At 61.3% G+C, this 113210-nt stretch carries 115 protein-coding genes and 1 tRNA gene; 70 read left to right on the plus strand and 46 right to left on the minus strand.

The features are described 5' to 3' along the window. Window positions 1-94 precede the first annotated feature (94 nt). The 5 genes from flhB (at window position 95) to ABEA02_RS03050 (ending at window position 6688) form a co-directional block, all read left to right on the plus strand. On the plus strand, window positions 95-1267 hold the full coding sequence (gene flhB / locus ABEA02_RS03030) for a flagellar biosynthesis protein FlhB (RefSeq protein WP_345531350.1): 1173 nt from the start codon (window positions 95-97) through the stop codon (window positions 1265-1267). 8 nt (window positions 1268-1275) lie between these two features. After that, complete coding sequence (gene flhA, locus ABEA02_RS03035; RefSeq protein WP_345531351.1) at window positions 1276-3363, plus strand: flagellar biosynthesis protein FlhA; 2088 nt, start codon at window positions 1276-1278, stop codon at window positions 3361-3363. A 2-nt stretch (window positions 3364-3365) separates the two neighbouring features. Continuing rightward, window positions 3366-4916 (plus strand): flagellar biosynthesis GTPase FlhF, encoded by a 1551-nt coding sequence (flhF, locus tag ABEA02_RS03040; protein WP_345531352.1) that lies wholly within the window; start codon window positions 3366-3368, stop codon window positions 4914-4916. Between the two features lie 243 nt (window positions 4917-5159). Continuing rightward, on the plus strand, window positions 5160-5924 hold the full coding sequence (locus ABEA02_RS03045) for an RNA polymerase sigma factor FliA (protein ID WP_345531353.1): 765 nt from the start codon (window positions 5160-5162) through the stop codon (window positions 5922-5924). Between the two features lie 23 nt (window positions 5925-5947). Next, a complete protein-coding gene (locus tag ABEA02_RS03050) occupies window positions 5948-6688 on the plus strand; it encodes a flagellar motor protein (protein WP_345531354.1) in 741 nt (246 codons plus the stop codon). A 73-nt stretch (window positions 6689-6761) separates the two neighbouring features. Here ABEA02_RS03050 and ABEA02_RS03055 read toward each other — a convergent pair whose 3' ends face one another. The 13 genes from ABEA02_RS03055 to ABEA02_RS03115 all read right to left on the minus strand — a co-directional run bounded on the left by ABEA02_RS03055 (window position 6762) and on the right by ABEA02_RS03115 (window position 19103). Then, window positions 6762-7118, minus strand: a complete 357-nt coding sequence (locus ABEA02_RS03055) for a hypothetical protein (RefSeq protein ID WP_345531355.1) — start codon at window positions 7116-7118, stop codon at window positions 6762-6764. A gap of 14 nt (window positions 7119-7132) precedes the next feature. Then, window positions 7133-7660 carry a hypothetical protein gene (locus tag ABEA02_RS03060; protein ID WP_345531356.1) on the minus strand — a complete coding sequence of 176 codons (528 nt, stop codon included), beginning with the start codon at window positions 7658-7660 and terminating at the stop codon, window positions 7133-7135. 107 nt (window positions 7661-7767) lie between these two features. Beyond that, window positions 7768-8538: a hypothetical protein gene (locus tag ABEA02_RS03065; protein WP_345531357.1), complete on the minus strand. Its 771-nt coding sequence runs from the start codon at window positions 8536-8538 to the stop codon at window positions 7768-7770. A 69-nt stretch (window positions 8539-8607) separates the two neighbouring features. Then, window positions 8608-9048 carry a hypothetical protein gene (locus ABEA02_RS03070; protein ID WP_345531358.1) on the minus strand — a complete coding sequence of 147 codons (441 nt, stop codon included), beginning with the start codon at window positions 9046-9048 and terminating at the stop codon, window positions 8608-8610. Between the two features lie 102 nt (window positions 9049-9150). Next, complete coding sequence (locus ABEA02_RS03075) at window positions 9151-9516, minus strand: hypothetical protein (RefSeq protein ID WP_345531359.1); 366 nt, start codon at window positions 9514-9516, stop codon at window positions 9151-9153. A 160-nt stretch (window positions 9517-9676) separates the two neighbouring features. Next, the gene (locus ABEA02_RS03080; RefSeq protein WP_345531360.1) at window positions 9677-10504 is read right to left on the minus strand and encodes a Yip1 family protein; all 828 of its coding nucleotides are present in this window, start codon (window positions 10502-10504) and stop codon (window positions 9677-9679) included. A gap of 100 nt (window positions 10505-10604) precedes the next feature. Continuing rightward, window positions 10605-11444 (minus strand): CsgG/HfaB family protein, encoded by an 840-nt coding sequence (locus tag ABEA02_RS03085; RefSeq protein WP_345531361.1) that lies wholly within the window; start codon window positions 11442-11444, stop codon window positions 10605-10607. Between the two features lie 167 nt (window positions 11445-11611). Further along, entirely contained in the window at window positions 11612-13264 is a 1653-nt protein-coding gene (locus ABEA02_RS03090; RefSeq protein ID WP_345531362.1) for a mechanosensitive ion channel family protein, read from the minus strand. Between the two features lie 9 nt (window positions 13265-13273). After that, a complete protein-coding gene (locus ABEA02_RS03095) occupies window positions 13274-14227 on the minus strand; it encodes a Tll0287-like domain-containing protein (protein ID WP_345531363.1) in 954 nt (317 codons plus the stop codon). Window positions 14228-14328: 101 nt separating this feature from the next. Further along, window positions 14329-15546, minus strand: coding sequence for an ABC transporter permease (locus tag ABEA02_RS03100; protein WP_345531364.1), 1218 nt, complete (start codon window positions 15544-15546; stop codon window positions 14329-14331). Between the two features lie 124 nt (window positions 15547-15670). Further along, window positions 15671-16372 (minus strand): ABC transporter ATP-binding protein, encoded by a 702-nt coding sequence (locus ABEA02_RS03105; protein ID WP_345531365.1) that lies wholly within the window; start codon window positions 16370-16372, stop codon window positions 15671-15673. Next, the gene (locus ABEA02_RS03110) at window positions 16369-17655 is read right to left on the minus strand and encodes an efflux RND transporter periplasmic adaptor subunit (RefSeq protein ID WP_345531366.1); all 1287 of its coding nucleotides are present in this window, start codon (window positions 17653-17655) and stop codon (window positions 16369-16371) included. Before ABEA02_RS03110 ends, ABEA02_RS03105 begins: the two co-directional genes overlap by 4 nt. Continuing rightward, a complete protein-coding gene (locus tag ABEA02_RS03115; protein ID WP_345531367.1) occupies window positions 17652-19103 on the minus strand; it encodes an efflux transporter outer membrane subunit in 1452 nt (483 codons plus the stop codon). The genes ABEA02_RS03110 and ABEA02_RS03115 overlap by 4 nt, the downstream gene beginning before the upstream one ends. A 253-nt stretch (window positions 19104-19356) precedes the next feature. On the opposite strand from ABEA02_RS03115, the gene pyrG reads away from it, so the two are divergent. The 10 genes from pyrG to pseI all read left to right on the plus strand — a co-directional run bounded on the left by pyrG (window position 19357) and on the right by pseI (window position 30897). Beyond that, window positions 19357-20994: a CTP synthase gene (gene pyrG, locus ABEA02_RS03120; RefSeq protein ID WP_345531368.1), complete on the plus strand. Its 1638-nt coding sequence runs from the start codon at window positions 19357-19359 to the stop codon at window positions 20992-20994. 15 nt (window positions 20995-21009) lie between these two features. Next, entirely contained in the window at window positions 21010-21855 is an 846-nt protein-coding gene (gene kdsA, locus ABEA02_RS03125) for a 3-deoxy-8-phosphooctulonate synthase (protein WP_345531369.1), read from the plus strand. A 3-nt stretch (window positions 21856-21858) separates the two neighbouring features. Further along, complete coding sequence (locus ABEA02_RS03130) at window positions 21859-22146, plus strand: Dabb family protein (RefSeq protein ID WP_345531370.1); 288 nt, start codon at window positions 21859-21861, stop codon at window positions 22144-22146. A 139-nt stretch (window positions 22147-22285) separates the two neighbouring features. After that, window positions 22286-23575 carry a phosphopyruvate hydratase gene (gene eno, locus ABEA02_RS03135; RefSeq protein ID WP_345531371.1) on the plus strand — a complete coding sequence of 430 codons (1290 nt, stop codon included), beginning with the start codon at window positions 22286-22288 and terminating at the stop codon, window positions 23573-23575. Window positions 23576-23699: 124 nt separating this feature from the next. Next, on the plus strand, window positions 23700-24992 hold the full coding sequence (locus tag ABEA02_RS03140) for a trypsin-like peptidase domain-containing protein (protein WP_345531372.1): 1293 nt from the start codon (window positions 23700-23702) through the stop codon (window positions 24990-24992). A gap of 88 nt (window positions 24993-25080) precedes the next feature. Beyond that, window positions 25081-26943, plus strand: a complete 1863-nt coding sequence (locus ABEA02_RS03145) for a hypothetical protein (RefSeq protein WP_345531373.1) — start codon at window positions 25081-25083, stop codon at window positions 26941-26943. Between the two features lie 89 nt (window positions 26944-27032). After that, window positions 27033-28850 carry a gluzincin family metallopeptidase gene (locus tag ABEA02_RS03150; protein ID WP_345531374.1) on the plus strand — a complete coding sequence of 606 codons (1818 nt, stop codon included), beginning with the start codon at window positions 27033-27035 and terminating at the stop codon, window positions 28848-28850. A 22-nt stretch (window positions 28851-28872) separates the two neighbouring features. Beyond that, a complete protein-coding gene (gene ftsB / locus ABEA02_RS03155; RefSeq protein ID WP_345531375.1) occupies window positions 28873-29196 on the plus strand; it encodes a cell division protein FtsB in 324 nt (107 codons plus the stop codon). Then, on the plus strand, window positions 29193-29627 hold the full coding sequence (locus tag ABEA02_RS03160; protein ID WP_345531376.1) for a GNAT family N-acetyltransferase: 435 nt from the start codon (window positions 29193-29195) through the stop codon (window positions 29625-29627). Before ftsB ends, ABEA02_RS03160 begins: the two co-directional genes overlap by 4 nt. Before the next feature lie 205 nt (window positions 29628-29832). Then, window positions 29833-30897, plus strand: a complete 1065-nt coding sequence (gene pseI, locus ABEA02_RS03165; RefSeq protein ID WP_345531377.1) for a pseudaminic acid synthase — start codon at window positions 29833-29835, stop codon at window positions 30895-30897. A gap of 10 nt (window positions 30898-30907) precedes the next feature. On the opposite strand, the gene ABEA02_RS03170 is transcribed toward pseI, so the two are convergent. Genes ABEA02_RS03170 through hrcA form a run of 4 tightly spaced genes read right to left on the minus strand, consistent with a single transcriptional unit; the run spans window position 30908 to window position 34203 of the window. Then, complete coding sequence (locus ABEA02_RS03170; RefSeq protein ID WP_345531378.1) at window positions 30908-31297, minus strand: phage holin family protein; 390 nt, start codon at window positions 31295-31297, stop codon at window positions 30908-30910. Continuing rightward, window positions 31294-32388, minus strand: a complete 1095-nt coding sequence (gene hemH, locus ABEA02_RS03175; RefSeq protein WP_345531379.1) for a ferrochelatase — start codon at window positions 32386-32388, stop codon at window positions 31294-31296. The genes ABEA02_RS03170 and hemH overlap by 4 nt, the downstream gene beginning before the upstream one ends. A 41-nt stretch (window positions 32389-32429) precedes the next feature. Continuing rightward, complete coding sequence (locus ABEA02_RS03180) at window positions 32430-33161, minus strand: hypothetical protein (protein WP_345531380.1); 732 nt, start codon at window positions 33159-33161, stop codon at window positions 32430-32432. A 13-nt stretch (window positions 33162-33174) separates the two neighbouring features. Then, complete coding sequence (gene hrcA / locus ABEA02_RS03185) at window positions 33175-34203, minus strand: heat-inducible transcriptional repressor HrcA (RefSeq protein ID WP_345531381.1); 1029 nt, start codon at window positions 34201-34203, stop codon at window positions 33175-33177. A 93-nt stretch (window positions 34204-34296) separates the two neighbouring features. On the opposite strand from hrcA, the gene ABEA02_RS03190 reads away from it, so the two are divergent. From ABEA02_RS03190 to chrA, 4 genes are all read left to right on the plus strand, one after another. Further along, window positions 34297-35193 (plus strand): NAD kinase, encoded by an 897-nt coding sequence (locus ABEA02_RS03190; RefSeq protein WP_345531382.1) that lies wholly within the window; start codon window positions 34297-34299, stop codon window positions 35191-35193. A gap of 34 nt (window positions 35194-35227) precedes the next feature. After that, on the plus strand, window positions 35228-36886 hold the full coding sequence (gene recN, locus ABEA02_RS03195; protein ID WP_345531383.1) for a DNA repair protein RecN: 1659 nt from the start codon (window positions 35228-35230) through the stop codon (window positions 36884-36886). 81 nt (window positions 36887-36967) lie between these two features. Continuing rightward, window positions 36968-38272: a hemolysin family protein gene (locus ABEA02_RS03200; protein ID WP_345531384.1), complete on the plus strand. Its 1305-nt coding sequence runs from the start codon at window positions 36968-36970 to the stop codon at window positions 38270-38272. A 3-nt stretch (window positions 38273-38275) separates the two neighbouring features. After that, window positions 38276-39634, plus strand: coding sequence for a chromate efflux transporter (chrA, locus tag ABEA02_RS03205; protein ID WP_345531385.1), 1359 nt, complete (start codon window positions 38276-38278; stop codon window positions 39632-39634). A 91-nt stretch (window positions 39635-39725) separates the two neighbouring features. Here the strand turns inward: chrA and ABEA02_RS03210 are convergent, their stop codons facing one another. From ABEA02_RS03210 to ABEA02_RS03230, 5 genes are all read right to left on the minus strand, one after another. Further along, complete coding sequence (locus ABEA02_RS03210) at window positions 39726-40319, minus strand: phosphoribosyltransferase family protein (protein WP_345531386.1); 594 nt, start codon at window positions 40317-40319, stop codon at window positions 39726-39728. A 263-nt stretch (window positions 40320-40582) separates the two neighbouring features. Further along, the gene (gene lysS / locus ABEA02_RS03215) at window positions 40583-42088 is read right to left on the minus strand and encodes a lysine--tRNA ligase (protein ID WP_345531387.1); all 1506 of its coding nucleotides are present in this window, start codon (window positions 42086-42088) and stop codon (window positions 40583-40585) included. A 158-nt stretch (window positions 42089-42246) separates the two neighbouring features. Further along, window positions 42247-44799, minus strand: a complete 2553-nt coding sequence (locus tag ABEA02_RS03220) for a sodium-translocating pyrophosphatase (RefSeq protein ID WP_345531388.1) — start codon at window positions 44797-44799, stop codon at window positions 42247-42249. 223 nt (window positions 44800-45022) lie between these two features. Next, window positions 45023-45652, minus strand: a complete 630-nt coding sequence (locus ABEA02_RS03225) for a VC0807 family protein (protein WP_345531389.1) — start codon at window positions 45650-45652, stop codon at window positions 45023-45025. 61 nt (window positions 45653-45713) lie between these two features. Next, window positions 45714-46046, minus strand: coding sequence for a cupin domain-containing protein (locus ABEA02_RS03230; RefSeq protein ID WP_345531390.1), 333 nt, complete (start codon window positions 46044-46046; stop codon window positions 45714-45716). Between the two features lie 276 nt (window positions 46047-46322). Between ABEA02_RS03230 and ABEA02_RS03235 the strand changes: the two genes are divergently transcribed. Further along, window positions 46323-47972, plus strand: coding sequence for a hypothetical protein (locus ABEA02_RS03235; protein WP_345531391.1), 1650 nt, complete (start codon window positions 46323-46325; stop codon window positions 47970-47972). Window positions 47973-48048: 76 nt separating this feature from the next. On the opposite strand, the gene ABEA02_RS03240 is transcribed toward ABEA02_RS03235, so the two are convergent. The 4 genes from ABEA02_RS03240 to ABEA02_RS03255 all read right to left on the minus strand — a co-directional run bounded on the left by ABEA02_RS03240 (window position 48049) and on the right by ABEA02_RS03255 (window position 53389). After that, a complete protein-coding gene (locus tag ABEA02_RS03240; RefSeq protein WP_345531392.1) occupies window positions 48049-49197 on the minus strand; it encodes a hypothetical protein in 1149 nt (382 codons plus the stop codon). Between the two features lie 216 nt (window positions 49198-49413). Beyond that, the gene (locus ABEA02_RS03245) at window positions 49414-50115 is read right to left on the minus strand and encodes a DUF599 domain-containing protein (RefSeq protein ID WP_345531393.1); all 702 of its coding nucleotides are present in this window, start codon (window positions 50113-50115) and stop codon (window positions 49414-49416) included. Next, the gene (locus tag ABEA02_RS03250) at window positions 50112-51038 is read right to left on the minus strand and encodes an alpha/beta fold hydrolase (RefSeq protein WP_425584653.1); all 927 of its coding nucleotides are present in this window, start codon (window positions 51036-51038) and stop codon (window positions 50112-50114) included. The genes ABEA02_RS03245 and ABEA02_RS03250 overlap by 4 nt, the downstream gene beginning before the upstream one ends. Before the next feature lie 35 nt (window positions 51039-51073). Then, on the minus strand, window positions 51074-53389 hold the full coding sequence (locus ABEA02_RS03255) for a DNA internalization-related competence protein ComEC/Rec2 (protein ID WP_345531394.1): 2316 nt from the start codon (window positions 53387-53389) through the stop codon (window positions 51074-51076). Window positions 53390-53487: 98 nt separating this feature from the next. Here ABEA02_RS03255 and ABEA02_RS03260 point away from each other — a divergent pair, with 98 nt between their 5' ends. After that, window positions 53488-54024: a DUF2062 domain-containing protein gene (locus ABEA02_RS03260; RefSeq protein ID WP_345531395.1), complete on the plus strand. Its 537-nt coding sequence runs from the start codon at window positions 53488-53490 to the stop codon at window positions 54022-54024. A gap of 66 nt (window positions 54025-54090) precedes the next feature. Continuing rightward, on the plus strand, window positions 54091-55149 hold the full coding sequence (locus ABEA02_RS03265) for a potassium channel family protein (RefSeq protein ID WP_345531396.1): 1059 nt from the start codon (window positions 54091-54093) through the stop codon (window positions 55147-55149). Here the strand turns inward: ABEA02_RS03265 and lolD are convergent. Together lolD and ABEA02_RS03275 are read right to left on the minus strand one after the other, a co-directional pair. Next, the gene (lolD, locus tag ABEA02_RS03270) at window positions 55141-55836 is read right to left on the minus strand and encodes a lipoprotein-releasing ABC transporter ATP-binding protein LolD (protein WP_345531397.1); all 696 of its coding nucleotides are present in this window, start codon (window positions 55834-55836) and stop codon (window positions 55141-55143) included. The two genes, ABEA02_RS03265 and lolD, sit on opposite strands and share 9 nt — an antisense overlap. Beyond that, the gene (locus tag ABEA02_RS03275; RefSeq protein ID WP_345531398.1) at window positions 55829-57091 is read right to left on the minus strand and encodes a lipoprotein-releasing ABC transporter permease subunit; all 1263 of its coding nucleotides are present in this window, start codon (window positions 57089-57091) and stop codon (window positions 55829-55831) included. The genes lolD and ABEA02_RS03275 overlap by 8 nt, the downstream gene beginning before the upstream one ends. Before the next feature lie 168 nt (window positions 57092-57259). On the opposite strand from ABEA02_RS03275, the gene ABEA02_RS03280 reads away from it, so the two are divergent. From ABEA02_RS03280 to hslO, 5 genes are read left to right on the plus strand one after another with little or no spacing between them, the layout of a single operon-like run. Next, window positions 57260-58285 carry a hypothetical protein gene (locus ABEA02_RS03280; RefSeq protein ID WP_345531399.1) on the plus strand — a complete coding sequence of 342 codons (1026 nt, stop codon included), beginning with the start codon at window positions 57260-57262 and terminating at the stop codon, window positions 58283-58285. Continuing rightward, window positions 58282-59991 (plus strand): single-stranded-DNA-specific exonuclease RecJ, encoded by a 1710-nt coding sequence (gene recJ / locus ABEA02_RS03285; protein WP_345531400.1) that lies wholly within the window; start codon window positions 58282-58284, stop codon window positions 59989-59991. Before ABEA02_RS03280 ends, recJ begins: the two co-directional genes overlap by 4 nt. 48 nt (window positions 59992-60039) lie before the next feature. Next, complete coding sequence (locus ABEA02_RS03290; protein ID WP_345531401.1) at window positions 60040-60798, plus strand: TerC family protein; 759 nt, start codon at window positions 60040-60042, stop codon at window positions 60796-60798. An 18-nt stretch (window positions 60799-60816) separates the two neighbouring features. Beyond that, window positions 60817-61164: an ArsC family reductase gene (locus ABEA02_RS03295; protein ID WP_345531402.1), complete on the plus strand. Its 348-nt coding sequence runs from the start codon at window positions 60817-60819 to the stop codon at window positions 61162-61164. Continuing rightward, the gene (gene hslO, locus ABEA02_RS03300; RefSeq protein WP_345531403.1) at window positions 61161-62027 is read left to right on the plus strand and encodes an Hsp33 family molecular chaperone HslO; all 867 of its coding nucleotides are present in this window, start codon (window positions 61161-61163) and stop codon (window positions 62025-62027) included. The genes ABEA02_RS03295 and hslO overlap by 4 nt, the downstream gene beginning before the upstream one ends. Window positions 62028-62072: 45 nt before the next feature. On the opposite strand, the gene ABEA02_RS03305 is transcribed toward hslO, so the two are convergent. The 4 genes from ABEA02_RS03305 to gpmA all read right to left on the minus strand — a co-directional run bounded on the left by ABEA02_RS03305 (window position 62073) and on the right by gpmA (window position 66080). Continuing rightward, a complete protein-coding gene (locus ABEA02_RS03305) occupies window positions 62073-62528 on the minus strand; it encodes a hypothetical protein (protein ID WP_345531404.1) in 456 nt (151 codons plus the stop codon). Between the two features lie 61 nt (window positions 62529-62589). Next, complete coding sequence (locus ABEA02_RS03310) at window positions 62590-63999, minus strand: S41 family peptidase (RefSeq protein WP_345531405.1); 1410 nt, start codon at window positions 63997-63999, stop codon at window positions 62590-62592. A 33-nt stretch (window positions 64000-64032) separates the two neighbouring features. Beyond that, on the minus strand, window positions 64033-65241 hold the full coding sequence (locus ABEA02_RS03315) for a murein hydrolase activator EnvC family protein (protein ID WP_345531406.1): 1209 nt from the start codon (window positions 65239-65241) through the stop codon (window positions 64033-64035). Window positions 65242-65330: 89 nt separating this feature from the next. Next, on the minus strand, window positions 65331-66080 hold the full coding sequence (gpmA, locus tag ABEA02_RS03320; RefSeq protein ID WP_345531407.1) for a 2,3-diphosphoglycerate-dependent phosphoglycerate mutase: 750 nt from the start codon (window positions 66078-66080) through the stop codon (window positions 65331-65333). A gap of 247 nt (window positions 66081-66327) precedes the next feature. On the opposite strand from gpmA, the gene ABEA02_RS03325 reads away from it, so the two are divergent. From ABEA02_RS03325 to ABEA02_RS03450, 26 genes are all read left to right on the plus strand, one after another. Further along, window positions 66328-66738: a rhodanese-like domain-containing protein gene (locus ABEA02_RS03325; RefSeq protein ID WP_345531408.1), complete on the plus strand. Its 411-nt coding sequence runs from the start codon at window positions 66328-66330 to the stop codon at window positions 66736-66738. 9 nt (window positions 66739-66747) lie between these two features. Continuing rightward, window positions 66748-67008, plus strand: coding sequence for a glutaredoxin 3 (grxC, locus tag ABEA02_RS03330; protein WP_345531409.1), 261 nt, complete (start codon window positions 66748-66750; stop codon window positions 67006-67008). 42 nt (window positions 67009-67050) lie between these two features. Beyond that, complete coding sequence (gene secB, locus ABEA02_RS03335) at window positions 67051-67509, plus strand: protein-export chaperone SecB (protein WP_345531410.1); 459 nt, start codon at window positions 67051-67053, stop codon at window positions 67507-67509. A gap of 15 nt (window positions 67510-67524) precedes the next feature. Then, a complete protein-coding gene (locus tag ABEA02_RS03340; protein ID WP_345531411.1) occupies window positions 67525-67959 on the plus strand; it encodes an SH3 domain-containing protein in 435 nt (144 codons plus the stop codon). A 1-nt stretch (window position 67960) separates the two neighbouring features. Then, on the plus strand, window positions 67961-68947 hold the full coding sequence (locus ABEA02_RS03345; protein WP_345531412.1) for an NAD(P)H-dependent glycerol-3-phosphate dehydrogenase: 987 nt from the start codon (window positions 67961-67963) through the stop codon (window positions 68945-68947). A gap of 341 nt (window positions 68948-69288) precedes the next feature. After that, complete coding sequence (locus tag ABEA02_RS03350) at window positions 69289-70116, plus strand: flagellin N-terminal helical domain-containing protein (protein WP_345531413.1); 828 nt, start codon at window positions 69289-69291, stop codon at window positions 70114-70116. A 57-nt stretch (window positions 70117-70173) separates the two neighbouring features. Further along, window positions 70174-70536 carry a flagellar protein FlaG gene (locus ABEA02_RS03355; protein WP_345531414.1) on the plus strand — a complete coding sequence of 121 codons (363 nt, stop codon included), beginning with the start codon at window positions 70174-70176 and terminating at the stop codon, window positions 70534-70536. A 44-nt stretch (window positions 70537-70580) separates the two neighbouring features. Beyond that, on the plus strand, window positions 70581-71972 hold the full coding sequence (gene fliD / locus ABEA02_RS03360; RefSeq protein WP_345531415.1) for a flagellar filament capping protein FliD: 1392 nt from the start codon (window positions 70581-70583) through the stop codon (window positions 71970-71972). Window positions 71973-72005: 33 nt separating this feature from the next. Continuing rightward, window positions 72006-72410 carry a flagellar export chaperone FliS gene (fliS, locus tag ABEA02_RS03365; RefSeq protein WP_345531416.1) on the plus strand — a complete coding sequence of 135 codons (405 nt, stop codon included), beginning with the start codon at window positions 72006-72008 and terminating at the stop codon, window positions 72408-72410. A gap of 4 nt (window positions 72411-72414) precedes the next feature. Further along, window positions 72415-72747: a flagellar protein FliT gene (locus tag ABEA02_RS03370; RefSeq protein WP_345531417.1), complete on the plus strand. Its 333-nt coding sequence runs from the start codon at window positions 72415-72417 to the stop codon at window positions 72745-72747. A gap of 134 nt (window positions 72748-72881) precedes the next feature. Further along, the gene (fliK, locus tag ABEA02_RS03375) at window positions 72882-74084 is read left to right on the plus strand and encodes a flagellar hook-length control protein FliK (protein WP_345531418.1); all 1203 of its coding nucleotides are present in this window, start codon (window positions 72882-72884) and stop codon (window positions 74082-74084) included. Beyond that, window positions 74077-74385 carry an EscU/YscU/HrcU family type III secretion system export apparatus switch protein gene (locus ABEA02_RS03380; RefSeq protein ID WP_345531419.1) on the plus strand — a complete coding sequence of 103 codons (309 nt, stop codon included), beginning with the start codon at window positions 74077-74079 and terminating at the stop codon, window positions 74383-74385. Before fliK ends, ABEA02_RS03380 begins: the two co-directional genes overlap by 8 nt. Window positions 74386-74416: 31 nt before the next feature. Further along, window positions 74417-75181, plus strand: a complete 765-nt coding sequence (locus ABEA02_RS03385; RefSeq protein ID WP_345531420.1) for a flagellar brake protein — start codon at window positions 74417-74419, stop codon at window positions 75179-75181. A gap of 168 nt (window positions 75182-75349) precedes the next feature. Beyond that, complete coding sequence (locus tag ABEA02_RS03390) at window positions 75350-75922, plus strand: type II secretion system protein N (protein ID WP_345531421.1); 573 nt, start codon at window positions 75350-75352, stop codon at window positions 75920-75922. Window positions 75923-75930: 8 nt separating this feature from the next. Beyond that, window positions 75931-78018 carry a type II secretion system secretin GspD gene (gene gspD / locus ABEA02_RS03395; protein ID WP_345531422.1) on the plus strand — a complete coding sequence of 696 codons (2088 nt, stop codon included), beginning with the start codon at window positions 75931-75933 and terminating at the stop codon, window positions 78016-78018. Further along, window positions 78018-79478, plus strand: a complete 1461-nt coding sequence (gspE, locus tag ABEA02_RS03400) for a type II secretion system ATPase GspE (RefSeq protein WP_345531423.1) — start codon at window positions 78018-78020, stop codon at window positions 79476-79478. The genes gspD and gspE overlap by 1 nt, the downstream gene beginning before the upstream one ends. Before the next feature lie 7 nt (window positions 79479-79485). Then, entirely contained in the window at window positions 79486-80685 is a 1200-nt protein-coding gene (gspF, locus tag ABEA02_RS03405; RefSeq protein WP_345531424.1) for a type II secretion system inner membrane protein GspF, read from the plus strand. A 25-nt stretch (window positions 80686-80710) separates the two neighbouring features. Then, the gene (gene gspG, locus ABEA02_RS03410) at window positions 80711-81148 is read left to right on the plus strand and encodes a type II secretion system major pseudopilin GspG (RefSeq protein WP_345531425.1); all 438 of its coding nucleotides are present in this window, start codon (window positions 80711-80713) and stop codon (window positions 81146-81148) included. After that, window positions 81069-81665, plus strand: coding sequence for a GspH/FimT family pseudopilin (locus tag ABEA02_RS03415; protein WP_345531426.1), 597 nt, complete (start codon window positions 81069-81071; stop codon window positions 81663-81665). Before gspG ends, ABEA02_RS03415 begins: the two co-directional genes overlap by 80 nt. Further along, on the plus strand, window positions 81665-82036 hold the full coding sequence (gene gspI / locus ABEA02_RS03420; RefSeq protein ID WP_345531588.1) for a type II secretion system minor pseudopilin GspI: 372 nt from the start codon (window positions 81665-81667) through the stop codon (window positions 82034-82036). Before ABEA02_RS03415 ends, gspI begins: the two co-directional genes overlap by 1 nt. Continuing rightward, window positions 82033-82617 carry a type II secretion system protein GspJ gene (locus ABEA02_RS03425; protein ID WP_345531427.1) on the plus strand — a complete coding sequence of 195 codons (585 nt, stop codon included), beginning with the start codon at window positions 82033-82035 and terminating at the stop codon, window positions 82615-82617. Before gspI ends, ABEA02_RS03425 begins: the two co-directional genes overlap by 4 nt. After that, on the plus strand, window positions 82604-83539 hold the full coding sequence (gspK, locus tag ABEA02_RS03430) for a type II secretion system minor pseudopilin GspK (RefSeq protein WP_345531428.1): 936 nt from the start codon (window positions 82604-82606) through the stop codon (window positions 83537-83539). Before ABEA02_RS03425 ends, gspK begins: the two co-directional genes overlap by 14 nt. A gap of 16 nt (window positions 83540-83555) precedes the next feature. Then, complete coding sequence (gene gspL, locus ABEA02_RS03435) at window positions 83556-84731, plus strand: type II secretion system protein GspL (protein WP_345531429.1); 1176 nt, start codon at window positions 83556-83558, stop codon at window positions 84729-84731. After that, window positions 84728-85198 carry a type II secretion system protein GspM gene (gene gspM, locus ABEA02_RS03440; protein ID WP_345531430.1) on the plus strand — a complete coding sequence of 157 codons (471 nt, stop codon included), beginning with the start codon at window positions 84728-84730 and terminating at the stop codon, window positions 85196-85198. The genes gspL and gspM overlap by 4 nt, the downstream gene beginning before the upstream one ends. 18 nt (window positions 85199-85216) lie before the next feature. Further along, entirely contained in the window at window positions 85217-85978 is a 762-nt protein-coding gene (gene gspN / locus ABEA02_RS03445) for a type II secretion system protein N (RefSeq protein ID WP_345531431.1), read from the plus strand. A gap of 40 nt (window positions 85979-86018) precedes the next feature. Continuing rightward, window positions 86019-86867: an OmpA family protein gene (locus ABEA02_RS03450; protein ID WP_345531432.1), complete on the plus strand. Its 849-nt coding sequence runs from the start codon at window positions 86019-86021 to the stop codon at window positions 86865-86867. Window positions 86868-86913: 46 nt separating this feature from the next. Here ABEA02_RS03450 and iscX read toward each other — a convergent pair whose 3' ends face one another. From iscX to ABEA02_RS03505, 11 genes are all read right to left on the minus strand, one after another. Further along, window positions 86914-87108, minus strand: coding sequence for a Fe-S cluster assembly protein IscX (gene iscX / locus ABEA02_RS03455; protein ID WP_345531433.1), 195 nt, complete (start codon window positions 87106-87108; stop codon window positions 86914-86916). Then, window positions 87108-87452: an ISC system 2Fe-2S type ferredoxin gene (gene fdx, locus ABEA02_RS03460; RefSeq protein ID WP_345531434.1), complete on the minus strand. Its 345-nt coding sequence runs from the start codon at window positions 87450-87452 to the stop codon at window positions 87108-87110. Before fdx ends, iscX begins: the two co-directional genes overlap by 1 nt. A gap of 7 nt (window positions 87453-87459) precedes the next feature. Next, window positions 87460-89328 (minus strand): Fe-S protein assembly chaperone HscA, encoded by a 1869-nt coding sequence (gene hscA / locus ABEA02_RS03465; protein ID WP_345531435.1) that lies wholly within the window; start codon window positions 89326-89328, stop codon window positions 87460-87462. Between the two features lie 48 nt (window positions 89329-89376). Next, complete coding sequence (gene hscB, locus ABEA02_RS03470; protein WP_345531436.1) at window positions 89377-89889, minus strand: Fe-S protein assembly co-chaperone HscB; 513 nt, start codon at window positions 89887-89889, stop codon at window positions 89377-89379. A 92-nt stretch (window positions 89890-89981) separates the two neighbouring features. Further along, the gene (gene iscA, locus ABEA02_RS03475) at window positions 89982-90305 is read right to left on the minus strand and encodes an iron-sulfur cluster assembly protein IscA (RefSeq protein ID WP_345531437.1); all 324 of its coding nucleotides are present in this window, start codon (window positions 90303-90305) and stop codon (window positions 89982-89984) included. A gap of 16 nt (window positions 90306-90321) precedes the next feature. Then, entirely contained in the window at window positions 90322-90705 is a 384-nt protein-coding gene (iscU, locus tag ABEA02_RS03480; RefSeq protein WP_345531438.1) for a Fe-S cluster assembly scaffold IscU, read from the minus strand. A gap of 121 nt (window positions 90706-90826) precedes the next feature. After that, on the minus strand, window positions 90827-92038 hold the full coding sequence (locus tag ABEA02_RS03485; protein ID WP_425584659.1) for an IscS subfamily cysteine desulfurase: 1212 nt from the start codon (window positions 92036-92038) through the stop codon (window positions 90827-90829). Window positions 92039-92061: 23 nt separating this feature from the next. Continuing rightward, window positions 92062-93213 carry a cysteine desulfurase family protein gene (locus ABEA02_RS03490; protein WP_425584654.1) on the minus strand — a complete coding sequence of 384 codons (1152 nt, stop codon included), beginning with the start codon at window positions 93211-93213 and terminating at the stop codon, window positions 92062-92064. 11 nt (window positions 93214-93224) lie between these two features. Beyond that, the gene (gene iscR / locus ABEA02_RS03495) at window positions 93225-93719 is read right to left on the minus strand and encodes a Fe-S cluster assembly transcriptional regulator IscR (RefSeq protein ID WP_345531440.1); all 495 of its coding nucleotides are present in this window, start codon (window positions 93717-93719) and stop codon (window positions 93225-93227) included. A 117-nt stretch (window positions 93720-93836) separates the two neighbouring features. Continuing rightward, window positions 93837-94592: a serine O-acetyltransferase gene (cysE, locus tag ABEA02_RS03500; protein WP_345531441.1), complete on the minus strand. Its 756-nt coding sequence runs from the start codon at window positions 94590-94592 to the stop codon at window positions 93837-93839. A gap of 12 nt (window positions 94593-94604) precedes the next feature. Then, entirely contained in the window at window positions 94605-95387 is a 783-nt protein-coding gene (locus ABEA02_RS03505) for an RNA methyltransferase (protein ID WP_345531442.1), read from the minus strand. A gap of 65 nt (window positions 95388-95452) precedes the next feature. On the opposite strand from ABEA02_RS03505, the gene ABEA02_RS03510 reads away from it, so the two are divergent. After that, window positions 95453-96268 (plus strand): inositol monophosphatase family protein, encoded by an 816-nt coding sequence (locus tag ABEA02_RS03510; RefSeq protein WP_345531443.1) that lies wholly within the window; start codon window positions 95453-95455, stop codon window positions 96266-96268. Window positions 96269-96297: 29 nt separating this feature from the next. Here ABEA02_RS03510 and ABEA02_RS03515 read toward each other — a convergent pair whose 3' ends face one another. After that, window positions 96298-97188, minus strand: a complete 891-nt coding sequence (locus ABEA02_RS03515; protein WP_345531444.1) for a DMT family transporter — start codon at window positions 97186-97188, stop codon at window positions 96298-96300. Window positions 97189-97327: 139 nt separating this feature from the next. Here ABEA02_RS03515 and ABEA02_RS03520 point away from each other — a divergent pair, with 139 nt between their 5' ends. Then, window positions 97328-98902: a peptide chain release factor 3 gene (locus ABEA02_RS03520; protein ID WP_345531445.1), complete on the plus strand. Its 1575-nt coding sequence runs from the start codon at window positions 97328-97330 to the stop codon at window positions 98900-98902. 209 nt (window positions 98903-99111) lie between these two features. On the opposite strand, the gene ABEA02_RS03525 is transcribed toward ABEA02_RS03520, so the two are convergent. Beyond that, window positions 99112-100272 carry a sterol desaturase family protein gene (locus tag ABEA02_RS03525; RefSeq protein ID WP_345531446.1) on the minus strand — a complete coding sequence of 387 codons (1161 nt, stop codon included), beginning with the start codon at window positions 100270-100272 and terminating at the stop codon, window positions 99112-99114. Between the two features lie 201 nt (window positions 100273-100473). On the opposite strand from ABEA02_RS03525, the gene ABEA02_RS03530 reads away from it, so the two are divergent. The 12 genes from ABEA02_RS03530 (at window position 100474) to ABEA02_RS03585 (ending at window position 109418) form a co-directional block, all read left to right on the plus strand. Further along, the gene (locus ABEA02_RS03530; RefSeq protein WP_345531447.1) at window positions 100474-101658 is read left to right on the plus strand and encodes a flagellar hook-length control protein FliK; all 1185 of its coding nucleotides are present in this window, start codon (window positions 100474-100476) and stop codon (window positions 101656-101658) included. A 121-nt stretch (window positions 101659-101779) separates the two neighbouring features. Continuing rightward, window positions 101780-102373 carry a flagellar basal body-associated FliL family protein gene (locus ABEA02_RS03535; RefSeq protein ID WP_345531448.1) on the plus strand — a complete coding sequence of 198 codons (594 nt, stop codon included), beginning with the start codon at window positions 101780-101782 and terminating at the stop codon, window positions 102371-102373. Window positions 102374-102394: 21 nt separating this feature from the next. After that, complete coding sequence (gene fliM / locus ABEA02_RS03540) at window positions 102395-103417, plus strand: flagellar motor switch protein FliM (protein ID WP_345531449.1); 1023 nt, start codon at window positions 102395-102397, stop codon at window positions 103415-103417. Then, entirely contained in the window at window positions 103410-103832 is a 423-nt protein-coding gene (fliN, locus tag ABEA02_RS03545; RefSeq protein ID WP_345531450.1) for a flagellar motor switch protein FliN, read from the plus strand. The genes fliM and fliN overlap by 8 nt, the downstream gene beginning before the upstream one ends. Window positions 103833-104033: 201 nt before the next feature. After that, the gene (fliO, locus tag ABEA02_RS03550; protein ID WP_345531451.1) at window positions 104034-104480 is read left to right on the plus strand and encodes a flagellar biosynthetic protein FliO; all 447 of its coding nucleotides are present in this window, start codon (window positions 104034-104036) and stop codon (window positions 104478-104480) included. A 46-nt stretch (window positions 104481-104526) separates the two neighbouring features. Then, window positions 104527-105225 carry a flagellar type III secretion system pore protein FliP gene (fliP, locus tag ABEA02_RS03555; protein WP_345531590.1) on the plus strand — a complete coding sequence of 233 codons (699 nt, stop codon included), beginning with the start codon at window positions 104527-104529 and terminating at the stop codon, window positions 105223-105225. Window positions 105226-105235: 10 nt separating this feature from the next. Then, window positions 105236-105505, plus strand: a complete 270-nt coding sequence (gene fliQ, locus ABEA02_RS03560) for a flagellar biosynthesis protein FliQ (protein ID WP_345531452.1) — start codon at window positions 105236-105238, stop codon at window positions 105503-105505. Window positions 105506-105521: 16 nt separating this feature from the next. Beyond that, window positions 105522-106310, plus strand: coding sequence for a flagellar biosynthetic protein FliR (gene fliR / locus ABEA02_RS03565; RefSeq protein WP_345531453.1), 789 nt, complete (start codon window positions 105522-105524; stop codon window positions 106308-106310). Window positions 106311-106428: 118 nt separating this feature from the next. After that, window positions 106429-107187 carry a septum site-determining protein MinC gene (gene minC, locus ABEA02_RS03570; protein WP_345531454.1) on the plus strand — a complete coding sequence of 253 codons (759 nt, stop codon included), beginning with the start codon at window positions 106429-106431 and terminating at the stop codon, window positions 107185-107187. Between the two features lie 39 nt (window positions 107188-107226). Next, window positions 107227-108039, plus strand: a complete 813-nt coding sequence (gene minD / locus ABEA02_RS03575) for a septum site-determining protein MinD (protein ID WP_345531455.1) — start codon at window positions 107227-107229, stop codon at window positions 108037-108039. 2 nt (window positions 108040-108041) lie between these two features. Further along, a complete protein-coding gene (gene minE / locus ABEA02_RS03580) occupies window positions 108042-108305 on the plus strand; it encodes a cell division topological specificity factor MinE (RefSeq protein ID WP_345531456.1) in 264 nt (87 codons plus the stop codon). A 219-nt stretch (window positions 108306-108524) separates the two neighbouring features. Further along, window positions 108525-109418, plus strand: coding sequence for a dienelactone hydrolase family protein (locus ABEA02_RS03585; RefSeq protein ID WP_345531457.1), 894 nt, complete (start codon window positions 108525-108527; stop codon window positions 109416-109418). An 80-nt stretch (window positions 109419-109498) separates the two neighbouring features. Here ABEA02_RS03585 and ABEA02_RS03590 read toward each other — a convergent pair whose 3' ends face one another. Further along, window positions 109499-110629: a response regulator transcription factor gene (locus tag ABEA02_RS03590; protein WP_345531458.1), complete on the minus strand. Its 1131-nt coding sequence runs from the start codon at window positions 110627-110629 to the stop codon at window positions 109499-109501. A gap of 194 nt (window positions 110630-110823) precedes the next feature. Here ABEA02_RS03590 and ABEA02_RS03595 point away from each other — a divergent pair. From ABEA02_RS03595 to dcd, 3 genes are all read left to right on the plus strand, one after another. After that, a tRNA-Leu gene (locus ABEA02_RS03595) sits at window positions 110824-110910 on the plus strand. Window positions 110911-111007: 97 nt separating this feature from the next. Beyond that, window positions 111008-112492 (plus strand): B12-binding domain-containing radical SAM protein, encoded by a 1485-nt coding sequence (locus ABEA02_RS03600; protein WP_345531459.1) that lies wholly within the window; start codon window positions 111008-111010, stop codon window positions 112490-112492. A gap of 103 nt (window positions 112493-112595) precedes the next feature. After that, complete coding sequence (gene dcd / locus ABEA02_RS03605) at window positions 112596-113165, plus strand: dCTP deaminase (RefSeq protein WP_345531460.1); 570 nt, start codon at window positions 112596-112598, stop codon at window positions 113163-113165. The last annotated feature ends 45 nt before the right edge of the window (window positions 113166-113210 follow it).

Below are 113210 nucleotides of genomic sequence, written 5' to 3' on the forward strand. Positions count from 1 at the left end.
TGTGCTCCCGGCTTGATCCTTCGGCGTCAGGCCGCCCCCCGAGGGGGCCAGGAAAATCTTGGGGCGGCACGGTGATTTTCTTGAGCTTCCGACCATGGCTGAAGACAGCGATCTCGAAAAAACAGAACCAGCGTCAGGCAGGAAGCTGGAGCAAGCGCGCGAAGAGGGCAAGGTGCCCCGTTCGCGCGAGCTGTCGTCTTTTCTCGTCCTCGTCGCCGGTGTGCTCTCCATCTGGACCAGCTCGGGCTGGATCTATGAGCGCTTGAGCAGCGTGATGCGACACGGGCTGAGCTTCGACCATCAGGCCGCGTTCTCCAGCGACATCATGACCAGCACGATGCTCAGCCTCAGCGCGGATGGCTTGCTGGCGCTGGCGCCCATCCTCGTTGTCGTTGTGGTGGTGGGGGTGGTCTCGCACATGTTGCTCGGTGGCGTGGTCATCAGCAGCAAGTCTTTCCAGTTCGACCTGACCCGCATGGACCCCATCAGTGGCATGCGTCGTTTCTTCTCGGTCAACGGCCTCATCGAACTCGTCAAGGGCACGGTCAAGGCGGCATGCATCCTGGGTATCGCCGGCGCCATCGTGTGGAAACAGCGCGTCGAAATCCTCATGCTGATGAGCATGCCGCTGCATTCCGGCCTCATCACGTTCATGCAGATGCTGGTGCTGGCATCGCTGGCCCTTAGCGCCTCGTTGGCCCTGATCGCAGCCATCGATGTGCCGTACCAGGTATGGCATTACTTCAAAGAGCTGCGCATGAGCAAGGCAGACGTGAAGCAGGAGAACAAGGAGAGCGAAGGCGATCCGCAGGTAAAGGGCAAGATCCGCCAGCGCCAGAACGAGATGGCCCGCCGCCGCATGATGGATGCCGTGCCCAAGGCCGACGTGGTGGTGACCAACCCGACGCACTTCGCCGTGGCGCTGAAGTACGACGCCGGCCGCATGGGCGCACCGACCGTGGTGGCCAAAGGTGCTGACCTCGTTGCCAAGGCGATCCGCGACCTCGCTGCCAGGCATGCCGTCCCCATGCTTGAAGCACCACCGCTGGCGCGTGCGCTGTTTCACCACGCAAAGGTTGACGAGCAGATCCCCACCGCGCTCTACACCGCGGTGGCCGAGGTGATGGCCTACGTCTACCAGCTCAATGAATTCCTGGTCGGCAAGGGTTTGCCTCCACAGGCGCCGAACGCGATTGCCGTACCCGCTGGCATGGACCCTTTTGAGGGGCGCATTGATGACGAGGGCGCCGGGCTTGTCGCTCGCTGAGAAACCAGATGGCTACCAATACCCTCGACCTGAAGCAGATCTTTACGCCATCGAACATCCGGCAGCTCGCAGCGCCGATCCTGCTGCTGCTTGTGCTGTCGATGATGGTTTTGCCGCTGCCGGCATTCCTGCTCGACCTTTTCTTCACCTTCAACATCGCGTTGTCGATGGTCGTGCTACTGGTGGCGATGTACACCCGCAAGCCGCTGGATTTCTCGATCTTCCCGACCGTGCTGTTGGTGACGACGCTGCTGCGCCTGTCGCTCAACGTCGCATCGACGCGCGTCGTGCTCATCGATGGCCACAAAGGCGGTGACGCGGCAGGCAAGGTGATCGAGGCCTTCGGCCACTTCCTCGTCGGTGGCAATACGGCGGTAGGCGTGGTGGTCTTTGTCATCCTCACCGTCATCAACTTCGTCGTCATCACCAAGGGCGCAGGCCGTATCGCTGAAGTCGGCGCACGCTTCACTCTCGATGCCATGCCCGGCAAGCAGATGGCCATCGATGCCGACCTCAATGCCGGGCTCATCGACGACGCCGAAGCCAAGCGCCGCCGCTCCGAGATCGCGAACGAAGCCGACTTCTACGGCGCCATGGACGGTGCCTCCAAGTTCGTACGCGGTGACGCAGTAGCCGGCATCATGATTCTGCTGATCAACATCGTCGGCGGCCTCATCATCGGCGTGGTTCAGCATGACATGGATATCGGCCGTGCCACGCACGTGTATACCTTGCTGTCCATCGGCGACGGTCTGGTCGCGCAGATTCCCGCACTGATCATTTCGGTCGCTGCAGGTCTGGTGGTGTCACGCGTGGGTGACGATGTGGACGTCGGCGCACAGTTCGTGAATCAGCTCTTCACCAATCCGCAGATCATGGTGATGACGGCCGGCATTCTGGGGCTGCTGGGTCTCATCCCCGGCATGCCCAATCTGGTCTTCCTCACCCTCGCTGGGGCAATGGGTTACCTTGCTTGGTGGCAGAGCCAACGTCGCGAGACCGAGGTCAAGGAACCCGTCAAACCTGCCGCCGAAGTGGTCGCCACGGCCGCCGAGATGGAGGCCAGCTGGACCGACGTGACGCCTGTCGACGTACTGGGCCTTGAAGTCGGCTACCGCCTGATCCCGATGGTCGACAAAGCGCAGAACGGTGAGCTGCTGTCGCGCATCCGGGGCCTGCGCAAGAAGTTCGCGCAGGAGATCGGCTTCCTCGCTGCGCCCGTGCACATTCGCGACAACCTGGAGCTGCGCCCCAATCTCTATCGCATCACACTCAAAGGCGTCGAGATAGGGCAGGGCGAAGCTTTCCCGGGTCAGTTCATGGCCATCAACCCCGGTCGCGTGGTGGGGCGTTTGCCCGGCAACGAGACCAAGGATCCCGCTTTCGGCCTGCCCGCCGTGTGGGTGGATAGTGCCTTGCGTGATCAGGCCCACGCGCTGGGGTATACGGTGGTCGATGCCAGCACCGTGGTGGCGACGCACATCAACCACGTCATCCTGTCGCACGCGTCCGACCTCCTTGGCCGGCAGGAGACGCAGGCGCTGCTCGACCACATCGCCAAGGATTCGCCCAAGCTCGTCGAAGATCTCGTGCCCAAGGCGCTGCCCCTGCACGTGGTGCAGAAGACCCTGCAGTACCTGCTCGAAGAAGGCGTCAACATCCGCGACATGCGCAGCATCGTCGAAACGCTCGCCGAGTTCGCGCCGCGCACGCAGGATGCTGTCGAACTCGCAGCCCACGTGCGTACGGCGCTTGGCCGCGCCATCGTGCAGGGGCTTTTCCCGGGAAGTGCCGACATGCAGGTCATCGCGCTGGACCCCGGACTCGAACGTTTGTTGTTGCAGGCCATGCAGGGCTCGAGTGCCGATTCGGCAACCATCGAACCCGGTCTGGCCGAAACGCTGTTGCGCGACACCGCAGCAGCTGCCCAGCGTCAGGAAGACGCCGGGCAGCCCGCCGTACTGCTCGTGCCCAATGCGTTGCGCTGGCTGCTGTCGCGTTTCCTGCGTCGCTCGGTGCCCTCTCTCAAGGTTATCGCCCACTCGGAAGTGCCTGAAACTCGCACGATCCGCGTCACGGGCGTCATAGGAGGCTGAAGATGGTGAACGTGCGCAAATTCGTGGGCAAAACGGCGCGTGAAGCGCTTGCGGCACTCAAGGCAGAGCTGGGCGCCGACGCGGTCGTGCTGTCAAACCGCTCCGTGCCTGGTGGTGTTGAAATCGTCGCGTTGCCGCCCGAGGCCATGGGCGAACTCAACGCCACGGTGCGACAGGCCCGCGAGCCGCAAACCCATCAGCCAGCGCCGCAAGCTGCGCCATTCGTCAACGGCCAGCCTGCCGGCAGCGGCAAGGGTGGTGCCAGTGCAGGCAATGGCAAGCGCATCGGTGAGCAGATTGCTGCCGAACTTGCGCGACGCAGCCAGCCCCAGCCGGCGGGTCCGCGCCCGGTATTCCGTTCCGGCATTGACGCGCCGGATCATGACGCTGACACGGGGGGGCGCCAGATGGTGCGTCCTTTCACGCCGCCCCGCGTCCGGTCCGACGGCAGTCCACTCAATTACCCAGGCAGTCAGTCAAATGCGGGGGCTGACCATGCGGATGTGAGCAGCACACCGCAGCGCCGTCCCGCCGAACACGCGTCACAGCCTGCCCAACCCGAACAGGAAGAGTCCCGCGTGCGCGGCCTGGAGGCCGCCAACGCGGCCCTGATGCACGAACTTGCATCCATCAAGGGCATGCTTGAGCGTCAGCTCGCCGGCTTTGCATGGAGCGAGATATCGCGAACCGCGCCGACCCGCACGCAGATGATGAGCGAGTTGCTTGAAGCGGGATTCTCGGCGCAGCTCACCCACCAACTCACGCAAGGTCTGGCAGGAGGCAGCGATCTCAACGAAGCCCGCAACCAGGTGCGCCAGCTCATCGCCCGCGACCTGCAGTTGCAGGACGCAGAAGCCGACATCATCGACCGCGGCGGCGTCTACGCGCTGGTCGGCCCAACCGGGGTAGGGAAGACAACCACCACCGCCAAGCTCGCTGCCCGCTGCGTGGTGCGCCACGGGGCCGACCGCCTGGCCCTGATCACCACCGACGGCTACCGGATCGGCGCCCACGAACAGCTGCGCATCTATGGCCGCATTCTCGGCGTGCCGGTGCATGTGGTGCGCGACGCCAGCGACCTGCGTTCCACCCTGCAAGAGCTGCGCAAGAAGCACATGGTCCTCATCGATACCGTAGGCATGAGCCAGCGCGACAAAATGGTTGGCGAGCAAGCGGCCATGCTCAACTCCGTCGGCAAGATCGCCCGCATCCTGTGCCTCAACGCCACCGTGCGCGGCGACACCATGGATGACGTCATCCGCGCCTACGTCTCGCCCGACACCGCCGGCTGCATCTTCACCAAGCTCGACGAAGCCAACAGCATCGCCCCCGCGCTGGATGTCTCCATCCGCCACGCCCTGCCCATGCTCTATATCGCCAACGGCCAGCGCGTGCCGGAAGACCTGCACCTGCCCAATCGCAATTATTTGTTGCACCGTGCCCTGCGGGAGATCCCTGCCGATTCCCCGTGGAAGCTCGACCGCAGCGAAGCTGGCCTGCTCATGGCCGCACCCCGCCTCTCGACGGGCGAAGGGGGCAATGCGGGGCTGTGACGGGGGACGACCATGCCTCAAGTTTTTCTCTTGCCGGGCCGTAAGCAACCAGATGGGCGGCTCCCGTGGTTGCCCCCGCGCAGACCGTCAGAGTCAGCCGGACAGAAACGCAAACTGGAAAGCGAATTGGGCAACAACACCGGTCTTTTTCCACAAGGCATGTGTGTCACCTGCAGCGCAGAATGGCTCCATGATGTTGCTGACCATTCACTCAGCGAGTGACCTTTACTGAGCGAGAGCACGATGTATAACGCAGCGGGAACACTCGACAAAGACCAGCTTGTGGCGCGCTATGCCCCCCTGGTCAAACGCATTGCCTACCACCTCATGGCTAAGTTGCCGGCCAGCGTGCAGGTAGAAGACATCATCCAGAACGGCATGCTCGGCCTGCTCGACGCCATCAGCCGTTACGAAGAAGGCCTCGGCGCCCAGTTCGAGACCTACGCCGTGCAACGCATCCGTGGCGCCATGCTCGACGGCCTGCGCGAGAACGACTGGCTGCCGCGAAGCCTGCGCCGCGAGATGCGCCGCATCGAAACCGCCATCCATAACCTCGAACAGGTTCACGGCCGTCAGCCCACCGAGCGCGAACTCGCCGAATCGCTTGGCATGAGCCTCGCTGATTACCAGAAGATGCTGCAGGAAGCCCGCGGCTACCAGCTCGTGTACTTCGAAGACTTCGGCAGCGAAGAAGAAGACGACTACCTCGATCGCCACATCGTCGGCGAGAGCAACGACCCCCTCGACATGCTGGAAGAAGCCGGCATGCGTCAGGTGCTCATCAAGGCCATCGGCGACCTCCCGGACCGCGAAAAGATGGTCATGGGCCTCTACTACGAAGAAGACCTCAACCTGCGTGAAATCGGCGAAGTGATGGGCGTCTCCGAATCCCGCGTCTGCCAGCTGCACAGCCAGGCCATCGCACGCCTGCGCTCGCGCATCGCCAGCGGTCGCGACTCCGCCATGCCCCAGGCAGAGCCCCGCAGCCGACGCGCCTCAGCGGCCTGAGCTGAACCGCCGGGGCCCGCCGCATGGATGTCATCAGCGTTGCCGGACTCCTGCTGGGACTCGTCGCCATCATCGGCGGCCAGCTGCTCGAAGGCGGACACATCGGCTCGCTGATCCAGCCCACTGCATTCATGATCGTTGTCGGCGGCACCTTCGGCGCCGTCATGCTGCAAAGCCCCTGGCGCACCTTCAAGCAGGGCCTCGCGATGACCGTCTGGGTCATCAAGCCGCCTGTACCGCCGCTCGATGATCTCATCGCCCAGGTCGTCAGCTGGAGCCAGATCGCCCGCAAGGAAGGCCTGCTCACACTCGAAAACAAGATGGCTTCGCAGCCTGATCCCTACCTGCGCAAAGCCATGCAGCTACTCGTCGACGGCGTCGAACCCGAGCGCATCCGCGAAGTCATGGAAATCGACATCCACACCTGGGAAGTCGAGATGAAGCAAGCCTCCAAGATCTGGGAAGCCGCCGGCGGCTATGCACCCACCATCGGCATCATCGGCGCCGTCATGGGCCTCATCCACGTCATGGAGAACCTCTCCGACCCCAGCAAGCTCGGCGCTGGCATCGCAGTCGCCTTCGTTGCCACCATCTACGGCGTCGGCTCAGCCAACCTCATCTTCCTCCCAATGGCCAAGAAGCTGCAGGCCAACATCACCCGCCTCGTCGCCGTCCGCGACATGCTGCTCGACGGCATCGTCGCCATCGCCCACGGCGACAACCCGCGCATCATTGAAAGCAGGCTGCAGGGTTACATCGTCTGACGCCTGCTTCGGCGAGTCAGCAATTCACATCGGGTATTCACAAGCTCGTCGGCCAAAGCCCAAGACGGTGGCTTCATCGCATCAACGAGAAATGCTCGATCTTGCAAGGGCCCGTGTATTTGCATTCGCCCAGCAGATAGCGGTAACGGATCGTCACGACTTCGCCAACGCCCGGCCATTGCTTGCGCGGCAATACCGTTTGATAGTCCATGGTTTCCGGCAGGAAGGAGATGACAGCGCCGGGGGCAGGGCACTCGGTGCCTGCTGGCGCGTTGCTTGAACGCACCAGACCCGAAACACGCGGCACTGTGTCTTGGGCACTCTTCACCATGACGGTCAGGTCGCAGATGACCCAATGCCTCTTCTGTGCGAACGCGCATGTGGAGACGCTGAGCATCAACAGCGCGATTAAGGCGCTCGTGCATTTCATGGTGGCGGCTACGTTCAGGAGAAATACCCCGGGTAGAACTTGGGGCATATGCAGTTCCGGTTGTCGATTGGGGGCTCAATGACAGTAAGTGACACATTTTCGAGCAACCGTTCAATGGCCTCCGCCACAGTGACATCAGAAGGTGTCACCTCATAGTTCATGCCGATAGAGAGTCTGATCTTGCCCACCTCGCACCACGCGAAAACCTTATGCCCGTCGATGACGCAGTACCTGGGTTGCTCAATCCAGCGAGTGCCGGGAATCAGCGATGGGAACGCGGCATAGACATCGCCAGGATATGAAACGTCGGGCTCCGGCTGGGGAGGCTGCGTCTCATGCATCACCAGCTTCACGCCAAGATGCGCAAAGAACTCCTGAAGTTCACCTGTGTCTTGATAGGCGTAGCAAACATCCAGCGAGTCACCATCGTTGGCGTGGCCGCCATAGGCACGAAAGAAGCGGAACTTCTGAAGGCGCCTCGCCCAGTTACGCAGTGTTGCCTCGGGATGTGCTTCGAAAAGGTACTGTTGCCAGCGATCCACGTATGTATCCAATTGGCGGGATAGGACGAGTCAGGAAAACAGGGAGCCACTTCTGAGCGGCCACAGCACTTGATCAGGCGATAGACTTGTTGGCACTCCCATGTTTTCTATGGTCCGAAAACATCAGTGATCAACTGAACTAATTGACTCTGGTGGCTTGGGCATACTCCGACCTCCGACGTCCGCCCAAGCGAATAAAGCGTGTCCTCAGCAACTAGTTCCCCGGTAGTACGATCCTGAATGCGCACAGAAACACTTGAAACCTCGCCCTTCCACGGAGTTGAGGTGACTATTGAGTCGCCAAAAACAAGTTCATACCTTGCTGTGGAGCTTTTTTGAATATATTTGTCGGGATTGTCGCACAAGTGTTTTTGTTCGAAGAGGCCTTCTTCTTTATAGTCAAAATTATTTTTTTTATATTCTTTAAATTCTAAAAAAGTCAGCGCTGTAAATTCGCATGAATTATTTCCATGCGTAAGCTTGGCAACAAGTCTATTAAAATTTATGTCTGGTTTTTTACTTGATTCATAGAAAATGGCGAGTCCAGACTGGGTTTTTTGTCCTATGCCGCGAACTGTTCTTTTTCGATTCTTGCAGAGTTTAGATAAATGCAGTGAGTTGTTTGCGTGTCTGTATTCTTCTTCACGATCCTTTTCAGTATTTTTTTCATAATTTAATGTTTTTTTGTCGTGACTTGGGCTGTGTATAACAAAAGGAAGTAATGAAAAAACGAAAGGAATTGAATAGATAATAACTTTTAAGCGCGTGGATTTTGCGTATTTTTTTGCAATTATAGATGACAAAAATAAAATAATTGCAAAAACAACCAAGTGCGTCGAAAAAATGACAATAATTTCAATTGCTATTTTATCTAACATGTGTGTGGATGGGGGTTGGTGTTTTTTTTGCCAGTCAATCGGTGCGCAAAAAAAGTCATTATTAGGTATTTACTTTTTAATGAAAGATAAAATTAAATCCAATGATGAAAATGTAAATATTGATACAAAAATATATAATTTTGTTTTTGTTTTTTCTTTTAGTTCTTCTGCCTTCTTCTCAGATTCTTTGTACTCTTTTATTTCAATTTTTCCGTCATTTCGCAATACGCCTTGTGCGCGAATAAACCCCTTGTTGTTGTTGATAGGAATGACCCAGGCTTTCGCGTTTTCAATCCCATTTTTTTTGGAAAATTCATTTTCTTCGCACAAGCTATAAGCGTCACCTTCGCATTCAATTTTAAACTCCTCTCCTATTTTGTATCCGTTAACAAAATATACATATTTTTTTGAGTCGCTTTCAGTTCTTACGCGGGATGAACTTGAATTGATCTCTACGAGTCCGGGCAGGATTTCAATGACGCCAAGGTCGTGATTGGCATCAATGGCCATGGCCCCTGCATAGGCAGAAACAACAGCGCTGGTTAATATTGTAAATATCCTTCGTTGCAAAATTTCTCCCGTTTTTCTATGGAGATCTCGTGGTGTTGTCCGTTAGGAGTTGGTTTTCTTGGCAATGCCATTGACCACCAGACTAATCAGAAGCCACACCCCACAACATGCCCACGCTGCATTAGTTGCATCTGTTTTTGAAAGCCCGTCGATAACAATCACAAAAGCAAAATTTACGGCGCTAAGCACAGGGGCCGCCGCAATAATCCAAGCGGCTAGACCAGTTGAGCCATTAAGTCTGAGGCGAGCTGAAAACGGTACGGCAAATAATACGATAGGAGAGAGAAGTACCAATAAATCAATTCCACCCGTTTTCCCAACGGGGTTGTCACCAATAAGAATTAAAAATAAAGGCCATGTGATACATCCGAGCGTGCCGGCCAGTATGGTGGATATCGTTGAACGCATAGACGCCGAACTAGATATAGGGCGCCCTAGGCAAACCGGGCGTTATGGGAGGAGAGTGGCCTGCTGCTTGGATTGTGGCGGTATTGCCAAGTGATACAAACAGTTTCAATGCAACGTAACAAGCGGCAAGCCTATTTGCTTTGGCGATTCGGAAGGGTTTCTACTTTGCCGCCGACTGCGCAGCCAGCGCTTCACCCATAGCCTGCAGCGCCTTGGCCGCGGCCTCCATGCTGGCCTTCTGGTCGCCGCTGGCAGCAGCAGCTTCTGCCTGTTTGCCGATCTCTTCCATCTTCTTGTTCATGTCGTCGAGCTTCTGTGTGTCGATCTGAACCTTGCCTTGCGGTGTGTCGATCGAGATGTTGATCGGGGCTTGCTGGGTGGTGTCGGGCGTGCTCATCGAGATGGCTGAGCCGCGCATGCCGACGGCGCCGACGATGCCGGAGATGGCGCCAACGACGACGCCGATGACGATGGCGCAGATGATGAGGACGGCGGTGTAGCCGATGGCTTTGTCTTGGGGTACTTTCATCAGCGGTGCGACGCCGACGTAGAGCACGTAGATGCCGTAGAGCGAGCAGAGGAGGCCGAGCATTGACAGGGCGGGGATGATGCTGAAGATGCCGCCGAGCATGCTGGCCGTCATGCTGAAGGCGACGAGTTTGAATGCGCTGATGGGGTTTTTCTGACCACCGAAGCTGGGGGCGAGTGCGTCGGCGATGAGGCTGACGACGAAGACCATGACCAGGGACAGGACGTAGCTGACGATGAGGTTGGCGATGCCGGCCAGCAGGGGCGTCTTGATCGACATGCCCAGGACCGAGTAGCCGACAAGCGACATGCCGATGAAGGTGGCGATGGCGGGAATGGCGGCCAGGATGACGAGGTATTCGAGGTAGATGGATTTGACGGTGGCAGTTTCACCTTCGATGACCGGCCATTCGGTCTTGGGGCTGAGGAGGATGTTCTTGGCACGTTCGACGAGATTCATGATGCTCTCCTGATCTGGATTGTGTGCAGGTGAAACCGTTGCAGAAAAAAGCCTGACGGGTCAGTGACGCGCCAGGCTTCTGTGACAGGGCTGGAAGGGCTCAGTCGCCGACCTTGAGGCGACCACCCTTGCCGAGGCCGCCTTTGACTTCCTGCGCCTTGTAGTTGCGCAGCGAGCGGACCATCTGGTTGTAAGAATCCATGAAGGCAGCGGCAATGATCTTGCCCTGCGGCGTGTTGGTGTAGCCGCCGGCGGCGCCACCGGCGCGGCTGCCGAGCAGGGCGCCGAAGCCGCCGAAATCGACCTTGCTGGCACTGCCTTCGGAGGCGGCGATCTGAACGCCAGAGCGGTTGTCGACGAGGGTGAGCATGGTGCCGGCTTCGCGGTTTTTGGCATTGGCGCCGACAACCGAGATCAGTCGGCCTGCCGTGCCGCCGATGACACCACCGACCACGCCACCGACACCGCCGGTGTCGCTTTCGGAGAAGAGGACTTCAGGGCTCAGCGCGTAGTCGGACGAGACCATCTGGCCGCGACCGAAGTTGCTGCCCTGGCGCAGCTCACCGCTGCGGTCGAGGTTGCGTTCGCGCTCCATGGCACGCAGGCCGGCCGCGCTGCGTTCGACGACGACGAAGCAGTTGCTTTGCTGGATCATGAGACGCAGCAGGTTGGCGGTGGGGGGGAGCTTGTATTGATTGGTGAGGATGCTGTACCAGCCGGCTTGCTGGTTTTCGACGAGGGAGATGGTACCGAGGGACTCGGTGCATTTTTCAAGCTGGCTGTTTTCGCCCGATGCGGTGGAGCCTGCTGCGCCGCCAGAGGCGACTGTTCCGGAGCCACCAAGCTTGGGTTGGCTGGAACACGCGGTAAACATCAGGGGCGCCAGGGCACAGGCGAGAATGCTGAGGCGGCGAATGCTGGATTGGGCAATGGTGTTCATTCTGGTGATCCCTCGTGTAAAGCGGGCTACTGGGGCTGCTGGAGACTGGGCTACGGAATACCGGAGGTGGCGAGTCATTGAAATTGACTTTAGCCAATAAAACAAGGCTGTGGCGCAGTGTAGCGCGGGGCGGTTGCGGCTGGTAGCTGCCCGGAAGAGCGGCGGAACTACAGCAAGCCGCCGGTGCGCGCCAGCCAGCGTTGCAGGCGGGGCAGGTCCAGGCGCCGGCAATGGCTTTGCTTGCGGACGAGCAGCTGGATGAAGGCGTTGAGTTCGGTCTCGTCGAGATTGCCGAGGGCCGAGCGCAGGGTGGCGGCGTTCCAGACGAGCAGTTCGCAGTCCTGCGTGGCGAGGCTCTTGCTGGCGGGATCGTTGTTGAGCTTGAGGAGTCGGTCCCAGCCGAGAAGGTCGCCGCGTGTGAGACCGCGGGAGGGATGCTCGGGGCCACGCGCCAGGAACTCGGCGCGTCGTTGGGGGTCGATGATGCCCACGGCAACGGCCTGGTAGGCGAGCCAGAGGTCATCGGTGACGGCTGCGTAGCCCGCGACAAGTGACTGGGCCAGCGGACCGATGGCTTGTGACGCATCGCGCAGCAAGCGATTGACACTGGCGGCAGGCATGGTGGCGGGCTTGCTGACGGAATTGGGGCCGGCCTGCAGCATCTGTTCGAGCACGATGGGCAGGCTGACCTCCTCGACACTGAGCGCTTCGCGCAGGCGGCCGCTGACGACAAGGGCGGCGACCTTGGGCGAGACGGTTTCGTGAGGGCCATAGCGGTAGCGCTTGGCACTGCTGGCGAGGCGCGTGACAAGGGTGGGTGGAAGCTCGGGCAACAGCTCGCCGATGAGGGCCTGCCACTCGGGTTTGGAGGGCGCCTTGGTGCCGGGGGACTCTGCAGGTTTGGCGTTGGCATCCACTGCGGGGCGCGTGCCAGCCACGCTGCTGCCGGCGTTGTTGTTGCCCTGGTTATTGCCGAAGCGCGGCGGCGGGATGAGTTGCAGGCCTTCGCGCGACAGGGCGTACCACAGGCGTTCGAGCACGTCGGAGGCGACCTGCTCACGCTTGAGGAAGTTGTGGGTGTAGAAGTGCAGGGCATAGCGCACGCTGCCGCTGCGGGGCTCGGTGCCGACCATGACGACCATGGGCTCGGGCGTGATGCAGACATCGCTGAGGCCACTGCGCAGCACGCGCATGCCGATGCGCATCACCTTGCCGGGTGTGACGCTGCTGGACATGTCGAAAACGGCGCTGTGGCGGAACGGGCGGCTGCCGTCGATGACTTCTACCGTGCGGCTGGTGAAGTCGCTATTGGGGATGACAATGCGGGTGCCCTCCTCGGTGGTGACGAAGACGGAGCGCCAGTTGAGAGAGGTGACCTGGCCCTCGACCTCGCCACGCCGGATGTAGTCGCCAACGCGCAGTGGTCGCTCAATCTCGATGGAGACGCCTGAGAAAAGGTGGCCAAGGGTGGGCTGCAGCGCCAGACCGACGATGACCGAGAGCATGGCCGACGTGGCCAGAATGCCGGTGATGGCCTGCTCCAGCGCGAAGTGCAGGAACATGCCTGCGGCAATGAGGTACAGCACGATGCGCACCACGGCGCGCAGCAGGTCTGACGCACCCTGGCCCTGGCGGCGACCTGTGATCTGGTGGGTGAATACGAACTGCAGTACCTGCACGCAGGTGATGGCCGTGATGGCCCAGGCCGCCAGGAACAGGAGGCGGCCTGACTGGGCGGCGAGGATGCTGGCGTCCTGCCCGATGGTGACGTGGAGCAGCCACAGCGTGGCCGAGACGGCGAGGAGAAACAGCGTCTGCATCGTCGCGCCTCAGTTCTTGGGCGGGAAGCGTGCGTCCGGCCGCACGATGCGGGTGGCATCGTCATTCGGGACATGCCGGCGGATGGCGTCGACGGCGCCGTCGACGCTGGCTTTGAGGCGGAAGATCGCGGCGTGCAGATCGCTGAACTGGCCGCCTTCTTCATTCAGCGATTGCGATGCAGGATCCGCTGCGTCGCTGCTGAGGCTGAGGTCGCGCGCTGAGCGGGTGAGGGCTTCGAGCGGGCGCGTGACATGGCGACGCAGCAGGAGCAGGAAAATGGCGGCCGTGAGGATGAACACGCAAGTCAGCGAGCCGATGGTGACGAGGAAGCTGTTGATTGCCTTGGCGCGTGCTGGTGCAACGGGCACCTCGACTACCTGAATACCGACCACGTCGTTGAGCCGCCAGCCAAAGCCGCCGGCACCGCCGTACTTGGCGACCATGGCCTTGGGCGCGGCGTCGATGGTGCTGTGGCATTCCAGACAGGCCGGGTTGGTGAGGCGGATAGGGCGCGTCACGTAGAAGCTTTCGCTGTCGCCGTTGCCGCGCTGGCCTGTGAGTTCCTTGAGTTCGCTGTCGGACTGGAAGGCGCGGATCAGGCCGACCTCCCAGTCGCTGGCCCGGTCGTTGATGTTGGTGGGGTTGAGCGAGGTCTCGCGGTAGTTGTAGTCGGGGAACTGTTTGCTCAGGCGGCGCATCGCGTTCTGCGCGGCGTAGGAGGGCACCTGCTGTGGCCGGAAGTTGGCGCCGTTGTGCGCGTCGGCCTCTTTCACGACCGGGGCGATCTCGTCGACCGTGTAGCCACGCACGGCCAGAGCGGTCTCGAGCAGGACCTGGGCTTTCTGCGTGACCTCTTCGCGGACCTGGCGGGACTCCAGCGCGTAGGAGATGTAGCCGGCGATGGAGACGCCGAGCAGGAAGCAGAACGCGATGATCAGGCCAAAGCGGGTTTCGATACGCACGGTTCAGGGCTCCGGGGGGGCTGTCGGGTGAGCAGGAGACATGTCGCTGCAGGGGCGCAAGCTTACCTTGTGCCGAACGCTGCAGAAAACCACGCGGGCACTTACTCGTGACGCAGCGCCTCGATTGGGTCGAGCCGCGCAGCGCGGCGGGCCGGCATGTAGCCGAACAGTACGCCGATGCCAGCCGAGAAGCAGAAGGCCAGCAGATTGATTTCGGGCTCAAAGCGGAAGGGCAGGTTCATGAGGTTGGAGAGCCCGATCGAGGCGCCCAGCGCCAGACCGATGCCTATGAGTCCGCCCAGCGAAGAGAGTGCGACCGCTTCGACGAGGAACTGCAGCAGCACCTCGCGTGACAGGGCTCCGATGGCGAGCCGTGTGCCGATCTCGCGGGTCCGCTCGGTGACCGACACGAGCATGATGTTCATGATGCCAATGCCGCCGACGAGCAGGCTCACCGCAGCGACGGCGCCGAGCAGGGCCGTGAGGATCTGCGTGGTGCCGGAGAGGGTCTGCGCGATCTGCTTGGTGTCGACGATCTGGAAGTTGTCCTGCTGGTTACCCTGGATGTTGCGGCGCTGGCGCATCAGCTGGGTAACGTCGGCAACGACTTCATCGGTGTTGTAGCCATCCTTGGCGGACATGAAGATGGTCGGTATCTCCTGCGCACTGGCCGAGGTCCAGATGCGGCGCAGCATGGTGCGCAGGGGTACGAAGAGCACGTCATCCTGGTCGTTGCCGAAGCCGCCCTGACCCTTGGGCTTGAGCGTGCCGATGATCTCGCAGGTCAGCGAGCGGAAGCGCATCTTGCGACCAATGGGGTCGTGCCCGGCGAACAGCTTGGCGCGGATGGTTTCGCCGAGGATGCACACCGCGCGCCCGCCTTCCTGCTCGGCGTCAGTAAACAGGCGGCCTTCGGCCAGCTCCCAGTTGCCGACCGAGAAATAGTCGTTGGTGACGCCCGTGCCCGTCGTGCTCCAGTTCTGCTGCAGGAAGATCGCACTGCCAAAACGTTGTGCGCTGGGTGCCACGGCGCGGATGCCGGGGATTTCGTGTGCTATGGCCTCTGCATCGGCCAATTTGAAGTCAGGTGTGGCGCCACTGCCGGTGCCCGCAGAGAAGCCGCGCCCCGGGCGCAGGATCAGCAGGTTGCTGCCAAGGCTCGCAACCTGGTCCTGGATCGAGCGCGTTGCCCCCTTGCCAAGCGTGACCATGGTCACCACGGCGGCCACACCGATCATGATGCCCAGCGTGGTGAGGAAGGCACGCAGCAGGTTGCGGCGGATCTCGCGCAGCGCGAGGAGGAAGGCGTTCCAGATCATTTAAGGCAGTGAGGAGTGAGGAGTAAGGAGTGAGGAGTAAGGAGTGAGGAGTCCCTCTCCCGCTTGCGGGAGAGGGGCCGTATTGCGGGCAGCGTAGCTGCCCGGATGCTCAACTCCTTACGCTTCACTCCTCACTCCTCACTGCCGCATCGTCTGACGCCACGACGCCATCCACGAATCTGACGACGCGGCTCGCATGGCGCGCCATGTCGGGCTCATGGGTGACCATCAGCACCGTGATGCCGCGATCGCGGTTGAGCCCGGTGAGCAGGTGCATGATCTCGTCGCTGCGGGCGCTGTCAAGGTTTCCGGTTGGCTCGTCAGCCAGCAGCACGGTGGGGCGTGTGGCAATGGCGCGCGCAATGGCGACGCGCTGTTGCTGGCCACCGGACAACTCGGCTGGCGTGTGATCTTCCCAGCCCGTCAGCCCTACCTGTGCCAGGGCATCCAGCGCGGCTTCACGCCGTGCCTTGCGGGATACGCCACGATAGAGCAGGGGCAGCTCGACGTTCTCGAGCGCCGAGGTGCGCGCAAGCAGGTTGAAGCCCTGGAAGACAAAGCCCAGGTAATGGCGGCGCAGCAGGGCGCGCTGGTCGCGCGAGAGGCGCTCGACCTGCGTGCCCTCAAACAGGTAGCTGCCGGTGCTGGGTACGTCGAGGCAGCCGAGAATGTTCATGGCCGTGGACTTGCCAGAACCACTGGGGCCCATCACGGCGACGAACTCGCCCGCCTCAATGCTGAGGTCGACACCGCGCAGGGCCTGGAATTCGGCCGAGCCTTCACCGTAGGTCTTGGTGATTGCGCGGAATTCGAGCAGTGCGCTCATGACTTGGGCTGTTCGACGCGGGTGATGACTTCGATGCCGGCGGCAATGCCCTCTCCACTGACCTCGGTGTTGCGGCCGTCGGAGAGGCCGACCGTGACGATGACCGGGTGCGGCTTGCCGTCCTTGAGCACCCAAACGCGAGCCTGCGAGCCGCTGGCACGACGGCCGACCTGGGTGACTTCCTTGGGGCGGTTGCCGCGCAGATTGGGTGGAGCGGGGAATAGGCTGCCGAGCACGCCGCTCTTGCTGCTTTCCTGGTGCGCGCTGGTCGGGGGCGTGAAGCGAAGGGCTGCGTTGGGCACCATCAGTACGTTCTTGCGTTCGGCCACCTGCATGTCGGCGGTGGCGGTCATGCCGGGGCGCAGGGAGAGATCGTCGTTGCGCACCTGCAGGATGGTCTCGTAGCTGACGACGTTGTCGACGGTCTTGGCGGCGTAGCGGATCTGGCGCAGGCGCGCCGAATATTTCTTGCCCGGCCAGGCATCGACGGTGAAGCTGCCCTGCATGCCTTCGCGCAGCTGGCCCACGTCGGCTTCGGCGACGGCGATGTTGAGGTCCATCTCGGCAAGGTCCTGCGCAATCGTGAACAGCACGGGCGCCGAGAACGACGCTGCAACAGTCTGACCCGGGTCGACACTGCGCGTGAGTACCGTGCCGTCGATGGGCGAGCGGATGGTCGCCTTGGTGAGGTCGGATTCGCTCACGGCCAAGGCGGCGCGCAGCTGCGCGACGGTGGCTTCGGCGGCTGCGAGCGCCGCCTGCACGTTGCGCAGTTTGATGCGTGCATCATCGAGTTCGCTGCCGGCAGGCAGCTGGCCGTTGGAGAGCTGGGCGACCTTCTCAAGGCGAGCCAGTGCGGTCGCGGCGGTGTCGACGTCCGCCCTGGCCTGCTCGACCTTGGCCATGGCGGACTGCATGTTGGCGCGGGTCTGCGCCATCTGGCCTTCGAGCTTGGTGGTGTTGAGCACGGCCAACGGCTGACCTTTCTTCACCTTGCTGTTGTAGTCGACCAGCACCTGGGCGATGGTGCCCGAGAGTTCCGAGCTGATATCGACCTTGGTGCGCGCCTGCAAGGTGCCGGTGGCAGTGACCGTCGAGGACAGGTCGCCTTGCGTGACCTCGGCAGTGCGGTATTGCGATTCGATGTTGTCGCTGCGGTTGAACAGCAAAGCCATTGCGATGACGGCGACCACTACAAGGGCGATGATGACGTAACGCCTCCACGGGCGACGACGTTTGCCGTCCGCGAGGATGTGGGCGATGTCCGGATTCTTGTCTTTCATTTCGTGTCTCCGTCCTGTGCGGGACTCCAGCCACCGCCCAGCGCCTTGTAGAGCTGAACGATGGCCGTGAGGTAGTCCCCGCGTGCGCTGGACAAGGCATCTTGTTGCGAGAGTTCGGTGCGTTGAGCGTCGAGCAGGGTCAGCAGGTCGCTACGGCCGGCGCGGTTATTGATAAGGGCCAGTCGCGCGGCTTCGGACGCGGCATCGGCGGCGCGCTGCTGGGCTTCGACACGCTGGGCGTTCCAGCGGATTGCGGACAGGGCTTTCTCGCTATCCGCCAGTGCCTGCAGCAGTGTGCTGCGGTAGCTGGCAAGCGTCTGGTCGCGCAGCGCGGTCTGGATTTCCACGTTGCGCTGCACGCGGCCGGCATCGAACAGCGGGGCAGTGAGGCTGCCGACCAGGCTGCTGACGATGGTGTCGGCGCGCAACAAACCCGCCGGCGTGAGGGCTTCGACGCCGATCTGGCCGCTGAGCTTCAGGCTGGGGTAACGCGCGGCTTCGGCGACGCCAATCTGCGCAGTCTGTGCAGCAAGACGGCGTTCGGCTGCCTGCACGTCAGGACGCTGGCGCAGGGCGTCGGCCGGCAGGCGTTGTGCCAATGCTGCAGGCGCTACGGGCAGATCACCATCGGCCTGCAGCAGGGCTTCTACCGCGCTTCGGGGTTTGCCGAGCAGGACGGCCAGCGCGATTTTCGATTCTTCGATGGTGCGTTCCAGCGTCGGCAGGGCGGCGCGAGCTTGTTCCAGGCTGCTGAGCGCCTGATTGAGCTCCAGCGAGGACACCAGTTTTGCTTCAAAGCGCCAGCGGGTCAGTTGCAGGGTTTGCTCGCGGCTGATCACGCTCTGCTTCGTGACAGCAAGGCGCTGTTGCGCGGCGCGCAGGGCGATGTAGTTGTTGGCAACTTCGGCAGCCAGCGACACGCGTGCGGCGGCAAGGTCGTATCCGGCCGCGTTCAGCGTGGCGTCGGCGGCTTCGATGGCGCGCTGGCGGCCTCCGAAGAAGTCGATCTCCCAGCTGGCGTCAATGTCGGCCGAATAGCCGTGGCTGTCACTGCGCTTGTTGTCGGTTCGCGTTTCGCTGCGATTGCCGCCAAGGCCGACGCTGCTGGTCGGCATCACCTGGGCGAACTGCAGGCCACGGCGGGCGCGTGCTTCGCGCAGCTTCGCTTCGGCCGACTGCAGCGTCAGGCTGCCTTCAAGCGCCTGCTTCACCAGCTGGTCGAGTAGCGGATCGTGGAACTGTTGCCACCATGTCGCCAGCGCGATATCAGCCGCGGGCAGCGCAGAGGTGTTATGCCAGGCAGGTGTGGCAGGGTCGGCGGGTTTGTTGTAGTCGGGCCCGACCATGACGCAGCCCGCCAGCAGGGCGAACGCGGCCTGACAGAACGGCCGGAACAGAATGCGGAGGGACGGCTGGAACCGGGCAGCCTGTGGAAGTGCTGTTTTCATTGTGTGGGCGGAGTATGCCGATTCTTTTTATCAGCTATGCCGGGCAACTGGTAAGCATTCGTAAGGCCAGCTTACGATCCTTTGCGTTCGGGCCGTGATCAGAGCCTCGCCTCGCGGGAAGTAAGAGTCTGGCAGGCTTTGCGGGTTCCCGCAGCCGCCTTTGGACGGCATTGCGGCAGACGCTGGCGACTGCCTAAAATTGAGCAAGGGGCTGGCTTCGGTTACAATTCGAATTTCCCGCAGCCGTTATCCCATGACCAAGTACGTCTTTGTCACCGGCGGCGTGGTGTCCTCGCTCGGCAAGGGCATCGCAGCCGCTTCACTCGGGGCGATTCTCGAATCCCGAGGCATCCGCGTCACCCACCTCAAACTCGATCCCTATATCAACGTCGATCCTGGAACGATGAGTCCGTTCCAGCACGGTGAAGTCTTCGTGACCGAAGACGGCGCCGAGACCGACCTCGATCTTGGTCACTACGAGCGCTTCACCAGCGCCAAGATGACCAAGCGCAACAATTTCACTACCGGCCAGATCTACGACAACGTGATCCGCAAGGAACGCCGCGGCGAGTATCTGGGCAAGACGGTACAGGTGATTCCGCACATTACCGACGAGATCAAGCTGTCGATCAAGCGCGGTGGCGAAGGCGCCGACGTGGCGATCGTCGAAGTCGGCGGTACCGTGGGCGATATCGAGTCGCTGCCCTTCCTCGAAGCCATCCGTCAGATGCGCATCGAAGAGGGTCACAACAACACCTGTTACATGCACCTCACGCTGCTGCCCTACATCGCAACGGCGGGTGAGCTGAAGACCAAGCCGACCCAGCACTCTGTCAAGGATCTGCGCGAGATCGGCATCCAGCCCGACGTGCTGCTGTGCCGTTGTGACCGTTCGATTCCGGTCGAAGAGCGCCGCAAGATTGCCCTGTTCTGTAACGTCATGCCCGAGGCAGTCATCGAAGTGCAGGACGCCGATACGATCTACAAGATCCCGGCCATGCTGCACGAGCAGATGCTCGACGAAATCGTCTGTCACAAGCTGGCAATCCTCGCCAAGGCAGCCGATCTGTCGATCTGGGACAAGCTGGTCTACGCACTTGAGAACCCGCAGCAGTCAGTTGAAGTGGCTTTCGTCGGCAAGTACGTCGATCTCACCGAGTCCTACAAGTCACTGATCGAAGCCTTGAAGCACGCTGGCCTGCACACGCAGAGCCAGGTGAACATCCATTACCTCGACTCCGAAGACATCGAGAAGAATGGTTGTGGCGTGCTCAAGGGCGTGGATGCCATCCTCGTGCCTGGCGGCTTCGGCAAGCGCGGTACGGAAGGCAAGATTGCCGCGATCCGCTACGCCCGCGAAAACAAGGTGCCTTACCTGGGTATCTGTCTGGGCATGCAGCTGGCGACCATCGAATTTTCGCGCCATGTGGCCGGTCTTGAAGGCGCCAACAGTACCGAGTTCGACCCCGAGAGCCCGCATCCGGTGGTGGCACTCATCACCGAGTGGCTGGACCGCGAAGGGCGCGTCGAGAAGCGCACCGAAGCATCGAACCTTGGCGGCACCATGCGACTGGGTGCCCAGACTTGCCCCATCAAGTCCGGCACGCTGGCGGCGAGCATCTACGGCGCCAAGGTGACCGAGCGTCACCGTCACCGCTACGAAGTCAACAACACTTACGTCCCTAAGCTCGAAGCTGCGGGCCTGGTGATCTCGGCACGCACGCCGAGCGAGAACCTGCCCGAGATGATGGAGTTGCCGCAGGATGTTCACCCGTGGTTCGTGGGCGTGCAGTTCCACCCTGAATTCACCTCGAACCCGCGTCAGGGTCACCCGCTGTTCATCGCCTACGTCAAGGCCGCACTGGCCCAGCGTTCCAGTCGCGCCGCCTGAGCCAAGGAGCAAGCCATGCAACTCTGTGGATTCGAGATTGGTCTCGACAAGCCCTTTTTCCTGATCGCTGGCCCTTGCGTGATCGAGTCGCGCGAGATGGCGATGGAGACAGCCGCCGAACTGAAGGAGATTGCTGCCGCACTGGGCATTCCCTTCATCTACAAGTCGTCGTTCGACAAGGCCAATCGCAGCTCGGGCAAGAGTTTCCGCGGCCCCGGTCGTGACAACGGTCTGGCCATTCTCAAGGAAGTGCGCGAGAAGGTCGGCGTGCCGGTATTGACCGACATTCATGGCGAGGACGATATCGCCGATGCGTGTGCCGCTGTCGATGTGCTGCAGACACCGGCATTCCTGTGTCGCCAGACTGATTTCATCCACGCCGTAGCAGCATCCGGCAAGCCGGTGAACATCAAAAAGGGCCAGTTTCTGGCCCCGGGTGACATGAAGCAAGTCGTGCTCAAGGCCAAGGAGGCCAATGGCGGCGCAGACACCATCATGGTCTGCGAGCGCGGCGCTTCCTTCGGCTACAACAACCTTGTGTCCGACATGCGCAGCTTGGCCATCATGCGCGAGACGGGGTGCCCGGTCGTGTTCGATGCCACCCACTCGGTGCAGTTGCCGGGCGGGCAGGGCACGTCCAGCGGTGGTCAGCGCGAGCACGTGCCGGTGCTGGCTCGTGCTGCCGTGGCAGCAGGGGTGGCCGGTGTGTTCATGGAAACCCACCCGAACCCGCCTTGCGCGCTGTCCGACGGTCCGAATGCCTGGCCGCTTGGCAAGATGCGTGAGCTGTTGGTAACCCTCAAAGCGATTGATGCTGCGGTAAAAGCCCACCCCTTCGCCGAACTAGGCATCAAGGAGTAAGTCTTGATTACGCACGTTGTGCTGTGCCGCTTCAAAGCGGGCATTACCCCCGATAGCGATGCCGCCACATCCCTTGACGCCATGTTGAAGGCGCTGCCGACACAGATTTCAGACATCCTCGAATGGCGGTGCGGTTTCAATACCACACCCGATCCAGCTGCCAGCGACTATCTGCTTTACGCTACCTTTGCCGACAGGGATGCCTTGAATCGCTATTTCGAGCATCCAGCCCACTTGGCGGTAGTTACGCAGGCACTGAAGATCGCCGACCTGAGCTTTGCGGACATCTGAGCTTGATTGGCGTCACCCGATGGTCATCCATAAACCTTTACAATGAGTGGGTTTGTGCTGCCCCCGGCACAAGACAGCGGCAAAAATACAATCGAGCCGCGTTATTGAATGAATAGATTTTTCAGACGAGGAAAACCAGATGAGTGCAATTGTTGACGTGATCGCCCGCGAGATTCTCGACTCCCGTGGCAATCCCACGGTTGAAGCCGATGTCCTGCTGGAATCCGGTGTAATGGGCCGCGCGGCTGTGCCGTCGGGAGCCTCGACCGGTACGCGCGAAGCCATTGAACTGCGCGATGGTGACGCCAAGCGTTACCTCGGCAAGGGTGTCCTCAAGGCTGTCGAAAACGTCAACACCGAGATCTGTGAAACCCTGATTGGTCTGGACGCTGAAGAACAAGCCTTCATCGACAAGGCCATGATCGAGCTGGACGGCACCGAGAACAAGGGCCGCCTTGGCGCCAACGCCATGCTGGCCGTCTCCATGGCTACCGCACGCGCAGCCTCTGAAGAGGCCGGCTTGCCGCTGTACCGCTACTTCGGCGGTTCGGGCCAGATGCAACTGCCGGTGCCGATGATGAACGTCATCAACGGCGGCGCACACGCCAACAACAGCCTGGACTTCCAGGAATGCATGATCCTGCCCGTGGGCGTGACCAGCTTCCGCGAAGCCCTGCGTTGCGGCGCCGAGATCTTCCACAATCTCAAGAAGATCGTCGACAAGAAGGGCTACCCGACGACCGTCGGTGACGAAGGCGGCTTCGCCCCGAACGTCTCTGGCGCAACCGAAGCGCTGGACCTGATCATGGAAGCCATTGCCAAGGCCGGTTACGAAGCCGGCAAGGACGTGGTGCTGGGTCTTGACTGTGCGGCCTCCGAGTACTTCAAGGACGGCAAGTACGAGATGCACGGCGAGAAGCTGTCGCTGACGCCGGCCCAGAAGGTCGACTTCCTTGCCACACTGGCTGACAAGTACCCCATCATCTCGATCGAAGACGGCATGGCCGAACAGGATTGGGACGGGTGGAAGCTGCTGACCGATCGCCTCGGCAAGAAGATCCAGCTCGTTGGCGATGATCTTTTCGTGACCAACACCAAGATCCTGCGTGAAGGCATCGACAAGGGCATCTGCAACTCCATCCTGATCAAGGTGAACCAGATCGGCACCCTGACTGAAACCTTCGCCGCCGTCGAAATGGCCAAGCGCGCTGGCTACACCTCGGTGATTTCGCACCGTTCGGGCGAAACCGAAGACAGCACCATCGCCGACATCGCTGTTGGCCTGTCGGCGGGCCAGATCAAGACGGGTTCGCTGTCGCGTTCGGATCGCGTTGCCAAGTACAACCAGATCCTGCGCATCGAGGAAGACCTTGGCGATACCGCCATTTATCCGGGCCGCAGTGCCTTTTACAACCTGCGCCTGAAGTAATACGGCAAAGGCCCCTCAAACGCCACCCCATGAGGGTGGCGTTTTTGTATGCTCTTTCTGCGCAGTTGCTCAGGTGCAACCTACAGTGCATGCCCGTTGCACTGGACATCCAGGCCATTCCGACATGAAGAGAACCCTCTACCAGATCCTTGGCGTACCTCAGTCTGCCTCAGCTGCGGACATCCAGAGTGCATTCGAGTCGCGTCAGAAGCAGCTTGAATCGGCCGCACAGATGGACCCCAACGAGGTGATGTTCCTGAAGGAAGCCTTCCGCACCTTGTCTGACGCATCGCGTCGTGCGATCTATGACCAGTCCCTGGTCAAGGTCGCCGTGTCGGAAATTGCGGAGGCCGATGAGGGACCACGCTCACGCGCGCCGCTGTGGATGGGGATTGCCTTCGTCATTCTTGTTGGTTTGGCCTGGTGGTGGTATTCGCACAAAGGGGGAACTGCGCCGCAGTTGCCTGCCGTGACAAACAATGTGCATGTCATCAAGCTTGATGGCGCTAATGTACCTGTCCCGGTCGCTGACAAGGATTTGAGCCCGGAAGAACTCTACGCCAACCTGTCGCGCAGCATTGCTCTTGTCAGCACCATGGATAACATGGGCCAGACGCTGGGCACCGGAAGCGCAGTGGTCATCGGCCCTGGCGAGCTGATCACGAACTGCCATGTCACGCGCAGTGGCGCCAGTCACAAGATCAAGCTGGGCGAGAATGAGTACAGCGCCAGCGTCACCACGGCCGATGAGGAGTTCGATCTGTGCCGGCTGTCTGTAGTCGGCCTTGGCGCTCCGGCAGTCCGGATTGGAGGCACCGACATTCTCAAAACGGGCCAGAAGGTCTACGCACTTGGCGCGCCGCGCGGCCTCGAGCTCACCATCAGTGACGGCATCGTGTCGGCGTTGCGCAAGGTTGAAAACGGTACGGTGATCCAGACGACAGCACCCGTTTCGCCTGGGTCCAGCGGCGGCGGTCTGTTCGACGCGCGCGGCACTCTGGTCGGCATCGTGACCTTCCAGCATGCCTACGGACAGAACCTCAATTTCGCCGTACCGGCGGAATGGATAGGCCAGATGCGTGATCGCCTCAACAGCCGGCCAGACGTCAAACAGGCGGCAGACAGTGGCGTTCCGCCCTACCGTCCTTCGAATGTCAATCCTGATCCCAAGCTGCTTGGTAGCTGGGCCTGCTTCGATCCGGTGACGGGACACAACATCGACATCACCTTCCATGTGAACGGGCAGCTGACGCTGGCCAAGAAGGGTAAGACCTTCAATGGCTACTACACGACTGATGGCAAGAATGTGCGTCTGGTCAGCGCCGACGCACTGCAGGGCAAGATCGAAGAAGTCACCGAATCGCGACTGGTTGTGTTTATCGACAGAGGCATGCGGATGGTTTGCAACCGTAAATGACATTAGCCCGGGTGTGCTGGGTGTGCGCTCCTTGCCCGGATATCATGCCAGCGTGATCTGTCATCTTTTCTCTGGATACTTGAATCCCATGTTGCGATTCCTTGGTGTGCTCAGCCTGTGTTATCTGGGCGGCTGCGCAAGCATTTCTGTCTCTCTTGCTCCCGGTCACTCGCCCGAAGCGGCGGCTTACCTGCAGGAAAAATTGCTTCCAGCGACCGTTCAGGCTCAGGAAGACTATGTGGCCTTGGCCAGGAGCAAATTGAAGCAGTCCAGCGTATCAACAACCCAGATTCTGGTCGCAGCGACCAAAGCCAATGCCGACAAGGCAAAGGCCGCTCAGCCGACTGCACTGGTGGTGACACTCAACAACTCGTTTCCCGACGTTCAGCAGACACGTACTGTACTCAACCCCGTCCGGGCTTCTGCTCGATTGCTATTCGAACGCGCAGGTCTCGATGAGGCTCGTCGCTCACCTGAGTGGTTTGTTACGGGAATCACTAACGAAATTGCGTTGGATGTTCTCAGAGGCCGCCATGGCAAGGACACGCTAACCGAACGCATCCTGCGTAGTGATGACGAGGCTGAGTTGCGGAAAACCGAAGACCGTCTGGATCCCGTGAAGCTTCTCAAGCAGCGCCAGGTCAAATCGAGCGGGAAATTCACTGCTATGGCGAATTTCATGGCTCAGACGCTACGAAACCAGCAGGGAGAAAATTTCTATCCTTCACTGGCGAACTATCTTCGCCAGTTGGCAATCGCGAGTAGCGCCGAGCAAGCCTTTCAGCTTGCGTTTGGACTGACGCCGGAGGTATTTGCAACCCAGGTTGATCGCAGGCTTGAGGGTTTGCGCGAGCAGAAGAGAGTGCACGCACAATCTCTTGCGGATTGGGAGGATCTGGATGAAGAAAGCGGACGCGCGCTGCTGACGACGAAGAGCATGCGCGATCATTTCGCCAGCTATGAAAAACTGGCCTCCCCAAAAGCCTTCGTCAGGGCGAGATCGGGCGCCAGCGTGTCGTTCGATGATCGTGCCGAAGCCATACCGCTGGCGCTGGAGCAGTGCGCGACGGTTGATCCATTGGGCTGCAAGGTGATCTCTCTGGACGGACGCTTTGTCCGCCCGGTGCGTTCGCCCAAGCCCGAGATCGATGTACGCATGGCTTCGACGGGTGATGATGCCTGGATCAAGGAGGTCCAGTCCAAGTGGATGCCTTTGCTGCGCAAGACGGTGGACCACTTCAACGAAATCGTACAGAAACGGCTTGGCTATTCGCTGAAGGAGTCAGTGCGGATTTACGTGGTAACCAGTCGTGAGGATTATTCACGAGCGTTGCGCGATCAACTGCGTCTCTCTGCCGCCAGGGCCGAAACGTCGGCCTCGGTTGCAGGCGGAACGTCGAATCAGCGCGGACAGATGATCGTGGCGCTGTACCCCAATACGCCTCCTGAGATGCTATGGGAAGTCGTAATCACGAGAACCCTGCACGAATTGACGCACGAGTTGCAGGGGCAGATACAGGGGGATAGCGCTGGCTTCAGTTCTGCGCGCTGGCTCGAAGAGGCCACTGCGGATCACCTGGCCTATCTCGTTGGAAAAGAGCTGGATCGGGATCCTTCGGCCAAATATGTGCTGGAAGACTGGCGGGAGTCGCTGATCGAGTGGTATCGCTTGCGCGGCAGGACGCTGACAAAACCTGAGAACGTCATGACCGCCAATGGCGAACAGTGGACCCGGCAAATGGTAGAGCGCCTCAATCCCTACCAGATGGCCGGCATCATGTCGGTCCATCTGGCCGATCGACTTGGTGACGGATACTTTCCCGCGGTGTTTCGCTACTGGGCGCTGGCCGCAAAAGAGGGAGAGAAGGAGGAGAAGGCCTTTGAAGCATGTTTCGGTGTGAGCCGGGCAGCCTATATGGTTAGTCTCAAGAAATGGCTGGAGACTCTGTGAGGCCACTTTTTGTGTGCTGGAAGCGTGTCCTTCAGCCACTTGTGGAGTTGTGCTGCTGTGCACTGATTACTGCGTGTGTCAGCCCGGGTGTGCGCGTTGCTTCTGGTGACGAGGATGCGACATCCCTCGCTGAGGCGCTGTGGAAGCCAAGGGTCGAGCAGGCTTTGCAGGAGTTCAACCGGAAGATCAGCAACGCTGGCGGCAGGGTACCCGGGCCGCCCCCTCCGTATGTGCTTGTGACAACGGAAGAGCAGCACAAGGCGTTGGCAGAGCGCTTCAAGGGCAAGCCTGACATGGCATTACCGGTCTATGCGTCTTATCCCTCAACGATCTATCGTGACGCGGTCTCCGCCGCAATCGCATGGCGCACCCGACAGTACCTGCATGAGGTTCTGGGGGACGTCGAGGAAGAGTTGCCCCGCTGGTTCAAGGCAGGTCTGCCGCCCTACGTGGGCTACAGCATTGTTGATGCATTCAAGGATCAGGATGTTCGCAGCGCGGACTTCACGGCGGAAATGCTCAGCCAGATGCGACGCGACAGGCTGGGAGAGACATCGCTCCTGGCGGCAATGGATCTCAGTTCCGAAGGAACACCCGTTGATGACGCCGAATTCAGGCTGATGTCGACATTCGCGGTTCATCGGCTCGCCCAGAAAGTACCGCAAAGATTCGATAGCGCCTGGTTGGCTGTTGTGTCGGCGGTGCGTGCGGGAGCAAGCTTTGAACGAGCCTTTGAGCCTGCTTTTGGTGTGTCTGTCGAAAAATTCCGCAACGAAGCAAAGCTCGCCGTTACTACGCTACAGGCCTCAACCCCCGCTCATGATGGCCCTGTGCCCCCCACTTCTGGGCCGGCAGATCTGGAAGATGAGTCCAGCCTCCCGTTCACTTTCAATTCCTTCGTTGAAGGCTTTCGTCGGTATCTCAAAGCGGGGGCGCCCAAAGCATTCGTCTATTCGCGGCGAGGGGCGTGGGTCTATGTCAGTGAGTCACCAGATGCCATCGAACGCGCCCTGAGGGACTGTGGCAGCATCACCCCATTGGGATGCAAGCTACTCGCGGTGGATGACCAGCTTGTTGTGCCACAACTGCGCAAGGATTCAGGCATCCGCGTCGAACTGCGAGTCACGAGTGAAAACGACTGGAGCAGGCAGGTACGCGAACGCTGGTTACCCGTGGTGAATCAGGCTGTCGCCCAGTTCGAGAGCGTCCTCAACGAGCAGTGGGGTGTTCGGCTCCAGGATCCCACCCGGGTGTACGTCGTAACCAATCGGGAGGACTACGAGCGGACTTTGCGTGACAAGTTCGGATCGTCGGCCAGCGCTGCGCGCCTGGCCGCAGAGGGAACAGACGGACTGGCCAGTGCCGATGGCCAGATCATCACCGGCCTGTATGCCGCGACGCCCGCCGAAGAGGTTTGGGAGAGTGCAACCTTGTTGGTCTTGCACGAGCTTGCACACGAACTGCAGAACCAGCTGGCGGGAAATACGGGACGCCGCTTGCAGCGCTGGATCAAGGAAGGCAGCGCGGAACAGATTTCTTACCTGATGGCGCGGCGCATGCCGTCGGACCCTTCGGCAAAATTTGTCATTGGTGACTGGCGGGCTCAATGCATCGAGTGGTACAAGGCCAGAGGCGTTGCAACAACCAAACCTTCAGAGCTGCTGGATGCAGGTTTTGACGACTGGATGGCGCTCAGCCGGTCGGGTAAGCAGCCCTACAAGATGGCCGGATTGATGCTTGAGTTCCTGCAGGAGCGGCTGGGCAAGGATTACTATCCCGCCTTGCTGAAATACTTCCGCGATGGTTCAAGATCCCGGGAGAAAGAGCAGCTTGCCTTCGAAGCTTTCACCGGCATGAAAATGGCAGACTTCATGAAGGCGCTCGACCGCTGGCTGGAAACACTCTGAACGTGCTGAACGAAAGACTCCCTTGCGCTGGCCTTTGATCATCCTCGCTGCTTTGCTGATTCTGCTTCAGTACCCGCTGTGGTTCGGCAAGGGTGGCTGGTGGCACATGCAGAAGGCTCAGACCGAGGTACAGAGCCTGCGAGAGCACAACGAGACGCTTGAGAAGCGCAATGCCAACATGGCGGCGGACGTGAAGGATCTGAAGTCCGGCTACGACGCCATTGAAGAGCGTGCGCGCTTCGAGTTGGGTCTGGTCAAACCGGGTGAGGTCTTTATCCAGACGCCTGAATCTCCAGTGGCACCAGCGCCAGACAAGGACGCGCAAGGCAAGGGGCCCGCGCGTTGAGCCTGAGCCTGCGCCCGGCGACCACCGCCGATGCGGAGGCCTTGCTGCGCTGGCGTAATGATCCGCAGACGCGCGCGGCGAGCCACACTCCCGATCTGGTTCCTGCCGAACAGCACATGTCCTGGTTCGCGACAGTGTTGGCGGATCCGCAGCGCCGCCTGTGGATTGCCGAGCTGGCTGATGGTCAAACAGTGGGCTCGATCCGCGCCGACTGGACCGGCGGCGAGTACCTGCTGTCCTGGATGCTGGCGCCCGAGGCGCGTGGCAAAGGGCTGGGGACGTCCTTGTTGCAGGCTGCTGTGAAGATGCTGCCGGGCCAGATCATGCGGGCCGAGATCAAGGACGAGAACGTCGCTTCATGGCGTATGGCAGAAGCGGCTGGCTTCCTGTGCGTGAAGAACGAGGACGGCGTGCGGCACTACCTGCGCTAGGAAGCATCCGCAAACCGACTCTGGCGTTGTTACGGCTCCTTGCACTACAAGCGTACTGTGCTCGTCGGCGCGCCTGGCCAGAGTCGGTGCGGACACTGCCATGGCTGTCGGGACTCCGGAACGCGCAATTTGCGCCTCGATCCAGCAGCAAATCCCGCCATGGCAGGCCGCGCCCCGGGCCTAAGCTTCAGACTCCCCAAAGTCCATGAGTGTGAGGCGCAACATGATCGAGATCGGTGGCCGTCCCGTTGGCACCAACGCCGCGCCGTTCTTCATTGCCGAGATGAGCGGCAACCACAACGCGTCGCTGGATCGCGCCCTGGAGATCGTCGATGCCATTGCTGACACTGGGGCACATGCGCTGAAGTTGCAGACCTATACCGCGGACACCATGACCCTGGACATCCGCGATGGCGACTTCCTGATTGACGATCCCAAGAGCCTCTGGCACGGCCGCACGCTCTATGACCTCTATGAGGAGGCGCATACCCCATGGGCCTGGCACGAGCCGATTTTCGAACGTGCCAGAAAGCGCGGCATGCTGGCCTTCTCCACACCCTTCGATCCCACGGCTGTCGATTTTCTCGCAAGCCTGGATGTGCCTTGCTACAAGATCGCCAGCTTCGAGAATGCCGATCTGCCGCTGATCCACAAGGCCGCTTCGCAAGGCAAACCGCTGATCATCTCGACCGGCATGGCCTCTCTGAGCGAAATCGGCGAGACGGTTGCGACAGCGCGCGCAGCAGGCTGCGAACAGATCGTCCTGCTCAAATGCACCAGTGCGTATCCGGCGTCACCTTCCGAAATCAACCTCATGAGCATTCCGCATCTGCGCGAAGCTTTCGGAACCGAAGTGGGGCTCTCGGATCACACCATGGGCATCGGTGTGGCCGTGGCGGCTGTGGCGCTGGGTGCCAGCGTCATCGAGAAGCACGTCACCCTGCGCCGCGCAGACGGTGGTGTGGATAGCGCGTTCTCGATGGAGCCCGATGAGGTGCGCATGCTGATCAAGGAAACCGCTGTGGCGCAACAAGCAATCGGCAGTGTGCGCTATGGCCGCGGCTTGCAGGAAGAGGGCTCGGTGCGATTCCGTCGCTCGCTGTATGTCGTGACGGACATCAAGGCCGGCGAGGCGTTCAGCGCGCAGAACGTGCGCGCCATTCGTCCCGGCATGGGCTTGCTGCCCAAACACACTGAGCACGTAATGGGCCGCAAGGCGGCGCGAGACATCAAGCGCGGCACGCCAATGAGCTGGGACCTGTTGAGCTGAGTCCGCCGGATCAGTTTTCCCGCGGCAGGCGCTGGAAGCGAACGCTAGACGGTTTGCCGCCGACTGCGGCATCTACGAGGCTGCTCAGCACGCTGTAGATCAGCGCCGCCCAGAAGGCGCTCCAGAAGCCACTGACCGAGATGCCCGGCACCAGCGAGGTCGCGGCCCAGAACAGCAGGGCGTTGATCACCAGCGCGAAGAACCCCAGGCTCAGCACCGTGACGGGGAGAGTCAGCAGGAACAGCAGCGGGCGGATCAGCCCGTTGAACACGCCAATGACCATGCCGGTGATGAGGGCCGGTACAAAGCCATCGACGGCCACAGAGTCCATCAACGAGGGCAACAGCATCAGCGCCAGCGCATTGAGCCCACCCCGTAAAAGCATGGAGATGAGGATCATAAGGCACTCCCTGCAACGCGGGCACGCTCGGCACGTGCGCGCAAGGCTGCGGCGTCAGGTACCGGTTGAGCCAACCAGTCCTGCATGTGACGCTGGGTAAGCGAAACAAGTGCCGAAATGAAGTCGTGACGCTCATTGAGGCAGGACACGTAGTTAAGCGCCTTGCCGCCCTTGGCAATGAAGGCCGCGCGGCATTCGATGGCGATTTCTTCCAGCGTCTCCAGGCAGTCCGATACAAAGCCCGGACAGATCACGTCCACCTGCTTTACCCCCTTGCCCGCCAGCGTTTCCAGTGTCGGCTGCGTATAGGGCTTGAGCCATTCGGCTTTGCCGAAGCGTGACTGGAATGTCACGAGATACTGCCCCTCCTTGAGTCCCAGCGCTTCAGCCAGCAGGCGTCCCGTCTTGTGGCACTCGCAGAAATACGGGTCACCCTTGTCGAGCGAAAACTTCGGCACGCCGTGAAAGCTCATGACCAGCAGCTCGCCACGGCCATTGCTCTGCCAGTGCGCCTGCACGCTACTGGCGAGGGCGCTGATGTAGCCGGGGTGGTCGTGGAAGTTGCGCACGATGCGCAGCTCGGGCTGGTTGCGTAGCTGTGCATAAGCGGCGCCAATGGCGTCGACTGCGCTGGCCGTCGTGCTGGCGGCGTATTGCGGGTAGAGGGGCACCGCCAGGATGCGCGTGCAGCCGCGCGCCTTGAGCTTCTGGATGGCGGAAGCCACGTCCGGCGAGCCATAGCGCATGGCATATTCGACGACGACATTGGCCTGCGCGCCCTGCGAGTAGTAGCCCTGCAGCAGCTTGGCCTGTTTCTCGGTATGTACACGCAGCGGCGAGCCGTCCTTGCCCCACACCTTGGCGTACTTTTCGGCTGAAGCTTTGGGGCGCGTATTGAGGATGATGCCGTTGAGGATCAGCCACCACAGCGCGCGAGGAATCTCGACGACGCGCGGGTCGGAGAGGAATTCCTTGAGGTAGCGCTTGACTGCTGCAGGGGTGGGTTCGTCAGGGGTGCCGAGGTTGATCAGCAGGATGCCGATGCTGGGCGGACGGTCGTGAGCGATCGAGGGTTCGGTGAGATAGGGCATCAGGTCGGGTCAGGCCATTGAGGCTGCAGGCCGGTAGAGGGTCAGCGTCTGTTGGTCGGAGGGTCGAAAGGCGTGCCGGTGCAGTTGGCGGTCTTGCGCAGATCGGCTACTTCACGCAGCTGCTGCTTGATGCTCTCCGGCACAGGTTTGGCTCCGTACTGCATCTGTTGCTCGATCAGCTTTTTCTCGCGGTCGAAGAGTGAGCGGCAGAAGGTTTCGTCGATGTTGCGGTTGGGCGTCTGCAGACGATCCTCACGTGTGATGCCACCACCACGGCGCGGCTCGGTGCTCTCTTCGCTGCTCGAGGCTGACGATGTCTGCACCACGCTGCGTGGCTGGGCGGCGATGAAGCCGCCCGCTCCGGCGCTGGCGGAGGGGCCGGATTGGGTCTTGCGCTCGCCGGTGTCCATGCACTCGCGTTCAACGATGCGGCGCACTTCGTGGGCCGAACCGCGCTTGGCATAGACGTAGCGGGCGAAAGCTTCGTTGGCCGGGTCGCGCGCCAGCTGCTGGTCAATCGTGCGCCCGCCTTCCTTCTCCCAGCGGAATTCTGCGGCTGTCTGACCCTGCTTGCGACAGAACTCATCAACAGGTTTGGCGGGGGCGCTACTGACTGCCGGTGCGGAACTGCCTTCGACAACGACACGGCCCGGTTCGCCCTGGCAGGGCTTGTCCTGGTAAGTGTTGCCACAGCGATAAAGCGTTTGTGCCCCGGCGGAGGCACTGACGGCCAGGAGTAGGGCAGTGAAGAGCAGGGCTGGCAGTCGGGTCACGGCCTGGCGCACCTCAGGACTGATGCGACAGCGCACTGCTGAGCAGCCGCGCTGTGATGTCGACGATGGGAATGACGCGCTCGTACGCCATGCGTGTCGGGCCAATGACGCCGACCGTGCCGACGATCTGGCCATCGACCTCGTATGGCGCAGTGATTACGCTGCATTCGTCCAGCGAGTTGATGCCGGATTCGCCGCCGATGAAGATCTGCACGCCGTCGGCCTTGTTCGAGAGGTCGAGCAGGGAGACCAGACCGGATTTCTGCTCGAACAGCCGGAACAGCTCGCGCAATCGTCCCATGTCGGACGACAGATCGTTCACCTCCAGCAGGTGACGCTCCCCGGAGATGACGTAGCCCTGCTGGTCTTCCAGCGCCTGGCTGCCGGCGTTGATGGTGGCTGTCATCAGCTCGACCATGTCGGAACGCAGCTGAACCAGCTCGTCACGCAAGCGGCCGAGCATTTCGCCGAAGGCGAGGCCCGCGCAGTGATGATTGAGGTAGTTGGCGGCCGTCGTCAGTTCTGAAGCCGTGTAAGGGCGCTGCGTGTGCAGGATGCGGTTCTGCACATCGCCCGACAGGGTCACGATGATCAGCAGGACGCGCGATTCCGACAGGCTGACGAATTCGATCTGGCGGACCTTGTCGGCCTCCTTGCGCGGCGCAACGACGACACCTGCGAACTGGGTCAGTTCGGCCAGAAGGTTGGAGGCGGCAGAAATGACGCGACGCGGCTCGTCAGGCTGGATATGGCTTTCGAGCTCGCGCACTTCGGTCTGCCCGAGCGGCTTGACAGTCAGCAGGCTATCGACGAACAGGCGATAGCCAAGGGCGGTCGGGATGCGACCGGCGGAGGTATGCGGGCTGCTGATAAGGCCCATGTCCTCCAGGTCGGCCATGACGTTGCGGATCGTCGCCGGCGACAGTTCGAGACCCGACTGGCGTGACAGCGCACGTGAGCCGACGGGCTGGCCCTCGCTGATGTAGCGCTCCACCAGGGTCTTGAGCAGAAGGCGGGCGCGGGAGTCGAGCTGCTGGTTCATTGGCACGGGAGACGGGTCGATGAGTCCATTTTATGCGAGTTTGCGGCCGGCCGAGTCCGGAATGACGACCGGGCGATGTGGTTTAATTCGGGTATGGACAACTCTCCCGCGCCGGAATTCCAGGTCGTCGCGCTGATCGGCAAATACCAGAGTGCCGAGGCAGCCGAAGCCTTGGGCCGTCTGTCAGCCTATCTGCAGAAGCGTGGCCTGACCGTTCTCGTCGATGAAGAGACGGCGCGCGTCGTTGGCGGTGTCGGCGGCGCCCAGGTGCTGAACTACGAAGAGATCGGCGAGCAGGCCGAGCTGGCGGTGGTCGTTGGTGGCGACGGCACGATGCTCAACGTGGCCCGCCGCCTCAGTGCCCACACGGTGCCGCTGGTGGGGGTGAACCAGGGGCGTCTGGGCTTCCTGACTGATGTGGGCCGCGAGAACATGCTCGACAGTCTCGGTGAGATCCTTGACGGCCAGTACCTGCGCGAACGCCGCGTGCTACTCGAAGCCGAGGTGCTGCGAGACGGTGCCTGCAAGATGGTGACGACTGCGCTCAACGACGTGGTCATCAGCCGTGGAGAAACCGGCCGCATGATCGAATTCGAGCTGGTCGTCGATGGGGAGTACATCTACTCGCAACGTTCCGACGGCATGATCGTCGCCACGCCGACCGGGTCGACGGCGTACGCGTTGTCGGCCAATGGCCCGCTGCTGCATCCGCGGCTGGCCGGCATGGTTCTGGTGCCGCTCTGTCCGCATGGGCTGACTTATCGGCCGATTGCCTTGTCGCACGACAGCGTGGTCGAGATCACCCTGGTGGCGCCGCACGACGCCCGCATCCATTTCGATGGCCAGGCGCCGTTCGATGCGCGTGGCGGCGACGTGGTGAGGGTGCGCCGCTCGCTGCAGTCGGTGACCCTGATCCACCCGGCTGACTACAGCTACTTCGCCGTGCTGCGCGAAAAGCTGCACTGGAGCGCCAGCCCCAGTTTTTCCTGAATTCCCTTCACTACTCTCGCCTTTCTGCCTCCCCATGCTGCGTCGTTTGCTGATCACCGATTTCGTTCTGGTTGACCGTCTGGAGCTCGACTTCCGTCCGGGCTTCGGTGCGCTGACTGGCGAGACCGGGGCTGGCAAGTCCATCCTGCTTGACGCCCTTTCGTTGCTGCTGGGTGAGCGCGCCGATGCCGGCGTTGTGCGCGCGGGGCGCGAGAAGGCGGATCTGGCCGCTGAGTTCGATCTGGCAGCGGATTCGCCGGCACGCCCCTGGTTGCTGGCGCAGGACTTCAATGCCGACGAAGAGCTGCTCGTGCGTCGCGTTGTCGACAGCGGGGGGCGCTCGCGTGCCTACATCAACGGCATGCCGGCCACGGCAACGCAGCTGCGCGAGCTGGGTGAGTTCATCGCAGACATCCATGGTCAGCACGCCCACCAGGCTTTGCTGCGCGCGGATGCTCAACGCGGCCTGCTCGATTCGCATGCCGGCATCACCGCACTGGCGCGTGAAGTCAGTGGCTTGTGGAAAGAGCTTGCCAACGCTCGTCGCGCGCGTGCAGAGGCGGCTGAACAACAGGCCGGCCTGCAGCGCGAGCAGGACATGCTCGGCTTTCAGGTGAAAGAGCTCGACGAGTTGGCCTTCGCAGCCAACGAGTGGGAGCCGCTGAACCAGGAGCATGCACGTCTGACCCACGCAGCCAGCCTCATCGAGGGTGTCAGCAGCAGTCTCGAAGCGATTACCGATGGCGAGATGCCGCTGGCGGGCGAGACTGAACGCCTGGCAGCGAAGCTCTCGGAGCTCGCTCAGTATGACGCCAGCCTTCGCGACATTGCCGAGCTGCTCAACGAAGCCGCCATCCGGCTAGATGAGGCCGGGCATGCACTCAACCGTTATCGTGATCGCGTCGAGCTTGATCCAGCGCGACTGGTCGAGGTCGAGCAACGCATCTCCGCGATTGTCTCTGCCTCGCGCAAGTACCGCGTACCGCCAGAAGAGCTGTCGGAACTGCTGCTGCAGAGCCGGACGCGCCTTGAGAGCTTGACCGCACTGGCGGACCCCGCTGCGCTGGCTGAACGAGAGAAGCAGTGTGAGGCTGCGTTCCGCAAGCAAGCCGGTGTGCTGTCGGAGAAGCGTGCAAGTGCAGCGCGTCTGCTGAGCGAACAGGTCACGGCAGCCATGCAGGATCTTGCGATGGCGGGCGGCCGTTTTGAAGTCGCACTGATTCCTGAACCTGAAGGTTCCGCAACCGGTCTGGAGAAAATCGAATTCCAGGTGGCGGCCAATCCCAGTCAGCCGCTCAAACCGCTGTCCAGGGTGGCTTCGGGTGGCGAGTTGTCACGTATCGGCCTCTCGATTCAGGTGATAACCAGTGCCTCGCAGGCGGTGCCCACCTTGATTTTCGACGAAGTTGATGCGGGCATTGGCGGCCGTGTGGCTGAGATGGTGGGGCGCCGCCTCGGCGAGCTGGGGCAGGCACGCCAGGTGCTTTGTGTGACCCATCTGCCGCAGGTGGCGGCACAGGCGGACTGGCAATGGCGAGTCGCCAAGGACAATCATGACGGCGTGACCTTGTCGCGCCTCGATGTACTCGACGATGCGGGGCGCATTGAAGAGATCGCCCGCATGCTGGGCGGCGTGAACATCACCGAAACAACACGCAGCCATGCTGCCGAACTGCTCGGGCTGGGGCGTTGAGGCCCGCGAGCAAGTAACGCAGCCACCCAGGGCTGACTGTACGAATTTGCATACCAGCGTGCGACAGGGCACGCAGACTTCATGGAAATAGCCTTACTGCTGGCGTTGATTCTTTTGAACGGCGCCTTCGCGATGTCGGAAATCGCACTCGTCACTGCGCGCAAGGCGCGCATGCAGAAAGACATCGACGAGAGCGATCCCGGCGCGCTCGCCGCTGTGCGGCTCGGTGAGGAGCCGACGCGCTTCCTTTCCACCGTGCAGATCGGCATCACCTCTATCGGCATCCTGAACGGTATCGTCGGTGAAGCCGTCTTTGCCAAGCCTTTCAGTGAATGGCTGGTGCATCTGGGCATGGAGACCGAGTCGGCCCGTTACCTTGCGACAGGTCTGGTCGTTCTTGTCATCACCTTCATCTCCATCGTATTGGGCGAACTGGTGCCCAAGCGCCTCGGCCAGCTGCGCCCGGAGCCGATCGCCCGTCTCGTTTCGCGGCCCATGCTGCTGCTGGCGGCCCTGACCAAACCCTTTGTCCAGTTGCTCTCGGGCGCTACCCAACTGATTCTCAAGATGCTGGGCGTGAATGACGTCGGCAATGCGGGCGTCACCGAAGAAGAAATCCATGCCATGCTGGCCGAAGGCTCCAGCTCGGGCGTCATCGAGCAGCAGGAACACGCCATGGTGCGCAATGTGTTCCGTCTCGACGACCGGCAGATCACCTCCCTGATGGTGCCGCGCAGTGACATCGCCTATCTCGACGTCGCCTTGCCGTGGGAAGAGAACCTGCAGCTCATTGCGCATTCCGAACACACCCGCCTGCCCGTCGTACGGGGCAGTCTCGATGAGATTCTTGGCGTCATCACCGCCAAGCAGCTTTTCTCCGCCATCGTGCACGGCGGTCAACCGGACCTCACGCAGAACCTGCAACCGCCTGTTTTCGTCCCCGAGAGCCTGACCGGCATGGAGCTACTGCAGAGCTTCCGTGATTCTGGCGTGCAGCTGGCCTTTATCGTTGATGAGTACGGTGAAGTGCAGGGCATCGTGACCCTGAAAGACGTGATGGAAGCCATCACGGGCGAATTCAAGACGCGCCATGCGCAGGACGCCTGGGCCGTGCAGCGTGACGACGGTTCATGGCTGCTTGATGGACTGATCCCCATTCCCGAGCTCAAGGATCGCCTGCATCTCAAGGCGGTGCCGGAGGAAGAGAAGGAGCGTTACCACACCTTGAGCGGCATGCTCATGCTGACACTGGGGCGCATTCCCGACACAGCTGACAAGATCGAGTGGGAAGGCTGGTCCTTCGAGATCATGGACATGGATGGCAAGCGCATCGACAAGGTGCTGGCCTCATTGCTACCGGCACCGGCGGGGGAAGATGGGGGCTAAGGCATGACTGCGCCGCCAACTTCGCCATCGGCGCCAGCGCCGTTGAGCTTCCGCGAAGCCTTCCTGTTCTGGCTCAAGCTCGGCTTCATCAGCTTTGGCGGCCCGGCGGGGCAGATTGCGATCATGCATCAGGAGCTCGTCGAGCGTCGGCGCTGGATCTCCGAGAAGCGCTTTCTGCATGCGCTCAATTACTGCATGGTGTTGCCGGGGCCGGAAGCCCAACAGCTGGCGACCTACATCGGCTGGCTGATGCACCGCACCTGGGGCGGCATTGTGGCCGGCGCGCTGTTCGTGCTGCCTTCGCTGTTCATCCTCATTGCCTTGTCGTGGATCTACATGGCCTTTGGCGACGTGCCGGTGGTAGCGGGCATCTTCTACGGCATCAAACCCGCCGTAACGGCCATCGTCTTGCACGCGGCGTACCGCATTGGCTCGCGCGCGCTCAAGAACGGCGCGCTATGGGCCATTGCGGCTGCGTCTTTCGTGGCGATCTTTGCGTTGCACCTGCCGTTCCCGCTCATCGTCGCGAGTGCAGCCCTGATCGGCTATCTCGGCGGGCGCTTCGATCCCAGGCGCTTTGCCCTGGGCGGCGGCCATGGCAAGTCCGACAAGTCCTGGGGCCCGGCCATCATTGATGACGACACGCCGACGCCGGAGCATGCGCGCTTTCGCTGGCCGCGCCTGCTCAAGATCGCGCTTGTGGGCGCTGCGCTGTGGGTCATCCCGATGGCCGTGCTGAGTCTGTTGCTGGGCTGGTCGCATTCACTCACGCAGATGGGCTGGTTCTTCACCAAGGCCGCGTTGCTGACTTTTGGCGGCGCATACGCCGTGCTGCCCTACGTGTATCAGGGCGCGGTAACGCATTACGGCTGGCTCAATCCGACCCAGATGATCGACGGCCTCGCCCTGGGCGAGACGACGCCGGGGCCGCTGATCATGGTGGTGTCTTTCGTCGGCTTTGTCGGCGGCTGGCAGGCCAGCGATGTGCAAGCCCTCGTGGGCGGGAACCTGCTGCTCGGCGGTGCCATCGCGGCAACGCTGGTGACCTGGTTCACCTTCCTGCCATCGTTCCTTTTCATCCTCGCCGGCGGGCCGCTGGTGGAGTCAACGCATAACGACCTGAAGTTCACTGCCCCGCTGACGGCCATCACCGCTGCCGTGGTGGGGGTGATCCTCAACCTTGCGCTGTTCTTCGGCTACCACGTGCTGTGGCCAGCCGGCTTTGAAGGACAGTTCGATGCCTTCTCAGCCGCCATCGCCGTGGCAGCGGGCGTGGCGCTGTTCCGCTTCAAGGCGAATGTGATGCATGTGATTGCGGCGTGTGGGGTGATCGGGCTAGTGGTCAGGCTGGCCCTGAGCTGAGCGGCTTTGGTAGGGTGGATAAGCGCAGCGCATCCACCTTCGAACCTTGCCAACGCGTGGATGCGCTGCGCTTATCCACCCTGCGAAAAACTCAGGCGTCGCCGCGCAGGATCACTTTGCCTTCGAGCAACGCATCGACCTGCGCCAGCGCAACGAGGGGCACACCCGCGTCGGTAATGGCGGCGTGCCCTTGCTTGAAGGTCTTCTCGACGAGGAAGGCGGCAGCGGCCACCGCTACGCCAGCTTCTCGCGCCATCTCCAGCAAGGCCAGTGCCGTGCGGCCGTTGCTGAGAAAGTCGTCGACGATCACCGTCGTGCTGCCTGATGGCAGATAGCGCTGGCTGAGCACCATGCGGTAGCTGCCGCCCTTGGTGGGGGAGGGCAGCACGCGCGAGAGCATGGGGGTCTCGACTTCCGGGTGGTACTTCTTGGCATAGACCAGCGGTACGTCCAGTTCCATCGCGACCAACAGGCCCGGGGCGATGCCGCTGGCTTCAGCGGTGAGCACGAAGTCAGGCTTGAAGCTGCTGAGACGTGATGCAATTTCCTGCGCCATGCGCCGCATGAAGCCCGGTTCGATGCGGTGATTCAGGAAGTGGTCGATCTTGAGGATGTCGTTACCCTGAACGATCCCTTCCGTCTTGATGCGGTGAATCAGTTCGGGGAAGGGGGCGGTCAAGGACATGAACTTACTCCTGAATCAATTTCTCGCCCTTGGATTCCGCGAAAGCCCTCTCCCCAACCCCTCTCCCGCAAGCGGGCGAGGGGAGCGTCGTGCGGCTACGCCGATTGTAAAACTGGCGAGAATGACGGAAAGATTGGGCATAAAGGGAGAATGGACGCAGGCGCCGTAGCGAGCGGGCTGAGGTCGAGACGAGGAGCGGAGGCGTACGTGAGTACGTTGAGCACCGGAGTCTCGGGATCAGCCCGCGCAGTAGGCGAATGCGTTCATTCGGGTCGCATTTGCGGGAACAAGATTACGTCTCTAATCGCTGGGCTGTCAGTCAACAGCATCACCAGACGATCAATACCGATACCGCAGCCACCGGTGGGCGGCAGACCGCTTTCCAGCGTGCGGATGTAATCGGCGTCGTAGTACATGGCTTCTTCGTCGCCGGCTTCCTTGGCCTTGGCTTGCGAGAGGAAGCGGGCGGCCTGGTCTTCGGGGTCGTTGAGCTCGGAGAAGGCGTTGGCGATTTCGCGGCCGACAATGAACAGCTCGAAGCGCTCGGTGATGCCGGGGTTGGCGTCGGAGGCGCGCGCCAGCGGGCTGACTTCGACCGGGTAGTCGATGATGAAGGTCGGGTTCCACAGCTGGGCTTCGGCGGTCTCTTCAAAGAACGCGAGTTGCAGCGCGCCAAGGCCAACATTGCCCTTCGGCAAGGCCTTGCGTTTGGCGAGTTCGTCGCGGAGCCAGGCTTCATCGTTGAGTTGCGCTTCGGTGAATTCCGGGCAGTACTTGATGACGGCCTGCACGACAGTGAGCCGGTCGAAGGGCTTGCCCAGGTCGAGGTCGCGGCCCTGGTACTGGAACTGTTCGGTGCCCAGCGCTTCACGCGCGGCGTGGCGCAGCAGGCCTTCGACGAAGTCCATGAGGGTGCGGTAGTCCGCATAGGCCTCGTAGAACTCGATCATGGTGAATTCGGGGTTATGGCGCGGGCTGAGACCTTCGTTACGGAAGTTGCGGTTGATCTCATAAACCTTTTCGAGGCCGCCGACGACCAGGCGCTTGAGGTAGAGCTCCGGCGCGATGCGCAGGAACATCTGCTGGTCCAGCGCATTGTGGTGCGTGATGAAGGGCTTGGCCGCAGCGCCGCCGGGGATGGGGTGCATCATCGGCGTCTCGACTTCGAGGAAGCCGTGGCCGTCCATGTAGCGGCGGATCGCGGAGATCAGCTTGCTGCGCGCGATGAAGGTCTTCTTCGAATCTTCGTTGGTGATGAGGTCGAGGTGACGCTGGCGATAGCGCTGCTCGACGTCCGCCATGCCGTGGAACTTGTCCGGCAGGGGACGCAGGCACTTGGAGAGCAGGCGGATGTTGTCGCTCTTGATCGACAGCTCGCCAGTCTTGGTCCTGAACAGTGTGCCGGTGGTGCCGACGAAATCGCCGATGTCCCAGGTCTTGAAGTCGGCATAAACGTCTTCACCCACCGCATCGCGCGTCACGTAGAGCTGGATGCGGCCGGACATGTCCTGGATGGTGATGAACGAGGCCTTGCCCATGACGCGCTTGAGCATCACACGGCCGGCAACCGTCACGCTGACGGGCGCAGCTTCGAGCTCTTCGGCGCTCTTTTCGCCGTAGGCGGCGTGCACCTTGTCCGCCATGTTCTCGCGGCGGAAGTCGTTCGGGTAGGCGCGGCCGGTCTCGCGCCATTGGGCGAGCTTGGCGCGGCGTTCCGCGATGATGTGGTTTTCGTCCTGCGGGGGATTCTGGTTGTTCTGATCAGACATGTTCCGGTCTCAATGCGCATTGCACAGCCAGAGTGGCTGGCGAAAGGGCGATATTGTGACGGATCGGCGCAGGCATGTCACACAGGGCATTGAATGAAAAGCGAAAGACGAAAAGGCGAGGGCCTGCCAAACAGCAGGCCCTGTTGGCGGGATGGTGCTCAGGCTGGGTTGCTGGCGGGCGTCACGCTGGCAGCAGTGCCGTGCGTCACTGCTTCAGCCGCATCCTCGTTGCCGCCGATACGCATGGCGTAGAAGCTGCGCCAGACGAAAACGAGGCAGAGGAACAGGAACACGCCGGCCAGGCTCCACATTAGTCCCTTCTGGCCTTGTGCGGCCAGCCCCACGGCCATTTCGACGGCCAGAAGCCCGAACAGCGTCGTGAACTTGATGATGGGGTTCATGGCCACCGACGAGGTGTCCTTGAAGGGGTCGCCCACCGTGTCACCCACCACGCTGGCGGCGTGCAGCTCGGAGCCCTTGGCACGTAGTTCTGTCTCGACGATCTTCTTGGCGTTGTCCCACGCACCACCGGCGTTGGCCATGAACACGGCCTGGTAGAGGCCGATGATGGCGATGGAAATGAGATAGCCGATGAAGAAGAAAGGTTCGAAGAAGGCGCAGGACAGGGTGCCGAAGAACACGGCCAGGAAGATGTTGAACATGCCTTTCTGCGCGTACTGCGTGCAGATCTCGACGACGCGCTTGGAGTCTTCCACCGAAGCCTTGACGGCCGTGTCGAGTTTGATGTGGCGCTTGATGAACTCGACGGCTCGGTAGGCACCGGTCGACACGGCCTGCATGCTGGCGCCGGAGAACCAGAAGATCATGGCGCCGCCCGAGATGAGTCCGAGCAGGAAGGGTGGGTGCAACAGCGAGAGCTTCTCGATGTTCTCGGTGAGACCGGCGGTCAGCAGCATGATGATGGAGAACACCATGGTGGCCGCACCGACGACCGCTGTGCCGATCAGCACGGGCTTGGCCGTGGCCTTGAAGGTGTTGCCGGCGCCGTCGTTCTCTTCGAGCAGATCCTTGGCGGCATTGAAGTCAGGCTTGAAGCCAAAGTCGCGCTGGATGCTTTCCTCAACGTTGGGCTCTTCCTCGACGAGCGACAGTTCATACACGGACTGTGCGTTGTCGGTGACGGGGCCATAGCTATCGACGGCGATGGTCACCGGGCCCATTCCAAGGAAGCCGAATGCCACCAGACCGAAAGCGAAGACGGCGGCCATGATGCCGGCCTTGGCCGGGTCCGGGTTGATGACGGCTGCCAGTTCGAACTGCGAGATCAGGAAGGCGCCGGACATCAGGGTGACGATCACCGTACCCATCCAGAAAGCAGAGAAGTTGCCTGCCGTGAGACCCGCCAGGATGTTGAGGCTGGCGCCGCCTTCGCGCGATGAGGTGACGACTTCGCGCACGTGGCCCGAGCTGGTAGAGGTGAAGACCTTGACCACTTCCGGGATCACCGCACCGGCGATCGTGCCGCAGCTGATGATTGCGGTCAGCTGCCACCACAGGTCCGGGTAATGCTGACCAGCGATCTGGATGTCACCGATCAGCAGCCAGGAGACGAGTGCCGACAGAATCACCGAAGCGATGGAGGTCACCCACACCAGCGAGGTCAGCGGGTGTTCGAAGTTGAAGCGCGGCAAGTGACCCAGGCGGCCATGGGCGATGGTTTCGTTGATGGCATACGAAGCGCCCGAGGCGATGATCATCATCACACGCATCACGAAGATCCACACCAGCAGCTGTACCTGCGTGGCGGCCTCGGGCACAGCCAGCATGATGAAGCTGATCAGCGCCACGCCGGTCACGCCATAGGTCTCGAAGCCGTCGGCCGTCGGGCCCACCGAGTCGCCGGCGTTGTCGCCTACGCAGTCGGCAATCACACCGGGGTTGCGTGCGTCATCCTCTTTGATCTTGAAGACGATCTTCATGAGGTCGGAGCCGATGTCGGCGATCTTGGTGAAGATGCCGCCCGCGATGCGCAGCGCAGCAGCGCCCAGCGATTCACCGATGGCAAAGCCGATGAAGCACTTGCCGGCCAGCGCAGGATCGATGAACAGCAGGATGGCCAGCATGATCAGCAGCTCGGTCGAGATGAGCAGCATGCCGATCGAAATGCCGGACTTCATCGGGATGGCGTAGCAGTGCCATGCCTTGCCGCGCAAAGCCGCGAAGGCCGTGCGGCTATTGGCGTAGGTATTGATGCGGATGCCGAACCAGGCGACACCGTAAGAACCGGCAATGCCTACCAGCGAAAAGAGCAGGATCACGGCGACCTCGAAGGCGCTCATGTGCTGGATGCCGCCGAAGTAGGCAATCATGATCGCGCCGACGAACACTTCGAGCAGCAGCAGGAACTTGCCCTGCGTGAACATGTAGGTCTTGCAGGTTTCGTAGATCAATTCGCTGACTTCGGCCATGCAGCGGTTGACCGGCATCTTGCGCACTTGCATGAAGTTCCAGGCACCGAACACGAGCCCCGCCACACAGACGATGAGGCCCAGCGATAGCAGTTGCCATGCGCTTACGCCACCCGCGTAGCTCGCGAGGGAGAGATCCTTGAGTGAGGGGAGAACGAGATTGGCTTCACCGCCATGCGTAGCTGCCACCGCAGCACCTGATGCGAGGCCTGCGACAGACAGCAGGCACATGCTCAGGGCATGCCGGGAACGCAGCCACAGGCGCTTTATCGTGTTTGACATTGTCTTGCCTCCAGCAGGGAGAGATGAGGAAACCGGTGCAGAATCCGGCAGCTGGAGGGTCTGGATTTCGTGGGCTCACCACGATGATGCGCCTGTTGGCGCTAGGGAATGGACAAGCCCCGAAATTCAAAACAACTCTGCCGCCTTTTGCAATTTTTGGACGGCGTTTGAAAATCCGGGTTGACCACAGGCAAAAAGTGCAACGCAGCAAATTTGCGGCAGATCAGCTTCCTTGACGGGATTGCTCGCGATCAAGAAAACGACGGCGGTACCAGGCCGTCCACAGCAGCAGCAAGCCGATAAGACCGTAGCTGACGAAGGGGGAGTAAAGCAGGAAGTCCTCCGGCTCCATATGCCAGGCTAGCAGGGCACGCACGAGGGCCTCTGCCGTGAGGCCGATACCCCAGCCCAGCGTGATGCCACGCAGGAGTTGTCGCGAAGGCGCCAGCTGCCACCACGCATCGAAATCACTCTGTGCAGCGCTGTCCTGACGCGCGGCTGTCGCACGTGCCAGGAAGTAGACGAGAGGCTTGGCAAAGGGTACCGAGACAAGGAAGGCCAGGCCGATGAGACCCGAGATCAGCGACTCGCGCAGCAACAACAGACGTGGTGTGCCGCCCATCAACATGGCGATGAGCGACAGGCCGATGCCGCCGAGCACGAGCATGCTTAGTGCATCGAGCGTGCGTCGCCGGATGAGTTCGACAAGTGCCCACAGCAGGGGCGGCGCAGCCGACACGAGCAACGCGCCCATCTCGCCCAGATGCGGCTTGGCGAGCACATAGGCCAGCCAGGGGAGGGCGATGTTGCAGCCCAGGTCGAGTATGAGATGGAGACGTTTGCGGTCGAACATGTCGGCACTGGGCAAGAAAAAAGCCGGTCATGACGACCGGCTTTGGCGTACTGCAGACGAATCAGTTCTTGGCGGGCAGGAAGTCATCGCGCTGCGGCGTAAAGGTGTCGAGCAGCACACCCTTCTTGCGGCAGATGCAGCCATGCATGATGCCGGAGCGCTTGTACAGCGTGTCGCCGGCCTTGACCATGCGCGTCTCGTCGCCGATGGTGAATTCGAACTCGCCGGACAGCACGAAAGTCAGCTGTTCATGGGGGTGGTTATGCAGGGGGCCGATGGCACCCTCTTCGAAATGCACTTCGACCTGCATCATGGTGCCGCCATGGGCGAGGATTTTGCGGCTGACGCCGCCGCCGAGGTCTTCGATCTGACGATCTGCGTTGTAGATGAACATGTTTGGAAGTCAGTTTATGTGGGGAAACAGATCAGGGATTGTACCGCTTGCGGCCGAGGAATTCAGCGTATGACCAAGTCCAGCCGCCATTTAATCCGATGAGATGCCTGTGCCGGTGCAGGGCATGACTATCGTGACGATAGCCTGTGGCACTTCAGGAAAGGTAGATCCTGACGTTAATTGTCATAGCGCCGAAGCCGGTGCCGTGCCTGGTCGGGGATGCTAGAATGCCCGACCGGAGAAGGCGGATTAAAATCAAATGAATCAGAGGCTTAAATGAAACACGTGCTCGATTACCTTTGTGGCTATGCGGAGACAATCCTGACCCGTTACCGCGATCCGTATCACGGAACGCCGCTGTTCTTTGATGGCTGCGACAGCTTTTCCGGCGCGCCGGTGCGTTGGCGCAACGTCGATGGCACGGACTGGGAACCCTCCAATCTCGCGTCGCAGCAGAACCTGTTCCGGACGCTGAGCGCGCTGACCACACTGACCGGGCAGAGTGATTACAAGAGCGCTGCACAGGATGCGCTGCGCTGGCACTTCAACCACCGTGATCCCAGTGGGCTGCTCTGTTGGGGCGGTCATTCCTTCTTCGACATGAAGACGCTGAAGACGGTGGGCCCCGAGAACAAGAACATGGTGCATGAGCTCAAGCACCATTACCCCTTCTACGAACTGATGTACGAGACCGATCGCGCTGCGACTTCGCGTCTCATCAAGGCCATCTGGAACAGCCACATCGCCAACTGGGACACTGTCGAGCTGTCGCGCCATGGCGAATACGGCAAGCCGATGGAAGAAGAGGGCTTCTGGAACAAGCCGCGCAACCAGGACCTGGAGATCATGCGCGAGGCCAAGGGCCTGTCTTTCGTCAACGTCGGCAACGACCTGATCTATGCCGCCAGCCAGTCGTACCTCGCTGAAGGCGACCAGGGGGCGCTGGACTGGGCCGAGTTCATGGCCTGGCAATTCGTCCGCACGCGCTATCCCGAAACCGGTCTGGGCTGTTACCAGTTCAATCGCCCGGTCAAACGCGAAGAAGCACCGACCGACGAGAACCATCCGCAATTCACTTTCTCGTTCTACGGTGACCGCGCCCAGCGCCAGTTCGGTCCGGAATACGGCCCTGTGGCCATGGAAGCCTGGGTGCTGTTCAAGATGGATGAAGAAGCACTCAACGGCCCAGAAGGCATCTACGGCGACAGCTCGCTGGCGCAGGTGTCGATGGCACGGCAGCTTGGCGAAAAGGGCAAGAAGCTCCTCGACTGGACCGTCTCCGGTCTGGAGGCCTGGGCAAAGTACGCCTACGTACCCGAGACCAACGAGATCAAGCCCATGTTCGCCGATGGCAAGGACCTCACGGGGCACGTGTTCCAGCGCTTCGGCTTCTATGGCAAGAAAGGCATGGTCTTCGAACGCAAGAAGATCTCGCCTATCGTCTTCCTGTCTTACGCCACCGCCTGGGCTGCCAGCGGTAGCGAAAAGCTGTGGCCCACGGTTGCTGCGATGGCCCGCAATTTCGGTCTCGGAAACTGGAATCCTGAGAATCCCAAGGCCCCGCAGGTCAATCTTGAAACCCGTGCCAACGATTCGACGCTGCTCTTCGCTGTGCTCGAAATCGCGCGCGCGACCGGCACGTCGGCCTATCTCGACCTGGCGCGCGCTCTGGGTGAAAGCATCTTCGTGCAACGCGCCCACCGCGGCCTCTTTGTGCCAAGTGAACGTCATATCCATTGCCGCTTCGATGATGCCGAACCTTTGGCACTGGCAGCACTGATCGCAACCATGGAAGGCAAGGGCGATCAGGTGCCGGCATTCCGTAGTCAGGGTGGCTACATCCACGGTGATGCGCTGTTGCCGGAAATCGGCAAGAAGAACATCACCGACCTGAAATTCATCTACCCGATGAAAAAGGCCGCCTGAGCCCGCCTGGCATCGGGGAGTAGCAAGCAAAAACGCCACGAACTTCGTGGCGTTTTTGCTTTGGGGCAGGGGGGCTTTACCAGAACAGATACAGGGCGACTGCAGACACGAGTACAACCAGGAAGATGCCGAAGTAGAGCACCGTGTTGTTGCCCGAGACTTCTGCGGGAGGCTTTGATTGGGCAGGGGGCTGAACCGCGGGTTGCGGCGTAGCTGCAGCGGCTTTCTGCTCGGCAACGAATTGCTTGACCATGGACGGACTCACCACGAGGGTTTCTTCGTGAGAGTTTGAAGCGGCTGCTTTTTGCTTGCTCAGCATCGCCGCCACGTCCGATTGATTGACGATCATCGTCGCTTCGTGCGGGCTGGCTGCGGGCGCCTTCTGTTGTGCGATGAGTTTGGCGGCGTCCGAGGGGCTCACTATCAACGTGGCTTCGTCCGACGTCGAATGTGCTGTTGCGGCGGCTTGAAGCTGGGCGCGCATGCGTGCGGCGTCGTCACGGCTGACAATCAGGGTCGCTTCGTCGTGAATGCTCGGGGATTCTTGCGGGGACTGTTGGGGCATGAGTTCTATGGCTTGTTTGGGGGAAACGATCATCGTGGCTTCGTGAGAACTCGATGCTACCGTGGAAACCTGAGAGTCCGGGTCAAGCGATGGCAAATCGTCCAGCGACGCTCGCGCATCCCTTGAAGGCGTATCCAGCAGTCCTGCAGCCAGAGCCGGATTGCTCAGCAGCGTCTTTTCCGGGTCGTAGTTTTCCGGCGGCGTCTCTTGCGCTGTTTCAGCAGTTGGCGCCATCAGATCAAGCTGAATGGGTTCCAGCTCAAGCTCCTGAGACTCCTCCTGTTCGAGCGTCACATCCATGCCGATACGGCGCAGCACGCGGAAATACTGCTGCGCCTTGTCATCCGGGAGGTTCTTTTTGAGTACGGCGCGTTTGCCCGAGAACAGGCGATCTACCTGAGCCGGATTGGCTTTGAGCTTGTCTCCGGCCGCGACCTTCACCGCGGCCAACTCAAAACCTTCAAGAATGGCGCCTGCGAACAAGATACGGAACTGCGCGGCCATGTTGCCCCCGGTTGTGTGCTGCGTTGAAAGGGATCGGGCCCGATGTTCTCCAAGGCCCACCGCATTGTCAATTGACGCATTGTCAATCAAGTCGTTCAGGCGTGTCGCCCGGAACATTGCTGTTTTCAAACAGTATTTGTCTATGGCAACGACCATGTACCCATCGCACTTAAATCGATAATCTTTATTATGTAAATATCAGTACACCAAGCCTGAGCCCTTTCTGGACGACAAGATCAGCCTTGCCCGGCAAATGCAGACAATCCCGACACCAGCGGACACGCATAAACACGTGATAGCCCGTGAGCTTGAAAGCCACTGCACCACGCAGACAGCGCCGGGCTTTTCCGGTCATCTCGTCGATCCATCCAGTCAGAGGGATTGCAACGCACGCAACACGGGTGAATTGAACTCCCGATGCATCTGCACCGCGAAGATAACTGTGGTGGCAATAATGAAAATCCACGGAGAGACCATCCAGCCGAGAATGGCCATTCCGAAGTAATAGGCGCGGATGCCGCGATTGAAATCATCGCCGGCACAGGCATTGACGGCCGCCGTACGCTGGGCAAAGCGTTCGAGTTCGTCTGGATCGGACTCCTGGGGCGGCACAGCCCCCATGATGATGGAAAGCACATTGAACTCGCGCAATGCCCAGGTGAACTTGAAGTAAGCCACGACGAAGACGCCAACCAGCATCAGGAGCTTGATCTCGAGTACCTCGCGACTGGTCTGGCGAGCGAATGGCAGATCGGCGGCGGCGGCCAGGAACTGGTCGAGCGCACCCAGGGTCGCGAACAGGCCGGCGATGATGTAGATGGAGGTATTCGCATAGAAAGACACGCTGTTGATCAGATTGCTGACCAGCGCCGCGTCCACAATGCGGTTTTCGCGATAGAGCATCTGCCGCGCCCAGCCGAGACGCAGCGCATGGCCTTCTGCAAGCAGGGTCTTGTGCCCCTTCCAACCCCGCTCGACGAGTCGCTCATAGCCAGCCCAGGCAAAAACAAACCAGGCAAAGCCTATCCAGTCGACAACGCTCAGCTTGAGAAGGTATTGCTCGTAAAAGCTCATGCGCGACCGTCCTGAAGAAGAAAGTCCCGCACGATAGCGATCTGTGATTCGTCCATCAAGGTCGGGGCATGGCCTACGCCCGGGATCTCCACGGCTTTGGCACGTGGTCCGCGGCGTGTCATTTCCTCGACGGTGTCGGCGCGCAACAGGTCTGAGTGCTCGCCGCGAATCACAAGTGTGGGTGCGCGGATGATGTCGTAGACCGACCAGATGTCGATGTCCGCAACTGGCGGGTTAAGCCTGAAAGCTTCTCCAATGCCCGGGTCGTAACGCATCCGCCACACCCCTTGCGTCTGCACGACCGAGGTCTCGGTGAGATGCCGCCACTGCCTGTCGCTGAGTGGGCCGAAGCCCGGGCTGACCGCGCGTGTAAAGGCTTCCGCCTCTTCGATATTCTTGAAATCCGGCGCGCGACCAACGTACTGGCCAATGCGCTGGATCGAACTGGCGGTGATGATCGGGCCAACATCGTTGAGCACCAGCTTGCCAATCAGGCTGGGGCGCTGCGACGCGATGCCCATACCGATCAAGCCACCCATAGAAGTGCCGACCCAATCAACTTGTCTGGCCTTGATGTGCTTTAGCAGCAGAATCATGTCCATGGCGTACTGGGGTATCTGGTAGTCGAACTTGTTCTGCAACCAGTCGCTATGTCCGCGTCCCACAACATCGGGGCAAATCACTCGGTAGTGCTGACTCATGACTTGCGCCAGATCATCGAAGTCACGTGCGTTGCGGGTCAATCCGTGGGCACAGATCAGCACCCTTGGATTGTCTGGATCACCCCATTCAACGCAGGACATGCGGTGCATGCCGCTCTTGCTGTAGCAACGGGTATCCCAGCGGCGGAACGGCAGCTCAGGCGAGTTCTCGACCGGGCGGCGCTTGCGGAACAATGATCGGATGAATCCAGCCAGCTTCAAGTCCCCTTCTCCTTCGCTCTCTGTGCCCTGCCCGCTCAGCGGCCATGCCAGTAACGTCTTGCAACCGATCGCTGCGTCAGCGTCTGGCCTGACGCCAGTTGCACGGCACCGTCCTGGTCCGAACGATACAGCTTCGCTCCGCTGGCCACGTAGCGCTCAACGATCACCGGGTGCGGGTGGCCAAAACGATTGCGGTAACCCGTTGTGAAGATCACGCGTTCTGCGCCGACAGCATCAATGAATGCCTGCTGCGATGAGGTCCGGCTGCCGTGGTGCGGAGCTACCATATCGTCGCTGCGCAAAGCCCCGGCATCCTCTTCCAGCAATGCATTCTCCGCCTTGAGTTCGATATCGCCAGTCAGCAATAAGCGCCCATTACGGCCGCTGACCTTCAGAACACAAGAACGGTCATTGTCCTTGCCGGCTTGAAAATCAGCGGCAGGATGCAGCACCTCGAAACGAACGCCATCCCATTCCCACCGCTGTCCGCGCACGCACGGAACATGTTGTCTGGCTTGTGTGACCAGAGGATGAGAAGCGTCCAGCGAACTCATCAAATCATCGACCGGCATGCGTGCCATCAGCGAGGCGGCACCCCCGCTGTGATCCGTGTCAGCGTGCGAGACTACAAGGCGATCCAGGCGTGATACACCCTGCGCACGCAGATAGGGATGAATGACGCGCTCACCGCTGTCACTCTCCAGCGAATACTGTGGCCCAGCGTCGAACAGCAGGTCGTGCTGCGCGGTCTGCACGTGCACCGCCAGCCCCTGCCCCACGTCGATCACGGTTGCGAGATGTTCGCCATCCGCAGGACGTAGCGGCGACCAGGCCAGCATTGGCGGAAGCAGTAGCAGCGCAGGCCAGCGGCAAGGAATACCACGTGGCAGCAAGGCCCAGAAGCCCCCAAGCGCTGCCAGGCAAACCAGCCACATCGGTGGCGCGGCCTGTTGCCAGGTCGCCACCGGTAGGGCCGCCAAGCACTGAACGAAATGCATCAGCACGCTGAGGATCAGGTGCGCCAACTCGGCCAGGCTAGGCAAGGGAATCAATGCGAACAGCAGTGCCAGCGGCGTAACGACGGCACTGACGACCGGAATAGCGACGGCGTTGGCAAGCGGTGAGATGAGCGAAAACTGCTGGAAGATGCCCAGCAGCAGCGGCAGGCTCAACAGCAGGATGGCCCATTGCGCCCGCAGCTGCGTGAGCATCCATCCCCTCACCCCATTCTCGCTGCGCAAGGCGGCCATGCCTGCCCAGCTCAATGCCGCCACTGCGCCGAACGATAGCCAGAAGCCGGCCGACAAGGGCGCCCAGGGATCAATCAGCAGCACGACGAGCAAGCCAAGCATCAGTCCTCGCCACGGCCCGGTCTGGCGTCCAGACCACATCCCCACGGCCACCGCCAGCAACATGTACAAGGTGCGCTGCGCCGGCACGCCAAAGCCAGACAGCATCACATAGACGAAAGCCGCCAGGACGCCGCCCGAGACAGCGGCCTTCTGCGCTGGCAAGCGCAGACACAGCACCGGTATCCGCGACCAGCCTAGGCGCACCAGCCAGGCGACCAGCGCGGCGAACAAGGTCACGTGCCCGCCCGAGATGCTCATCAGATGAGTAATGCCGGTTTCGCTGAACAAGCGCCATTGCGAAGGTGGCACAGCAGATTGATCGCCGACAGCCAGCGCACTGAGTACCCCGCTCCACTCTCCCTGCGGCAATACGCGCTCGAAACGCTCCCGCACGACTTGCCGTGCGCGCTGAATCAGTGGATCGAAACCCAAGGCCAAGTCTGCCAGGCGGCGCGAGCTGCCTTTGCTGCGAACATAACCGACGGCCCGGATGTTGCGTTCAAACAACCAGGCTTCGTAGTCAAAACCGTGCGGGTTGAGATTGCCGTGCGGACGTCGCAAACGCACACTCAACGACCAGCGTTCGCCGCCACGCATTGTCGGTGCCATGTGCGCGGCACCCACGCCGTCATACCAGCTCAGCAGCAATCGTTCAGGTACACCAGGCGGTCGCTCGGTCGCGACGAACTGGAAGCGTTGCGAGCGCTCGCCCCGGTCTGGCAGGTCGGCGACATAGCCACGCACTTCAACGTCCTGCCCTTCCAGGGCGGCATCCAGCCCGGCAGCAAGACGCAAGTCGGCACGCAGGCTGGCATAGCCCAGCCCGACAGCCATGCAGGCTGCCAGGGCAAGCCCGACGGCCGCACGCGGCATGAGCCTTCGCCTGAACACGACAAACAAGCCCAGCATCACCGCTGCCAGCGCGAGCGCGTTTTCCCATGGCCAGAGCTGCGCCAGTTTCTGGCAGATGCAGACTCCCAGGGCAAATGCGAGGATCATCAGGCGCATGGAGCGAATTAGAGCACGCTAATCGCACACTGGCGGGAACCCGGCGCGTGGCGGCGGGTCAGACCGCCACATAACAAGCCAGCGAAACAATGCAGAAGTTCTTCCGCCGTTACCTGCCCGACCCCGAACAACTGAGACAACACCGCCTCCTGCGCTGGATGGGCAAGAGCGTACTGGCCGACCAGCTCTGGCATGTGAATCGCCGCTCGGTCGCTGTCGGTGTCGCGATCGGCATGTTCTGCGGCCTGATTCCCGGGCCCTTGCAGATGCTGGGGGCCGCCGTGGCGTGCGTGCTGCTGCGCGGCAATCTGCCGCTGGCCTTGGTCGCGACGTTCTACACCAACCCGCTGACCATCGTGCCGCTGTATCTGGTGGCCTTTGGCATTGGTCGCTTTCTCACAGGCAGTGACGCCACATTCGTCATGCCGCCAGAACGGGGGGAGGCCGGCTGGTGGTCCTGGTGTCAGGGCCTCATCGACTGGCTGACCCATCTCGGCCAGCCTTTACTGGTGGGTTTGCCGGTGCTCGCGCTCAGTCTCGCTCTCGCCGCCTGGCTGGCCATCACCCTGATCTGGCGCTGGCAAGTTTCGCGTCGCGCCCGTCAACGACGCGAGACCAGAGCATGACGATCTGATCTGCCGCAGAGCAACCGCAGAATCGCTCAGCCATAGTCTCTGCATAAGGAGACGAAAATGGCAGCCCCCCTTCACCCGACACGACGTCCGGTCCGCAGCGCCCAACTCGCCCGAATCCTGCGTCGCATCGGCATCGCGCTGGGTGTGTTTGTGTGCATCATGACACTCGGCACGGTGGGCTTCCTGCACATCGGGGCGGGCCACGCCAGCCTTGGCGACGCGCTTTACATGACGCTCATCACGGTGACAACCGTTGGTTACAGCGAAATCGTGCCCGTGCATTCAACGGCGGAAAGATTGTTCGCCGGCATGGTGTCACTTGTCGGCTTTGGCAACCTGACCTTTCTTTTCACCAGCCTTACCGTCTTCTTCCTCGAAGCGGACCTGGATCTCAGCCTGCGGAGGCGTCGTATGGAGAAGCGCATAGCCCGACTCTCGGGGCACTACATCGTGTGCGGGTTCGGTCGTGTTGGCCGCAACGTTGCGAGTGAGTTGCAGGCCACGCAGCGTGCCTTTGTGGCCATCGAGCCGGTGGGCACGCAGTTCGACGACGTCGCCGAGCGCTTTGCAGACCTGCTTTACCTCAATGGCGATGCGACGGATGACGACGTGCTGCGTGTCGCTGACATTGCTGACGCGGCCGGGGTCTTTGCCGTGACAGGCGACGACAGCGTCAATCTGATGATCACGATCACGGCCAGGCAGCTCAATCCGAAACTGCGCGTGGTAGCGCGTTGCCACGAGCTGCGTAATGTGGAGAAGCTGCGGCGCGTCGGTGCCGACGCCGTCGTGTCACCCGACTTCACGGGCGGCATGCGCATCGCCTCGCTGATGCTGCGGCCAGCAGTCGTGTCCTTCCTCGACGAGATGCAGCGTTCGGAACACAAGGTAAGGGTTGAAGAGGTCGCGATGCCTGCAGGATTCCGGCCCGCAACACTTCAGGCGACCTGCCCTGTTGGCCCTGATCACGTGCTGATCGCAGTGCGTTCAGGCAAGGAATGGTTGTTCAATCCCCGGCCGGAATTCCTGCTGAGCGAGGGCGATGTACTCATCGTGATGACCTCGCCTGCCGGTCGCCAGCAGCTCGAGAGCGCCTTGCGGGCCGCTTCAGACTGAGGTCGCCACCCTGTCCAGCAGGCGCCCGTCCTGCAACTCCAGTACGCGCTGGGCGCGATGGGCCAGCTCGGGATCGTGGGTCACGACGATCAGCGACGTCTTCAACCGCTGGTTGAGTGACAACATCATCTCGAACACCGTTGCCGCCGTCTTGCGGTCGAGGTTGCCGGTCGGTTCGTCGGCGAGCAGGCAGCGCGGCTCGGTCACCAGTGCGCGTGCGATTGCGGCGCGCTGGCGCTCACCGCCGGAGAGCTCGCCCGGCGCATGCTCCAGACGGTGCCCCAAGCCCACCTCCTTGAGGATGGCAGCGGCGCGTTCGTGGGCGTCGGCGCGTGCCATGCGGCGGATGATCAGCGGCATGGCGACGTTTTCGAGCGCGGAGAACTCGGGCAACAGGTGGTGGAACTGGTAGACGAAGCCCAGCGCCTGGTTGCGCATCTGGCCGCGCTGGTTCTCAGAGAGATGTGCCAGATCCCTGCCGAGAATTTCGACACGACCCTCGCTGACCGAATCAAGACCGCCGAGCAGGTGGAGCATGGTGCTCTTGCCGGAACCCGATGCGCCAATGATGGATAGCGTCTCGCCCGCATTGACGGACAGGTTCACACCTTGAAGGACGCGCACGGCCGTCTCGCCGGCGCCATATATCTTGCCCAGGTTCTCGCAGCGGAGAATGGTTTCACTCATAGCGCAGTGCCTCCGCAGGGTTGGTGCGGGCTGCACGCCAGCTTGGATAGATAGTCGCTACCAGCGAGATCAGCATGGAGATTCCGATTACGCTGCTGACATCGTCCCAGCGCAGTTCGGACGGCAGCGAGGAGATCTGGTAGACATCGCGCGCCAGGATCTGGAAGCCGAACAGCCTCTCGATGAAGGGCACGACGGTATCGATATTCAGCGCCAGTAGCACGCCGCTCACGGCACCCAGGCCGAGACCGATGAAGCCCATGATGCCGCCCTGGATGATGAAGATGGTCATGACCGAACGGCGGCTGGCGCCAAGGGTACGCAGGATCGCGATGTCGGCTCGTTTGTCCTGCACCGCCATGACGAGTGCCGAGACGATGTTGAACGCGGCGACGGTGACGATCAGCAGCAGGATGATGAACATCACGTTCTTCTCGATCTGCACGGCGCGGAAGAAATTGGCGTGGCTCTGCGTCCAGTCGCTGGCATAGGCTTCAGGTGCCAGCGCGCCACTCAGGTCCATGGCGATCTTGGGCGCCTCGAACAGCTCATGCAATTTGAGGCGCAGGCCGGTCACGCCTTCGCCCATCTGGTAGAGGCGCTGGGCATCCTTGATGTGCAGCAGCGCAAGGCCGACGTCGTATTCGTACATGCCGGCTTCGAAGATGCCAACAACCCTGAACTGCTTGACGCGCGGCAGGACGGCGGCGGGCGTCACGAGCCCTTGCGGTGCCATCAGCGTGACCTTCTCGCCAAGCGAGACGCCCAGCGAACGCGCAAGGTCGATACCCAGGATGACGCCAAATTCGCCTGGCTGCAGATCGGTCAGCTTGCCGGCCTTCATATACTTGCCAAAGTCCGCAACGGCATCTTCAAGCACGGGTTCGATGCCGCGCACCATGGCACCGCGTACATTGCTGTCCAGCGAGAACATCGCCTGCGCTTGCACGTAAGGAGCTGAGGCAGCCACCTTGGGCGACTTGTTGGCGATGCTGGCGTATTGCTCCCAGTTCTGCAGCTCGCCCTGATAAGCCGCGATCTGCACGTGCGAAGCGACGCCAAGGATGCGTGTCCGCAACTCGCGCTGGAAGCCGTTCATGACCGACAGTACGACAATGAGGGCAGCGACACCCAGCGCAATGCCGGCCATCGAAACAAAGGAAATGAAGGAGACGAAACCGCCTCCACTGCGGCGCCGGCGATTGCGCACGTAGCGCAGGCCGATCAGGATTTCGAAGAAGTTGAGGAGCTTCAAGAGAGAGGAGTGTCCAAAAGGCCCGGGGCGGGCTGCATGCTACACTGGCCGCCTTGCCAGCGCACGGTCGGCAAGGCGCTCTGATCCACTGGAGGCACTTTGGTTCAGTCTCGCGCCAGACCGTTGCCGTCGTCGGCAGTTCTCCCCTGCCCTCCCGGTTTTCTGTTCATGCATGCCCGGTTTGTCATTCCCGGCCTCATCTGGCCCGCCACCGGTGTGGATGCCTTGCTGGCCGACCTTCCATTGCCCGGTCTGGCGCGACTTTGCGCCCGTCTGGATGCCCGACATGACGCTCCACGCGCTTTCGACGACTGGCTGTGCCGCGAATGGGGCCTGGCTTCACCACCGTTTGCGGCGCTGAGGCTGATTGCGGACGGCTGCGTGGCGGGTGATGCCATCGAGGTATGTGCGGATCCGGTCAATCTGCGTTTTGCACGCGAGCACCTGCTCCTCGACAGCCCCGAAAACCTGCAATTGCTGGATGAAGAACTGACCTCCCTGTGCGATGGGCTCAACGCGACTTTCAGCGATATCGGGCAATTCCATATCGTGGCCAGCAAGCTCTATCTGCGCCTGGCACCAGCGCATGCTGACAAACTGGATGTTCGCCTGAGCCCGTTGGCCGAGGTCGTTGCGCGCCCCGTCGCGCACTTCCAGCCGCAAGGAACACAGGCACGCTGGTGGTCCAAGCTCAACAATGAGTTGCAGGTCTTCTGCCACAACCATCCGGTCAATCAGCCGCGTGAGGCAGAGGGCAGGCCACTGCTTAACGCGCTATGGCTTTGGGGCGCGGGCAAAGCGCCGTCCGGCCTGATCGCGCCCGCATCGACACTGACGGGGGATTACTGGCTGCTCAAGGGACTGGCGCAATCAGCGGGCATGGCGCTGACGCCCTTGAAGCCCACAACCCCGGCCAGCTGGAATCTGATCGACACACTGCTGTTGCCTGCACAACAGCGCGACGGATGGGCCTGGCGCACCGAGCTCGCACGGCTGGATGCCGAAATCTTCTGTGTCCTCGCTGACCAGCTCGATAGCGGAGGCCTGTCGTCCGTCGAGGTGTTGGCGCCGGGCGACTCGGCCCTGACGATCTGGCAGTTGCGCCACAACCCGCGCTGGCGCTTTTGGGCGCGCCAGTGCAAGCCTGCGGCCTTGCAGAGCTTGTTGTCCCGACCCGTGAGTGAGGCGGCATGACACGCATTGTTCAACGCCGCGCGTCACAGAATGCCATCCATGCCCTGCAGATGGCCGGGCAACCGCCGCTTTTGGCGCGCCTCTACGCAGCGCGAGGCATAACCAGCGGCGCGGCACTCAATACCGAACTGGCGGCTCTGCTGCCCCCTGAGGGTCTGAAGAGCATTGCCGAAGGTGCGCGCATGCTGGCCGACGGAATTGAAGCGGGCACGCGCATGCTGATCGTGGCGGACTACGACTGCGACGGCGCAACGGCCTGCGCCGTGGGCATCCGGGCCCTGCGTGCGATGGGTGCCAAAGTGGATTATCTGGTACCCAACCGCTTCGAATATGGCTATGGCCTGACGCCTGCGATTGTGGAGCTGGCCGCGACGAGCAAGCCGGAGTTACTCATCACCGTGGACAACGGTATTGCCAGCGTCGAAGGGGTTGCGCGGGCGAAAGAACTTGGCATCGCATGCCTGATTACGGACCACCACCTGCCCGGCGATACGCTGCCGCTGGCCGATGTCATCATCAACCCCAACCAGCCGGGCTGCACGTTTGCGAGCAAGAGCCTGGCTGGCGTGGGGGTGATGTTCTACGTCGCGATGGCCTTGCGGGCCGAACTGCGAAAACGTAACTGGTTTGCCCGCTCGGGCCGTGCCGAACCCAAGCTGGCCGATCTGCTGGATCTCGTCGCACTCGGTACGGTGGCTGATGTCGTACCGCTGGATAGTAACAACCGCATACTCGTCAGCCAGGGAATCCAGCGCATGCGCGCCGGTCGCATGCAGGCTGGCTTGCGCGCGCTGTTCTCGATTGCGTCGCGTGATCCGGCGCGGGCCAGCACGTTTGACATGGGCTTCGCGTTGGGGCCGCGCCTCAATGCTGCCGGCCGACTGACCGACATGTCGCTGGGCATCGAATGTCTCATCACCGATGACCTGCAGCACGCGATGAAAATCGCGCAGCAGCTCGACGAACTCAACCGCGAGCGGCGCAGTATCGAGTCGGACATGAAGGATGCCGCATTGGCGGCGCTGCATTTCGACAAGCTGGGTGATGCGCCCGGCATCGCACTCTACGAACCAGACTGGCATCAGGGCGTCATCGGTATCGTCGCTGGCCGCATCCGCGAACACACGCACCGCCCCACCATCGCTTTTGCTCCGGCCGACAGCGATGGCAGCTCCGGCGAGCTCAAAGGCTCGGGGCGCTCCATCCCGGCCCTGCACATGCGTGATGCGCTGGACCTTATCTCCAAGCGCCATCCCGACCTGATCCTCAAGTTCGGTGGCCACGCGATGGCGGCGGGTCTGTCGATACGCACCGAACATTTCGAGCGCTTTGCCAGAGTGTTTGCCGAAACGGTGGGCTCCTTGCTGACACCCGCCGATTTGCAACGCTGCATCGAGTCGGACGGGCCACTGGAATCTGCTTACCTTTCGCTCGACACGGCGCGCATGCTCGAATCCGTGATCTGGGGCCAAGGCTTTGCGCCGCCTGTTTTCGATGACGTGTTCGTCGTCGAAAGCCAGCGTATCCTCAAGGAGCGCCACCTCAAGCTGCGACTGAACAAGGGGGGAGCCAGTTTCGAAGCCATCCGTTTCAACTGTGCTGAAGTCGTCCCACCTCGCATCCGCGCGGCGTTCCGGCTATCGGTCAATGAATACAACGGCGTTTCCAGCATCCAACTGGCGCTGGAACATTTCGAAGCTGCCTAGGTCACAGGCCACCGCGCTGAATACACACTACACAAAGGAGCTTGATCAATGGAATGGCTTGCCGACCCGAATGCCTGGATTGCCCTCGCGACGCTGACCGCGCTGGAGATCGTTCTCGGTATCGACAACATCATCTTCATCTCGATCCTTGTCGGGCGTCTGCCGCCTGAACGCCGCAATCTGGCTCGCCGACTGGGTCTCTCGCTCGCCATGGGGACTCGCATCCTGCTGCTGCTCTCGCTTGCCTGGATCATGCGCCTGACGGCGCCGCTATTCACCGTGATGGGCAACGAGATTTCCGGTCGCGACATCATCCTGATAGGCGGTGGCCTCTTTCTGTTGTGGAAAAGCGTGCATGAGATCCACAACTCCCTGCAGGCGCCGGACCATCACGAAGCTGCTGCACCGGGCGCTGCCGTCAGCTTCGCCAGCGTGCTTGTGCAGATTGCCATCATCGACATCGTCTTCTCGCTCGACTCGGTCATCACCGCGGTTGGCCTCGTTGACCAGATCGGCGTAATGGTGTCAGCGATCCTGATCTCGGTCGGCGTCATGATGTTTGCAGCGCGCCCCATCGGCGAATTCGTCGATGCCAACCCCACCATCAAGATGCTGGCCTTGTCGTTCCTCGTGCTGGTGGGTGTCACACTGATTGCCGAAGGCTTCGACACGCACGTGTCGAAGGGCTACATATACTTCGCCATGGCCTTCTCGGTCGTGGTGGAACTCATCAACATCCGGTTGCGGCGTGTCGCCAACATCCGGCTCAACAAGTCCATTGAGGGCTCGCCTGTCGATGGACAGTAATCGGACTCACACACAAGAATGATCACGCTTTACGGTATCCCCAACTGCGACTCGGTGAAAAAGGGTCGCACCTGGCTAGACGACAAAGGCATGGCCTACGCCTTTCATGATTTCCGCAAGCAAGGCCTGGATTCGGCCTTGCTGAAAGGCTGGCTGAAGCAGGCCGACTGGAAGGTCCTGCTCAACACCAAGGGCACGACCTGGCGCAAGCTGAGCGAAGAGGAACGCACCAATCCTGATCTGGCCAAGGCCACCGAGCTGATGCTGGCGTACCCCACGCTGATCAAGCGACCTGTCGTTGCGCATGCTGGCGGTCTGCTGGTCGGTTTTGACGCAGAACGCTGGCAGGCGGAGTTGTCGGCATGAGCAATTCAACCGATCTGGTACATCGTTTCCTCTTTGACGATCTCGACATCCGTGGTGCGCATGTACGCCTTGGCAGCAGCTGGCAAGCAATCCTCGCCGGGCGCGATTACCCCGCCCCGGTGAGTGCCGTGCTGGGGGAAATGTGCGCCATCTCCACGCTCATCGCAGCCAACCTCAAACAGGCTGGCCGGCTGACTTTCCAGCTCAGTGGTGACGGCCTGGTGCCCATGTTGGTAGTGGACTGCAATTCGGCACTCAACCTGCGCGGCTATGCGGCGCTGGAGGCGACGGTGCCCGCCAATGCCGATTTGTCGGCCTTGCTGGGCAACGGACGTTTGCTGATGACGCTGGACCTTGGGCAAGGTCAGGCCAAGCCCTTCCAGAGCTACGTCGCCATTGAGGGCAAGGACACCAGCGAAGTCTTCGCGACTTATCTCGAGCGCTCCGAACAGTGCGAAACCTGGTTGATGCTTGTGGCCGATGATCAGGTCGCCGCCGGTTTCTTTTTGCAGAAACTGCCTGATGCAGATCGTCGCGATGCCGATGGCTGGTCACGCATCACACAACTGGCACAAACCATCAAGCGAGAAGAATTGCTGGGACTGGATGCCGAGAGGCTGCTGACGCGCTTGTTCCACGAAGAAACGGTTCGTTTGTTCGAGCCCGGCAATGTGACGCATCACTTTCCGCCTGACCCGGACAAGATCACAGCCATGTTGCGCAGCCTGGGCCGCGAGGAGATTGAACGCATCCTGGCCGAGCATGGCGAGGTCCAGGTCAGTGATGACCTGTCGAACAACCACTATCGCTTCAGCGCTGACGAGGCTCGGCGACTGTTCGACGAGCCGCCTACCCTGCACTGAAAAAAGCCCGGTCTTGCACCGGGCTTTTTTACATCCTGCGTTGATTCAGCGATCCGCCCGCAACTCGGCAGGCGTGTCGTCATGATCGCCGTGCGGATGATGCCGCCAGGCTTCGATGTACACCGTGTTGGACTGTTTGATGAGACGCTGCGGTGCCTGCATGTTACGCAAACGGGTTTCTTCGCAAAAATGCGTCAGCATGCGTAGTGCCTTGGCGTAAAGACTGTGATCCAGCACGAATCCGGCCTCGACGAGCAGGGATTCGATTTCCTCCAGCGAATGCTCGGCAAGGCTGTAGCGCAGGTGCAGGGACTCGGGATGCTCGGAGAGTGAGACTGCGAGACCCGGCACGCATTGCAGCAGCGTCAAGGCTTTGGCGGCTTGTTCGCCATGTGCACTATCCAGACGCAATTCATGGCTGCAAAGCAGATCTTCCGCATCGGCGTCGTGACTGCGGTGCTTGCGGCCCGCCAGACGATAAGCAGTTTCACGAGGCATCATTTCAAGACACTCCTTCGCTGCACGCGCCGATGGGCGCAAAACCGAACCTGCTACCGGCTGATTACTTCCTGGCGCTGACCGCCGGCGCGGACGCCGAGGTCGGCACTGCCAGCGGCAGCCCCTTCAGATGCAATATAGCCTGAGCCAGTTGCCAGTCATCTTTGCTGCCGAACTCAGGCGGCGGCTTCAGGCTGTCCTTGTCATCATCCTTCTTGCGCGCCGGTTGCGGAGTCGGGGGAACGAAGGGTTCCGACTCGGCCTCCTTCGGGTTGGCCAGATGCTTGGGCAGGTCGGCTTCGCGTGTGTGGCGATCGACCGAGTCCGGCGTCTCTTCGACAGTGATGTCCGGCACGATGCCCTTGGCCTGGATCGAACGGCCATTCGGCGTGAAGTAACGAGCGATCGTGAGCTTCATCGAGGTCTGATCCGCAAACTTCATCTGGGTTTGCACCGAAGCCTTGCCGAATGTCTGCGTGCCGATGACGACAGCACGTTTGTAATCCTGCAGCGCGCCGGACACGATTTCAGACGCTGAGGCCGAACCGCCGTTCACAAGCACCACCATGGGCACCGACTTCAGCGCGGGCGGCAGGTTCTTCAGCACGTCACCACCTTCACCACGCGAATAGGCTTCAGGCACGGCCTTGTATTCTTCGCGGCCAACCGAGCGGCCTTCGGTGTAGACCACCAGCGAGCCCTTGGGGACAAAAGCTGCCGTTACGCCCACGGCGGCGTCGAGCAAGCCGCCCGGGTCATTGCGCAGGTCGAGCACGAGGCCTTTGAGCGGCCCCTGCTTGTAGAGCTCGCTGATCTGGCGCGACATGTCGGCCACGGTGCGTTCCTGGAACTGCACAACACGTACATAGCCGTAACCAGGCTCGACCATCTTCGAGCGCACACTGCGCACCTGAATGACTTCGCGCACCAGCGGCACATCGAAAGGTGTCTGGCCTTCACGGAAGATGGTCAAGGTAACCTTGGTGCCGGGCACGCCACGCATCTTCTTGACTGCCTGGTTGAGCGTCATGCCCTTGACGGTAACGTTGTCGATCTTGATGACGAGGTCGTTGGACTTGATGCCGGCACGGAAGGCCGGCGTACCTTCGATGGGCGACTCGACGCGCACATAGCCGTCCTTGGGTTCGACCTGCAGGCCGAGACCGCCGAATTCGCCGCGGATGCTCTCCTCCATCTCCTTGCTGCCTTCTTTGTCGAAGTAGGCGGAGTGCGGATCGAGACCCGAAACCATGCCGCTGATCGCATCGTCGATGAGCTTTTTGTCTTCGACCTGATCGACGTACATCTGCTTGATGCGATTGAAGGCTTCGGCAAGCTTGCGCGATTCTTCAACCGGTAGCTGTGCGGCAGGCACTTCACGGTCGGCGCGCGCGGCAAAGTTCAGGCTGATCAGTACGCCGATGCAGATGCCGCTGAATACCAGGCTGAACTGTTTGATCTTGCTGCCGCTCATCTTGACTCCGTCATCAGGGGGTAAGGCCGCTGACTACTTTGCTGCCACCCACCGCGCGGGGTCGGCGGGCTGTCCGCGATGCCTGATCTCAAAGTATAAACCCGATTCTTCCTGACCTCCGCTTGCGCCCACACCGGCAATCGGCTCGCCCATGCGAACCGTCTGCCCCGGCGTCTTGAACAAGGTGTCGTTGTTCGCATAAATCGTCATATAGCCGTCGCCGTGGTCAACGATGATCAGGTTGCCGAACCCCCGTAGCCAGTCGGCGTAAGCCACCTTGCCGTCGGCCACAGCACGCACTTCTGCACCTTCCGCAGCACGGATGAAAACCCCGCGCCACTGGCTGCCATCTCCCCGAGGACTACCGAAACGGCCAAAAAGTTCTCCTTTGACCGGCCAGCGCAGCTTGCCCTGCAGCCGGGCAAAGTTGCCGCTGGCGACTCCGGGCTCGGCAGCTTCCTGCACCTGGCGTCCGGAGGACGCTGCTGAGGACGTGCTGGACGCAGCCTTGACTGGTGCGCTGCTGCGACTTGCGGAAGCTGCACGGCGTGACTTGCGTTCAGCCTCTTTGGCGGCGTTCTCGCGTGCAATGCGCTCAAGCCCCTGCAGCAGCTTTTCCAGCCTTGCCTGGCTGCGTATCAGTTGCTGTACCTCACGCCTCTGGACCTTCAGCCGTTCGGCGACGTTCTGCAGCATGCGCTGGCGTCTTGCGCGCTCTTCCTGGAGCTTCTGCTGCTCGCCATGTCGCTCTCCCTCCAGCCGCAAAAGCTCGGCACGACGGGCTTCGGCGTCGGCACGCACGATCTGCAGGTCTGCCAGGGTCTTTCGGGCGGCTTCGATGGCCTGTCGTCTTTCCGCCGCAATCTGCTCCAGATAGTAGGCGTCGCGCGCCATCTGGTTCGGGTCCTGCCCGCCAAGAAGGCGCCTTGCGCCAGCCTCGCCGCCCTCGACATAAATGCGGTATAGCGTCGTACCGAGTTGTTTGCGCGATGCGGACAGCCGGGTTTCGAGTTTGTCTGTCTCGCTCTGCAGACGCAGGATTTCCCTGTCCATTGCCTGACGGTCATTGGCGATCTCGCGCAGGCGCCGCTGGGCGTCCGAAATGGCACGATCCGTGTCAGCCAGTTGCTCAATAACTTCGCCCTTGTCTTCCTCTCCACGCGAGATCTCGTTCTGCAGGCTGCGGATCTGTTCGCGTAATCCCTTCAGGGTTTCCCGGCTCTCTGCCGCCTGAGCCTGCACGCTGGCGCCCTGGGCATGGACAACAAAAAGGCCCGCACTCAGGAGTGCGAGCCCTTTCAGCCAGCGGGATGAACCGCAAATGACCCCGATCACGCCTTGGCTTTGCCCTGGTTGGCTACAGCGGCCATGGCCGCCGCAATGGCGTCCGCATCGCCCAGATAGTAATGCTTGATGGGCTTGAGATCGGCGTCCAGTTCATAAACCAGCGGTTGCGCCGTCGGGATATTGAGGCCGACGATCTCGTCATCAGCCACGTTGTCCAGATACTTGATCAGCGCGCGCAGGCTGTTGCCGTGAGCCGCAATGATGACGCGCTTGCCTGATTTGACGACGGGAGCGATGGTTTCGAGCCAATACGGTACGAAGCGGGCAACGGTGTCCTTGAGGCACTCGGTGCGCGGGAACTCGCCCGGTTTCATGTCGGCGTAGCGCGGATCGTTGAGTGTCAGGCGCTCGTCACCCTCTTCCAGCGCTGGCGGCGGAATGTCGTAGGAACGACGCCACACCAGCACTTGGTCGTCGCCGAACTTGGCTGCCGTTTCAGCCTTGTTGAGGCCTTGCAGCGAACCGTAGTGACGCTCGTTGAGGCGCCAGTGGTGCACAACCGGAATCCACAGCTGGTCGAGTTGTTCCAGCACGCCGTTGAGGGTCTTGTTGGCGCGCTTGAGAACAGAGGTATAGGCGATGTCGAAGCTGTAACCCTCCTTCTTCAGCAGTTGGCCTGCCGCAACGGCCTCGGCGACACCCTGTTCAGTGAGGTCGACGTCGGTCCAGCCGGTAAAACGGTTTTCCTTGTTCCAGGTGGATTCACCGTGGCGCATCAATACGATCTTGTACATGTGTCAGCTTCTGCCAGATGGGTTTCAGGGAGAGATGTGACCGCGGCAGGCGTTCGCGCCGCTGCCGGGATTGGTGATATTGTATCGGATCAACTGCGTGCGCTTGAATCGCGATCAAGGAAATGATCGCCCGCCCGGCAGATCATGACCTGCCTTGATGAGTCAGACTGCCAACGTTGCAATTCCTGCCCGTACCCCCATCTGTTTCGTTCGACCCGTCTTCGGCTTTCATACACTTTCCGCACACATGGATTTCCTGCTTCAACACTACAACTACCTGTGGCTTGCCATCGCCCTGACCTCGGGCATCCTGCTTTTCGGCCCGATGCTGCGCGTCAACCCCAACGCCATCTCCCCCCAACAGGCCGTGCTGCTGCTAAACCGTGAAGATGCGGTGGTGATCGATGTGCGCGAACAGGCTGAATATGCGTCGGGCCACGTGCCGAACGCACGCCACATCCCGCTTAAGGAAATTACGGATCGTGCTGGCGAACTCAAGAAGTTCGCCAAGCGTCCCTTCATTGTCGTCTGCCAGAGCGGCAACCGCTCTGCGGCGGCGCTGGACGCCCTGCGCAAGGCCGGATTTGAGCGCGTGTTCAACCTGAGTGGTGGCGTGGCGGCATGGAAAGAAGCCGGCCAGCCCCTCTCCCGTGCCTGAAGTCTTGCGATGGCTGTCAAAGTCCTGATGTATGCAACGGGCGTCTGCCCTTACTGCATCCGAGCGGAGCAACTGCTCCGCCGCAAGGGGGTCGAGGAGATCGAGAAGATCCGTGTCGACACTGACCCGGCCCGACGCGACGAAATGATCACGCTGACCGGTTTGCGTACGGTTCCGCAGATTTTCATAAATGGCAGGCACATTGGCGGCTGCGATGATTTGTACGCACTTGATCGCGAGGGCGGCCTGGACCCCTTGCTGTCAGCCTGAACCCCTTTTCATACCCACACTTCAACCTGGACTGTCTAAAAAATGGAACAACAAGACGCGCAGCAACCCGTGTTCAACATCGAGAAGATCTACGTGAAGGATCTCTCGGTCGAGGTGCCCAACGCGCCGCAGATCTTTCTGGAACAGAAGGATCCGAGCATCAACGTTGATCTGTCGACCAGCGCTACCCCGCTCGAAAACGGTTTCTTCGAAGTCGTCCTGAAAGCCACTGTGACCGCCAAGCTCGAAGACGAGCGCACCGTATTCCTGGTCGAAGCCGCCCAGGCCGGCATTTTCCTCATTCAGAACATCGGTCAGGAAGACATCCAGCCCGTACTGATGGTGGGCTGCCCCAACATTCTGCTGCCCTACCTGCGTGAAACCGTATCGTCGGCTACCAACCGTGCTGGTTTCCAGCCCGTGATGCTGACCCCGGTGAATTTCGAAGCGCTGTACATGGCGCGTCAGCAACAGCTGTCGCAACAAGCCGGCAACGCCTGAGACAAGCCACTGCCAATGCGTCGGCTCAGCTTTGCCATCGCCCTGCTCTGTTCGATGACCAGCGCTTCTGCGCTGGAATTCGTCAGTCTGGCGAACAATGCCATCGTGCTCGATGCCAATTCGCGTCTCGCCAAGCCGCAGTTCATCCTGCTCAAGGGCACACCGGTCGAACAACTGGTCGTGCTGGAGAGCTGGGTGAAGCTGCGTGAGGCCAGCGGTGGCATTGGCTGGGTGGAACGCAGTGCCATATCGGCGACCCGCTCAGTCATCGTTACCGCGCCTACGGCTGACGTCAGGCAAGCCGCGACGCCAGACGCCCCTGTCGTTTTCAGCGTGACGCGCGACCTGTTGCTTGAACCCGTCGACAAACCTGTTGGCCCCTGGATCAAGGTGCGCCACCGCGATGGGCGCTCAGGCTTCATCGAAGTCCGGGCTGTCTGGGGACTCTGACATGCAGATTGCCGTTCTCGGCGCGGGTGCCTGGGGTACCGCGCTGGCAATGAGTTATGCCGCCGGTGGACACGCCATAAGGCTGTGGACACTCGATGAAAAGCACGCCTCGGACATGCGTGCCCAACGCATCAATCAGCACTATCTGCCCGGCCTTACCCTCTCAGACAACATCCAGATCAGTTCTTCTCTGGATGAGAGCCTGCAGGATGCCGAGCTGATTCTGATCGTGACGCCCGTAGCCGGTCTGCGCCCGACGCTGACCGCGTTGCATCAGCGTGGCAACAAGGTTCCCGTCCTGTGGGCATGCAAAGGCTTTGAATCCGGCAGCGGACTTTTGCCGCATGAGGTGGTCGCCGAAATTCTGGGGGCACTGCACCCCTGCGGCGCCCTGACCGGCCCAAGCTTTGCGGCTGAAGTCGCCCGCGGCATGCCCTGTGCCATCACGCTGGCTAGCCAGGATGCGGCCTTCGCAGCCGATTGGGCGGCACGATTGCATCATCCCCTGTTGCGTCTTTATGCAAACGGCGATGTGATCGGCGCTGAAGTTGGTGGTGCTGTAAAGAATGTTCTGGCGATCGCAGCGGGTATTTCCGACGGCCTGGGTTATGGGCTCAACGCACGCGCAGCGCTGATGACGCGCGGGCTTGCGGAGATCGCCCGACTTGCAGAAGCACTCGGTGGGCGACGCGAGACCCTCATGGGCCTCGCCGGCATGGGCGACCTGATCCTGACCTGCACAGGAGATTTGTCACGTAACCGTCGGGTTGGTCTGGCGCTCGCCGAGGGCAAGGCGTTGCCCGAAGTGCTCAAGGAGCTTGGTCACGTGGCGGAGGGTGTGCTCACTTGCGAGTTTGTCGTTGAGCGCGCTAACCGCTTGCAGGTGGAGATGCCCATTACCCGCCTTGTCCATGCGGTACTCAGTGGTCAAATTCCGGCGCGCAATGCGTTGGAACAGTTGATGGCGCGCGATCCGCGCCACGAGTAAGCCCCTCTCCCGACAGGGAGTCCCGATTTGTTCTGTTCCGGGCGGCAAAACTTGCCTTTTTGCATGTCAGGTGACTTCCGTTTGTGATGGACTGCAGACCCTCATTGCAGCACATTGCCCCGCAAAATCGCCGCAAAGCATTGATATAAAAATGCTTTTTGCACATCCGCCGGCGCCGACGAACGGTCAGACCGTGCAGGTCACCTAACCCTGCAGAAGCCGGCAAAAGTCGCCGTAGTTGCACTCACAGGGCGGGAATTACAGCTTCTTGAAGCTCCCCGCCAAGCCGACCGCGAGGCACGGCGAAGTGAGAAACGCACATACATACAAGGAGCAGTACCATGGCAATGACGATCAACACCAATGTGGCTTCGTTGAACGCCCAGCGCAACCTCAATGGTTCGCAAGGCGCGCTGGCCACCTCCCTGCAACGCCTGTCTTCGGGCCTGCGCATCAACACAGCCAAGGATGATGCCGCCGGTCTGGCGATCTCCGAACGCATCCAGGCCCAGGTCAAGGGTTTCAACGTGGCTATCCGCAACGCCAGCGACTCCATTTCGCTGATGCAGGTTGCCGACGGTGGCGCAGCCCAGATCTCGGACAACATCCAGCGCATGCGCGAACTGGCTGTGCAAGCCGCCAACGGCACGCTGAACTCCGGCGACCGTGACAACCTCTCGGTGGAATTCCGCGCCCTGTCCGCTGAAGTCTCGCGTCTGGGTGAAGCGACCAAGTACAACAACGTCAACCTGCTCAATAGCGGCTCGACCCTGACCTTCCAGGTTGGCGCCGGTACGACGACCAACGACCAGATCACCGTCAGCACGGTCGATATCCGTGCTTCCACGCTTGCGCTGGACTCCGGCTCGATCCAGATCTCGACCGCCTCGCTGGCGCTGGCTGCGATTACTAACCTCGACTCGGCCATCAACACCATCACCACGACCCGTGCGCGCTTCGGTGCCGCTCTGAATCGCACCGAGGCCGTCATTTCGTCCTTGCAGATCGCCGTCGAGAACCAGTCGGCTGCCCGTGGCCGCGTGGTCGATGCCGACTTCGCGACGGAAACCGCGTCGCTCTCGCGAGCGCAGATCCTGCAACAGGCGGGTACCGCCATGCTTGCACAGGCCAACAGCCTGCCGCAGCAAGTGCTAAGTCTCTTGCGTTAAGCAGTTGTTTGATGGGGCGGGTCTTCAGCCCGCCCCCTGAATAAAGGAGGCCGAATCATGGCAATTCCGAACATTGGTCAGGTCAGTCAGGCACTGCCTAAGTCGGGTGTGGCACCGGCACGTGAAGTGTCGAGTGTTGCGCGGACGAACGAGGAGGCGGCAACCTCTCAACCGGCCGCTCCCCCCGCTGCGCTCAGTCCCGAGCAAATTGATCGTGCGATGAGCGAGGTTCGTCGCATGGTCAGTCCGGTGGCACGAAACCTGCAGTTCTCCATCGACGACGAAACCGGTCGCTCTGTCGTAAAGGTCGTGGATGCGACCACGAACGAGGTGATCCGTCAGATTCCCAGCGAAGAATTGCTGCAGATCACGCGCTCGCTTGACAGGCTGTCTGGTCTCTTCGTCAAACAGAAAGCTTGAAGCGCTCGCTCCCTGGCGAGCGCTGACCTTCAGGAGACGCAGCCATGGCAACTGGCTCAATCACGTCAGCTGGACTCGGTTCCGGCATCGATATCGAGTCGCTCATCACCAAATTGATGACGCTTGAACGCACGCCAATCACCCAGCTCGAATCGCGCCAAAGCAGTTTCCAGACAAAGCTGTCGTCTTACGGCACGCTCAAAAGCACGCTTTCCAGCCTGCAGGATGCGGCAGAAAAGCTGCAGACCCGCGACAGTTTTGCCGCTCGTACGGCAACAATTGCCGACAGCAGCATCGCCACGGTGTCAGCCAGCAGCTCGGCCTCGGCTGGCAGCTATTCCCTGTCTGTTGAAGCTTTGGCCCAGAACCAGAAGGTACGCAGTACTGGCTACGCCGATGGCGCCACAATTGCCACGGGTACCTTGACGCTGACACTGGGCAACTACAACGCGGACACCACGACTTTCACCGCGGACGCGGCCCGCACTTTCTCTATCACCATCAACAGCAGCAACAACACCCTCGAAGGGCTGCGTGATGCGATCAACGCGAAGAAGGCTGGCGTCACGGCAACGATCATCGATAACGGTACTACCCAGCAGCTGTCGCTCAGCTCGGACAGCTCTGGTGCCGACAACGCTTTCAAGCTCAGCGGACTCACCGGCTTCGACTTCACGCCTGGCGCAGCTTCGACGCTGACTTCGACCCAAACTGCGCAGGATGCCAAGTTCACGCTGGACGGCATCCAGATAAAACGCAGTAGCAACACCATCACCGACGTGGCCGACGGCTTGACGATCAATCTCAAGAGCAAGACAGCTGCGGCCACGACGACCACGATCAGCGTGGCGACGGACACCACGGCCATGCTCAAGCAGATCAACGATTTCGTCAGCGCCTACAACAGTGCTGTCGGCCTGATGGGCAGTCAGACCAGCTATGACGCGACCACCAAAAAAGGTGGGCCGCTCAACGGCGAGAACTCGGTACGCAGCATGCAGTCGCAGCTGCGCAGCATTGTCGGCGGTGCTGTAGGTTCTACGGATGGATTCTCCCGACTCTCCGACGTCGGCATCTCGGTGGGTGTCAACGGCAAGCTCACGGTCGACTCCACCAAACTGGAAGCCGCCCTCAAAGACCCGACCAAGGATGTCGCGAGCCTCTTCATCGAGGAAGGGGGCGTCAAGGGCTTTGCCGCCAAGCTTGCAGACAGCGTTGAAGCAATGCTCGACACCGATGGCACTCTGACAGCTCGCACGGATGGCCTGACCAAGTCCATCAGCGCCATCGACGATCGCATTTCCAAGCTCGAAACGCGCCTTGAAACCGTTGAAGCCCGCTATCGCCGCCAGTTCTCGGCGATGGACAGCATGATCGCCAGCCTTAACAGCACCAGCACCTTCCTGACCCAGCAACTTGCGTCACTGAGCAGCTGAGCCAATACCGAAAATTCGCAGGGATAAAGACACATGTTCGCCACACAAACTGCAGCGGCCTATGCCAAAGTCGGTATCGAGACAAACGTCAGCACCGCAAGTCCTCATCAGCTGGTCCTGATGCTCTTCGATGGCGCTACCTTGGCCATCAACAGCGCAGCCATATCCATGAGCAACGGCGACATTGCGGCCAAAGGCTCTTCCATTTCGAAAGCGATCGAGATCATCACCTACGGACTCAAGGCCAGCCTGGACAAAGGTGTCGACAGCGACCTGCCGGCACGTCTGGGCGCCCTTTACGACTACATGTGTGAACGCCTGTTCTACGCCAATCTGCACAACAGTCAGGCGGCCCTTAACGAAGTCTCGAGTCTGCTTGCCGAGCTGCGCGGTGCCTGGGCAGAAATCGGTAATGCGGTGCCATCCACTCAGGGCTGAGACCATGCCGCACGAACTGGAACACTACGAAACCATGTGCCGCATCAGCATCATGATGCTGGAGGCCGCGCGCCAGAACGACTGGACAAGGTTGGGACTACTCGAAGCCGAGGTAGCAGGGCTGCGCGATCACCTGCAAGCCTTGGGCGAAGCCGGCAAACCGTCGGAGTTGTCGGAATCCCAACGCGCGCGCAAGCGTGAGCTGATCCAGTTGATGCTGGACCATGACCGCGAGATCCGTCAGCACACCGAACCCTGGATGGCCAGCATGCGCAGGTTGTTCGCCGGAGCCAGCATCGAGAAGAACCTGCGCAAGGCCTACGGCACGGGTCACTGAGGGCACAGGCCATTGAGCCCGTAGCTTCATCTCCTCCGCGCCTCGACTTTGGAGGCCGCAAAGGAATTCCCCTCAAGTTGCTTCGCCTGGCGCCGCTCACATGAATTGGGTTGGCCTGATTCCGGGGTATGCACTTGATTCCCACCGAAATAGCGACACGCTTGCAACTGCTGCTCAACGAAGAGTTGGGGGCGGTAGACCGTGTTCGTCCTCTGCCGGCCGATCTGCCCCAACTGGACAGGGGCGCGCGCTTCATGGCGCGCATTCAGGAGGCGCTGCCCGATGGCACTTACAAGGCGATGGTGGCAGATCATCAGGTCACGCTGGCCTTGCCCGAGAGCGCCAAATCCGGTGATGTGCTGGAGTTGATTGTCACCGGGCGCACCCAGAACATGGTCACAGCCCGCATCGCGACGCTGCTGCCTGAAGCGACGCAGCCTTCAGCGCAACCCAGCATCAGCCAGACCGGCCAGTTGATCAGCCAGCTGCTCACAGGCCGCCACACGCCAGCGCAGACCATGGCGCTCAACGCCAGCGCGCCCCTTGTGGCCGAACCACCTCAGACAGCGGCCAACCTGGTTCCTGCCCTGAAGACAGCTGTCGCCCAGAGCGGATTGTTCTACGAAGCTCATCAGGCTCAATGGGTCGCTGGCAAATTGCCACTGGAAGCCCTGATGCAGGAGCCGCAGGCGCGCACCCCACCCCTGCCCCCGCCGGCAGCTGAACAGGCCTCGTCGCAGACTCCTTCACCGGCTCAACAACCGTCACCCCCTGAGGCCACGCTGATCAATCAACGACAAACCGTGCTACAGCCACAGACACTGAACGCCGCGGGAGTCGAGGCCAATCCGGCGGCACCCAACGTACAACGTCCCGCTGTCGACGCTGACGGACCAGCTCTGTCGCAATCACCGCAGCGCGTTGCCGAGCCGCTGATGCCCGTCGTGCATCAGCAACTCGATACGCTGGCGACCAATCAGGCGGTTTGGCAAGGCATGGCATGGCCCGGCCAGCCCATACAGTGGGAAATTTCGGAATCCAGTGTCGATGACCGCGAGCAGCGACGCGCCGACGATGAAGAAGGCACGGTATGGCAAAGCACGTTGCGGATGCAGATGCCACTGCTGGGCAACCTTGAAGCTCGCCTGGTCATCACATCGGCGGGTGTCGCCATTCGCCTGGATGCCGACAGTGACGAGATCGCCGCACGACTGCAATCCGGATCAGAGCACTTGAGCGTGGCACTCGCCGCTGCCGGCGTCACCATGACCGGATTCGCCGCCGTCCATGAACACTCTCAGGGAACGACTGACCGCTCAGGAGCCCCTCATGGCTGAAGCGTCGGCGCGCATGACGGCGATTGCCCTTGCCTATCAGGCGGGTGAAGCCGCGCCGCAAGTCGTGGCCAAGGGTAAAGGCGTCGTGGCGCAGGAAATCATCTCTCGGGCACGCGACGCCGGCGTCTACGTGCACGAGTCCCCCGAACTGGTCAGCCTGCTCATGCAGGTCGATCTGGACCAGCGCATTCCGCCTGCGCTTTACATCGCCGTGGCCGAGCTGCTCGCCTGGCTATACGCGATGGAACAGGGGAATCCCCTGCCAGAACCGCCCGGTCCGCCCAAAGTGACTACGTTATAGTCACCTCACAAACTGCCTTTTGTCCGTTCTCATGGCCGACACTCCCCGCCCTTCCGCGCGTTTCGAACTTCTGCAGGCTGACGATTTTGCTCAGTACCTGCTGCGCGAACGACGCGAAATCGCTTTCGTCCTGAAACAGCTCGCGGCCCGACGCTGCATGATCACCGCCTATCTCGGCGATTCGCAGCGCTTCATCATGACTTCCGTACTTGCAGTCAGCGATGACGAGCGTCGTATCTACCTGGACGTCGGCAACGATGAAGCGCTCAACCACCAGGCCGCGCAGGCTGGCGGCTTGTTGTGTGTTACCCAGCTCGACAAGGTCAAGGTGCAGTTTTCCGTAACAGGCCAGAAGCTTGATCGCTACGAGCGCTTCCCGGCATTTCTCGCACCGACACCGGAAGTCCTGCTGCGTTTGCAGCGCCGTGAGTACTACCGCATGACGGCACCCGTCGCGCACTCGCTGGTTTGCCGCATTCCTGCGCCAGGCGCAGCCAGTCGTGTTGAGGCACGCGTTGTGGACATTTCCGGTGGCGGGGTTGCAGTCATTGTTCCGCCCGCAGACATGAATCTCACAGCCGATCAGAAATACGCCGATTGCCGGCTGGACCTGCCGGATTTCGGCCCGATTACCGCAACGCTGCGTGTGCGCAACATCTTCCGCATCGTCAATCGCAACGGGGGCGACATGCTGCGCGCCGGTTGCCAGTTCGAGGAACTGCCGCCCCCGATGGCGAACGCCATTCAGCGCTACATCCTGCGCATGGAACGGGACCGAAAGGTCCGGGATGAGTGAGTCCCGATAACACCGTTCGGCGGCAGTTTTCACAAAGGCTTGTTCACCTCGGCAAAACGCGGTAAAAAGCCTTTTATTTCACGTAGTTCTGACGCATTCCTCTAGCGGTTTCTAGTATCCTTGCTAGAATTCGCGCAATTTCCTTTGTCAATATTGATGAATTCAGCCATGGCGCTTCGCCTGCCATTTGCCGCAAGTTCCATCCAGCAGAAGCTGATCGTCAGCCTTTGCTGGCTTGCCGCCTTGGCATTCACCGCCTGGGTTGCGGCGGCATGGTTCTGGCGCCTGCAGGCAAGTCCCACTCAATCGTCCATCGCCGTTGCAGCCGCTGATCCACAGGTTGCAGCGCAGGACGTAGCTTCGCGTCAGCTGTTCGGTCAGCCCCCCGCGCAAGCCACCGCAGTGACTGCGCCACCGCCCAGCATCGTGGTGATCGGCGTGCAGACGCGCTGGGGCAAGCTGCCCGGCTACGCCATCATTCGCGATGGCGGCTCACCGTCGCAGTCCTGGGTCGAAGGTGAAAACCTCGCCTCCGGCGTCAAGCTCGCGCGCGTCCGTGCCGATGGCATTGAGGTGGAGCGCAACGGCAACACCGAATTCATTGCATTGAATGTCGCCACCGCAAGCGGTGCCGGCAATGGCTCGGCCGTATCACCGACGACGCAAGCCGCCGGCGCACCTGTGCAGAGTTTTGCGCCGCCTCCCCCTCCGCCGCCGCCCGAGAAGGACAAGGGCGACTGATGCATTACATGATTCGTTCCCTCTACGCATTTCTCCCGCGCAGCACGGTCTGCGCTTTTGTCGCAATGATGCTGTCAATGCCGGTCGTGGCCCAGACGCCACCACCGGCCGCCAGCAATGCACCAGCCAACGCGGCCAATACCGACAACGGCGACTCCGTCTCCCTCAACTTCAACGCAGCTGAAATCGATACGGTCATCCGCGCCATAGGCAAGATCACCGGGCGCAACTTCCTTATCGATCCGCGCGTCAAGGGCACGATCAACATCGTCACCAGCCGCCCGGTCAATAAGGCGATGGTCTCCCCCATCCTGCTGTCTGCCCTGCGACTGCAAGGCTTCACCGCGGTGGAAGAAGGCCGCCTGACCAAGATCGTGCCCGAAGCCGATGCCAAGTTGCACGCCGTACCGACTGGTCAGCACGATGCACCTGCCACCAGCGGCGACCGCATCGTCACCGAGATCTTCCAGATCAAACACGAGTCCGCCACGCAGCTCGTCCAGGTTGTGCGCCCGCTTGTAACACCCAACAACACCGTCAGCGTCTACCCGGCCAACAACTCGCTCGTCGTCACCGACTACGCTGATAACGTGACGCGCATCCGCCGCATCATCGAATCCATCGACGTGCCCGCCAACGACTCGCAGGTGATTCCGGTGCAGAACGCTTCAGCCGTCGACCTCGCAACGATGGTTACCAAGCTGATCAACGAAAGCGGTACAACCGAACCCAGCCAGAAAGTCGCCATCGTTGCTGATGCGCGCACCAATTCGCTGCTCATCCGCTCCAGCAGCCCATCGCGTCTCCAGGCAGTCCGCAGTCTTATCGCCCAGCTCGACCAGACAGGTTCCCTGGGTAACCTGCGCGTCGTATATCTGAAGAATGGTGACGCAGTGAAAATCGCGCAGACCCTGCGCGCGATTTCGGCAACCGACGCCAATACTCAGAATCAACAGAACCAGCAACAGCAGCAACAGGCTGCGGCGAGGACCTCGACAGGCGGCCAAGGCAACAGCGGCCCCAGCACTTTCTCGGCCAATATCAATGGCGCATTGATCTACGCCGACACCTCGACCAACTCCATCGTCATCAATGCCCCGGACGCTTTGTACAACAGCCTGCGCGGCATCATCGATCAACTGGATCGCCGCCCCGCACAGATCTATGTCGAAGCGCTGATCGCTGAAGTCAGCGCCGAACGCACCAGTGAATTCGGCATCCAATGGAACAGCGCAACGCCCAACAGCGGCAAGACGACGGTTTTCGGAGGTACGAACTTCCAGTCAGGCGGCAAGAACATCCTGGCTCTGTCGGTGGACCCCACGACAGCTGCTACCGGGATGAACCTTGCCATCGGCGGCGGCGCTGCCGGCAGCATTCTCAACATGGCAATGCTGGCTCGTCTTCTGGAACAGGACGCAAACACAAACATCCTCTCCACGCCCAGTCTCGTTACGGTGGACAACGAGGAAGCCAAAATCGTCGTCGGTCGCAATGTTCCCTTTGTCACGGGCTCATTCACCAACAGCGCATCGGGCGCAAGCAACCCTTTCCAGACCTTCGAACGCAAGGACGTTGGCCTCACGTTGAAGATCAAACCGCAGATTACCGAAGGCGGTTCAGTGCGGCTTGTCATCAATCAGGAAGCCTCAAGCGTGCTTTCGACCAGTGCAACATCCGGCCCGGTAACCAGCAAGCGCTCGCTCGATTCGACGGTCATCGTTGATGACGGTGCCTTCCTGGCTCTCGGTGGCCTCATCGAAGACAGCAGCACGGGCACTATCGAGAAGGTCCCCCTTCTTGGCGACATTCCGTTCCTTGGACGCCTGTTCCGTTACGACACGCGTAATCGCTCCAAAACCAACCTGGTCATCTTCCTGCGCCCGGTCATTCTGCGCACCGCGGAAGATGCCGCCAACGTCACGGGCAGTCGCTACGACTATGTCATTGGCCGTCAGCAATTGATGGAAAAAACCGACAAGCCTGGCTTGCTGCAAAGCCAGCCGAGTGAACCTGGTCTGCCGCCCCTGCTGAAGCTGGATCCGCGCTTGCCGGTAATCCAGTCCCCTGCTGCGACGACTCCTGCAGTGAAGTGATGGACAGCCTGCCTTACGCCTTCGCCCGCACACACGGCGTCTTGCTGCTGGCGGCTGAAGAGGACAGCGCATCCATCCTTGCGCGGGAAGACGTCGCCCCTGCCGCGCTGGTCGAACTGCGCCGCATGCTGGGCTTGCCCCTCAAGCTGGAACGCGTCGCGAAGAACGTCTTCGAGGCGCGCCTTGCCGAGAGCTACCAGCAAGGCACCCAGGACGCAGCGGCCGTGGTGGATGATCTCGGTCAGGATGTCGATGTCTCGCGCCTGATGGAAGAAATCCCCGTCGTCGAAGATCTGCTCGAAACGCAGGAAGACGCACCTATCATCCGCATGATCAATGCCCTGCTGCAGCAGGCGATCCGCGAGCGTGCGTCAGATATCCACATCGAGCCCTTTGAACGTTACTGCGTAGTGCGTTATCGCCGTGACGGCACCTTGCTCGAAATCGCACGTCCGCACCGTGCCCTGCATGCCGCATTGGTGTCGCGCATCAAGGTGATGGCCGAGCTCGACATCGCTGAAAAACGCCTGCCCCAAGACGGCCGTATCGGCCTGCGCATTGCCGGCCGCGCCATCGACGTGCGGGTCTCAACACTACCGACCCAGCACGGCGAACGCATCGTGCTGCGTTTGCTCGACAAGACATCGAACAACTTCGGCCTCGACAGCACCGGCATGGAGGTCGAGACGCTGACAGCCTTCCGTCGACTGCTCGCGCAGCCTCACGGCATCGTGCTGGTGACCGGCCCTACCGGTTCGGGCAAATCGACGACCTTGTACGGTGCCTTGCGTGAGATCTCCAGCTCCACGCGCAACATCGTGACGGTGGAAGATCCGATCGAATACGACTTGCCCGGTGTTGGCCAGATCCAGGTCAACACGCGCATCGAGCTCTCGTTTGCGCGAGCCCTGCGCGCCATCCTTCGTCAGGACCCGGACGTCATCATGATCGGTGAAATCCGTGACCTTGAAACCGCACAGATAGCCGTACAGGCCAGCCTGACCGGTCACCTCGTGCTGGCTACGCTGCACACCAACGACGCCACTTCGGCCATAACTCGCCTGATCGACATGGGTATCGAGCCCTTCCTGCTCGCATCAAGCCTGCGTGGCGTTGTCGCTCAGCGTCTCGTGCGCAAGCTCTGCCCTGAGTGCCGCACACCACGTGCGTCGACACCGGTCGATTACGAGTTTCTCAATGTCGGGCCCGGCAAGACACTCTTCGCATCCAAGGGTTGCCCCTCGTGCAGCAATACCGGATACGCAGGCCGCACCGGCATTTACGAACTGCTGGAGGTCAATCCGGTCATTGGCGCGATGATTCACGACAACCAGCCCGAGAACGAAATCCGCGATACGGCGCTGAACTACGGGTTGAAGCTGTTGCGCAACGACGGCTGCCGTCTGCTGGAGTCCGGCATAACGTCGCCGGAAGAACTGCTGCGCGTTACGCGCGAATAGGTCCGTCATGGCGACTTTCAGCTATCAGGCTGTCGATGCCGACGGCGCTGCCACGCAGGGCACCCTGGAAGCAGACAACCCGCGCCACGCCCGCCTGATCCTGCGTGAACGCGGGCTCTTTCCGACCCAGATCGATGCACATGCCGACAAACAGGACGCGGCGCGCAAGCTCTCCATCGGCACTGCGGAGCTATGCCTGCTGACGCGTCAGTTCTCGGCCCTGCTCGCCTCGGGGCTCACCATCGAACAATCGCTGCTGGCCGTGTCGGAGCAAGCCGAGAAAGCCAATGCACGCGCACTGATCGGCGCCGTCCGCGCCGAGGTCATCGCCGGCTTTTCGCTGCGCGCGGCACTGGATCGTTTCGACCGTGCATTCCCGCCGATCTACCGGGCGCTCATCAATGCCGGTGAAAAATCCGGGCAGCTGCCGCGCGTCACCGACATGTTGGCGACCTACCTCGAACAGCAAGACAGTCTGCGGCGCAAGATGATGCAGGCGATGATCTATCCGGCTATCGTCAGCATCGTTGCCGTCATGGTCATTGTCGGTCTCATGACCTACGTCGTTCCGCGTGTTGCCGAGGTATTCGTGCAATCGCACCAGACCCTGCCCTTGCTGACCCGCATGCTCATTGCGACCAGCGAATTCCTGCGGAGTTGGGGCCCCTGGCTGGCCTTGCTGATTGCGGCAGGCATCGCGGCTTTCGTCTACGCCTTGCGGGATGACGCGCTTCGACTACGCTGGCACCGCTGGCTGTTGAGCCTCCCGCTCATAGGGCGTCACCTGCGCACCCTGGACACAGCGCGCTTTGCCAGTACCCTCGCCATCCTCGTGAGCGCCGGTGTGCCGCTGCTGGCTGCGCTGGATGCGGGTCGCCAGGTCATGAACTACCTGCCGCTCAAGGATGCGGTCGCTGGCGCGGCTGACCGGGTTCGCGAAGGAGCAACGCTGTCTTCGGCCATGCGTCAATCACGCAGCTTCCCGCCCCTGCTGATCCACATGCTGATCAGTGGCGAAGCAACGGGCGACCTTTCCAGCATGCTGACGCGCTGCGCTGCGTTGCAACAAACCGAAGTCGAGAACCGCAGCCTGACACTCACCACCCTGCTTGAACCGTTGCTCCTGCTCTTCATGGGCGGCAGCGTGCTGCTGATAGTATTGGCTGTCATGCAACCCATCATCGCGCTCAACACGCTCGTGAAGTGAGCGCACCGCTTTTGCCGGAGACCCCATGAATCACAGCGCCCGCCTGCCACGTCAAAGTGGTTTCACCCTGATTGAAATCATGATCGTCATCGTGATCATGGGCATCCTCGCAGCCCTGATCGTTCCCAAGATCATGGACAAGCCTGACGAGGCCCGCATTACGGCAGCCAAGGCGGACATCTCCAGCATCGCCACTGCGCTCAAGCTCTACAAGCTTGACAATCGTGCCTATCCCACCAGTGAGCAAGGGCTGGACGCTCTCGTCAAGGTGCCCACCATCGCGCCGCTGCCGCCCGCCTGGAAAAAAGGGGGCTATCTCGACAAGCTGCCCAAGGACCCCTGGGGCAATGCCTACCAATACCTGAGCCCCGGCGTGCACGGTGATGTCGACGTCTGGAGCATGGGCGCCGACGGCCAGTCGGGAGGCGAAGGTAGTGACGCTGACATTGGCTCCTGGATGTAAGCATCGTCTCCTGCCCTCACCCGGAGTGCCATCGCGGCACCGCAGGGCAAACGGTTTCACCCTCATTGAACTGATGGTGGTGATGGTCATCGTCGGCATCGCCGCGAGCCTTGCCGCCGTCAACCTGGGGGTTCTCGACCGACAGAGCGCCAACGATGAACTGCAACGTCTGCAGTACGTGTTGCAGTTCGCCAGTGAACGCGCCGCGGTGCGCGGCACGCCGATCCAGGTCGAATTCCTGCCCGGCAGTTATCGCTTCAGCAAACTGGATACCGGGGGCAAATGGCAGTTGCTGTTCCAGCCACGCGAGCTGGCCGAACGTGAGTGGATTGACGGCCTGCGTGTCATGGCTCTGACTGTGGATGAACGCACGCTGCCGCAGTCCGCCTTGCGCATCGTGTTTGCTTCCGAAGCTACGCCCTTCACCCTGCAACTCTCAACCAACGAGGGCACGCGTTTGTTGATCGGCAATTCCGCCGGGGAAGTCAGCCAGTCCGCCCCGGGAGTCACACCGTGATGCCCCGGCGTGACCATGGCTTCACCTTGCTCGAGGTGCTGATTGCACTGGCTGTACTGGCCATCGCGCTGACTGCCGTGTCGCGTGGTATCGGTCTTGTCGCCATCCAGGCGACCGAGTTGGGTGAACGGCATGCCGCGCAGTGGCTGGCGCAGAACCGCATGGCGCTGTTGCGCATCGTGGATGTCTTTCCCGATCCCTCCGTCACCAATGAGGGCGATGCCGAACAGGCGGGGTACAAGCTGCATTACCGGGAGACCATCAAAGCGACTGACAACCCCCTGTTCCGCCGTGTTGAAATCAAGGTGAGTCGCGAGGATGGGACGCAACTCGCCAAGCTCACCGGATTTGCTGCGCGGGCGGCGCCATGAAGCAACACCAACGCGCCTTCACGCTGATCGAAGTACTCGTGGCGCTGGTCATTCTGGCGGTGTTGGGCCTGATGTCGTGGCGTGCCCTGTCAGCAGCGCTGGACAGCCGTGATCACATCCTTGGCGTCGAACAGCGCTGGCAACGGATTGCCCGTGCGCTCAGCACCGTCGAAACGCACTTGCTGCAGATCAGCACCCGGAACAACCCCGCGCCCAATGCCGTGCCGGACTTTCAGCTCATACTCGCCAGTACGGGCGAGCAACGCCTCGTGTTCCTGCGCATGGATTCGGAACAAGGCGCTCGCGTGTCGGGTTTCGAATTCAAGGACAACGCTCTTCAGTTGCTACGCTGGCCCGCTCGCATTTACAGCGTGAAGACTACGGACATGACATCGGAGCCCTTGCTCGATGGCGTATCGAGCCTGCGATGGGCAGTCTACGACGACAAGGGAACCGCAGATGACATCAGCGACGACGAGTGGGTGGAAAAATGGAATCAGCCTACGCCACCACGAGGCGTAAGGCTGCGCATCGACGTCAACGGTGTAGGTACCGTGGAGAAGCTCTATGCGATCCGCTAGACAACGAGGCGCAGCGCTCCTCATGGCCATCCTCACCGTTGCACTGGTCGCAGCGGTAGCCAGTGCTGTCATCGCCGAACATGGCTCAGCTGTTGAACAGCTATCGGGTCGATCCGACCAGGCACAAGCGCGCTGGCTTGCTCGCGGCGCCGTGGATTGGGCGCGCAATGTGCTGGAGTTCGACCTCAAGCGCGCACGAACGTCCGGCTCTGACCACTTCGGAGAAGAATGGGCCATTCGCGTGCCTGCCACGCCTGTCGATGAGGGCGATGTGAGTGGAGAAATCGAAGATCAGAGCGGCCGCTTCAACATCAATAGCCTGACCGACAACGGTGTTGCCGATACCGCAACGCAAGCCATTTTCCAGCGTCTGCTGGAGACACTTCGCTGGCAACCACGTGATGCCCAGATGCTTGTCGATGCGATAACGGACTGGATCGACACAGACAGCAACCCAGCGAGCAATGGTGCCGAACGCGACTGGTATACCAATGCGAAACAGAAAGTGATGCCGCCCAACGCACCCATCATCAGCATCAAGGAGCTGCTGGCCGTCCGCGGCATGACAAACGAATTGCTGGAACAGTTGCGTCCGCACATCACGGCACTCCCGCCTTCTGCCCGTACCATCAACGTCAACACCGCCAGCGCAGAGGTGCTGGCGGCTTACGTTGAGAAGTTGCCGCTTGCAACAGCCCAACAGATCGCCAACAGTCGCAAGACTCTGGTGTTTGGTGGCGTAGACGAGTTCACGAAGCTGCTTCCCACCACCAGCAGCTACAATGCCAGCCTGCTCAGCGTACGCAGTTACTACTTTCTGGCTACAGGGCGCGCGCGCTGGGGTGATGCCACCACGCACATGCAAGTCTTGCTGTTCCGCAATGGCAAACGTCCCGACATCCTCCGCGAAACCCTACTTTGAGCTTCCCTGAGCTGATATGACGATCCTGCGCGTTCTCCTCTCCGACTCCTGGCCAGATCAGGCCGATGCGGCCTGGGTCGTCCTCGACAAAGGGCAGGTCACTGCTTCGGGCAACTCCGGCCCCGGCAACTGGCCGAAGACAGATCGCACCGAGGCCATGCTTGCCGGCAGCCAGGTAGGCTGGGCCGTTGCCGATGTGCCACAGGCCAAGCCCCGCGAGCAGCTGCGCGCACTGCCCTTCGCCCTTGAAGACCAGCTGATGCGCGAACCCGACAGCCAGCACTTCACCCCGCTGAGCCGTGAGGGTACGCGCTGGCCGGTATTGATCATTTCGCGCGAGCGCATGCGCCGCCTCATCGCTCAATTCACGGCCCTGGGTCGTCCGCTGGACGCAATCTGGTCTGCCCTGGCATGCCTGCCGGTGACGGAAGACAGCTGGACGCTGGCGGCAGATGGCACACACTGGCTGCTGCGTTGCGCGACCCTCAACGCCTATGTTGATGACGCGCCGCGCGCAGCGGGCGAGCTTCCCGCCGTGATCGAGACGCTCTTTGCGCAGGCGCAATCCAGCGGCACGATGCCAGCGCGACTGACGAGTCTTGGCCTGCCACATAATGCCCTGGCGCCACTGGCCCGCTTTGGCACGGGGTTCGCGCCGGAAGCTACCTGGGACTGGTACCTCGTACCCCCAGAGCAGCCCAATCTCCTTCACGGTGAATTCCTGCCAGAGCACGCACGCGGCAAGTTCCTGCGTTCGCTGCGCCCTGCTATCTACCTCATTATCGGTGTGCTGCTGCTTGATCTCCTGATCGGCGTCGGTAGCGCCATGCTGCGCCAACGCGACCTGAACGATGTGCGCAAGCGCCTCAACCAGATCGCGCAGACCCAACTGCCCGGGCGCGCCCTGCAAGATCCGGTCGTGCAGCTGCATCGCGAATTACAAACGCAGCGCCAGCGACATGGTTACCTTGCTGAAGATGACGCACTGGCACTGCTGTCGGAACTCGCGGTTGCCTTGGGCAGTGACGCAACCGGCGCCATCCAGGCGGTGCACTACGAATCGGGGGCGCTGGTGGTCACGCTGGGCAAGCCACTCGACATGAGTGCGCTGCAAGCTCGCCTCGACACACGCGGCATCGCAGCCAGCGTAAGGGGCGGTACGACGATCTCGCTGCAAAGGAAGCCAGCATGAACGCACTGCGCGAACGTTTTGATTCCATGAGCCAGCGCGAACGCCGCATCCTGGTTGTTGGCGGCGTCGCGATCATCGCTACCCTGCTATGGCTGCTGCACGACTGGCAAACCAGCACACACAAGAAGCTGGACAAGGCTTTGCCACGCATCGAAGCCCAACTTGCCACCATGCAGGCAGAGGCGGCGGAAATATCGCGCCTGCGCAGCCTGCCTCCGCTGACGGTCAGCGACCTCAAGCAAACAGCCGATGCAATGCAAGCGAGTGCCCAGACGCGCGGGCTGTCGCTGACAGCGCGCAGCGACGGCAACCAGATCCTGGTCATGGGCAAGCCGGTGAACTTCGACATCTGGGTTTCCTGGCTGGGTGAGACCTTGCGTACCAGTGGTCTGCGCCTCAGCTATCTCGATGCCAATCAGTCGCCGAGTGGCCTTGCACTTGAAGCGCGCTTTGCGCCGCTGAACTGACAGCGACCCAGCTACGCCATGTTGAAGAGCGCCGCTTTCTTCGTGTCGTGCTTCCTGCTTTTCCTGCTCATCCGGGCACCAGCCAGCGTCTGGAACTCCGTATTGCAGGCGCAGAGTAACCAGCGTCTTACCCTCCTCGATACGGAAGGCAGCATCTGGCGAGGCACGGCGCGTCTGGCCGTGCGCGATCCAGAGAGTGGCTTGCGCATTCCCCTCACGCCCGTGTCCTGGAGTTGGCGTCCGGTCGAATTGATTCGTGCGCGCATCGACTGGGCCTTCTCGGTCGCCGGCCTGCCCCCCTTCTCGCTGGCCGCTGCGCCGGGTGGGCTGAACGTCACCAATCTCGCGATTCAGTTGCCGGTGCGTGAAGTGCTCGACCAGATCCCCAATACCGTCGCGCGATCAGGCTGGCGTGGCGATTTCGCGCTCAACATGGACCGCCTGCATTGCAGTTGGGGAATGCGCTGCGAAGGCCGCACCGAGCTTTTCTGGCGTGGCGCCGCCAGCGATCTTTTTCCCAATCGCAACTTCGGCAACTATCATCTGGTTGTTGAGGCGAGGGCTGACATCACCGAATTGAAGCTCGAAACACTCAACGGCGATGTCAGGCTCAGTGCCGATGGCAGCATCAAACCCGGTGGCGTGTTGCAGCTGCAAGGCACGGTTGAGGGAGAGCCGGCGTTTGTCGGTCGCTTGCCTGACGTTGCCGGTCGCTGGGTGCAACCGACGGTCACACCGGGCAAGCTGCTCTTTAGCTTTGGTAGCGCGGCAACGCAATAGGAATCTAGACTCAGGAAGCCAACCCCCACTGGAGAGCGCCATGCCCCGGTTCATCCGCTTCATTGCTTTTGCGGTCCTTTGCTTCGGCTTTCAGGTTTCAGCTTTTTCAGCGCCAAACGACGTACCCAAGAGCAAGGATCACCCACTGCTCTCTCGCTACCCCGACTCTCACATCGTCGAGTACGAAAAGAACTTCAACAGTTTCGAGTTCGCGATCGGGGGCAGCAAGCGCCAAGCGGTAGAGGGAGATGCCACGCGCATCGTCTACTTCCACAACAACGGCGACAAGCAACCCAGTGCCCTTCAGCTGATCCGCAACTACCAGAACGCCATCAGGAGTATCGGTGGCGAGGTTATCTATGAGCGCTTGCCACGCGACGCAGACGGCGGCGAGACGACGCTCAAGGTCACGACCGGCGGCAAGGAAGTCTGGGTGCGCATCGAACCCGGCATTTTCAGCGCACCGACGCAAAGTTATCTGGTGCAGGTGGTCGAAGTCGCAGCGATGCAGCAGGTCGTGACGGCCAACAAGATGCTTGATGAGCTCAACAAGAACGGCTTCATCGCGCTCTACATCAACTTCGATACCGGCAAGGCTGATCTCAAGGCGGATGGTCAGGCCACGGTTGCAGAGATCGTTCGGCTACTGAAAACCAATGCGGCACTCAAGCTGGCGATAGAGGGGCACACCGACAACATTGGCAACGCAGCGGCAAACAAACAGCTCTCGGAGAATCGAGCGCGCAGCGTGATGCAGGCCATAGTCGCCGGCGGCATCGCTGGCAACAGATTGACCGCCGCCGGGTTCGGTCAGGAACGTCCTGTTGCGGATAACCGCAGCGAAGAAGGTCGTGCCAAGAACCGGCGTGTGGAACTGGTGAAGAAGTAGATCGACGCCATGAATGAAAAACGCCCGGTTTCAAACCGGGCGTTTTTCATTCTGCTTCTTCTATCCAGGCAGCCTGGATGGCTTCAAGGATGCGTTCGCCACAGCGTTTGGGGTCATCGTCGAAATCGGGCAGCGCCATGACCCACTTCATGAGGTCCACAAAGTTCACACGCGTCGGGTCCACGTCCGGATGTGCTTCGGCAAGCTCGATGGCAATATCCTGGGTGTCGGTCCACTTCATCAGTGTTTCCCTCCCTCACTCGCGTGATTGATGGTGTAGCGCGGAATCTCCACGACAAGAGGCGTGTCCGCCACGATGGCCTGGCAGGACAATCGTGAATTCGGCTCCAGGCCCCAGGCCTTGTCGAGCATGTCTTCTTCGAGGTCATCTGCCGCTTCGAGCGAGCGGAAGCCTTCACGCACGATAACGTGGCAAGTCGTGCAGGCGCAGGACTTCTCGCACGCGTGCTCTATATCGATTCCATTGTCGAGCAGCGCGTCGCAGATCGACTCACCGGCCTCCACTTCCAGCACTGCGCCGTCCGGGCACAGCTCACCGTGGGGTAACACTACAACCTGGGTCATGGCTTCCTCATACCTTGAGATTGTCGACGCGACTGCCGGTCAGAGCCGAACGGATCGCCTTGTCCATACGGCGCGCAGCGAAGTCCGCCGTCGCGGCGGACAGTCCCTCGATTGCTGCCTTGATGGCGAGATGGTCGTTGCCTGCACGTGCTTCGGCAAGGGCAACCATCGCGCCATCTATCTTCTTCGCTTCGGCGAGTGACAACAGCTCGGCGTCTTCCGCCATCGCCTGTCGCGTCGCATCCAACAGGCGATCGGCGTCGACCTGTTGCTCGCGCAGGGCGCGGGCCTTCATATCGTCCGAAGCATGTTCGAAACCCGCCTTGAGCATGCCTGCGACTTCGTCGTCAGACAGACCGTAACTGGGTTTCACCACGACTTGCGATTCGATGCCAGTCGTCTGTTCGCGTGCTGTCACCGACAACAAACCGTCGGCATCGACCTGGAAAGTCACACGGATGCGCGCCGCCCCAGCCACCATGGGTGGAATGCCACGCAGCTCGAAGCGCGCCAGCGAACGGCAATCACTCACCAGCTCGCGCTCGCCCTGCACCACGTGAATCGCCATGGCGGTCTGACCGTCCTTGAAGGTCGTGAATTCCTGTGCCTTGGCAACCGGAATGGTGGCGTTGCGGGGGATGATCTTCTCGACCAGACCGCCCATGGTTTCCAGGCCCAGCGAGAGCGGAATCACGTCAAGCAACAACCAGTCTTCACCCGGACGGCGATTACCAGCCAGCACATTGGCCTGGATGGCCGCACCGACGGCAACAACCTTGTCCGGATCAATGTCGGTAAAAGGCTCACGACCGAAGTATTGCTTCACAGCGGCACGCAGATGCGGCATGCGCGTTGCGCCACCGACCAGCACGACAGCCTGGATGTCGGCCACGCTCAGGCCGGCATCACGCAAGGCGCCTTTCACGGGGCCAAGACAGCGATCAACGAGCGGACGTGTGAGGGCATGGAAATGCTCGACCGTCACTTCGACAGAACGTGTCGCGCCGCCCACCAGGGGCACCGTTGCCTGAACCCTGGCTTCGGCGGTCAGTGCCTCCTTGACCCGGCGCGCCTCCGCGAGCAACGCGCGATTGCTGCCGCAATCGAGGTCAGCGCCGCCCGCCTGCTTTTGCAACCACTCAGCCAGCGCTTCATCGAAGTCATCACCGCCCAATGCCGAATCGCCATTGGTCGCCATGACCTCGAACACGCCACGAGAGAGCTTGAGAACGGAGAAGTCGAAGGTGCCACCGCCCAGATCGAAAACGGCATAGATGCCTTCGGCCGCCTCATCGAGGCCATAGGCAATCGCCGCAGCAGTGGGTTCGTTGAGCAGACGCAGGACGTTGAGACCGGCAAGCCTGGCCGCATCCTTGGTGGCCTGCCGCTGCGCGTCGTCAAAATACGCCGGCACGGTAATCACAGCCCCGACAAGATCGCCACCAAGCGTTTCTTCCGCACGCTGGCGAAGTACTTTGAGAATCTCGGACGACACCTCCACCGGGCTACGCGCGCCAGCGACGGTGTTGATACGTACCATGCCGTTGCCATCGACCAGATCGTAACGGGCACGCATGGCAGAGTCAGCGTCCGCCAGACTGCGGCCCATGAGGCGCTTGACCGAGGCGACAGTATTGCGGGGATCGCGCACCTGCACGGCCATGGCTTCCTGGCCTACGACGGTGTTGCCGTCACGTTGATAGCGCACGACAGAAGGCAGCAACGTGCGGCCTTCAGCGTCCGGCAAACACTCCGGTACCGAATGGCGCACAGTGGCCACCAGCGAGTTCGTCGTGCCGAGGTCGATGCCGACCGCGAGGCGATGCTGGTGCGGGGCGGGCGATTCGCCCGGTTCTGAGAGTTGCAGTAAAGCCATTACACAGTTCACCTTAGGGTGCGCACAGCGCACCACTCAATGTGTCGTTCAGCCATCAATCTGCGCCAGCGCTTCATCAATCTCGCTGCGCAGCTTTTCCATGAACATCAGGCGTCGCACGAGCTCGGCCGCCCCCTTGAGGTCGGCAGTCTCGTCGAGCGCTTTCGCGAGATCTTCGAGCATCACACCTTCGTCGCGCCGCAGGTCCTGCGCCAGGCGTTCCAGCGGTTCGGCTTTGCCTTCTGCTTCCTCCACGGCTTCGCGCCAGGCCATCTGCTGCATCAGGAAAGCCGGTGACATCGCGGTGTTGCGTTCGGCATCGATCTCAAGGCCCCGGCGTTTGAGCAGGTAACGCGCACGTTCAATGGGGTTCTTCAGCGCACGATATGCCTCGTTGGCATGCGTTGCCCATTGCATGGCGACGCGACGCTCGGCTTCCGAGCGATGCGCGAAACGGTCAGGATGAACCTGCGCCTGCACATTGCGGTAAGCCGCTTCAAGCGCGGGACGCTCAAGGGCGAATTGTTCAGGGAGATTGAAGAGGGAGAAATAATCCTGCATCGGTCTGCTGTCGTCGTGATGTGTCGTGGGCATTGCGCAGCGACCCAAGCAAAAGCCCGGCCACTGCGCGCCGGATACCGGCTACGCCTTGCTCAGACGTTGAACGACTCGCCGCAGCCGCACTCGTTCTTGACGTTCGGATTGTTGAATTTGAAGCCTTCGTTCAAGCCCTCGCGCACGAAATCCAGCTCGGTGCCGTCGATATAGGGCAGGCTCTTCGGATCCACGAAAACCTTGAGCCCCTGGCTGTCGAAGACCAGATCATCGGGCTCTGCTGCGTCCGCATATTCAAGCTTGTAAGCCATGCCGGAGCAGCCCGTGGTCCTGACGCCAAGGCGCACGCCCACACCCTTGCCACGCTTGGCCAGGTATTTTTCGACATGCTTTGCTGCGGCGGCGCTCAATGTGACGGCCATGGTGATGCTCCTTCTGTTACTGGTGCTTCTTCTTGTAATCCTCGACAGCCGCCTTGATCGCATCTTCGGCCAGAATCGAGCAGTGAATCTTGACCGGCGGCAGCGCCAGTTCTTCGGCAATCTGCGTGTTCTTGATGTTGACGGCTTCGTCGAGCGTCTTGCCCTTGACCCACTCGGTCACCAGCGAGCTCGAAGCAATCGCCGAGCCGCAGCCGTAGGTCTTGAATTTCGCGTCTTCGATGATACCGGTCGCGGCGTTCACCTTGATCTGCAGCTTCATCACGTCGCCGCAAGCCGGTGCGCCCACCATGCCGGTGCCCACTTCGTTATCACCCTTTTCGAAAGAGCCCACGTTGCGCGGGTTTTCGTAGTGATCCAGAACCTTGTCGCTATATGCCATTTCAAACTCCTTTGTGTGAGGTGTGAGGAGAAAGGAGTGAGGAGTTGATCTATGCGGGCGGTGAAACTGCCCGGATGGTCTTACTCTTCACTCTTGACCCATCGCTCCTCTCTGCTTCAAATCAATGTGCCGCCCACTGAACGGTATTCAAGTCCACGCCGTCCTTGTACATCTCCCACAGGGGCGAGAGTTCGCGCAGCTTGCCAATCTTCTTGTGCAATAGATCGATGGTGAAGTCGACCTCTTCCTCAGTTGTGAAACGGCCGATGGTGAAGCGGATCGAGCTATGCGCCAGTTCGTCCTCGCGACCCAGTGCGCGCAGCACGTACGAGGGTTCCAGCGAAGCCGACGTGCAAGCGGAACCCGATGAGACGGCCACTTCCTTGATTGCCATGATCAGCGATTCGCCTTCAACGTACGCAAAACTCAGGTTGAGGTTGTGCGGCACGCGTTGCGTCATGTCACCGTTGAGGAAGGTCGCTTCGATGTCGGACAGTCCTTTGTAGAGACGGTCACGCAATGCACGGATGCGGGCATTCTCGGTCGCCATGTCTTCCTTGGCGATACGGAAGGCCTCACCCATGCCGACGATCTGGTGCGTCGCCAGCGTGCCCGAACGCATGCCGCGTTCGTGACCACCGCCGTGCATCTGCGCCTCGATGCGCACACGCGGCTTGCGACGCACGTACAGCGCGCCGATACCCTTGGGACCATAGGTCTTGTGCGCCGAGAACGACATCAGATCAACCTTCAGTTTTTCGAGATCGATGTCCACCTTGCCGGTCGCCTGTGCCGCGTCGACATGGAAGATGATGCCCTTCTCGCGGCAGATTTCGCCGATCTCGGCGATCGGCTGGATCACGCCGATCTCGTTATTCACGAACATGATGGAGACAACAATGGTGTCGGCACGCAGTGCCGCCTTGAAGGCTTCGAGGTCGATGAGGCCGTTCTCCTGCACATCCATGTAGGTCACTTCGAAGCCCTGACGCTCCAGCTCACGCATGGTGTCCAGCACGGCCTTGTGCTCGGTCTTCAGCGTAATGAGATGCTTACCCTTGCCGGCGTAGAAGTTCGCCGCGCCCTTGATGGCGAGGTTGTTGGATTCGGTGGCACCCGAGGTCCAGACGATTTCGCGCGCATCAGCATTCACCAGCGCCGCGACATGCTCGCGCGCCTTCTCGACCGCCTCTTCCGACTCCCAGCCATAGGCATGGGAACGGCTGGCCGGGTTGCCGAAATGTTCGGTCAGCCAGGGAATCATCTGCTCGGCGACACGTGGGTCGACCGGCGTCGTGGCGGAATAGTCGAGATAGAGAGGAAACTTCATCAATGGCTCCAGAACCAGCTCAGTCATCAAGCACTGACCGCTGAGAGGTTCCGCAATGCGGTTACCGTCTCGCGCAGCACTTCTACAAATCGTTTTACATCACTCAAGGCCGTTGCCGGCCCAACGCTGACGCGCACGGCACCACGTGCCAGCCCGTCCTCCACACCCATTGCCACCAAGGTCCGCGACGGCTCGGGATTGGCGCTTGAACATGCCGCGCCACTGGCCACCGCAAAACCTGCACGATCCAGCTTGCCAACCAGGGTCTCGCCGTCGATTCCTGCAAAAGCGAAGTAACTGGTGTTGGGCAAGCGTGTTGCATCCGCACCGAACAGGCGCGCGCCCAAGGCACTCAACCCAGCCTCCAGCACTTCACGCACGTCACGCATGTGCTGCACACGGCTCGCCAGATCAGCCGTGACCAGCTCACAGGCCAGACCAAACCCCACGATGGCTGCAACGTTCTCGGTGCCTGAGCGCAAACCACGCTCATGACCGCCCCCTGCAATCAGGGGCTGCAACTCGACGCGTTTGTCGAGCACCAGCGCTCCCGCACCAATCGGGCCACCGATCTTGTGCGACGACAAGGTCAGCGCATTCACACCCAGACCACGGAACGACACGGGCGTCTTGCCCAGCGCCTGAACCGCATCAGCATGCAGGAGACCACCGGCCGCCTTGACGTGCAGCGCCAGTGCGGCGACGTCATTGACCACACCGGTTTCGTTGTTGGCCAGCATCTGCGACACCAGCGCCGGACGTTTCTCGGCAATCAGCGCCGCCGCTGCTGCGACATCACTTGTACCTTCAGCAGTAACGGGGAGTTCCTGCACCTGCCAACCCAGACGCTGCAGTTGGTGGGCGGGCTCGCGCACGCAAGGATGCTCGGTCGCACCAATGGCAATCAGGCCGGGCTGCCGCATGGCGGCCGCGCCCTTGATGAACAGGTTGTTCGCTTCGGAACCGCCGCTCGTAAAGACCACTTCAGTCTCGTGTGCGCCAACAGCCGCCGCCACTTGCTGGCGGGCGCGGCTGATCGCATCGCGCGCCTGGCGTCCGTACTCGTGCCGGCTGGATGCATTGCCGAAGCGCACGCCGAGAAACGGCAGCATGGCTTCGCGCACGCGCTCGTCGAGCGGCGTGCTGGCGTTCCAGTCGAGATATACGGGGGCGAACACGATGCAGATCCTCAGGCCTGTGCAGTCACCGAAGGCTTGTCGCAGGACTCACGCGCCTCGCGGAAGACCATTACTTCCTTGCTTTCACAACTCTTGATGCGCTGCCTGTGCTGTTCGACCAGCCCGGCCAGCGTGACCGACGCCAGATACTCGAACATGCGCTTGTTGAGATTCGTCCACAGGTCGTGTGTCATGCAGCGGCCTTCGTCGTGGCAGTTTTCCTTGCCACCGCACTGCGTCGCGTCCAGCGGCTCATCGACAGCGATAATCACGTCGGCCACCGAAATGCTCTCCGTCGCTCGCGCCAGCATGTAGCCACCACCGGGACCACGCACGCTGCTGACCAGCTCATGACGACGCAGCTTGCCGAACAACTGCTCGAGGTAAGACAGCGAAATGCCCTGCCGCTCGCTGATGCCGGCCAGCGTGACGGGACCGTCGCTCTGGCGCAAAGCGAGGTCAATCATTGCCGTGACGGCAAAACGGCCCTTGGTTGTCAGTCTCATGGATTGGCTCCGGGGGTTCCGATGGCTATCGGAAATACCTGATCATTTTTGTCAAGTATGCAATACCCGAGCAATTCAGTCAAGGATTCGTCGGTGCTATCTCGTTGATTACCGTGATCAATCGACCATCTTCGACAGCGAATCATGGTCGAAGACTTGCTGACACCCAGGGTCATCATCCTCACCGCACAGCCCTGCCGCCTTGAGGCGGGCAACCAGCGCATCGATACGCTTGTCTTGCTCTGCAGCATGATCAAGCATGGCATGCAGCGCACGCGACAACGGATCGTCCATGTCGCGGGTGACGCCATAAGCCGAGAAGCCCTGCACGTCGGCGCTATGGTCACGCTCTTCGCCCTTGGGTTCGATGATGCGAGCCGGGATGCCCACCGCTGTTGCGCCCGCTGGTACAGGTTTGGTTACCACGGCGTTGGAACCAATCTTGGCCCCCTTCCCCACCGTGAAACCGCCCAGCACCTTGGCGCCAGCGCCCACCACCACGCCGCTCTCCAGCGTCGGGTGGCGCTTGACACCGCGATACAGCGATGTGCCGCCCAGCGTTACGCCCTGATAGATCGTGCAGTCGTCGCCCACCTCGGCGGTCTCGCCGATGACGACGCCTGTACCGTGGTCGATGAAGACGCGGCGGCCGATCTTTGCGCCGGGGTGAATTTCGATGCCGGTCCACCAGCGACCGAACACCGACACGAAGCGCGCCAGCCAGACGAAACCACGCCGCCACAGACCGTGCGAGAAGCGATGCACGAACAGCGCGTGAATGCCGGGATAACAGGTGAGCACCTCCAGCTTGCTGCGGGCCGCGGGATCGCGTTGCAGAACGCTATGGATGTCTTCACGCAGGTGGCTGAACATGGGTCCTCGGTGTCAGTCGTTGTCTCTGTCGGGGTCGCGCCGCGCCATTGTACTGGCGGGGCTGCCCGGCGCAGGCTTCTCGAACAGGCTGAGCATGCCGCGCAGGATGTTGACCTCGTCTTTTTCAAGCGCAATGCGGCCGAACATGCGGCGCAAGCGCGGCATCAGGCGCTTCGGGTTTTCGGGGTTATAGAAACCCGTCGCCGTCGTGGCGCGTTCGATGTGGGCCATCAGCGACTCGACCTCGTCTACCGTCGCCAGTGGTTCGCTCCAGGTCGGCGCCTCGCCCGCATCAGCCAGCGCCATGCGCATCTCGTAGGTCATCAACTGCACGGCCGCGCCCAGATTCAGCGAGCTGTATTCCGGATTGGCCGGAATCATGACGGGCAACTGGCAAAGACGCACATCTTCGTTGGAAAGACCGAAAGTCTCGTTGCCGAACACCAGCGCCACGTCGCTGCCCTGCCTTGCCTGAGCCGCCAGAGTTTGTGCGGCATCGCGCGACCACTGGGCGGGCAAGGCCAGTTCGCGCCGGCGCGCCGTCAGCGCTCCGGCCACCGTCACGCCCTGCAAGGCTTCGGCCAGTGAATCCACCACCCGCGCCGCTTCCAGCACATCGGTGGCACCCGAGGCGCGCGACGTCGCCTCGGCATCGGGAAAGCGCTTGGGCTGCACCAGCCACAGCGCGTTCAGCCCCATGGTCTTCAGGGCCCGTGCGGCCGCGCCGATATTGCCGGGATGGCTGGGCTGCACGAGAACGACACGAACGCGGCTCAAAGCCGACTGATCCGACATATAATTCCGGGTTTCCAAAGACGCCTGTCCCGCGACGGGGTAGCGTCATCGCTCATTCAAAAGCCATGCATCCGATACTGAACATTGCCGTCAAGGCAGCGCGTCGCGCCGCCACGGTCATCAACCGCGCATCTCTGGATCTCGATCTGATCGAGGTGAGAACCAAACAGCCCAGTGACTTTGTCACCGAGGTCGACCAGGCCGCTGAACGGGCCATCATCGAAGTGATTCGCGAAGCGTATCCGGAGCACGGCATTCTAGCAGAGGAGTCCGGCCGCTCTGACGGCGCGGGCGACAGCGCCCAGAGCGAGTTCCAGTGGATCATCGACCCGCTCGATGGCACCACCAACTTCATCCACGGCTTCCCGCAATACGCGGTCTCGATCGGCATCACTCAGAAGGGCGTACTGCAACACGGCGTGATTTACGACCCGGTTCGCAACGAGCTTTTCACCGCCAGCCGCGGCAAGGGCGCCTTCCTCAACGACCGCCGCATCCGTGTTTCCAAGCGCACCAAGTTGCAGGATTCGCTGATCGGCACCGGTTTCCCGTTCCGGAACTTTGACCACATTGATAGTTACACGGCCATCTTCCGTGAGCTGGTGCAGAAGACGGCTGGCCTGCGTCGCCCAGGCGCCGCTGCGCTGGATCTCGCTTATGTCGCCTGCGGGCGTACTGACGGCTTCTTCGAATTCGGCCTTGCGCCGTGGGACATGGCGGCTGGTGCACTGATGGTGTCTGAAGCCGGTGGCCTGATCAGCGACTTCAGCGGGGAATCCGCTTACCTCGAAACCGGCAATCTCGTTGCCGGCTCGCCGCGCATCTTCGCCCCGCTGCTGCAGATCGTGCAAAGCCACACTGCCAGCACACTGAAGGCCTGATCGACCTGACGGCACAAAAAACGGGGAGCTCAGGCTCCCCGTTTTGCATTGATGACAGCCACGGCACCAAGGATCAGCGCCGCTGCAATCGCCTCTGGCCAGCCCGGCGACTCATGCAGCACAACGGCGCCAGCCAGCACACCCACCAGCGGCGTAATCAGGGACGACAGCGAAGACACGCTGACCGGCACCAGTAGCACCAGCTTGTTCCAGGCCCAGTAGCCGAACATGAAACCCACCACCACGTTGTAGGCCAGGCCCCATAAGGCGCTGGCGGAGGGCAGCGCAGCAGGCATGCCGTCAACAAAGTAAGCCGCAATCAGCATCGGCACACCACCCAGCAACATCATCCAGCCCGTCAGCGCCACGGTGTTGAGCGGAATCTGCCAGCGCTTGAGCAACACCGTGCCCGCAGCCCAGGACGCGGCCGCCGTCACCATCAGGAACACACCCAGCGGCGCCTGCGACAGATGCAGTACCTGTTCCCTCATCAAGGCCACGACACCACCTGCGCCCAGCACCAGTGCCAGCGCCCGGCGCTTGGTCATCGCTTCACCCAGCCACCAGATCGACAGCGGCACGCACCACAGCGGCATCGTGTAACCCAGCAAGGCTGCCCGCCCCGAGGGTAAATGGGCTACGCCATAGGTTGCGAAGATGTTCCAGCCGATGATGTTGAAGAAGCTCAGCCACAGGATTTGCCCAAGCCGCTCTCGCGGCAAAGTCAGCGCAAGTCCGGCCTGACGCGCAATGGTCAGCACACCCAGCCCGCCAATCAGCAGACACAGGCCGCGAAAGGTCAGCGGCGGCACTTCCGCCACCACGATCTTCATGACTGGCCAGTTGAGGCCCCAGCCAATGGCCAGACCGAGAAGAAGCAGAAGACCTTCGCCGTTGAGACGGCGGGCGGTGGACGACATGGGGATTGCCTTGCAGAGGTGATGCGGAAGAGTCGGCAGTTTAACGCCGCACTACAGACAGGATTCGGCTGGCGGGCGCCTAACCGCTAGAATATGCGGCTTCACAGAATTCCCATACCGGGCCCTGCCCGTCCCTGCCGTGACCGATCTCCTGCAAGAAATTTCCCGCCGCCGCACCTTTGCGATCATCTCCCACCCTGACGCGGGTAAAACCACCCTTACCGAAAAGCTGCTGTGGTTCGGCGGCGCCATCCAGGTGGCTGGCGAAGTACGCGCCCGCAAGGCCAGCCGCCACGCGACTTCCGACTGGATGGAACTCGAAAAGCAGCGCGGCATCTCGGTCACCTCGTCGGTCATGCAGTTCCCCTACCGTGACGCCATCGTGAACCTGCTCGACACACCGGGCCACGAAGACTTCTCGGAAGACACCTACCGCACGCTCACCGCCGTCGACTCCGCCGTGATGGTGATCGACTCGGTCAATGGCGTCGAATCGCGCACCATCCAGCTGCTCAAGGTGTGCCGCATGCGCGACACACCCATCCTCACCTTCATCAACAAGCTCGACCGCGAAGGCAAGGAGCCCATCGACCTGCTCGACGAAATCGAATCGACGCTGGAAATGGAATGCGCACCGATGACCTGGCCCATCGGCATGGGCAAGCGCTTCCGCGGTGTCTATCACCTCTACAACGACAGCATCGCCTTCTTCGACCCGCAGGCCGAGAAAGGCACCTCCGAGATCATCGAAGGGCTGAACAACCCGCGCCTCGACGAAGCCATCGGCGACCAGGCTGAAGAGCTGCGCATGCAGGTCGAACTCGTGCGCGGCGCCTCGCACACATTCGATAAAGAGAAGTATCTCGCCGGCAAACAGACGCCCGTCTTCTTCGGCTCCGGCGTCAACAACTTCGGCGTGCAGTCCGTCCTCGATGCCCTCGTCGACTACGCGCCGGGCCCGCTCGCTCGCGCGTCCGAAAATCGCCAGGTCGCACCTGACGAAAACAAGTTCTCCGGTTTCGTGTTCAAGATCCAGGCCAACATGGACCCCAAGCACCGTGACCGCATCGCCTTCATGCGCGTCTGCTCCGGCCACTTCGAGCGCGGCATGAAGATCAAGCAGGTCTCGCAAGGCAAGCATTTCGCCGTCAACAACGCCATCACCTTCATGGCGCAAGACCGCAACACCACGGAAGAAGCCTGGGCCGGCGACATCATCGGCATCCCCAACCACGGCAGCATCCGCCTCGGCGACACCTTCACCGAAGGCGAAGACCTCAAATTCACGGGCATCCCCTCCTTTGCGCCAGACCTCTTCCGCCGCGCGCAGATCAAGAACCCGCTGAAGATGAAACAGCTTCAAAAAGGGCTGCAGCAACTCGCCGAAGAAGGCGCCACCCAGCTCTTCAAACCACTTGCCAGCAACGACCTCATCCTCGGCGCCGTCGGCGTGCTGCAGTTCGACGTCGTCGCCCACCGTCTCGAACATGAGTACGCCGTCGAATGCGTCTTCGAAGCCTGCACCTGGGCCACCGCGCGCTGGCTGCGCGGCAAGGACGAAGACATCAAGGCCCTGCTCGACAAGGCGCCGGGCAACATGGCGCTCGATGGTGCGGGCGACTACGTCTACCTCGCCCCGAATCGCGTGAACCTGCAGATGGCGCAGGAGCGGCATCCGAATGTGAAGTTCCTGGAGACGCGGGAGATTTATTGATGTTCAGCGGCTCAAGTCCATAGATATCTGTTTCGCCTGCACAGCCGTGCTCCCGGAACGCGCGGCAGCCTTCCGCCCCTCCCGGCGCGCTTGGGGCGAAGATCTTCCAGCGCGATAGTTACCGGGCGGTGCCTGTTTCCGCGCGGCGATGTCAAGGGAACACGCGTGCCTGGTGTGCCCACGCGCTTGAGTTGCTTGCCCGGTTTCCTTCAGTCACGAGGCGTGGCGTCAACCGCCGGCGCGGAGCTCTTCCACACAAACGGAAACATGAACTGGCGCGGGAAGCCGTCCGGCACGTAGTCGCCCAGCACGCCGTAGCGTTCGGGCCACTTGCGGTCTGACTTCACGGCGGTGCCGAACAGGTAGTCAAGGAAGGCAAAGTGGGCCGAGTAGTTGCGGTCCAGCGCTTCCTGGTCCTGTGAGTGGTGCCAGTGGTGGAAGTTGGGTGTAACGATGAGGTAGCGCAGCGGGCCGAGGCGCACGCTGACGTTGGCGTGGTTGAACACGGCCTGGAAGCCGACAATGATGATGTAGGCGTCGATCACTTCCTTGGCGAAGCCGAGCACGAAGATCGGTGCCAGCACGAGGGTGCGCGTCATCAGCAGTTCGAGGATGTGCTGGCGCGAGCCGGCCAGCCAATCCATGTGCTTGGCGCTGTGGTGCACGGCATGCAGGCGCCAGAGCACCGGAATCTCGTGATACGCACGGTGCGTCCAGTACTGCACGAGGTCAGCGACGAGAATGATGGCAAACAGCGCGACCGGGAAAGGCAGACCGGCTACCCAGGACTGCACGCTGTCGCGCGCGGCCCAGCCGAAGAGCTTGTGCACCAGCAGGTTGGTGGCCAGCAGGATGAAGCCGACGACGAGGTGATTGACGAGGAAGTGATGTAGGTCGGTACGCCACTCTTCCCGGAACACTGGCTGGTCCTTTCGCAGCGCGAAAAGTTTCTCGATGAAGACGAACAGCAGGGTCGAGCCCAGCAGGTCGAGGATGAACCAGTCCAGCCCGAGATAGGCGGTGCTTTGTTCGTAGGGGCCGACCTGGACCTTGCTGCCGCCCAGCAGCAGGCACAGCACAACGATGCCGAAGGCAATGGCTGCCAGCCAGCGGGTGCGGCCAAAAATGGCGTTGAAGAGCGCAATGCCGCCTGACAGCACCATCGACCAGAACAACAGCTGGCGCATCGCGCCGACGTCATAGACGTGGTGGCGCAGCTCGGGCGTCGTCAGGTACTGCGGAAAGTGGAAAGCCAGCACGCCGAGCAGGCAGAGGATGGACAGGCACAGGGCGAAGACGCCGGAAATCATGCCGGAACCGGATTCGAGGCGGCCATGCGAGGCGCGCAGTCGCAGAAGCTTGCGGATCATTTCCATCATCGTTGGACTATCTTCAGGTCAGGGATGCCAGCTGGCACAAGCGGGCGATGTTATCGCAAGGCCAGGCCCGCTGCGGCAGCCCCCGGTCGGCCCTTCAAGCGACCGCGACGCGGATCGGATTGCCGATGGCACACCCTTTGCTGAATCCCCTCCGAAAGCAGTGCTGTTGCAGATACCGGAAAGGATTCAGTCATGCCCGAAGTCAGCGTCAATCCCGCCCTTGCCATTGCCTCCGTGCAGCAGGGAAATGCGCAGAATGAAGCCGCCAGAGAAGGGGTAAACCAGAGCGAAGGCGCGCAAAGCTTCTCCAGTGTGTTGCGCGAAAAGCGGGCCGCTGCGAGCGGCGACAAGGCTTCCTCCAGGATGGAAGCGACCGCCGGGAAACCCGCATCGGACAAGGCCGCCGGGACTGACAAGGAGACGGCAGCCGAGGGCACAGCAAACCCGGCAACCCCGGCCGATCTGGCGCAGTTGCTGGCCAGCGTGAGCCTGCAGTCGCGCATGAGCGAGACCCCGTCGCAGACCGAGGTCGTGACGGATCAGACGGCACCGGACGCGGGGCTGGCCGGGCTGATGGTCATGCCCGAGGTTGCCCGCAGTGACGCCCCGCTGACAGACAAGCCTGCCGCCAACGCGGCAAACCTTGCCGCTTCTACGGCAATTCCGGATGCCGCAGACGGCCGCAGCGCGGCACTTCAGCAACCGCTGGGCAATATGAGCAATGGCAAGTCCGAAGCCGGGGATGAACAGCTAACAAACGGCGAACAACTGCCCACCGCGACCACAGAACTGACGACCCGCCAGGAGTCTAATAAGCCAAGCTTTGCCGCAACACTGGAGCAAGCCGGTCTCAACAGCACGCAGCAGGCCGAGCTGATGCGGCAGAGCCAGACCGCGCAGGCCGCCACGTCGGCGCATGCCGGCCAGAACAGCGCTACGGTCTCAGAGATCCGCACACCGGTCGGACAGGCTGGCTGGGCCGAAGAAGTGGGCCACAAACTGGTGTGGAGTGCCCAGCATGACTCGGGCAAGGCCGAGCTGGTGCTGACACCTGCCCACCTTGGCCGCGTCGAAATCTCGATTGACATGAAGGGTGACCAGGCCAGTGCCAGCTTCGTGGCGGTGAATCCGGTAGCCCGTGAGGCGTTGCAGGACGCCATGCCCAAGCTGCGCGACATGCTGGCGCAGTCCGGCATCAATCTCGGCCAGGCCGACGTGGGCGCTGGCCAGAGCGGCCAGGGGTCTGACGCGGCAGGCCGCGAGCGCCGTGGTGGTGGCGGATCTGGCGTGCAGGGCAATGGCGGCGGTTTGCTGAATGAAACCAGCCAGGTCCGCCAGACCCGCTCTGGTACTGGGCTCGTCGACACCTTCGCCTGAAAGCGCCATGGCAACAAATTGCTTCCAAGGCTTCATTTGCCGCCCGCTTTGTCCGTTATTCAGGGCTTGGGCACTGTCGCCATGACGCGACAATGCCGCTGAACTGGCAAGGTGATCAAACATGGCAAACAAGGAAGCGCCCAAGAAAGAAGAAGCCGCAGCAGGCGACGCCCCGCCCAAGAAGAGCAAGAAGCTGCTCTTCATCATCATCGGCGTGGCAGTCCTGACGCTGGGGCTTGGCGTCGGGCTGGGCATCATGCTGGGCGGCAAGAAGGCGCCTGCCGATGGCGAACACGAAGAGGCCAAGGCCGAGAAACACGAAGAGAAAAAGAAGGAAGAGCACAAACCGCCGGTGTTCCTGCCGCTGGAGCCCTTTACGGTCAATCTGCAGCCCGAGACGCCGGGTGCCGGTGAGCAATTCCTGCAGATGGCGGTGAGTCTCAAGGTCAGCGATGACAAGAAGGCCGAGGAGCTGAAGGCACTGATGCCGCAGATTCGCCACGAGATCCTCAACCTTGCCGGCGCGCAAAAAGCCAGCGAGATCACCTCCCCCGAGGGCAAGGAGTCTCTGGCTGCCGACATTCAGGATGTGATGAATGAAGTGATGGGCGTCGAGCCGCCCAAACGCAGCAAGCGCCGCAAGAAGGACGCGGAAGAGCACGAAGTCGAACTGCCCGTGCAGGCCGTGTTCTTTACGCAGTTCATCGTCCAGTAATCCAGCCACAGGTAGCGCGACATGGGTCAGGATTTTCTCTCGCAAGACGAAGTTGATGCCCTTCTGAAGGGCGTCACCGGCGAGCTCGACGAACCCGATTCCGGTAGCGGCGAGGAAGGCGGCATACGCTCCTACGACCTCGCGACGCAGGAACGCATCGTCCGTGGTCGCATGCCGACGCTGGAGCTGATCCACGAACGCTTCGCCCGTTACCTGCGTATTGGCCTCTTCAACTATATGCACCGCAATGCGGAAGTGTCGGTTGGGCCGATCCGCGTTCAGAAGTACAGCGAGTTTGTCCGCAATCTCGTGGTGCCGACCAACCTCAACCTCGTGCTGGCCAAGCCGCTGCGCGGCACGGGGCTGATGGTCTTTGACCCCGATCTCGTCTTCCTCGTCGTCGACAACATGTTCGGCGGCGACGGTCGCTTCCACACCCGCGTCGAAGGTCGTGATTTCACCTCGACCGAGCAACGCATCATCCAGGGCCTGCTCAAGGTTGTCTTTGCAGAATACGAGCGCGCCTGGCACCCGGTTTTCAATCTGCAGTTCGAGTACATCCGCTCCGAGATGAACTCACAGTTCGCCAATATCGCCACGCCCAGCGAAATTGTCGTCGCCACGACCTTCACGCTGGAGTTCGGCGGCGCGCAGGCCGACATGCACATCTGCTTCCCCTACTCCATGGTCGAGCCGATCCGCGACGTGCTCTACAGCTCGATGCAGTCCGACCACATCACGCAGGACAAGCGCTGGATCAGCATGATGACCAAGCAGGTGCAGGCGGTGGACATCAAGCTGGTTGCGCAGCTCGCGACCGCCACGGTGACCCTGCGTGAGCTCGTCAATTTCAAACCGGGTGACGTGATTCCGCTCGACATGGATGGCTCGATCCAGGCCAACGTCGACGGTGTCGGCGTCCTCGAATGCCAGTACGGCGTGCAAGGCGGGCACTACGCCCTGAAGGTGGAGCGCTTCATCGCGCCGGAAGACAAGGAGATCGACACGATCGCCTCAAAACTTGGAGTGTCCGAACATGGCTGATACAGACAACGAAGCCGCCGAAGCCGATGTGACTGAGGACGATTGGGCTGCTGCCATGCAGGAGCAGGCGGTCGAGGATATGGGCACGCCCGTTGCCCAGCCCGCCTCGTTCCAGAGCTTTGACGGTGGTGGTGGAGCCAAGCCCAGCTCGATGAACGATTTCGAGCTGATTCTCGACATACCGGTGCAACTCACCGTCGAACTGGGCCGCACGCGCATCTCGATCCGTAACCTGTTGCAGCTCGCCCACGGCTCGGTGGTGGAGCTCGACGCCCTCGCCGGCGAACCGATGGACGTGCTCGTCAATGGCACCCTCATCGCCCAGGGCGAGGTGGTGGTGGTCAATGACAAGTTCGGTATCCGCCTGACGGACATCATCACACCCTCCGAACGCGTCAAGAAACTGCGCGCCTGATCTGCCCGCCCGGTCCGAAACAAGGCCCGGTCCGTCACTGACGACCGGGCTTTTACGTTCATGGGCTCTCCACGGCATGGTGAGCTCATCCGAAGCGCTTGATCAGCCAATCCTGACCAGACGGAGCCGGCAGGATTTGCCGTAATTTCCTGCCGCTTCTCCCTCCACGCTGCACAGTCCGCCGGCATTAGGCTTGCGGACATGTCATACAAGCCTTTCAGCCCCCGCATCTCAGGGGCACCCACGTCCCTCTTTGCCCTGCTCTGCACATCACCCGGCATCGCGATGTCGGCTACCGAGGCTGCACCCTCTGCGGCCGGCAGCGTAATGCAGATGCTGTTCGGCCTCATCGTTGTCATCGCAGCGCTGTTCGGCACGCTGATGCTGCTCAAGAAGCTGCAAGCCGGCCGCACACACCTGGTCGGCAATCTCAAGGTCATCGGCGCCACCAACGTCGGCCCACGCGAACGTGTTGTGCTGGTCAGCATCGGCAGCAAGGTGCTCGTACTGGGCGTGACGCCGGGCCGCGTCAATGCACTGCAAACACTGGAATCAACAGAAGTTCCGATGTCGGCCCCGGAGCCGGCATCGGGCAACGATTTCGCACTACGCCTGAAACAGTTGCTGGAGAAGCGCCGTGCGCAGTAATCCCCTCTTTCGTCCTTTACAGATCGGTCTGCTCGCCTGCCTGCTGATGGTGCCATCAGTCGTGATGGCGCAGGGCATGCCCGCGCTGACCAGCACACCGTCGCCCGGTGGCGGCACCACCTGGAGCCTGCCGGTGCAGACGCTGTTGATGATGACGGCGCTCACCTTCATCCCGGCCATTGTGCTGATGATGAGTGGCTTCACACGCATCGTCATCGTGCTGTCGATGCTGCGTCACGCCATGGGTACGCAGACCTCGCCGCCCAACCAGGTCATCGTGGGGCTGTCACTGTTCCTCACTTTCTTCGTCATGTCACCCGTGCTCGACAAGGTCTACACCGACGCCTGGGTGCCGCTATCGGCCAACAAGATCGAGTTTGACGAAGCCGTCAATCGCGCCAGCGTGCCGATGAAGGCCTTCATGCTCAAGCAGATGCGCGACAGCGACCTGACCCTGTTCGCCAAGCTTGCCAAGGTTCCCCCGGTCGACAAGGCTGAAGACCTGCCTATGCGCGTCATCGTGCCGGCCTTCGTCACCAGTGAGTTGAAGACGGCTTTCCAGATCGGCTTCATCGTATTTCTGCCCTTCCTTGTCATCGACATGGTGGTTGCCTCGGTCCTCATGTCCATGGGCATGATGATGATGTCACCCGTCATCGTCTCGCTGCCGTTCAAGATCATGCTGTTCGTACTGGTGGACGGCTGGAATCTGCTCATTGCCTCACTCATCACAAGCTTCGGATAGGAGTCCCTCCATGAATCCCACTACCGTCGTCGCACTCGGCCGTGAAGCCATGGAAGTCGCCCTGCTCATCTCGGCGCCGATGTTCCTCGCTGCGCTGGCGACCGGTCTGCTCATCAGCATCCTGCAGGCCGCCACGCAGATCAACGAACAGACCCTGTCGTTCGTGCCCAAGCTTTTGATCATGTTCGGCACCCTGGTGATGGTTGGCCCCTGGATGATTACCCTGCTGACTGACTACATCCGCAGGCTGTTCGAGGCGATCCCGAACCTCATCGGCTGACTGCACGCAGCGCGCCATGTTCTCCATCACCACCGCACAGCTGGATGCTTTGCTGGTGACCTGGGTGTTCCCCATGGTGCGGGTGATGTCCTTCGTGGCCGCAGCACCGGTCTTCAACAACGTTGCCATTCCCCGTCGTATCAAGTTGATCGTGGCCCTGGCCATAGGTTTTGCCGTCGGCGCGTCGCTGCCGCAACAGAACCTGCCGGCACCGGGCAGCTATGTCGGCCTTGCCGTGCTGGCCCAGCAAATCATCATCGGTGCCGGCCTCGGGCTGGCGATGCGCGTGGTTTTCGCTGCGCTCGACGTGATGGGCGAACTCGTCGGCCTGCAGATGGGGCTCTCATTCGCCACCTTCTTTGACCCGCAAAGCCAGGGCCAGACCTCGGTCATTGCGCAGATTGTCGGCATCTTCTCTACCCTGCTGTTCCTGGCCCTGAACGGCCACTTGCTGCTGATACAAAGTCTGGCGCAGAGCTTCGAGTGGCTGCCCATCACCGCTACGCCCGTGCATTCCGAAGGCTTCCTGTGGCTGGCACGCAGCGGCGCGATATTGTTCGCCACCGGGCTGTTGCTGGCCCTGCCCGTCATTGCCGCCCTGCTCATCACCAACATCGCGCTGGCTGTGCTGACGCGCGCCGCGCCTCAGCTCAATCTGTTCGCCATCGGCTTCCCGATCACCTCCACGGTCGGCATCGCTGTGCTGTGGCTGACCCTGCCCGTTCTGGCAAGCGTGCTGCAGGGAGTGTTCGACCAGGGCTTCGAGGGCATCACCATGCTGGCCAGGGCCTTTGCCCAGCGCTGAGCCGCAAGGGCCCTGTGCCTGAACCCTTATCTGCCCCCGCACTTGCCCCGAACCCCCTCAAAAAGTAGACTCGACTGCTTTATTGCCTTTTCATGACCGCGCCCGGCGCCCCGCTTTTATGACCAAACCCATCGAGTTCAAGGCCGGCAGCCTTACCGCCATGTCAGCCATCGTGCGGGAACTCGACAACGTCAAACTCTCCGACACCCTGCATACCATGCTGGGCGGATTGGGCGAGTTCTTCGCCGGCGAAGCCACCATCATTGACCTGTCGCAGCTCGCCAAGGCCCCCGAACGCGCCGACTGGCCGGGTCTGCTGAGCCTGCTGCGCCGTTACGGCCTGCAGCCTGTCGCTGTACGCCACACGCCAGAACACCTGGAAGACAGCGCCCGCAAAGCCGGTCTGGCGGTGCTGGCTGCCGATGCCGGCAAGATGAGCGCCGAGCGCCCCGCCGAACCAAAGCCCGCTGCGACACCGACAGCCCCGCAGGCTGCGCTGGACCTCACGCCCCCCACTGGCGGCGCGCCGACCATGATCATCGAGCGGCCCTTGCGCAGCGGCCAGCAGGTCTATGCCCGCGGCGGCGACGTCGTCATTCTCGGCGGTGTCAGCAATGGTGCCGAAGTCATTGCCGACGGCAGCATCCACTGCTACGGCCCGCTGCGTGGCCGCGCGCTGGCTGGTGCTCAAGGCAACACACAGGCACGCATCATCACCACGAGTTTCGCGCCGGAGCTGGTCTCCATCGCCGGCGTCTACCGCACCTTTGAACGCGGCCTGCCACCCAATCTGGCTGGCAAGGCTGCTCACGCTGTATTGCGTGCTGACCGCAACGGGCAGCACAGCCTGAATATCGATGCGCTGAAGCTCGACTGACGCGCACCCCACAGAACACATTAGAGAGAGGATTTACCCGTGACACGTGTAATCGTCGTGACATCCGGCAAGGGCGGCGTGGGCAAGACCACTTCCAGCGCCAGCTTCGCCTCCGGCCTCGCGCTGCGCGGCTTCAAGACCGCCGTGATCGACTTCGACGTCGGCCTGCGCAACCTCGACCTCATCATGGGCTGTGAGCGCCGCGTGGTGTACGACTTCGTGAACGTGATCAGCGGCGACGCCAACCTCCACCAGGCCCTGATCAAGGACAAGCACTGCGAGAACCTCTTCGTGCTGCCCGCCTCGCAGACGCGCGACAAGGACGCCCTGACCGAAGAAGGCGTCGAGAAGGTCATCAAGGACCTCGAACACATGGGCTTCGACTACGTCGTCTGCGATTCGCCCGCCGGTATCGAACACGGCGCCATCATGGCCCTGACTTTTGCCGACGAAGCCATCGTCGTCACGAACCCCGAAGTCTCGTCGATCCGCGACTCCGACCGCATCCTCGGTATCCTCCAGAGCAAGAGCCGCCGAGCCAAGGAGGGCCGCGAGCCCGTCAAGGAACACCTGCTGGTCACGCGCTACAGCCCCAAGCGCGTCGAAGAGGGCGAAATGCTGTCGTTCAAGGACATTCAGGAGCTGCTACGCATTCCGCTGATCGGCGTGATCCCGGAGTCCGAATGCGTGCTGCAGGCATCCAACTCCGGCTCGCCCGTCATTCACAACAAGGATGATGACGCCGCTACTGCTTACCAGGACGTCGTCGCGCGCTTCCTCGGCGAAGAGCGTGAGCTGCGCTTCGTGAGCTATGAGAAGCCCGGCATCCTCAAGCGCCTGTTCGGAGGTTGAACATGTCCTGGCTTGAAAAGATTTTCGGCAATGCCCAGCCCAAATCCGCGGCACGCGCCAAGGAGCGGCTGACGCTCGTCATTGCCCACCAGCGTGCCGAGGACACCACGCCCGACTTCCTGCCGGCCCTGCAGAAAGACCTCGTCGCCGTGATCTCGAAGTACGTCAAGATCAACCCGGACGACATCAAGGTACAGCTTGAGAAGAAGGACAACTACGAGGTGCTGGAGGTGAATATCGTGATGCCGGAGCCTAATGCACGCTGAGGTCCGCCCCACAGAAAAATGCCGGTCGCTGACCGGCATTTTTCTTTTTGCAGGCTGGGCTGGCTGGATTGCACATGAACATTGCTTCTTCACGGCGCGCCTGTCCTGCGTGATACTGGTGCCAAGGGGGAACCTTCGAGGCACCGGCCCATTCAAACAGGCCAGCAGGCTTCCCCGCAAGCCGCCCGCAGCTGCTGTATCCAACGAGAGGAGAATGTGATGAGTCGTCTTACCGCAAAAGATTTTCACCCCGAAGTTCTCAAGCTCTTTCACGAATATGTCCATGGCGGTATCTCCCGCCGCGAGTTCCTGGACGGGGCCGGCAAGTTCGCCGTCGGCGGCATGACCGCAACCGGCATACTCGCAGCTCTGTCCCCGAAATTCGCTGAAGCCCAGGTGGTCAAGCCCGACGATGCACGCATCGTCGGCAAGTTCGTCGAAATCCCCTCTCCCAACGGCTACGGCAAGGTCCGTGGCTACCTTGTGACACCCGCCAAGCCAGTCGGCAAGCTTCCGCTTGTGTTGGTGGTGCATGAGAACCGTGGCCTCAACCCCCATATCGAAGACATGGCACGCCGTGTCGCGCTGGATAACTTCATTGCATTCGCCCCGGATGCCCTGTTCCCGCTGGGGGGCTACCCCGGCAACGAAGAGGCCGCCGTCGCCAAGTTCCGCGAACTCGACCAGACCAAGACGCGCGAAGATTTCGTCGCCGCGGCGGAGTGGCTGGCCAAACAGCCTGAAGGCAACGGCAAGCTGGGGGTGGTCGGCTTCTGCTACGGCGGCGCGATGTCGCACTTCCTTGCAACGCGCATCCCGACGCTGAACGCTGCCGTGCCCTACTACGGCGCGGCCCCTGCGGTCGATCAGGCCGTCAAGGTCAAGGCCCCCATCCTGGCCCACTACGCCGACCTCAAGAACGACGAACGCACCACGTCCACCTGGCCGCCGTACGAAGCTGCGTTGAAGGCAGCGGGTGCCAAGGTCGAGGGCTTTATCTATGCAGGTACCCAGCACGGTTTCAACAACGACACCACGCCGCGTTTCGACGATGCTGCGGCCAAGCTGTCCTGGCAACGCACGATTGCCTTCTTCAACGCGAACCTGCGCTGATTCGGCAAGCTGAAAGCAGACGCCCGGCATATGCCGGGCGTTTTGTTTTATTGGTTTCTGTTTGCGTGAGCCTGAACGCGTCAGTCATCAGCCAGCCTGTGCATGGTCTCGATGATGCCTTCCAGCATGCGCTCCTGTTCCAGGCCGAAACTTGCCATCTGCTTGCAGATCTCGGTGCCGCAACCGCTCACCAGATTGAGAATCTTGGCCTCCTGCGCATCCGACAAGCCCATGCTGTAGAACGAGCGAGCGATCGCCTCCCCCTGGTCGGCGACCATGCGCATGGCACTCTCGCGCTGCACCTGCTGACGTTCACGCAGGTAATCCACCATGCGCATAAGACCATTGACGGCGCTCAGGATCATTTCGGTCTTTTCGAGTCGCCGAGCGTCATGCTGCAGCACACCCAGACGGATATTGGCAGACTCGACTACGAAGGCCAGGTGATCGCGCAAGCGACCCGCACGCTCTTCGTCCGAATGCGGCCAGTTGGTGATCAGCATGGTTGCCAGGGGATAGGTAATCGACAAGCGTCCTGAAAACTGCGTGATGCGATCATTCTGCGAGGCATGCTCCAGCAAGGACGACTCCAACGGGCTGGCTGAACCATGCTCGTTGAGCATGATGATATTGTCATTGAGCTTGCAGGAAACCAGCGACCGAAGGTCATACTGATTGCAGGCTTCGACGATCGCCCTGGCTACAGCTTCGACGGTGTGGCAGGCGAAGACATCACGCATGAACTTCATCACCGTGCCCATCTCGGCCAGTGAATTCATGGCACCAAACGCCGTCGTCGTGGCGTACTGCAGCTGCGACGAGAGCGCAGCCATCTGTTCATGGGCTTTCAGAATGTCGTCGACCTTGCTGACAATCTCTTCTGGAATCAATGGCTTGACGCAGTAATCATTGCAGCCCACATCGAAGGCCGTCAGGCGCATCTGGATGTTGTCGTCCGTGCTCGTAAGGATGACGTGAGCAGCATCGTCGCCGCGGGCACGCAATGCCCGGCAGATCTCCAATCCGCCACGCCCCGGCGCCTCCAGATCCAGTAGGCAAACGGCCGGATGGTCTTGCAGGGCGGCCATCAGTTCGTCGCCTTTGGCAAAGCCGCGAACGTCGGACGACACCTTGGCCAGTTCCCGGCACACTTCTCCACGGATATCGGCATCCTGCTCCAGGACGAATACGGCACTTCTGGCGTTGCTCATCACACACCCTCCCGATTACAACCAACAACTTTCCCGGCCAGGATGATGCGTAGCATCATCCCATCGTATTTATCGTCCCGCGCGGCCAGGGCTTGATACCTGTCCAGCGGAGTGCCCGTCAGTCCATAAGCCGCGTAATGCTTGGTGCGGGCCCTGTCGGGCGCTAAACTGCGAGCCCTGCGATATCTGCCCCTGCCCGGGTGGTGAAATTGGTAGACACAAGGGACTTAAAATCCCTCGGCCGCAAGGCTGTACGGGTTCGACCCCCGTCCCGGGCACCATTTGCCAGAGCGCTTTGCTGGCAGACTCTTGATCCAGATCGCCTATCCACTCCTGCGTCATTGATAGCCTGCCGCTTTCTACCCCTGAGAGCGTCGCATGCGCGTCCTGCTGATCTATTCGAACCAGAGTCGCGAGGTCGAACCTGCCGCGCCCATCGGTCTGAGCTACGTCGCCGCCGCTACCCGCGCTGCGGGTCACGTGGTGCAGCTGCTGGATCTGGCCTTCTCCGCAGACATCCACACAGCATTACGCAACAGCATCGCGACATTCCGTCCCGAAGCGGTCGGCTTATCCATACGTAATATAGACAATGTGATCAGCCAGCGCTTCGAGTCGCCACTGGCGGCCCTTCAAGCCCAGGCCGCAGTCATCCGCGACGCATGTGGGCCAGACGTTCCGTTGATCCTCGGCGGCCCCTCCATCTCCATCCTCGGCGCACAGGCCCTACCCTTGTTCCAGGCGGATTTCGCGATCGTCGGTGAGGGGGAGGCAGCCTTCCCCGCCCTGCTGACAGCCCTGCACCAGCATGCATCGGTGCAACAGATTGCAGGCGTTTGCTACTGGCGGGATGGACGTCCGCAGCGCAATCCACCCGCCTTGCTCCCCGGCTTTGCAGGTTCCGGCATGGAAGATTTCGTGTGCTGGCGCGACTACCAGCAACTTGGTGGCACCTGGCCGCTGCAAAGCAAGCGTGGGTGCCCCATGCGTTGCAGCTATTGCACCTATCCGTTGATCGAAGGCCGCAAGCAACGTCTGCGCGACCCCCTCGAGGTTCTCGACGAAGTCGAGCGGGTATGGCGTGAAACCGGCGCGCGTTGCTTCGAATTCGTCGACTCAACCTTCAACACCCCGTCCACACACGCCATCGCCGTCTGCGAAGAGATCGTGCGACGCCGGGAAGCGGGACGACTGAAGACCAGCTTTACGACCATGGGTATCAATCCGCGCGACGTGCCGATCGAGCTTTTCCCGCTGATGAGGCGGGCGGGCTTCAACTCGATGATGGTCTCGCCTGAAGCGGGTTGCGATGCCATGCTCAAAAGCCTGAGAAAAGGCTTCACGATGCGGGAGGTCGCCCGTTGTGCCGACCTGGCACGTCATGCGGGCCTGAAGAGCCTGTGGTGCTTCATGCTCGGCGCGCCGGGCGAGACAACTTCGACATGCGATGAAACCCTGAACTTTGCAGAAACACGGCTCGCCGGGGGCAGCTTCCTTTCGGTGTTCTTCACTGGCATACGCATCCTGCCGGGTACCGCCCTGGCTGCCCAAGCTCTGGCAGAGGGCTACATCCAGCCAGACACCGACCTTGCCGGAGGCGTTTTCTATCGCTCCCCACTCGTCCCCGAGGAGGCGCTCATCAAGCGTGTGACACAGGGCATCCTGCGCAACCCCTGCATCGTGCACGCCGCAGACAGCCAGATCAGTGACGGCAAGCGGCGCGTCTACCGCTGGCTTGACCGGTTCGGTGTGCCAGGTCCTTACTGGCGCTTTCTGCCGGGTTGGTTGAATCTCGCACCGATCCGCTATCTGCGCGGCCGGAGCCTGGCTCCCGATAACCCATCCTTCGCATTGACTACCTGAGGCGCCATCCACCTTGATTGCCGGCAATCTCACGCCCCATGCACGGCCGGGAGTGCCGCAAAGCGCTAGAATTCGTCATCTGTCACCCAGCCAGTGAGGCACCGTGAGCATCAAATCAGACAAGTGGATCCGCCGCATGGCGGAAAAGCACGGCATGATCGAACCCTTCGAACCGACGCTCATCCGTGAGGCGAATGGCCAGAAGATCGTTTCCTACGGCACGTCGAGCTACGGCTACGACATCCGCTGCGCCGACGAATTCCGCGTCTTCACGAACATCAACTCGACCATTGTCGACCCAAAGGCTTTCGATCCGCAGTCCTTCGTCGAAGTCTCGGGCAAAGGCTATTGCGTCATTCCGCCGAACTCCTTCGCGCTGGCCCGCACGGTCGAGTACTTCCGCATTCCGCGTTCGGTGCTGACTGTCTGCCTTGGCAAGAGTACTTACGCCCGCTGCGGCATCATCGTGAACGTCACACCCTTCGAGCCCGAGTGGGAAGGCTACGTCACGCTGGAGTTCTCCAACACCACGCCCCTACCCGCCAAGATCTACGCGGGTGAAGGCTGCGCACAGGTGCTGTTCTTCGAGTCCGACGAGATCTGCGAGACCTCGTACAAGGACCGCGGCGGCAAGTACCAGGGACAGGTTGGCGTGACCCTGCCGAAGATCTGACGCTACGCAGTGCGAAGTTGCAAAGGATGGCCAAAGGGCCGCCAG

This window comes from Viridibacterium curvum (assembly GCF_039544165.1).
Classification (GTDB): Bacteria; Pseudomonadota; Gammaproteobacteria; order Burkholderiales; family Rhodocyclaceae; genus Viridibacterium; species Viridibacterium curvum.

Bases quoted from the DNA above. Each gene is read 5' to 3' on its own strand.
- flhB (WP_345531350.1), top strand. From the start codon at position 95: ATGGCTGAAGACAGCGATCTCGAAAAAACAGAACCAGCGTCAGGCAGG.
- flhA (WP_345531351.1), top strand. From the start codon at position 1,276: ATGGCTACCAATACCCTCGACCTGAAGCAGATCTTTACGCCATCGAAC.
- flhF (WP_345531352.1), top strand. From the start codon at position 3,366: ATGGTGAACGTGCGCAAATTCGTGGGCAAAACGGCGCGTGAAGCGCTT.
- ABEA02_RS03045 (WP_345531353.1), top strand. From the start codon at position 5,160: ATGTATAACGCAGCGGGAACACTCGACAAAGACCAGCTTGTGGCGCGC.
- ABEA02_RS03050 (WP_345531354.1), top strand. From the start codon at position 5,948: ATGGATGTCATCAGCGTTGCCGGACTCCTGCTGGGACTCGTCGCCATC.
- ABEA02_RS03055 (WP_345531355.1), bottom strand. From the start codon at position 7,118: ATGAAATGCACGAGCGCCTTAATCGCGCTGTTGATGCTCAGCGTCTCC.
- ABEA02_RS03065 (WP_345531357.1), bottom strand. From the start codon at position 8,538: ATGTTAGATAAAATAGCAATTGAAATTATTGTCATTTTTTCGACGCAC.
- ABEA02_RS03070 (WP_345531358.1), bottom strand. From the start codon at position 9,048: ATGGCCATTGATGCCAATCACGACCTTGGCGTCATTGAAATCCTGCCC.
- ABEA02_RS03075 (WP_345531359.1), bottom strand. From the start codon at position 9,516: ATGCGTTCAACGATATCCACCATACTGGCCGGCACGCTCGGATGTATC.
- ABEA02_RS03080 (WP_345531360.1), bottom strand. From the start codon at position 10,504: ATGAATCTCGTCGAACGTGCCAAGAACATCCTCCTCAGCCCCAAGACC.
- ABEA02_RS03085 (WP_345531361.1), bottom strand. From the start codon at position 11,444: ATGAACACCATTGCCCAATCCAGCATTCGCCGCCTCAGCATTCTCGCC.
- ABEA02_RS03090 (WP_345531362.1), bottom strand. From the start codon at position 13,264: ATGCAGACGCTGTTTCTCCTCGCCGTCTCGGCCACGCTGTGGCTGCTC.
- ABEA02_RS03100 (WP_345531364.1), bottom strand. From the start codon at position 15,546: ATGATCTGGAACGCCTTCCTCCTCGCGCTGCGCGAGATCCGCCGCAAC.
- ABEA02_RS03105 (WP_345531365.1), bottom strand. From the start codon at position 16,372: ATGAGCGCACTGCTCGAATTCCGCGCAATCACCAAGACCTACGGTGAA.
- ABEA02_RS03110 (WP_345531366.1), bottom strand. From the start codon at position 17,655: ATGAAAGACAAGAATCCGGACATCGCCCACATCCTCGCGGACGGCAAA.
- ABEA02_RS03115 (WP_345531367.1), bottom strand. From the start codon at position 19,103: ATGAAAACAGCACTTCCACAGGCTGCCCGGTTCCAGCCGTCCCTCCGC.
- pyrG (WP_345531368.1), top strand. From the start codon at position 19,357: ATGACCAAGTACGTCTTTGTCACCGGCGGCGTGGTGTCCTCGCTCGGC.
- kdsA (WP_345531369.1), top strand. From the start codon at position 21,010: ATGCAACTCTGTGGATTCGAGATTGGTCTCGACAAGCCCTTTTTCCTG.
- eno (WP_345531371.1), top strand. From the start codon at position 22,286: ATGAGTGCAATTGTTGACGTGATCGCCCGCGAGATTCTCGACTCCCGT.
- ABEA02_RS03140 (WP_345531372.1), top strand. From the start codon at position 23,700: ATGAAGAGAACCCTCTACCAGATCCTTGGCGTACCTCAGTCTGCCTCA.
- ABEA02_RS03145 (WP_345531373.1), top strand. From the start codon at position 25,081: ATGTTGCGATTCCTTGGTGTGCTCAGCCTGTGTTATCTGGGCGGCTGC.
- pseI (WP_345531377.1), top strand. From the start codon at position 29,833: ATGAGTGTGAGGCGCAACATGATCGAGATCGGTGGCCGTCCCGTTGGC.
- ABEA02_RS03170 (WP_345531378.1), bottom strand. From the start codon at position 31,297: ATGATCCTCATCTCCATGCTTTTACGGGGTGGGCTCAATGCGCTGGCG.
- hemH (WP_345531379.1), bottom strand. From the start codon at position 32,388: ATGCCCTATCTCACCGAACCCTCGATCGCTCACGACCGTCCGCCCAGC.
- hrcA (WP_345531381.1), bottom strand. From the start codon at position 34,203: ATGAACCAGCAGCTCGACTCCCGCGCCCGCCTTCTGCTCAAGACCCTG.
- ABEA02_RS03190 (WP_345531382.1), top strand. From the start codon at position 34,297: ATGGACAACTCTCCCGCGCCGGAATTCCAGGTCGTCGCGCTGATCGGC.
- recN (WP_345531383.1), top strand. From the start codon at position 35,228: ATGCTGCGTCGTTTGCTGATCACCGATTTCGTTCTGGTTGACCGTCTG.
- ABEA02_RS03200 (WP_345531384.1), top strand. From the start codon at position 36,968: ATGGAAATAGCCTTACTGCTGGCGTTGATTCTTTTGAACGGCGCCTTC.
- chrA (WP_345531385.1), top strand. From the start codon at position 38,276: ATGACTGCGCCGCCAACTTCGCCATCGGCGCCAGCGCCGTTGAGCTTC.
- ABEA02_RS03210 (WP_345531386.1), bottom strand. From the start codon at position 40,319: ATGTCCTTGACCGCCCCCTTCCCCGAACTGATTCACCGCATCAAGACG.
- lysS (WP_345531387.1), bottom strand. From the start codon at position 42,088: ATGTCTGATCAGAACAACCAGAATCCCCCGCAGGACGAAAACCACATC.
- ABEA02_RS03220 (WP_345531388.1), bottom strand. From the start codon at position 44,799: ATGTCAAACACGATAAAGCGCCTGTGGCTGCGTTCCCGGCATGCCCTG.
- ABEA02_RS03225 (WP_345531389.1), bottom strand. From the start codon at position 45,652: ATGTTCGACCGCAAACGTCTCCATCTCATACTCGACCTGGGCTGCAAC.
- ABEA02_RS03230 (WP_345531390.1), bottom strand. From the start codon at position 46,046: ATGTTCATCTACAACGCAGATCGTCAGATCGAAGACCTCGGCGGCGGC.
- ABEA02_RS03235 (WP_345531391.1), top strand. From the start codon at position 46,323: ATGAAACACGTGCTCGATTACCTTTGTGGCTATGCGGAGACAATCCTG.
- ABEA02_RS03240 (WP_345531392.1), bottom strand. From the start codon at position 49,197: ATGGTCGTTGCCATAGACAAATACTGTTTGAAAACAGCAATGTTCCGG.
- ABEA02_RS03245 (WP_345531393.1), bottom strand. From the start codon at position 50,115: ATGAGCTTTTACGAGCAATACCTTCTCAAGCTGAGCGTTGTCGACTGG.
- ABEA02_RS03255 (WP_345531394.1), bottom strand. From the start codon at position 53,389: ATGATCCTCGCATTTGCCCTGGGAGTCTGCATCTGCCAGAAACTGGCG.
- ABEA02_RS03260 (WP_345531395.1), top strand. From the start codon at position 53,488: ATGCAGAAGTTCTTCCGCCGTTACCTGCCCGACCCCGAACAACTGAGA.
- ABEA02_RS03265 (WP_345531396.1), top strand. From the start codon at position 54,091: ATGGCAGCCCCCCTTCACCCGACACGACGTCCGGTCCGCAGCGCCCAA.
- lolD (WP_345531397.1), bottom strand. From the start codon at position 55,836: ATGAGTGAAACCATTCTCCGCTGCGAGAACCTGGGCAAGATATATGGC.
- ABEA02_RS03280 (WP_345531399.1), top strand. From the start codon at position 57,260: ATGCATGCCCGGTTTGTCATTCCCGGCCTCATCTGGCCCGCCACCGGT.
- recJ (WP_345531400.1), top strand. From the start codon at position 58,282: ATGACACGCATTGTTCAACGCCGCGCGTCACAGAATGCCATCCATGCC.
- ABEA02_RS03290 (WP_345531401.1), top strand. From the start codon at position 60,040: ATGGAATGGCTTGCCGACCCGAATGCCTGGATTGCCCTCGCGACGCTG.
- ABEA02_RS03295 (WP_345531402.1), top strand. From the start codon at position 60,817: ATGATCACGCTTTACGGTATCCCCAACTGCGACTCGGTGAAAAAGGGT.
- hslO (WP_345531403.1), top strand. From the start codon at position 61,161: ATGAGCAATTCAACCGATCTGGTACATCGTTTCCTCTTTGACGATCTC.
- ABEA02_RS03305 (WP_345531404.1), bottom strand. From the start codon at position 62,528: ATGATGCCTCGTGAAACTGCTTATCGTCTGGCGGGCCGCAAGCACCGC.
- ABEA02_RS03310 (WP_345531405.1), bottom strand. From the start codon at position 63,999: ATGAGCGGCAGCAAGATCAAACAGTTCAGCCTGGTATTCAGCGGCATC.
- gpmA (WP_345531407.1), bottom strand. From the start codon at position 66,080: ATGTACAAGATCGTATTGATGCGCCACGGTGAATCCACCTGGAACAAG.
- ABEA02_RS03325 (WP_345531408.1), top strand. From the start codon at position 66,328: ATGGATTTCCTGCTTCAACACTACAACTACCTGTGGCTTGCCATCGCC.
- grxC (WP_345531409.1), top strand. From the start codon at position 66,748: ATGGCTGTCAAAGTCCTGATGTATGCAACGGGCGTCTGCCCTTACTGC.
- secB (WP_345531410.1), top strand. From the start codon at position 67,051: ATGGAACAACAAGACGCGCAGCAACCCGTGTTCAACATCGAGAAGATC.
- ABEA02_RS03340 (WP_345531411.1), top strand. From the start codon at position 67,525: ATGCGTCGGCTCAGCTTTGCCATCGCCCTGCTCTGTTCGATGACCAGC.
- ABEA02_RS03345 (WP_345531412.1), top strand. From the start codon at position 67,961: ATGCAGATTGCCGTTCTCGGCGCGGGTGCCTGGGGTACCGCGCTGGCA.
- ABEA02_RS03350 (WP_345531413.1), top strand. From the start codon at position 69,289: ATGGCAATGACGATCAACACCAATGTGGCTTCGTTGAACGCCCAGCGC.
- ABEA02_RS03355 (WP_345531414.1), top strand. From the start codon at position 70,174: ATGGCAATTCCGAACATTGGTCAGGTCAGTCAGGCACTGCCTAAGTCG.
- fliD (WP_345531415.1), top strand. From the start codon at position 70,581: ATGGCAACTGGCTCAATCACGTCAGCTGGACTCGGTTCCGGCATCGAT.
- fliS (WP_345531416.1), top strand. From the start codon at position 72,006: ATGTTCGCCACACAAACTGCAGCGGCCTATGCCAAAGTCGGTATCGAG.
- ABEA02_RS03370 (WP_345531417.1), top strand. From the start codon at position 72,415: ATGCCGCACGAACTGGAACACTACGAAACCATGTGCCGCATCAGCATC.
- ABEA02_RS03380 (WP_345531419.1), top strand. From the start codon at position 74,077: ATGGCTGAAGCGTCGGCGCGCATGACGGCGATTGCCCTTGCCTATCAG.
- ABEA02_RS03385 (WP_345531420.1), top strand. From the start codon at position 74,417: ATGGCCGACACTCCCCGCCCTTCCGCGCGTTTCGAACTTCTGCAGGCT.
- ABEA02_RS03390 (WP_345531421.1), top strand. From the start codon at position 75,350: ATGGCGCTTCGCCTGCCATTTGCCGCAAGTTCCATCCAGCAGAAGCTG.
- gspD (WP_345531422.1), top strand. From the start codon at position 75,931: ATGATTCGTTCCCTCTACGCATTTCTCCCGCGCAGCACGGTCTGCGCT.
- gspE (WP_345531423.1), top strand. From the start codon at position 78,018: ATGGACAGCCTGCCTTACGCCTTCGCCCGCACACACGGCGTCTTGCTG.
- gspF (WP_345531424.1), top strand. From the start codon at position 79,486: ATGGCGACTTTCAGCTATCAGGCTGTCGATGCCGACGGCGCTGCCACG.
- gspG (WP_345531425.1), top strand. From the start codon at position 80,711: ATGAATCACAGCGCCCGCCTGCCACGTCAAAGTGGTTTCACCCTGATT.
- ABEA02_RS03415 (WP_345531426.1), top strand. From the start codon at position 81,069: ATGTCGACGTCTGGAGCATGGGCGCCGACGGCCAGTCGGGAGGCGAAG.
- gspI (WP_345531588.1), top strand. From the start codon at position 81,665: ATGCCCCGGCGTGACCATGGCTTCACCTTGCTCGAGGTGCTGATTGCA.
- ABEA02_RS03425 (WP_345531427.1), top strand. From the start codon at position 82,033: ATGAAGCAACACCAACGCGCCTTCACGCTGATCGAAGTACTCGTGGCG.
- gspK (WP_345531428.1), top strand. From the start codon at position 82,604: ATGCGATCCGCTAGACAACGAGGCGCAGCGCTCCTCATGGCCATCCTC.
- gspL (WP_345531429.1), top strand. From the start codon at position 83,556: ATGACGATCCTGCGCGTTCTCCTCTCCGACTCCTGGCCAGATCAGGCC.
- gspM (WP_345531430.1), top strand. From the start codon at position 84,728: ATGAACGCACTGCGCGAACGTTTTGATTCCATGAGCCAGCGCGAACGC.
- gspN (WP_345531431.1), top strand. From the start codon at position 85,217: ATGTTGAAGAGCGCCGCTTTCTTCGTGTCGTGCTTCCTGCTTTTCCTG.
- ABEA02_RS03450 (WP_345531432.1), top strand. From the start codon at position 86,019: ATGCCCCGGTTCATCCGCTTCATTGCTTTTGCGGTCCTTTGCTTCGGC.
- iscX (WP_345531433.1), bottom strand. From the start codon at position 87,108: ATGAAGTGGACCGACACCCAGGATATTGCCATCGAGCTTGCCGAAGCA.
- fdx (WP_345531434.1), bottom strand. From the start codon at position 87,452: ATGACCCAGGTTGTAGTGTTACCCCACGGTGAGCTGTGCCCGGACGGC.
- hscA (WP_345531435.1), bottom strand. From the start codon at position 89,328: ATGGCTTTACTGCAACTCTCAGAACCGGGCGAATCGCCCGCCCCGCAC.
- hscB (WP_345531436.1), bottom strand. From the start codon at position 89,889: ATGCAGGATTATTTCTCCCTCTTCAATCTCCCTGAACAATTCGCCCTT.
- iscA (WP_345531437.1), bottom strand. From the start codon at position 90,305: ATGGCCGTCACATTGAGCGCCGCCGCAGCAAAGCATGTCGAAAAATAC.
- iscU (WP_345531438.1), bottom strand. From the start codon at position 90,705: ATGGCATATAGCGACAAGGTTCTGGATCACTACGAAAACCCGCGCAAC.
- iscR (WP_345531440.1), bottom strand. From the start codon at position 93,719: ATGAGACTGACAACCAAGGGCCGTTTTGCCGTCACGGCAATGATTGAC.
- cysE (WP_345531441.1), bottom strand. From the start codon at position 94,592: ATGTTCAGCCACCTGCGTGAAGACATCCATAGCGTTCTGCAACGCGAT.
- ABEA02_RS03505 (WP_345531442.1), bottom strand. From the start codon at position 95,387: ATGTCGGATCAGTCGGCTTTGAGCCGCGTTCGTGTCGTTCTCGTGCAG.
- ABEA02_RS03510 (WP_345531443.1), top strand. From the start codon at position 95,453: ATGCATCCGATACTGAACATTGCCGTCAAGGCAGCGCGTCGCGCCGCC.
- ABEA02_RS03515 (WP_345531444.1), bottom strand. From the start codon at position 97,188: ATGTCGTCCACCGCCCGCCGTCTCAACGGCGAAGGTCTTCTGCTTCTT.
- ABEA02_RS03525 (WP_345531446.1), bottom strand. From the start codon at position 100,272: ATGATCCGCAAGCTTCTGCGACTGCGCGCCTCGCATGGCCGCCTCGAA.
- ABEA02_RS03530 (WP_345531447.1), top strand. From the start codon at position 100,474: ATGCCCGAAGTCAGCGTCAATCCCGCCCTTGCCATTGCCTCCGTGCAG.
- ABEA02_RS03535 (WP_345531448.1), top strand. From the start codon at position 101,780: ATGGCAAACAAGGAAGCGCCCAAGAAAGAAGAAGCCGCAGCAGGCGAC.
- fliM (WP_345531449.1), top strand. From the start codon at position 102,395: ATGGGTCAGGATTTTCTCTCGCAAGACGAAGTTGATGCCCTTCTGAAG.
- fliN (WP_345531450.1), top strand. From the start codon at position 103,410: ATGGCTGATACAGACAACGAAGCCGCCGAAGCCGATGTGACTGAGGAC.
- fliO (WP_345531451.1), top strand. From the start codon at position 104,034: ATGTCATACAAGCCTTTCAGCCCCCGCATCTCAGGGGCACCCACGTCC.
- fliP (WP_345531590.1), top strand. From the start codon at position 104,527: ATGGTGCCATCAGTCGTGATGGCGCAGGGCATGCCCGCGCTGACCAGC.
- fliQ (WP_345531452.1), top strand. From the start codon at position 105,236: ATGAATCCCACTACCGTCGTCGCACTCGGCCGTGAAGCCATGGAAGTC.
- fliR (WP_345531453.1), top strand. From the start codon at position 105,522: ATGTTCTCCATCACCACCGCACAGCTGGATGCTTTGCTGGTGACCTGG.
- minC (WP_345531454.1), top strand. From the start codon at position 106,429: ATGACCAAACCCATCGAGTTCAAGGCCGGCAGCCTTACCGCCATGTCA.
- minE (WP_345531456.1), top strand. From the start codon at position 108,042: ATGTCCTGGCTTGAAAAGATTTTCGGCAATGCCCAGCCCAAATCCGCG.
- ABEA02_RS03585 (WP_345531457.1), top strand. From the start codon at position 108,525: ATGAGTCGTCTTACCGCAAAAGATTTTCACCCCGAAGTTCTCAAGCTC.
- ABEA02_RS03590 (WP_345531458.1), bottom strand. From the start codon at position 110,629: ATGAGCAACGCCAGAAGTGCCGTATTCGTCCTGGAGCAGGATGCCGAT.
- ABEA02_RS03600 (WP_345531459.1), top strand. From the start codon at position 111,008: ATGCGCGTCCTGCTGATCTATTCGAACCAGAGTCGCGAGGTCGAACCT.